Source organism: Billgrantia desiderata (genome assembly GCF_900108215.1).
GTDB classification, from domain to species: domain Bacteria; phylum Pseudomonadota; class Gammaproteobacteria; order Pseudomonadales; family Halomonadaceae; genus Halomonas; species Halomonas desiderata.
Map to the genome: position 1 here is coordinate 1 of NZ_FNVC01000005.1, position 106991 is coordinate 106991.

A 106991-nucleotide genomic window follows, 5' to 3' on the forward strand; every position below is an offset into this window, starting at 1 on the left:
AAGCGCACCAAGTCGCGCAACCTCCTGGAACGCCTCCAGGCGTACGAGGACGACGTGTTGCGCTTCCTCGACGACCCTGCCGCTCCCTTCACCAACAACCAGGGGGAACGCGATCTGCGAATGACCAAGGTCCAGCAGAAAATCTCGGGCTGTTTCCGCTCCTGGGAGGGTGCTGAGATCTTCTGCCGCATGCGTAGCTTTCTCTCGACCGCCGTCAAGCAAGGGGTAGCGGCGCATACCGCACTGGAGCAACTGTTTGCGGGGGAGGTGCCAGCCTTCATGCAGCAAGAAGCCCCGACTCAGCCAACCGGTGCTGAATAGTTACCCAAGCGTTAGAATTTCCGATAACCGACTGAGAGGTCGTCCATGCTCGCACCTGCGCTTTCTATCGCCCGTACACCGCTAGTGGCCGTTTACGGCACGCTGAAGCGTGGGCAGCGCAACCATTTCTGGCTGGAGGGCGCCGATTTCCTCGGTAGCGACCGACTGACCAGCGCGACACTCTACGATCTCGGCCCTTTCCCCGGCGCCAAGCCCGAACCATCGCGCGGAGTCGAAGTGGAGGTGTTTCGGGTCGATGCCGCGCTGCTCACCGAACTGGACAGGCTAGAGGACTTCCGCCCGCGCCAGCCCCATGCCGGGCTCTATCATCGCGCCATCCACGCCACCACCTTCGGCCCTGCCTGGCTCTATCTCTACAACCCCGAGATTGCCGGCTGTAAAGCGATCCGGCAGGGTGGGTGGCCATAACTTAACGTAAGTTAACCTCGCCTAGCTCTCCCGCTGCATCTTCTCGCGCCTTGCCACTTCTGCATCCGTGGGCGGGTCCATGGCGAAGTCGCCGGTCTGCACCGCGCCTTCGCGCTCATAATGGGCTATCACGATGCCGTTGGGCGAAACCCGCTGGGCGGCTAGCTTGAATGCCGCTGGCGCTGTGCCATCGTCGAACAACTTCTTGCCCCTCCCCAGCACCACGGGGCAGATGAACAACTTGAGTTCATCGACCAGGTCGTGCGCAAGCAGGGTGTGAACCAGTTCGGTGCTGCCCTGGGTGATTAGCGCCGGGCCGTCCTCCTGCTTCAGCCTGGCAACATCGGTGGCTGCATCGCGCAGCGCTACCGAGTCTTTCCAGGTCAGCTCAAGCCCCTTTCGGCTCGCCACGTATTTCTTGATCGAGTTGAAGGTCTTGGCAATGGAGTCGTCCGGCCCTTCCTCGGCATAGGGCCAGTGGGCGGCAAAGATCTCGTACGTCCTGCGTCCGAGCAGCAGATCGAAGGGCTGGCTGAACAGCTTGTCGATTTCCTCGCCGAATACCTCGTCTACCAGCGGTGCGACCCAGCCGCCGTAGCGAAAACCGCCGGTCGGGTCTTCCTGCGGCCCGCCAGGGGCCTGCATGACGCCGTCCAGTGACACCATGGCGCCAACGATCACTTTCCGCATGAACTCATCCTCCTGGTGGGTTGTTGTAACCAGTCATCGAACGAGGTGCGGCGGAATCGACAGGCTGGCGATGCGCGGCGGCGAGGCAGGGTATCGGGTGCAGAGCTCAGCTTGTTACGGGCTTGCGAGCCACCGCCAGCGCAGGGGGATGTGCCAGGGTTTGGTAGACAACGCAGTACCGCTCCGTCAGACGCAGGAGAGTGTCGAGCTGCTCTTCCGTGGCATCGGTGTCCAGGGTGATTTGCAGCCGAATGGCCTGGAAGCCGACGGGCACTTCCTTTGACACGCCGAGGGTTCCGCGAAAGTCGAGATCGCCCTCCGCCTGGAGCGAGGCATCCCGTAATTCGATGCCGAGCGAGGTGGCGACGGCGTTCAGCGTCACCCCGGCGCAGGCCACCAACGCTTCCAGTAGCATGTCGCCGGAGCACGCACTCTGGCCGCTCCCGCCCGTGGCGGGATGCAGCCCGGCCTCGACGAGCGCCTTGCCGGTCTCGATCCTGCAACTGACACCTTCGCCGAGACGCCCTTGCGCGCGCAGAGTGATCAGGGCGTCATCCGGAGCCTCGCGATAACGCTCTTTCAGAGGTGTCTGGACGGACCGCAATTCTTCAGCCTTCATGACACCCTCCTCATGCTTGTCATGGCCTTATGCTTGTTCTGGCTGCACGGCAGCCGTAGATGTCAGCTCAAACACCTCATTCAAAATAGGCTAAGGTACTCAAGCTGGCCAAAAGCGGATCCTTGGCACATTCGCTCTGACGACATCCATTCGCCATCGACAATCGGAGTTCGCTCATGTCTCGCGCCATCGAAATCCCCGCTGCCGACGGCAGCATCGATGCTCATGTGTTCACCCCGAATAGCGCCGAAGGGCCACTGCCGGCCGTGGTGCTATTCACCGATATCGGCGGCCTGCGCTCCTGCTATCACGAAAAGGCTCAGCAGGTGGCGGACAACGGCTATGCCGTGCTGATGCCCAACGTTTACTACCGCAGTGTGCGCGGCACCGTCGTGCCGGAGGGCAAATCCTTCCGCGACCCAGACGTGCGCCCGACGCTGTTCGGGTATGCCGGCCAGCTCACACCCGAAGCACAGTCCCGCGACTTCGCCGCGCTGCTGAAATGCATCGATGACGAGCCCGAGTTCGCGGACGGCAAGATTGGCGTGGTGGGCTACTGCATGACCGGCGCCTTCGCGCTGCGCATGGCAGCTGAACACCCCGACCGTGTTGCCGCTGCAGCCGGCTTCCACTCGGCCAACCTGGCCACGGCCGGCGACCCGAACAGCCTCGTGCACGTGGTCGGCAGCATCGAAGGGCGCGTCTATCTCGGCCACGCCGACAAGGACGAACTGCTACCCCCCGACCAGATTGCCCGCCTGGACGAAGCCCTGGCCAAGGCCGGCGTGCACTTCACCACCGAACTCTACAGAGGCGCAGCCCACGGCTTCACCGCCAAGGACGCCCCGAGCTACGACGCGGCCGCCGATGCGCTGCATCACAAGCGGTTGGCGATGTTGTTGGAAGAGGCGCTATAGCATACAAATTCGTTGACGCCGGCGAGTCTGCATTCCAAGATTCAATCGATATCTTGAGGCAGCAGCATGACTAACGATCGCTCCCTTCGCGGACGGCTACAAATACCCCTGGTGGTGTTACCACTGCTGGTATTGCTGCTCGTATCTCTCTCTTCCCTTACCCACCAGCAGGCTACCGCTGCCCGAGTTGATCATGGGTTTATCGGAACCTTGGATCATCTGGTGGTTGCCAGTCATAACGAATCCATCAGGGCGCTGCGCGGCCACCTCAGGAACGATACCGCAGCGGATGGTGAACCGGACCTCCCCGACTGGTGGCATGACAATCCGAAGGTTTTGTGGACCAGTGTTGGTCGTCATACCTGCACCATCAACGCGGGCACGGGACATTCCCCTGCAGCCGCCCGTTTTCTGACCCCCCTTCTTCGCGCTCCCCCTCTGGCGTAATCCTCCGCTTATTCATGGCTGTGTATCTGGCAGTCAGTTCGGATAGTGAAGTTTTCTTCGAGGATTACCCATGAAATCGTTGCTTTTACGGGCCGTCGTCTACGGCCTGGTGATTGTGCTCGGGCTGCTGAGTGCATTGCCGAATCTTCTTTCCCCCTCTCTATCCGGTAAATTGCCGGACTGGTACCAGCAGAATACGGTTTCCCTGGGGCTGGACCTCCAGGGTGGTTCACACCTGCTTCTGGAAGCGGATATCCAGGGCTTGTTTGCCAGTGAGTACGAAGCGGTTGCTGGCGAGTTGACAGCATCCCTGCGTGAGGCGGGCATTCGTTATGGGCGCCTTCAGGTTACCCATAAGGGTATCGAGCTACCGGTGACCCAGTCCGAACGAGTGTCCGAAGCTGCAGGCCTTGCTCGTGCACTGGCTAAGGACACGCCGGATGGCACGCGTCGGTTCGACGTAGATACCAATGGCGGGCGCCTGGTGCTGACGCTGACCGAGTCCTGGCGGGAGAGTGTTTCCCGGGACGCGGTGGAGCGAAGTCTGGAAGTGGTCAGGCGGCGGCTGGACGAAACCGGACTGGTGGAGCCCAGTATCACTCGCCAGGGCAGCGACGGCATTCTGGTACAAATGCCGGGAGTCGCCGACCCGAGCGAGATTCGTGAATTGCTCGGTACCACGGCGAAAATGACGTTTCAATGGGCAGCCTTGGAGGCAGCAGAGGAAGATGTAGCAACGATTACCCTGCCGGGTGCCCATGATAACGAGCACTATACACTGGAAAAACGGGCTGCCATGGCAGGCGAGCACATCCGCGATGCGCGCATGGCTTTCAATCCGACTACGAACGAGCCGGTGGTCAATTTCGAGTTGGACGACAAGGGTGCCCGGCTGTTTGGGGATATTACCCGGGACAACATTGGGCGACCCCTGGCCATCGTGCTGGATGGTGAAGTGATTGCAGCGCCGGTAATCCGAAGCGCCATTGGCGCTAGCGGTGAGATCAGTGGTGGGTTTACCACAAAAGAAGCCAATGATCTGGCCTTGCTGCTGCGGGCTGGCGCCTTGCCCGCCCCCTTGCATGTGGTAGAGGAACGTACGGTTGGCCCCGACCTGGGCAGTGACGCCATCGCCATGGGACTGACCACCGGTTTGCTGGGTGCAGCCATGGTAATTGCCTTCATGATAGGGCTTTACGGACGCTGGGGGCTGATTGCTTGTGTGGGGCTGACGGTGAACATTGGGCTGGTCTTTGGCATATTGAGCCTGCTGGGGGCGACCCTGACTCTGCCGGGGATTGCCGGAATTATCCTCACCATTGGCATGGCGGTGGATGCCAACATTCTGATCAACGAGCGTATCCGTGAGGAGTCCCGCCAGGGCAAGCTAGCTTGGATGGCCTTGCGGGAAGGATTTGGCAAGGCCTACAGGACGATTCTGGATTCCAACTTTACTACCCTGATCGCGGTCAGCTTGCTGTTCCTGTTTGGCAGCGGGCCGGTCAGAGGCTTTGCCGTCACCATCGGCATCGGTCTGGTAACCTCCTTGTTCACGGCGATAGCGGTCACCCGCCTCATCATGGAGTGGCATATCCGCGGCCGTGAGCGGCAACCGTTGGTCATTTCAGGCATTCCCTTGCTTGACCGCCTGAGTGAGCGAGGCGTGAACTTCATGCGCGGTCGCGTGATAGGTCTCGTGGTATCGGCGGTGCTCTCCCTGGCGGCGATTGCTCTGTTTGTGCAGCCGGGGCTGAAATACGGCGTTGATTTTACCGGCGGTACGGTGGTGGAAGTACAGGCCCAAGGGGTAACCGTGGATCAGTTGCGAACCACGCTGCAGGCGCAAGACCTTGAGGACGCAGCCATTCAAGAAGCTGGCACTGATGGGCGTTTCCTCATCCGCCTGCCAGCAGAACAGGGCGCATCGGAAGCGACGGGGGAGCAGGTGGCAGTGCTCAAAACCGCGATTGCATCGGTCGAGCCAAATGCCGAGTTCGCGAAGGTGGATATGGTGGGGCCGAAAGTCAGCGGTGGCTTCAGCGAAGCCACGATTCTGGCGATCTTGTTGGCTGGCACTGGCATGTTGGCGTACCTCTGGTTCCGCTTCGAGGCACATTTCGCCTGGGCAGCCACACTGACCATTGCGCTGGATCTTACCAAAACCATCGGATTCTTCGTTCTCGCTGGCGTGGAGTTCAACCTGACGGCGGTTGCGGCGCTGCTCGCGCTGATGGGATATTCGGTTAATGACAAGGTGGTGGTGTTCGACCGTATCCGCGAGAACATGAGGAAAACACCGGGTCGGCCGATGCTGGATCTGCTTAACGAGAGCATTTCAACGACGCTCACCCGCACCGTGTTCACCTCAGTAACGACCTTCCTCGCCCTGCTGCCCATGGGCATTGCGGGCGGAGCAGCCGTTGCGAGCTTCGCATTGCCCATGTTGTTTGGCATCGTGATAGGCACCAGTTCATCGGTCTTTATTGCCTCGCCGATTCTGTATTATCTGGGCCAGCGGCGCACCAGGAAGGGGCTCGCCCAGTTGCGGCCGACAGCCGAAGAAATTCGCAAGGAACTGGAACTCACACCCTAAAAGGATAATGGAGCCAGCGCAGACCTGTTTGGGAATCCGCGCGTCTGGGACGAGAACTATGGATTTAGGGTATTCACAAGGTCTGGCGTCAATTGGAACCGACCGGCAATAGACCGCCGGTCGACGCCATACTCCCTCACCCCACCAATTCCACCCGGCCCCAATCCCCGCCCACCGAATCGAGCAACTTCTTCAACGCCGGGCTCTTGTAGGTGAAGTGCGGGTCGTCCCAGCGTTGGCGTACGCTTCGGTGCACGCAGGGCTCCAGCGTGCGTTGTTGTGAGCGGCGCATCACACGGTAGAAGCCTTTGTATTCGTTGTGCTGAATGCCGGTATGGCGCGGGTTGAGGGCGCTGTGGAAGTGCGGTTCGAGGGCGAGCCCGCAGCTTTCGGCTTCACTGGCCATCCACTGCCCGGCGAAGTCGCCGAGTTCGCGCTTCTCATAGCCGCCGCCGATATCGGTGTGCACGCCGGCGAACCACACCTGCTTCAGGTCGATGCCTGGCTTGGGCGTCCACAGGGTGGGCTCGAAGTCCTGGCGGTTTTCGTCGATGGAAACGGCGTGGCGGGCGTGGCGAATGATGCTGCTGGGGGCGGTGTCGTGGAACAGGTAGCGAGAGGTACCCAAGGTGCCGAGGAACGGGGCGGGTATGCCCAGCGAGCCAACGGTGTCCCACACGCCGATGAATTCGATCTCGGTCTTGTCCGCTACGGCATGCTTGCGGCGAAAGTCCGTGGCCTTGCGCTCGGCGGGGGCGGAGCTCTTGGGGCGCTGACGATAGAGCTCGTAGGCCTCGTTCACTCTCTCGGCGCACTCGCGCCGGAGCAGGCCGCAGTTGCGGATGAGCCCCGCCAGGGAGCGAACGGTGTAGGCGCCGCGGCTGAAGCCGAACAGGAAGAGCTGATCGCCGGGCTCGTAGTTGTGCACGACGAAGCGATAGCAATCCATGATGTTCTTGTCGATGCCGGCGCCGGTGGCGCCACCGCGTATTCGATCGCCTTCGGTGCCCACGCCCTGGTCGTAATAGACGATCTGCTTGGTGCCGGCCTGACAATCAGGAGCGACGCCGCGTGCCAGACGCAGTACGTGTGTGGGGTTATCGCTTTCGGGACATTGCCAGGTACCATCGGCGCAGACGACGATGCGCTTCATCTCGCTCCCTCCCTGCGTGTCTCTTACAAACGTAAACGCCATGTTGCAGTCTCGCTACGCGAATTGACCGAAAGCCGACATGCGTCTTAGAAATTGACGTCATGGCTTACGCAGGTGTGGCAGAGAGCTTACAACGAAAGGTGGAGTTCAATGCTTGGGAGCGGCAGTTTCACTCGTCATACGACTCATTCGTGCGCGGTGCATCGGGTGCCTGTTCGTCCAGCGATTGTCGATACTTGACGCAGCCTTTGATGAACTCCGGCCACTCGGGTATCACGGGAACCGGGTCGGTCTTGTCGGGCAGTAAGGCCCACAGGGACGGATGGTGCCAGCACAGGTCGTGTCCGCTGCAGTTGCGGTGCTCGCGGATACCTTGACGGAGCCGTTTGGCTTCGTCGATCAGCTCCTCGCGGGTCATTCGTTCGAGATCTTCATCCATGGGTGCCTCCATAGCGTTGCCCTAGCCGTCCGGCTCCTGACGTGGCGGCTTGGTGGCATTGGTAGGGTGCACGCTGCAGTATGGGTTAGGGGCCTGGGGTGTGCCATTTTGCGGGCGCACTCGTTGGCAGCCCACCGCCGTTGCAGAGCGGCGGGCTGCCGGGTGGTGCCGTGGTTATGCGGCCGGCTGTGGAATCCGTGCGATCACCTTGATTTCGAAGTCGAAGCCCGCCAGCCAGTTGACGCCGATGGCGGTCCAGTTGGGGTAGGGCGGTTCGCCGATTGCCTTGGTGCGAACCCTGTCGATCGCTTCCCACTGGGCGGCGGGATCGGTGTGGAAGGTGGTGACGTCGACGATATCGTCGAAGGTGCAACCGGCGGCATCGAGAACGGCCGAGAGGTTGTCGAAGGCGAGCTGAACCTGGTTTTCGAAATCCGGCTCGGGGGAGCCATCCTCGCGGCTGCCGACCTGGCCCGAGACGAACAGGAAGTCGCCCGAACGGATTGCCGCCGAGTAGCGGTTGATCTCGTAGAGTGCCTGCCTACCGGCAGGGAAGACTGCATCGCGTTTGGCCATCGTTCTACTCCGGTTCTGATCCGGTGATTGGTGTTGCCAAGCCGGGTTTTCCTTTACCCGGCCGGCATTGATATACGGCCCGTATGTGAATTATGCTGGCCGCATACGCAGCGTATGTCAATACGCATACGCTGCGTATGTGAAATTTTGAGATTGCGTGAGGAGAGGGCGTGGCGACGAAACGTGCGCAGAAGATGGAGGAAACCCGGGCCAAGCTCATTCGAGCCGCCCGTGAGGCCTTCGCGACCAAGGGCTATGCAGCGGCCTCGATGGATGAGCTGACCGCCGAAGCCGGGCTGACCCGGGGGGCGCTCTATCACAACTTCGGCGGCAAGCAGGGGCTGATGCAGGCGGTGGTCGATCAGATCGACCAGGAAATGGTAGAGCGCATGCTTGCCGCTCAGGCCCGCGCGGCAAGCCGCTGGGAGGGGTTGCTCGAAGAGGGCGTGGCCTATATCGAGATGGCGCTGGAGCCGGAAGTCCAGCGCATCATGCTGCTGGATGGTCCGGCGGTGCTTGGCGATCCCTCGCAGTGGCCCAATCAGAACGCCTGCCTGCTACGTACCACGCAGACCATTCAGGCGCTGATCGATGAAGGCACAGTCAAGCCGGTGGATGCGGAAGCCGCCGCGCGCCTGATCAATGGCGCGGCACTCAATGCCGCCCTGTGGATCGCCGCCGCCGATGAGCCGCGCGCCGTGCTGCCGAAAGCCGTGGAGGCGTTCCGCCAGCTCGCGACGGGCTTGCTGCAAGCCGAGGGGTGAGTCCGCTGGGCGAGCCGGGCAGGCCATTGCCTGGCTGGAACAATTCGCCTACTCGTGCTGCAAGACGTTGACGAGCTTGCCGAAGGGGTCGCGAACGTAGAACCGCCGCACGCCCCAGGGCTCGCTGACGGGACCGTACTCGATGGGCACGCTCGCTTTCTCGAAGCGGGCCAGCGCTGCTTCGATATCGTCGACTTCGATGGAGAGATCGGGCACGGGCGTGCCGGAGCCACCTTCGGTACCGAAGCTCACCTGCACCGTCATCTTGGCGTCCGCGCCGTAGGTGCGGAACCAGCCGTGGTCCATCAGCAGGTCGAGGCCCAGAATGTCGCCGTAAAATGCTGCTGCCTTGCCGAGCTCCTCTGTCGCCGTGTTGGCCATGATGCGTTTCACTTTCATGATCGCCTCGGGTGCTTTGTTGTGTGTGGTAAGTGCTGCGCATGCCGGTTGCGAAAGGCTTAAACATAGTCGCTTCGCCATCGTGCTGCCTGTTCTATCCTTTCCTTCGGCCCCCACTGTTGGGCACCTTTCCACCCCCGAGGAGCTTTCGTGATGAGGAGCTTTCCATGAGCGGCACTCTCTATCGCCTTGCGGCCTTTACCGATGACCCGAGCGGCGGCAACCCCGCCGGGGTGTGGCTGGGCGATGCACTGCCCGAACCGGCGGAGATGCAGCGTATCGCCGCCGAGGTGGGCTATTCCGAAACTGCTTTCATTGCCCCGGCCGAGGGGGAGCGGCGCACGGTGCGCTACTACAGCCCCGAAGCGGAGGTGAGCTTTTGCGGCCATGCCACGGTGGCCGGCGGTGTGCAGATGGGCCGGCTGAGCGGGGCGGGTAGCTACATGCTGGATACGGCGGTGGGTGAGGTGATGGTCACGGTCAACCAGGTGGAAGGGGAGTGGCAGGCCTCGCTGGTGTCGGTGACGCCGGAGTTTCGCCCCGCCGAGCCCGAGCTGGTCGAGGAGGTGCGCGAGCTGCTTGACTGGCAGGCCGAGGAGCTCGATCTCGAGATATCCCCCGCGCGGGCCTACGCCGGGGCCTGGCACCTGGTGCTGGCGTGCAAGGAGCGGGCACGCCTCGAACGGCTCGAGTATGACTTCGAAGGGCTCAAGGCGCTGATGCTGCGCGAGGGCCTGACCACGCTGCAACTGGTGTGGCGCGAGAGTGCAGAGCGGTTCCACGCCCGCGACCCGTTCCCGGTGGGCGGCGTAGTGGAAGACCCCGCCACCGGCGCGGCGGCCGCGGCACTGGGCGGTTACCTGCGCGATGCCGGCCTGCTCCAGGCGCCCGCTCAGCTGATCATCGTTCAGGGCGAGACCATGGGCCGCCCCAGCCGCCTGCAGGTGGACATCCCCCTGTCAGGCGGCATCGTGGTGACCGGGCAGGCGGTGAGTCTGGAAGCCTGAGCCGAGCCCGATCGTCGACAGTCGCTCACGGCCTGAGCACCCAGTAGTCGTTCTGGATGTCGTGGGGCAGCTGGTGAACCTCAATGCTGCCGAAGCCGGCCTTGCCGAAATATTCCCGCGCCTTCTCCCGGCCCCACATGGTACCCAGCCCCTCGCCGCCCTGGGCGAGGGAGACACTCATGCAGTGCATGATCGACAGGGTATAGAGCAGCGTCCCCATCGGGTGGTCGCGGTCGCCGTGGTGATGGCTCGAGGCGTGAATGTCCTGGGCCAGGTAGACACCATCCTGACGCAGGGTGCGACGAACTCCCTTGAGCAGATTCAGCGGGTGGGCCTGGTCGTGAATGGCATCGAAGGTCGTGACCAGATCGTAGCGCTGGGCCGGCGCGGTAAGGTCGAAGTCGCTGAGATCGCGCTCCTCGAAGCGCAGGTTGCCGAGCCCCCGCCGTGCGGCACGCTCTGTTGCCCAACCGATGGCCTCCCGGGAGAGGTCGTAACCGACGAAGCGGCTGGCGGGGAAGCGTTCGGCGAGTTTCATCAGCGCCAGGCCGCGACCGCAGCCGAGATCGAGCACGTCGATGCCCTGCTCCAGCCTTGCCGGGAGTTCCGGCGCCAGCGGCAAAATGGCGTCGAACAGCACGGGCAGTACGGTCTGTCCGCTGTCCTCGGCCATGACTTCGTGGAAGCGGGCGTAGCGGGTGTAGGGCACGCCGCCGCCGTGACGAAAGCATTCCAGCACGTCATCCTCCACCTGGCCCATCAAGGGCAGGTACTGGGCGAATACGGCGAGATTGGCTTCGCCCCTGTCGGTCAGCAGGGCGGCGTGCTCGAGCGGCAGGCGATAGGTCATGGCCTGCGGGTCGTGCTCGACCAGAGCGGCGACCGTGGCGCCGCCCAGCCACTCGCGTACGTAGCGCTCATTGAGCTCGGTCTTGGCGGCAAGCTCGCTGCTGGTCACCGGCTCGCCGTCGGCCAATTGGGCGAGCAGGCCGCTGCGATGGGCCAGCGAGATCAGCTGCAGCATGGCGGCTTCGTTGAGCGCGGTGACGAAGCGGCTCTCGAAGCCGGCGACGCGGGAGGCGTCGATAGCGGCGGGCGCGTCGGTTTGGGATTGTGCTTGGGCTGTCATGGGGGTCTCCAGGTTGTTGTTGGACTTCGTTAGGGCTTCGTTGGGTATTGCGGAGAACCCATTGTGGCGCTCACGGTTGGGTTACACTGAAGTCCCTACGGACAAAAACCGGCGGTTTCCGCCATGTCGATGCACAAACCCACCATCGCGCTGCTGGCGATTCCCGAAGTGGCGGCTTCCACCCTGTATGGGATTTACGATGTCTTCGCCTCGGCGGGACGCGACTGGCCCGCTCTGATCGAGGGCAAGGCCGGCGAGTCGCTGTTCATGCCCAGGGTGGTGGCGCGCAGCGGTACGCGTGAAATGACCGTCGCCAACGGCGTGCGCGTCGTTCCCGATGCCGGTCTGGATTGGGTGCCCGATGTGGTGTGCATCCCCGAGATCGCGCTGCCGCCCGAAGCGGTGATCGAGGGGCGTTACAGCGAGGAAGTCGCATGGCTCAAGCGCTGCCATGCCGAAGGGGCCATTCTGGCGACCGCCTGCTCGGGCGCCCTGCTGCTGGCTGAGTCGGGGCTGCTGCGGGGCGAGGATGCCACCACCCACTGGGCCTACTGCGACGTGCTGGGGCGCTATCCGGACGTGCGAGTGCATCCGCATCGCGCCCTGGTGATCGGCGGCATCGGCAGCCGCTTGGTCATGGCCGGGGGCGGCACCTCCTGGAGCGATCTGGCGCTCTATCTCGTCGCCCGCTTGGCGAGTGTCGATGAGGCGATGCACCTCGCCAAGCTGTTCCTGATCGATTGGCATGCCGCCGGCCAGCTTCCCTTTGCCATGCTCGCCCGCACCCGCCAAGCCGAGGATGCCGTTATCGCCCGCTGTCAGACGTGGGTTGCGGAACACTACGATGAGCCCTCGCCAGTGGCCTCGCTGATCGAGGTTTCCGGGCTGAGTGAGCGCAGCTTCCACCGCCGTTTCAGGAAGGCCACCGGCCTGACGCCGATGGAATACGTGCACACCCTTCGCCTGGAAGAGGCCAAGCAGATGCTGGAGACCGAGACCACGCCCGTGGATGCCATTGCCGAGGCGGTGGGCTACGAGGATGGCGCCTTCTTCGGGCGGTTGTTTCGGCGCAAGGTGGGGCTGACGCCGGCTCAGTACCGGCGCCGCTTTGGCGGGCTGCGCAAGGCGCTGTCAGGGTGATGGGGAACGGTGAATCGCTCAACTGGGCCGCTCAGCTGGGCTGATGACTTCCCACATCGGCGGCAAAGCTGATCGCCAGCCGGTTCCAGGCGTTGATGGTACAGACCGCCAGGGTGAGGTCGGCCATGCCCTTCTCGGAGAAGTGCTCGCGGGTGGCCTCGTACAGGGCCTCGTCGATGCCGTTTCCGGCGATCAGGGTATTGGCCTCGGCCCAGGCCAGGGCGGCGCGCTCGCGCGGGGTATAAAAGGGCGTCTCGCGCCAGGCGTTCAGGGCATACAGCCGCTGCTCGGTTTCACCGGCCTTGCGTGCGTCCTTGGTATGCATGTCGATGCAATAGGCGCAGCCGTTGATCTGCGAGACGCGGGTATAGACCAGCGCCAGCAGGCCATCGCCAAGCTCACCCGCTTCCGCCGCCTGGTGAACGTGTTGCTGCAGATCCAGCATGGCCTTGAGGCCGGCGGGGCTGGCGGAGAAGTAGTTCATGCGCATGGGTGGGGCTCCGAAAGAACTTGGAAGCCCCACCCTAGCGCGGCGGTTATCGCCTCGATTGTAGATTTTCGACCTCAGTGCAGCTTCATGCGCGGGCGGATGAAGCGGTTGAGTCCGTCCGAGAGCAGAATCAGCGCCGTCTTGGCCGTGCCGTGGATGGCGCGCTGGTGCATGCGGTAGAGCGAGGCGTAGAAGAACTTGGCCAGGCGCCCCTCGATGAACAGGCTGCGCGCCGAGGCGCCGCGCATCAGGCTGCCGATGGCCTCGAAGTGGGCCAGCGAGATGAGCGAGCCGCGGTCGCGATAGCGGAACGGCTTGAGGGTGCCGTTCTCGAGCCGGGCGAGCAGATTCTTGTAGAGCCGCTGGGCCTGCTGGTGGGCGGCCTGCGCTCGAGGCGGTACCACGCTGCCGTCCGGCTGGGGGCAGCTGGCGCAGTCGCCGAGCACGAAGATGTTGGGGTCGTCGACGCTCTGCAGGGTCGGCTCCACCTGGATGCGCTGATTACGATCCAGGCTCAGCCCCAGTTCGCGCAGCACGTTGGGTGCCTTGATGCCGGCGGCCCAGACGTTGAGGTCCGTTTCGATGCGCTCCTCGTCGGCGGTGACGATGGCGCTCTCCTCCACGCAGACCACCCGGGTGCTGGTGTGCACCTTCACTCCGAGGCGTTCCAGCTCGGTACGCACGGCGCTGCGAATGCGCTCGGGCAGGGCTGGCAGCACGTCCGGCGCCGCTTCGATCAGGTGAACCTCCAGGTGGCGGCTGTCCATCTCGGTGAAGCCGTAGCTGTGCAGCATGCGCGAGGCGTCGTAGAGCTCCGCCGCCAGCTCCACGCCGGTGGCGCCGGCGCCGACGATGCCCACCGTGAGGTGCGGATGCTCTCGCCGCTCGGGGTCGCTGTAGCGCAGGAAGGTATTGAGCATGTCGCGCCGGAAGGCCTCGGCCTGGGCCGGACTGTCGAGGAAATGACAGTGATCGGCGACGCCGGGGGTGCCGAAATCGTTGCTCACGCTGCCGAGTGCCAACACCAGCAGGTCGTATTCGAGGCTGCGGGCCGGCAACACTTCCTCGCCGTGTTCATCGAGCACCGGGGCCAGGCGCAGCTGGCGGGCCTCGCGGTCGAGCCCTTCGAGGGTGCCGCGCTGGAAGCGGTAGCCGTTCAGCTGGGCATGGCTCTGATAGGAGATCTCATCGATGCTGGAATCTAGCGCACCGGTGGCGACCTCATGCAGCAGCGGCTTCCATATGTGGGTGGGGTTGCGGTCGATCAGCGTGATCTCCGCCTTGCCGCGTCGTCCCAGACGGCGGCCGAGGCGGGTGACCAGCTCCAGCCCGCCGGCGCCGCCGCCGACCACCAGGATTCGTCTTCCTTCCATGTAAGGCTCCGTTAATATGAATGTGTAATTGAGAAATGGGTGCTTCTACTGTACCGCCGGAATTTGAGAATCGTTGTACTTTTTTCTATGCACTGAAGGGCTCCCAACATGAGCGCCGCCTTCCAGCTGTACCCGCCAGGTGGCACCGGCCTCGTGCTGCGGTACTTCACGCCCAGTGCCGCGCTGCGTGCCTACGTGCAGTGCTATTGGCAGGCGCAAAGGCAGGCGCAAGGGGGCAGCGAGCCGGCCGGCATCGAGCTGATGCACCCGGATGGCGCCGCGGGTCTGCTGTTCAACTTCGGTGACGCGCTGGAGCGCGACGGTGAGCGGCTGCACGGCGCCTGCTGGGTCGATGGACCCAAGCGGCGCACGGCGCGACTGACGGTGGGGAGCCAGCTCGAGCTGCTGGGCGTACGCTTCCTGCCGGGCATGGCATTGCCGTTCCTGGGCGAATCCCTGGCGGTCTTGGCCGGTGGGGGGCTGACGCCGGGCGAGGCCCTGCGCCGGCTCGAACTCGAGGCGCTGCACGAGCGGCTGCTCGAGACGCCCGATCCGGCGGGGCGCATTGCGCTGCTGGAGGACTATCTACTCCAGCGGCTGCGGCGGTACGCCGCGCCACAGGTGCCGGCCCTGACGGCATCCCTCGACTGGCTCGAGCGCCACCAAGGCCAGACCAGTGTCGCCACGCTGGTGGCTGAGCTGCCCTTCGGCCAGCGCCACCTGGAGCGGCTGTTTCAGCGCCATGTGGGGCTCTCACCCAAGCGCTATGCCCGGCTGCTGCGCGTCGCCCGCAGCCGCGAGCTGATCAAGCAGGGCGGGGCGAGGGCCTCGCTGACCGATACCGCCTTTGCCGCCGGCTACTTCGACCAGGCCCATTTCATCCACGACTTCAAGGCCGTGACCGGCCTGACGCCGGGAGGCTATCGCGACCATGTGCGGCGGCGTTATGGGTAATGCTTCGGTCAGCCTGATGTTTTGGCAGGCATATGCAGGGCCACGCCAGCCATGACCAGCGCGATGCCGGCGAGATCCTGTCGGGTCGGGATCTGAGCGAGCATGATCGCCGCAATAACGGTGGCTGTTGCTGGCAGGATGGCGAGATAGAGGGCAAAAGTCGCTCGCGGCAAACGAGACATGGCGAGTTGGTCGGAGACGTAGGGGATGACGGAGGAGCATATACCCACGGCGATACCCGCCAACACCAGCTCAATTACGCCGAAGGCTTTGGCTGCTTCGACAAGTCCGATTGGCACGAGAATGAAGAAAGCAATCGCCATGGCTGCTCCCAGACGTTCGACGCCGCCACTGGCGCCTTCCCTGGCCGCCTTGTGTCCAAGCACTAAATAGACAACGAAGAGAGCCCCATTCAGGGTGGCCCAGAACAGGCCCAAAGGATCGGAGGACCATCTCAAGTCGACCAGTAGCAAGACGCCCAATACTGCCAGGCTTAGTGCCAGAAGGTTGCGGCATGTGCGCAGGCCATAGAGGGAGACGGCGATGGTGCCGACGAACTCCATGGCTGCCACCAAGCTCATCGGCAGACGGTCGAGAGCGAGATAAAACGAAGTGTTCATTATCGCCAGGCAGGCGCCGAGCCCCAGTAGCAGCCACCTCGTCCGGGGATCGGCCTTTCGGATTGTTCGCCACGGCCGGGTGATGGGAGCGAAGAACAGGGCGGCCGTCGCGATCCGGAACCAGGCCACGCCGAGTACGCCGACGGCAGGGAAGAGCAGTACGGCGAAGGCGGGGCCAAGATAATGGAATACGGCGCTCACCCCGAACCAGACATGGGGTGGGACAACCTCGGCAACCCGATTGAGAGTGGCATTCGGCGGAGGCATGACAGCTCCTTTTTTCTTATTATGTGAAGAAAGGAAGCGGTAATGGCATGTGTTAAATAAGGACGTTTTCACCTGATAAATGGAAATTGGAAGGTAAAATCCATGAAACGCCTTCGATATGAAAATGGTGTGCCGGATGCAACGGATCGGCAGTTGCTGGAAGCGCTCGTTATCGATGCGCGCACCAGTATTGCAGAGCTGGCACGCCTCGTTGGTCTGTCGCCGCCCAGTGTTTCTGAGCGGATCAAACGCTTGGAGGAGGCGGGGGTGATCGAGGGCTATACCGCCAGGATCAGTCCGTGTGCATTGGGCTTGTCACTCGCAGCATGGTTGCGTATTCGACCGCTACCGGGACAGTTGCAACGGGTCGTTGATTTGCTGCAGGAACTGCCGGAGATCACGGAGTGCGACCGTATTACGGGCGACGATTGCTTCATTGCCCGTGCTCATCTCGAATCGGTCGAGCATTTGGAACGGTTGATCGATGAGATCATTCCCTATGCAACGACTAACACGGCACTCATCCAATCCTCCCCGGTTCCACGTCGCCTACCTCCATTGAATGGCGCTGAGGCGAGGGACGCTTTCTATAAGCGGCGCGCTCGCTGTCAGTGACGGTGTGTCGTGACTATAAGCCGGGCGTGTTCCGTAGGTACCGTCGACGAGTTCATCGCCGCGCCCGTAGGCCGAATAGGTGTGGAAGATATCGCCGCTGGTGTCGCGGTAGTTCGACAGGTGGGCAGTGTTGTACTTGTTGACGTATTTGATCCTCACCGCGAGCATGGTTCTGCCATTCACTACGTCCAGCGTCGATACGCAGCCAGGGGATGAGCTCATGACGAATGAGGTTGGCCAGCCTTCCGGGCCGCGCCCTGGGTTCCGCTCTTCCGGGAGCGGTACCCATGAGGCGCCTGGAGCGGCGCTCTCCTATGTCGAAAAGGGTCGCGGCCTGCCACTGTTGATCCTGGGTTCGGCCGTCTACTATCCGCGCACCTTCCCGGCGAGCTTGCACGGATCGTGTCGTCTGATCTTCGTGGATCTTCGCCATTTCGCCGGCAAGCTCGACACGGGGCGGGTGGCCATTACCCTGGAGACGTACTGCGAGGATATCGAGGCCATGCGCAGCCGGCTGGGTCTCGAGCGGTTCGTGCTGGTGGGGCACTCCCATCACGGCAACGTCGCCCTTGCGTATGCCAAGCGATATCCCCACAGGGTGTCCCATCTGGTGCTCATCGGCACACCACCCTGTGACGTTCGGGGCACACTGGAAGCCGGGCATCGCTATTGGCAAACCCATGCCTCGAGCGAGCGCAAGGCGGCACTGACGCGCGGCCAGGCCCTGCTCGACGAGAAGGCGCTGGCCGCTCTGCCACCGGGAGAAGCGTTCGTCGCGCGCTATGTGGCCGAAGGCCCACGCTTCTGGTACGACCTGCATTACGACGCCGCCCCTCTCTGGCATGGGGTGCCGATCGACACCGAGGCTTTCACGGCCTTTCGCGACTTCTTCGTCGACTACGAGTTCAACTGGCGTCTGGAGGATCTCTCCGCGCCGGTACTGGTAGTGATGGGGCGCCATGATTATGTCGTGCCGCCTACGCTCTGGGAATCCCGCTTGCCTGGCCTGCCACCCGTTACCTATCGGCTGTTCGAGCGCAGTGGCCACACGCCCCAACTGGAAGAGCCGGAAGCGTTCGCCAGGTCGTTGTTGGAGTGGCTTGGGCTGGGTAAGCCATAAAGCGGTGACATCCATCTGCTTGACGCCTCGATCATCGAGGTATAGGTTTCCACTATGACCAAAGCGAAATCCGAAGCGGCCACCGGTCGCCGGATCCCCGACTACAGCGATCCTTCGTACTGGCGCGGCACGATCAAGATGTCGCTGTCGAAGTTCTTCGTGCTCAGCGTGCTGCACCGCAAGCCGATGCACGGCTACGAGGTGGTGCAGGCGGTGGAGAAGAGCACCAATGGCTGCTGCAGTCCCTCGGAGGGCACGGTCTATCCGGTACTCAACGAGTTCGAGGCGGGGGGCTACCTCTCGTCCACGAACGAGGTGGTGCAGGGGCGCTCGCGCAAGGTGTATGCGCTGACGGAGAAGGGGCGGGATGCCTTTCAGGTGGCGGTGGATGCCTGGCTGGAGGCCACGGACTGCATCGTCGAGAGCCGTCGCATGGCCGCGGGGGCAGTGAAAGGGGAGGAGCGGGAAGGATGAGCGTGAAGCGTTTTTTCAGGCCCCTATACCTCGATGATCGAGGTAGTCGATGAGCTCGCGCACCGGTGTGGTCGTCGCCCTGGGCGTCTCCCAGACGCTGGCCTGGGGCTCGACCTACTATCTGCCGGCCATCCTGGCCGTGCCCATGGCGCGAGACCTCGGCCTTGCCACGGGTACGGTATTTGCGGCCTTCTCCTCGGCATTGGTGGTGTCGGCCGTGCTGGGGCCGGCGGTGGGAAGGCGCATCGACAGATTTGGCGGACGCGACGTGCTGGCGGCCTCGAGCCTGGTGTTTGCCCTGGGCCTGGTGCTGCTGGGGTTGGCGGATGGGCCCGTGCTGCTATGGGCAGGTTGGCTGGTGATCGGCGTCGGCATGGGCATGGGACTGTACGAATCGGCTTTCTCGACTCTGGCCGGGCTCTACGGTAGCGAGGCGCGCGGCGCCATTACCGGTATCACGCTGTTGGCGGGCTTTGCCAGCACGGTGTGCTGGCCGATCACCGGCTGGCTCAACGCCGAATTCGGCTGGCAGAACGCCTGCTTCACCTGGGCGGCGGTACATCTGCTGCTGGGTCTGCCGCTCAACCGGTTGCTGATTCCATTCGGTATCCAGCCGCCCGCGCTTCACGCCGAGACGGCAGTCGCCGAGGCGAATTCAACCTGGCTGCCCATGGCGCTGCTGGCCTTCGTCTTCGCCGTGACCTGGTTCGTCAGTACCGCCATGGCGGCGCACCTGCCGTGGCTGCTGCAGATCGCCGGCCTCTCGCCCGCCGCCGCCATTGCCGCCGCAGCGCTGGTCGGGCCGGCCCAGGTGGCGGCACGAATGCTCGAGTTCTCGCTGCTGCAGCGCTTTCATCCCTTGCTCTCGGCCAAGTTGGCCGTTATCGCGCATCCCATTGGCGCGCTCGGCGTGATGACGCTGGGGGCACCGCTGGCCACGCTGTTCGTGCTGCTGCACGGTGCCGGCAACGGCATTCTCACCATCGCCAAGGGCACGCTGCCGCTGGCCATTTTCGGCCCCCATGGCTATGGCCTGCGCCAGGGCGTGCTGATGGTGCCGGCACGCTTCGGCCAGGCCCTGGCGCCGCTGGCCTTCGCCCTGTTGATCGAGCGCTTCGGCACCCAGGCGCTGCTGTTCTCCTCGGCCCTGGGGCTTGCCGCCCTGGTGGCGCTGCTCGTCCTGCAAACCCACGCCCTGAAGGAGGCGACATGAGGCTTCGCACGCTCAACGACCCCGACTATCTACCGGCCCTCGACGAGCGCTTCGCTCTGCGGCAGCCCGGCCAGGGCTTGCCCGATCCGCTGGGCCATCCGCCACGCATCCTGCTGCTCTACGGCTCGCTGCGCGAACGCTCCTATTCGCGCCTGGCGGTGGAAGAGGCTGCGCGGCTGCTGCGCTATTTCGGCGCCGAGACGCGGATCTTCGACCCTTCCGATCTGCCGTTGCCGGACCAGGTGCCGGGCGACGATCACCCGGCGGTGCGGGAGCTGCGCGAGCTGGCGCTGTGGTCCGAAGGGCAGGTGTGGTGCAGCCCCGAGCGCCACGGCCAGATCACCGGCGTGATGAAAACCCAGATCGACCATCTGCCACTGAGCATGGGCGCGGTGCGGCCCACCCAGGGGCGCACCCTGGCGGTGATGCAGGTCAGCGGCGGCTCGCAGTCGTTCAATGCGGTGAACACGCTGCGCCTGCTGGGGCGCTGGATGCGCATGTTCACCATTCCCAACCAGTCCAGCGTGCCCAAGGCGTATCAGGAGTTCGATGAGGCCGGGCGCATGCGACCCTCGCCGCTCTACGACCGCATCGCCGACGTGATGGAGGAGCTGGTGCGCTTCACCGTGTTGTTACGGCCCCACGCCGAAACGCTGGTGGACCGCTACTCGGAGCGCCGTGAGGCGGCCGGTGCCAAGGCCGACCCGGTGACCGACAAGGCGGCGGTCAGTCAGGCCTCATAGCGGTGACATGCATAACGGGGCGCCAGGCGCCCCGGTGTTCGGTCGTCTGAGAGCAGTCGTCACGCCGGCTGCGTCAGGCGCGACGTGGCGAACTCACGATGCAATTGCTCGACCAGCCGGGCGATGCGCTCCAGGGCACTTTGGGTCGAGGCGGCCAGCGCCTCGCCGCCTTCCTCCTGATGCTCGATGGCGATGCTGTGAAAGCCGCCGATGCCGATGAACTGCAGGGCGGTGCGCGCGCCCGGCTCGAGATGGTTGAATGCCGCCATGCTGCGCCCTGGGTCGAAGTCGTAACCGCCGCGAGAGGAGAGCAGCACCGCATGCCGTTTTCGGTCGGCCAGCAGCGGCACGTAAGATTCCAGGGGCATGAAGGGGTGGGCACCGTACTGCATGTCGAAATCGACCGTACGACCCAGACGGACGATGTTGTCGATCCAGGCCTTGAACGCGGCCGGTGGGCCGAAGTTGTACATCGGTACGCCGAGCACCAGGATGTCGGCCCGTACGACCTCGTCCACCAGCGTATCGCTCTCGGCAAGGACCGCCCGCATCGGATCGGTCTGCTGCTTTGGGGATGTGAAAGCGGCTTCGATCCATTCGACGCTGGTTAGTTGCGGCGGGTTGGCGCCGATATCCCGATAGACGATCTCGGCATCCGGCTCCAGAGTGCGCCAGCGGGAAACGAAGTGGTGGGTCAGCCGGCGGGTGTGCGAGCCGTGGTCGTGGCTGCCGGCACGGCCGGGGCGTGGGCTGGCATCGAGGTGAAGTAAACGCGTCATGGGTTTTCTCCGTCACTGGGTGTAGGATCTATTGAATGAATTGTTCTCAGCCTTGCTTGTGGTTCGTTTCATATAAGCCTGAAGCTACGTAGGGCGACAAACGACGATTCTTTTTCGATTTTGGAAAATAAAACTCATCCATGATGCCGCGACGACTGCCTTCTCTCTCCGCCCTGCGTGCCTTCGAGGCGGCGGCGCGCCACCTCAGCGCCAAGCGTGCTGCCGAGGAACTCTCGGTCACGCCGACGGCGATCAGCCATCAGATCCGCCAGCTCGAGGAGAGCCTGGGCGTGGCCCTGTTCGTGCGGCGGCCGCGGCAGCTGGTGCTGACGACTCAGGGCCAGGCGCTGCTCACCGTGCTGAGCGACTCCTTCGATGCCATCGCCGAGACGGTGACCAAGCTGCGCCGTCCGCCGACGCGGCAGGCGGTAACGCTCTCGACCACTCCGGCCGTGGCAGCACGCTGGCTGCTGCCCTGGGTCTGCCTGCTGCGCGATGCCCACCCGCAGATCGACCTGAGCATTCAGGTCTCACATAAAGCGGTCGCCCTGGATGGCGTCGTCGCCGACATGGCGATTCGCTACGGCGAGGGCCCCTGGCCCGGGCTGGTCGCGGAGAAGCTGTTCGACAATGTCTTCGTGCCCGTCTGCAGCCCCGTGCTGAAGCTGCGTGAACCGGCCGAACTGGTGCGCCATACGCTGCTGCACTTCTCTTCGCCCGCACCGTTGGACTGGGTGGCCTGGCAGCGCCAGGTCCAGGTACCGGGGCTCGACGTCAGCGCCGGACTGATGTTCTCCGACGAGACCCATGGCATCGCCGCTGCCCTGGACGGCCAGGGCATAGCTCTGATGAGCCGGTATCTGATCGAGGAGGAGCTGCGTCAGGGGCGCCTGGTTCAACCATTCGGCCCCGAGGTGAAGGCCGCTCCCTTTCAGCTCGTCTACCCGCCCGAGCGGCTCGAGGAGCCGGCCATCGCCGCCGTGCGCGAGTGGATCGTCGGGCTGCTGGATCCCCAAGCCAGAGAGAGCGGCTGCCGTGCGATAGTCGAGCGCCAGTCATGACGTCAGTCGTGTCAGCTTGTCGGGATTGCGCACGATGAAGATATCCGTGGCCTGGCCTGAGCGGTCGTAGCCGAAGGTCACCGTCGCGACGACGCTTCCCTCTCGGTACATCATGAAGCCGGGACCGCCGTTGATGTCGGCCACGCGCCACAGATAGCCGGCCCAGTATTGGCTCAGACGGCTGGCCAGGAAGTCGAGTACGGCCGACTTGCCGTGCAGCGGCTCGAGCAGGGTGGGCACCTTGCCGCCGCCGTCGGCACTGAGGCGGACCTCAGCCGAGAGCAGGTTGGCAAGTCGTGCCGTGGCGCCCTCGGTGATGGCGAGCCTGAACGCTTCCAGCAGCGCCTGCTGGCGTTCCTGGGGTGGCGCATGGCGCTGTTCGGCTGCCTGCAGATTGGCTCGCGCTCGGGAAACCAACTTGCGGCAGGCCGGCTCCTTGAGTTCGAGCATGGCGGCGATCTCGGCGTAGGACGTGTCGAAGATCTCATGCAGCAGGTAGGCGGCCCGCTCCTTGGGCGAGAGGCGTTCCAGCAGCAGCAGGAAGGCGGTGGAGAGCGAGTCGGCCAGCTGCATGCTGTGTTCCGCATCGGATACGGCAGCGGTCGGGATGGGCTCGGGCAGCCAGGCACCGACGTAGTCGACCCTGGCCCGGTGGGCATTGCCCAGCAGATCGAGGCAGCGTCGCGTGCAGGCGGTGGTCAGCCAGGCGTGGGGCGTATCGATGGCCTCACGATCCGCTGCCTGCCATTTGAGAAAGGTGTCCTGCACCGCATCCTCGGCGTCGGCGCGCGAGCCGAGGATGCGATAGGCCAGCCCCAGCAGCATGGGGCGGGCCTCTTCGAAGCGCAGAAAATCGGCAGAAGGCATCAGGCTGTCTCGGCTATCGGCGCTGAGCTGTCCTTGGCCCAGGCCACCGTGGCGGCGTGGATCACGGGCGGATGGGCAAGCAGGGGCGTTACCGCGGCGAGATAGGCATCGTAGGCCGGCCCCTGCATGAAAGCCTGTGGATCCGCGCCGACGGCATAGCGCTGGAAGACGCGAATGGTGTCGGGATCGCTGTCATCGTAACAGTAGTAATAAACGTCGTGGACCTGGCGCGCCTGGATGCTGGGCGCCAGGTGGGTCTCCCAGGCGCGGCGTACCTCGTCGCGCTTGCCGGGCAGTGCCCTGTGGGTGATGAACAGAGTGCTCTGGCTCATGTGTGGCTCCTGAATCGCTTAGGTAGAGAGGCGAAGGCCGAGTGGCCGTCACTGTCATGACGATTCAGGTGGGCGTAATGTGACATGCGCCTGCTCGCCTCTTGTTCGACTCAAGAGCTGAGCCAAACAGTCACTGCTCTTCTCGCTCCGGATGGAGCGGCATCAGCCGGCCACGTTCACGATAGAGCCCGATGTCGCGCAGCATACGGGCGTCGCACTCTTTCAATGCGACATGCTGGCGATGGTTGGCAGAGCGGTAGCGGCCTTGCTTGAACCACGTCGCGATATTGCCCAGATTCATGATGTTCCCTCCCAAGGCGGTATGTCCCTGCAACTTGCCGATTCTCATCATGGGAATCACTCCGTTCATTGCCTTCAAAAGGCGGCATCGGGGCTGTTGGCGGGGAAGCGTTCGCTGATTTCCTCCACGGTGAAGCGCGGCGTGATGTGCTGTGGGCAGTTGAAATCGAACGCCTCGATGGCGATCACCACGCCTCTCTCTACCCGGGCGCGGTAGGTGGGCACCTCCAGCCGAGCCAGCAGGGCAGCGTCGTCCTCTTCGTGGACGATGCGTGCCCGACCCCAGATCTTTAGCCGCCGCCGGTTGGCGTAGTCGATCAGGAACAGCATCGTCCTGTCGTCATGGGCAATGTTGCCCGCGCTGATGTACTGCCGATTGCCGGAGAAATCGGCGAAGCCGAGGGTGTGGTCGTCAAGGCACTGCAGGAAGCCGGGCGAACCGCCACGGTGCTGCACATAGGGCCAGCCATTCTCGCCGACGCTGGCCATGAAGAAGTGGTCCTGGGCGGCAATGAACTCGCGAACCGGCGCGCCGAGAACGTCACGTTCGACCTCGGCCGGGTCGACGGGCTTGGTGGTTTCCCGGCTGCCGTAGCGAGCCTGGGCGGCGCGAACCGAAGGGGTATAGGTGAGCGTCTTGAAGGCACGTGTCATGGTGAAGTTCCTCGAAAGGTGCCGCCCAGGGAGAGCGGCACCGCAACGGTTAGGCAACCGAATTCAGGGTGACCCGGTCGAAGTCGATCTCCACGCGGCTGGCCTTGCCGAGGATATTGGTCAGCAGGTTCAAGCCCACATGGGTGATGATCTCGACGATCTCGCCGTCGCCATAGCCGGCATCGCGCACGGCCTGCAGCTCTGCCGTGGTGACCTCGCCCGTGTGCTCGACCAGGGCGCGGGCGAAGGCGACTGCGGCAGCGGCTTTGGCGTCCTGGCTGGTGCCGCGGCGATTGGCGGCCATCTCGTCGCTGGTCAGCCCGGCGCCCTGGCCAAGCGTCGAGTGTGCGGAAAGGCAATATTCGCAGCCGTTCTGCTGCGCCAGCGCCAGGGCGATACGCTCCCGGGTTCGCAGGTCGAGACGGCCCGACTTGGCGATGCCGTGCAGGCCGAGAAAGGCCTCCAGCGCCTTCGGTGAATTGGCAAACACCCTCAGGAAGTTCGGCACCACGCCCAGTTGTGACTGAATCGAATCGAACAGTGCCTTCTGCTCGGCATCGGCGGTTTCCAGACTGACGACATTGATACGGCTCATGGCAAAGCTCCTCTTGGTTTGAACGCCCGCTTTATGAGCGGCGTCGCAGCGTGAGCTGCGGACACGGCAAGCTTGCCTAATTTCGAAATATTGAAGAATCGTCATAGAATGCAATTTGTCATTTCTTTTTTCGGAACAATAAATGGATCGCTTTCACCTGATGACGGTATTCCTCGCCGTGGCGGAGGAGGAGAGCTTTGCCGGGGCGGCCCGCCGTCTGGGGCTCTCGCCGCCCGCCGTGACGCGTGCCATTGCCGAGCTGGAGGAGCGGCTGGGCGTGCGGCTACTGACGCGCACGACCCGGGTGGTGAGGGTGACCGAAGCGGGGGCGAGCTATCTCGACGACTGCCGCCGCATCCTGCAAGACGTCAAGGAGGCCGACGAATCGGCGGCGGGGCTTGCCGCCATGCCGCGCGGGCAGCTCAACGTGACCGCGCCGGTGCTGTTCGGCAGGCTCTTCGTGCTGCCGACCCTGCTCGATTACCTGGAGGAGTATCCCGAGGTCAACGCCAATGCGGTGTTTCTGGATCGGGTGGTCAACCTGGTCGACGAGGGTTTCGACGTGGCGGTGCGGATCGGTGAGCTGCCCGACTCGTCGCTACGCGCCGTGCGCGTCGGTCAGGTGCGGCGTGTAGTCTGCGGTGCTCCCAGTTACTTCGAGCGTCAAGGTTGGCCGCAGCATCCGGATGAGCTCGGCCAGCATCGCATCGTCATGGCCAGCGGCATCTCCTTGCAGTCGGAGTGGACGTTTTTCCCCAAGGCTGGAGAGAAGGGAGTGTCGTACCGGGTCAAGCCGCGCCTGGTGATCAACGTCAACGACGGTGCCGCGCAGGCAGCGTCCGCCGGCTGGGGCGTGACGCGTTTGCTGTCGTATCAGATCGCGCCGCAGCTCGAACGTGGAGAACTGGTCACGGTACTCGAGGAGTTCGAGGCGCCGCCGCTGCCTGTGCATATCGTGCATCGGGAGGGGCGCCGCCCGGCGGCCAAGGTGCGGGCCTTCATCGATCTGCTGGCCGGGCGGCTGAGAGAGGAAGCCGTGCTGCGCTAGGCGGCGGCCTGCTCCTCCTTGTCGTAGTTGATCATCCAGGCGACGCCGAATTTGTCCACCAGCATGCCGAAGCGATGTGCCCAGAAGGTCTCATCGAGAGGCATCTGCACAGTGCCGTTGTCGGCCAGCGCATTGAAGAGCTTTTCGGCCTGCTCAACGGAGTCGACTCCTACCGCAATGCTGACGCCCTTGATGCCTTCATAGGATGCAGGGCTGCAGGGGGAGTTGTCGGATGCCATCAGCAGTTGATCGCCGATGCGCAGTCGTGCGTGCATGACAAGATTGCTGGCTTCCTCAGGTATCTCCATGCCTTCGCTGGCGGGCATTTCGGCGTAGGTGGCCAGAGCCTCGAGCTTGGCGTCGAAGCAGCGCTGGTAGAACTCGAAGGCTTCGCGGCAATTGCCGTCGAAGATCAGGTAAGTGGAAAGCTGCATGGTGAATCTCCAGGGGTTGTTGTTGGTACCGCTTCCCTACATCGATTCAACATAGTCGCTTTCGACATGCCCCTTTATTTTTTAACGGCCAGTTGGCATGGCCAGACGCTGGAGGCGGGCGGCCTGCTGGGCAAGGGCGTCGCAAAGCGCCGGTGGATCGAGGATCTCGAAGTCGTAGGGCTGATGGGCGAGCTGGCGAGCGAACCAGCTCAGGCTGTCGGTGCGGGCATGCAGCAGCACGGCGCTGCCGTCGGGAGTGAATACGCCGATATGGCGCCCCAGCTCTTCGACGGCATGGGCGAGATCGGTGTGCAGGCGCACGCTGACGGCGGTGGCGCGGGGCAGGTTGGCGATGCTGCGGGCCAGATGTGCGGCCGGGTCGAAGTCGGCCGGCCTGTCGAAACTGGCCTCGAGCGGGGTGGCCTCAATGATGCGGTCGAGGCGAAAGCTGCGCAGGTCGCGGCGCAAGTGGCACCAGCCACTGACGTACCAGCGTCCGCCGCGGTAGACCAAGCCATAGGGGTTGAGCACGCGCTGGGTGTGCTGCTCCCGGTCGTCGCGGTAGTCGAGCCGCACGCGCTGGCGGGCCTGGGTGGCGGTGGCGAACAAGAGCAGCAGGCGCTCGTCGCCCGGTGCCCTGGCCGAGGGCAACTCCAGCCGGGCGCTCTCGCTCAGCGCCTGTGCTTGCTGTTTAAGCCTGGCGGGCATGACCCGTTCCAGCTTGGCCCGCGCGGTGTCCAGCGCCGGGGCCGTTTCGGCAATGCCCAGCCCTTGAGCGGCGAGCAGCCCCAGCGAGACGGCCAGCGCCTCTTCGCTGGTCAGCATCAGCGGTGGCAGCTTGAAGCCAGGCATCAGGCGGTAGCCGCCGTGCCGTCCCCGCTCGGTGGTGACGGGAATACCGAGCTCTTCCAGCGCCTGGATGTACCGCCTAAGCGTACGGCGGTCGACGCCCAGCCGTTCGGCCAGCTCCCGGCCGCTCATGTGACGGTGGGCCTGCAGCAACTCGAGCAGTGTCAGCACGCGAACGGTGGGATTGGCCACGCTGAATTTCCTTGTCGTAAATAGGGCGTGATGTGTCCTATTTAGCCATTACCTTGCTGACAAGGCCAGGCGCAGAGGGCGCTGGCTTTTCTCACTCACTTTTTTCACTCAGCTTTTCTCTCTCAACAAGGAGCAAGACAATGGAACCCGTTCTCTTCTATGGCGTACCGCAAGGCTGTTCGTTCGGCTCTATCGTGGCGCTCGAGTGGCTGGGCAAGCCCTATCGCCTGTGCCGCATGGAAATGATGGAGCAGCCGTGGGATGCACGCTTTGCCAAGGTCAATCCGCGCTTCAAAACCCCGGCGCTGCTCACCGAAGACGATGAAATGCTGAGCGAAAGCCTGGCCATTCTGCTGCACGCGGCATCGCGCAACCCCGAGCACCCGCTTGGCGTTCGCCACGGCAGCGCGGAAGCCGATCGGCTGCACCAGATGCTGTCCTATCTGGTCTCGGATTTCTTCGCCGCCTTCAATCCGCTGTGGGTGCTATATGACGGTGCCGCTGGCATCGGTCCGCTGGCCGACAAAGGCGTCGACGCCAGTCATCAGGAACTGCTGCTGACGGTCGCCCGCACCGACATCGCCGAGCAGTGCGCCTACCTTGATGGCTTGCTCGCCGACCGGCAATGGCTGCTGGGCGAGCGCAGCGTCGCCGATGCCTACCTTACCGGCGTCGGCCGCTGGGTGGCGTACCACAACCGCAACTACGGTCTGTTTGAGCTGGAAGGTGCGTACCAGAATTTGGCGGGCTACCTGCGCCGGCTGGACGACGATCCGGCGGTGCAGTTCGCCCGCGCCATCGAGCGCGGCGAGCAGCCGACGGGAAAGGGGCACTTCCAGGGCCATGTGAGCCTGCGTGAATTGGAGTCGCGACTGGCTGCCTAGGCAAGCACAAGCTGAGAAAGCCAAGCGCCGCCGGGCACGCTAAGATCAGGCGAAGCCCCGGCGGCGCTCGACTCGATGGAGAACGACATGTACCTATCGGCGCAGGATATCGAAGCTCTTGAGGGCATACGGAAGGTGCACTTCCTCAATGCTCAGGCCGTGCGCATCAACAAGTCGCTGGGGGATGCCGTGGGCATGACTCGGCTCGGGATACACCACATCAGCGTGCCGCCTGGGCATTTCTCGACCGAATACCATTTGCACCATTACGAGGAGGAAGCCATCTACGTTCTCTCGGGGCGTGGGGTGGCCACCATCGGCGAGCGCAAGCAGCCGATCGGCCCCGGCGACTTCATCGGCTGTCCAACCAACGGCGTGGCCCATGAGATGTACAACGACGGCGACGAACCGCTGGTATGCCTGGTGATAGGCCAGCGGCTGGCGCAGGACGTCTCCGACTACCCGCGTCTGGGCAAGCGGCTGTATCGCAACAGCGGCGAATGGAACCTGGTCGATCACGATACCATCGAGCATGTGCCTCGGTAGCTCGTGACCAGCTGTATTCCAAGCGCCCCCGGTAAGTAAGGACTTACCGGGGCGGGTTCGGCTCGTCTGGGCCAAGATTGATCTTCACGCGATTCGTGCTATGTTCGTCAGGTCTGGCAACCGCAACGAGACTGCTTTGACATGACCTTGCCGATACGCACTTCGTTCTCCACGCCGATGGCCGTCCTGGCCATGGCGTCGGTGCGTGCGGCATCTCCACCCCCCGTTTCACCTGTCGCTCCGCCATTCGGCGTTTCGCCGCCAGCGGGGCTCGGCATGGCCGGCGTTTCTCCGCCGCCCATGCGCGCTCTGGGCTGACTCCCAGCCCACCAAGCTGCCTCAGCTTTTGTCGTTCGGCATCGCCTGCTCGATGCCGGCTGAGGCCTGTGCGTTTCTAGACAGGTGATTTCATCATGACGAATCCTTCCGTTGCCTGGGCCGCCCATGCGTCCACGGCGCTTTTCGTGCTGCTGTGGGGCAGTGGCGCCATCTTCACCAAATGGGGGCTGGAACATGCTCCGGCCTTTGCCTTTCTGCTGCTGCGCTTTTCTCTGGCGCTGCTGTGTCTCGCGCTCATTGGGATATACCGACGACGCTGGCTGCCTCAGCCGGGGTCGCGTATCTACGTCGTTGCCACGGGACTGCTGATGGTCGGGGCCTACTCGATCTGCTACTTCCTCGCCATGGCGCAGGGCATCACACCCGGTGTGCTGGCCACCGTGCTGGGCATACAGCCGATTCTCACCCTGATGCTGCTGGAGCGTCGCTTCGCCCCGGCACGAATGGCGGGGCTCTGCGTGGCGCTGTTGGGACTGGTGCTGGTGGTCTATCAGAGTGTGGTGCTGGTGCGCTTTTCCCTGGCGGGCGTGGGCTTCGCTCTGGGGGCGCTGGGCTGCATGACGGTGGGTGCCATCATGCAGAAGCGCATCCGACAAGCGCCCGCCGAGGTGTTGCCGCTACAGTACCTGGCTAGCCTGGTGCTGTGCCTGCCCTTTGCTGCGGTCCAGCCGGTGGCGTTTGCGCCTGCCTGGGAATTCCTGATACCACTGCTGTGGCTGGCACTGGTCATCTCGGTGGTAGCGCAGTTGCTGCTCTATCGATTGATCCAGGCCGGCAATCTGGTCAACGTCACCAGCCTGTTCTATCTGGTGCCGGCGGTCACGGCCCTGATGGATTACCTGTTCCTGGGCAATGCGCTGCCCATGCTCAGCCTGGCGGGCATGGCGCTTATCCTGCTGGGACTGGCACTGGTGTTCCGTCAGCCGGTAGCGACGTCGCAGCGATAGGGTAGGCCAGGCCGCGGGCGTTCATGGAGTGTCATGGCGCTCGCGGCTGTCGGCAGGCGCCTGGTCGCGTTCGTGCATGCCGTAGTCGCGCATCACCGTAGCCACGCGCAGGCGATAGTCGTCGAAGACCACATTGCGGCCTTGAGCCTGGGCCGCACGGTGGCGCTCGAGCTGGCGCCACTGGGCGACGGCCTGCTCATCGCGCCAGAAGGAGAGCGAGAGGATCTTGCCCGGCTGGGTGAGGCTCTCGAAGCGTTCGATGGAGATGAAGCCGTCGATCTCGTCGAGCAGCGGCCTCAGGCTGGCGGCGATATCGAGGTAGTGGTCGCGGCGGCCGGACTTGGGGATGACTTCGAAGATAACGGCGATCATGGCTGTTCCGTGTTGTCGTTGTCATGTGTGCCCGATACTACTCGTGCAGGCTTCAGGTTGCGATCTCGTCGTAGCCGCGATTCAGGAACTGCACGAAGCAGAAGCCGTGGCCGAAAGGGTCGGCCATCAGCGCCAGCTTGCCCCAGCGATCGGTGACGATGGGTTGCTCCTGGGTGGCGCCGGCGGCGATGGCGCGCTCCACTGCGGCGTCGATGTCATTCACTACCACGTCCAGATGCACCGGTGTCCAGTGGCGCGTGTAGTGGCGCTGCGCGCCGGGTACGGGCTCTCCTGCAGCATAGGCCGCTGAGCCGCTGGCCTTGACCAGCAGGTAGATCGGCGCCGGGCCGCCGATCATCTCCACGCCGTCATCGCCGAAGCGGCGGCCGACCTCGAGGCCGAAGGCGTGGACGTAGAAGTCGATGCCGCGTTCCAGATCGTCCACGTCCAGATTGATGAGAAAATCCATGCTGCCTCCTGCCAAATGAGTCAGGCCAACCCGACCATGTGCGAAAAGATAGGCCCTGACCGGTAAGTAAGTGCTTGCCGGAGGTGGTGTCGTCTGGGAAGGGTAGCAGGCCGATGCGGTTAAAAAGGTCAATTTTTTTCAATACTCAACGCGGCTGTTCTTGCAGGCTTCAGAACCAATAAGGAGCCGCCATTATGTCCATGAAAACCGTCATCATCCTTTCTGACAGCTTGTCTGCTGGCCTTGCATCCAACTTTGCTGCCGTCCTTGGCATGAGCCTTGGGAAGCAGGTGCCCGACTTGGTGGGAAGCGATACAACCTCCGCCGATGGCATCCTGCTCAAAGGCATTACCACAGTGCCCCTACCTATTCTCTGCGCTCCTGAGAGTGATCTGCCCGGTCTCTTTGATGCTGCAGAGGAATTACCGATTCGTTTTGCCTATATGCGCGCTGCATTCGAGGCGAATGACTATGCGGACTACATGTTGCGCATCACTTCAACTTCATTCGGTGAGCAAGTGCCCCAGGGAATCCTGTTGGCCGGGCCGAGGAAGGCGGTGGCTCGTATATGCGGTCAATTACCCTTGCTGCGTTAAGGAAACATTGCACAAATGCCTACGCGAGCGAATCGCTGCGTTGCGCGGTGCCGAAGCGTCGGACCGTCGGAATCCTCACATATACCCCATATGCTCCGGTTGACTCGACGCCTTCGGCTTCTCGCCCCTTCGGGGCCAGCCTACGGCTGTTTGTCGCTTCGCTCGGCACTGTGCTCCGTGCGCCTTGCGCTTCATCTCGCTCGCCGATTTGTTCAGCGTCTCCTTAAGCGCCCTATTGGTTGAAGGGGCTAGCGCACAAGTGGGGCTGCTCAGGTAGCGGTACCGTAGGGCGGCATCGCTACCACTCCGCTTCTTGCCGTCAAAAGATGAGCGGCCCGGTGATGCTATGCTGCGTTTGTCAGCGCATGAGCAGTTCACTTTGAAAGCAAGAGACGGAGTGTGCCAGGCGGGGGTCGGGCTCATCCTGAACTCTCGGAGAACGCCGAAGCCACAGCGGGGGCCCGCCATGATCGACACAACCAGCGACTCACTTACCGCCTTCGATTCCGATGAGGCGAAATGGGCGGCAGTATCGAATCGTGATGCGAATGCCGACGACGCCTTCGTCTACGCGGTACGCACCACGGGCATCTATTGCCGCCCGACCTGCCCATCGCGCCGGCCACGCCGCGAGAACGCGGAGTTCCATGCCGACGCGGCGGCGGCCGAGCGGGCCGGCTATCGGCCGTGCCGGCGCTGCCATCCTCAAGAGGGCTCGCCGGCGCAGCGCAACGCCGAGCGCATTGCCCGCAGCTGCCGGCTCATCGAAGCTGCCGATGACCTGCCTTCTCTCGATGAGCTGGCTCAAGCCGCGGGGCTGAGCCGCTTCCATTTCCACCGGGTGTTCAAGTCGGTCACCGGGCTCACGCCCAAGGCCTACGCCGTCGCCTGTCGTGCGGATCGGGTGCGCCAGACCATGACGCAGCGTGAGACGGTCACCGAGGCGATGTACGAGGCTGGGTTCAACTCCAGCGGGCGCTTCTATGCCGGCGCCGACCGCATGCTCGGCATGACACCGAAGCGTTACCGGGCGGGCGGCCAAGGCGCCGAGATCCGCTTCGCACTGGCCGAGTGCAGCCTGGGAGCGCTGCTGGTAGCGGCAAGCGACAAGGGCATTTGCGCTATCTCCTTGGGAGACGACCCTGTAGCTCTGCTGCGCGAGCTGGAAGACCGCTTTCCTACGGCCAGCCTGACCCCCGGCGATACTGCCTTCGATGAATGGGTGGCCACGGTGGCCGGCTTCGTCGAGGCGCCCAAGGGGTCGCTGGCTCTGCCGCTGGACGTTCGCGGCACTGCCTTTCAGCGGCGTGTCTGGCATGCGCTGACCGAGATTCCCATCGGGACTACGCTAAGCTATGCCGAGCTGGCGACTCGTATCGGTTCGCCCAGGGCGGTGCGCGCCGTGGCACGGGCCTGTGCGACCAACACCTTGGCGTTGGCGGTGCCCTGCCACCGGGTGGTACGTAGCGACGGCGCGCTTTCCGGATACCGCTGGGGGGTGGAGAGAAAGCGCACGCTGCTCGAGCGTGAGGCGGCACTGGCGGGTGCCGCAAGACGGGAGAAGGAATATGAGTGAAAAAGTGGCGGCAGCCCTGTCGGTGCGCCAGGCAACCGCAGCGGATGCCTCTCCCATGGGGGCGATACTCAACCCCATCATTACCGCGGGCGGAACCACGGCCATCGAGCGGCACTTGAGCGATGCCGAGATCGCTGAGTGGTTCATTACCGGTGAGCACTGCCTGGCTTGTAGCGTGGCCGAGGATGACACGGGCCGGATGCTGGGGTTCCAGGCCTTGGTGCACCAGGCGGAGCTGCCCGAGCACTGGGCCGATATTGCCACCTTCGCCTGTTCGCCGCCGAGGCCTTCGGGGGTGGGGGTCGCGCTGTTCGGGGCGACGCTTCAGCAGGCGGCAGATGCCGGCATTCGCTGCATCAACGCCACGATACGGGCAGACAACGTCAACGGATTGGCCTACTACACGCGGCTCGGCTTCGAGACCTACGATGTCTCGCCAGGCGTGCCGCTGAAGAACGGCACGCCGGTGGATCGTCTGCACAAGCGCTTCCTGCTTCAGCCCTGACTCAGCGCGCAGTTTCGTCCATGGGCGGCTCTTCCAGTGTCTCGGTGATGCCCGCCTGGGGCGTGCGTTCCAGATAGGTGGAGAGCACCACGTAGCTGCGTGTGGCCTTGATGCCCGGCATGGCGTAGAGCCGCGCGAGCAGGCCCTCCAGTGCCCGGCTGCTGGCGCAGCGCACTTTGAGCAGGGTGCAGGTATCGCCGGCCACCGAGTGGATCTCTTCCAGCTCGGGCAGTTCGGATAGTGCCCTGAAGGTGCGGCTCTTGCTGCCCCCGGTGGTATCGACATGCACAAAGGCCAGGAAAGGCTTGCCGGTGGCGGGGCCGTCCAACACCGCCACCGTACCGCGAATGCGCCCCGTAGCGCGCAGCCGCTTCACCCGTTCGTGCACGGCCGGCGCCGACAGCCCGACGCGGCTGCCAAGTTCGGCGTAGCTGAGCCCGGCGTCTACCGCCAGCTCGCCTAATATTGTTCGGTCGAAGGTATCCAGAGGGCGGGCTTCTGGCCCCTTGTCCCGAACGATGTCTGTTTTTTCAGAATTCGGCATTTTCGTGATTGCTCCGAACGTGATTCTTTTCTTCAATGATAATCTCGAATCGCATTTGGAGCGAACCGTGATCTATCGTCGCGTTCTCCTGCTGACCGCTGCCATTGCCGTGATCGGTGCCAACTCGCTGGCGCTGAGCCCTATCGCCGCCACGGTGGCGGCGTCGTTTCCGGGCCGTAGCGCCGCCGATGTGGTGACGGCCGCGGCGCTCTATGGCCTGGCCACGGCGTGCAGTGCGCTGCTGCTGGCTTCGCTGAGCGATCGCATCGGCGCCGAGCGTGCCTTGACGCGGGCGCTGCTGGTGCTGTCGGCTTCCCTGGGTGCCGCTGCGCTTTCTCCGGCGCTGTGGACGCTGATCGTCGCCCAGGCGCTGGCCGGCCTGGCGGCGGGCGTGGCGCTGCCGGCGATCTATACCCTGACCGCGCAGGTGGCCGAGAAGGGGCGCGAGAGCCAGACGCTGAGCTTCGTGCTCACGGGATGGACGCTGAGTCTGGTGGTCGGGGTCGGCCTGGCGGCGCTGTTGGCCGATCTGCTGCACTGGCGTGCCGTCTTCTCCCTCCTGGCGCTGGCCGCCGTGGGGTTGACGCTGGGGATCTCGCGTTGTCACGACTGGGGCATGAGAACAATCGGTGAGGCGCCGAGCTCCACCCTCAAGGCGTTGCGCATTCCCGGCATTCATTCGCTACTGCTGAACGTCGCGGCCTACATGACGGCGTTCTACGGCTTGTACACCTACCTCGGCCCGCACCTGGGTGAGGTGCTGCAGCTTCCCACGTCCTTCGCCGGGCTCGCCATTGCCGTCTATGGCTTGGGCTTCGGCGCCGCCGCACCGTTGGGGCGGTTGGTCGACCGCTACGGTGCGAACGCCGCCGCCGGTACCACCTTTGCCGGCCTGATGCTGGTCTACCTTGGGTTGATGGCGGCCGCCGCTCTTCCGCTGGTGATGCTGGCGCTCTGTCTAGCCTGGGGCGTGGCCAATCATCTCGGCTTGAACCTGCTCATGCGTCAGCTTGCCGAGATCGACCCGGTGCAGCGGGGGGCCATCATGGGGCTGTATAGCGCCATCACCTATCTGTGCGTATTCGTCGGCGCGCTGCTCTATCGGCCGATCTTCACCCACTTCGGCTTTGCCGCCTGCGCCTGGGCCTCGGCGATGCTGGTGCTGCCGGCCCTGGGCTGGGCGCTGGGCCAGTGGCGCAGAAAGCAGGCTGAACTACGCTGCCATTCGGAGCATGATAAGTCGGCAAAGGAGGTATAACGGCATGATCGCCTACACCATGGTCGGAACCCGGGACCTGGAGAAAGCGCTGACATTCTACGATCCACTATTCGCTGAAATGGGCTGGGACGTCTGCTGGAAAGATGAGGCCTGCGTCTCCTACGGCAAAGAGAGCGACCTCGACTTCCCCAGGTTTTTCGTCGGCTATCCCTTCGATGGCCAGGCAGCCGGTGTGGGAAACGGCACCATGACGGCTTTCCAATTCGCCGCCCCGGAGCAGGTCGACAGGCTGTATGAAATTGCCATCCGCAACGGAGGCAGTGACGAAGGCGCTCCGGGCTACCGGCCTCAATACGGCGAAGGCTTCTATGCGGCCTATGTTCGCGACCGCGATGGTAATAAATTGGCCTTCGTCGTCTATCCCAGAGAGGCCGATGAAGGGAAATAAACCACCATCCTGAGGTGCCGGTGCTCGTCCACCAGCAGCGTGGTGTGTTCATACGTCTGCGTAACCGAGTCGGCGTCGATGAGCGTGCCGATGCCGTAGCGATAGGCTTCGTGGTTGGGTTGCTCCCACCAGCGGCGAAAATCCGGCGCCAGTTTGGCGAGCGCTTCGATCAGCTCCTGCATGGCCGGGTCCTCTGGGGCGGCGGCCAGGTCGCAGCGGAACTGGGCCAGCAGACGGGCGGCGTCCTGGCGCCAGTCGGGGAGGCGCCTGCGCAGCGCCGGGTCGGCGAACAGCAGGCGCATCATGTTGCGCTCGCCGGGCTCCCTGTCGCTGAAGCCGAGCAGGGCATCGGCCGCGGCGTTCCAGGCGATGACGTCCCAACGCAGGTTCATCACGTAGGCGGGCCTGGGCATGTCGTCCATCAGCCTCTGTACCAGGGGCGGAATTTCCTGCCACTGGTAGGCTTCCACCGGCGGCGGGCGGCGGTGGGCAAGCAGGAACAGGTGGCAGCATTCGGCGTCGTCGAGCTTGAGCGCCTTGGAGACTTTCAGCACGAAGCTCTCCGAGACGTTGATATCGCGCCCCTGCTCGAACCAGGTGTACCAGGTCAGTCCTACCCCGGCGAGGGTGGCCAACTCCTCGCGTCGCAGCCCGGGCGTGCGCCTTCGCCCGGTGGAAGGCAGACCGACATCGGCCGGCGTCAGCTTGCTGCGATGATGGATCAGGAACTCGGTGAGTTCGCTGCGGGTTCTGTCGAGGCTGCGTCCGGCCATGGCAGTGCTCCAGGCAGTTACCTGTAGTAATAGGATAACTGGCTATATTGTAACCCTATCAGTATGGGCCAAGACTACCATGCCAACCCTATGGAAAGGAGGCATGGCATGGTTTCCCTCGATGAAGTGTCCGGCTCGCGCATTTCCCGGCAGCGGGCGGGCATCAAGGAGTGGGCGGGCCTGGCGGTGTTGGCGCTGCCCACCGTGCTGCTCGGTCTCGACGTCACCATTCTCTATCTGGCCTTGCCCGCCCTGGCGGCGGATCTGCAGCCGAGCAGCACCCAGGCGCTGTGGATCATGGATGCCTACGGCTTCATGATCGCGGGCTTTTTGATCACCATGGGTACCTTGGGCGACCGTATTGGCCGTCGCCGGCTGCTGATGATCGGCGCCGTGGCCTTCGGCATCACATCGGTGATCGCCGCCTACTCCACTAGTGCTGCCATGCTGATCGCCGCCCGAGCGGTGCTGGGGGTGGCCGGCGCGACGCTGATGCCGTCGACCCTGGCACTGATCAGCAACATGTTTGGCGACGCGCGCCAGCGCGCCCTGGCCATCGGCGTATGGGCCACCATGTTCGCCCTGGGCATGGCGCTGGGGCCGGTAGTCGGTGGGGTGTTGCTGGAGCGCTTCTGGTGGGGAGCGGCCTTTCTGGTGGCGGTGCCGGTGGTGATCGTGCTGCTGGTCGCGGCCCCGCTGTTGCTGCCGGAGTACCGTGCTAAACGCAGTGGTCGGCTGGATCTCGCCAGCGTGGCGCTTTCGCTGGCGGCTGTGCTGCCGGCGGTCTATGGGGTCAAGGAGCTCGCCAAGTTGGGGCTCGAACCGGTTCCCGTGCTTGCCCTGGCGCTGGGTGGCTTGATGGCGCTGGTCTTCGTGCGTCGCCAGCAGCGCCTGGACGACCCGCTGCTCGACATGCGGCTGTTCGGCAGCCGCACCTTCAGCGCCGCGCTGATCGTGCTGCTGGTGGGGCTGGTCGGCGTTTCCGGCGTGATGCTGCTGGTGACCCAGTACCTGCAGCTGGTGGCGGGGCTCACGCCGCTGGCGGCGGGGCTGTGGATGGGGCCGCCGGCGCTGATGATGGTGCTGGCGGGCATCATGGCGCCGCTGATTGCCCGACGCATTCGTCCCGGCTACGTGGTGGGCGCCGCCCTGGCGCTCTCGACTCTGGGCTATTGGCTGCTGGCCGCCGTCGAAGTGAACGCCAACGGGGTGGGCATGGCGATTGCCGGGTTCTCGCTGGTCTATCTCGGCCTTGGCACCATCGCCGCTCTGGGCACCGACCTGGTGGTGGGCGCGGCGCCGGCGGAGAAGGCCGGCTCGGCCTCGGCCATGTCGGAGATGGTGCAGGAGCTTGGCGTTGCGTTGGGCGTTGCGCTGTTGGGTAGCCTGGCCACCTTCGTCTACCGTGCCCAGGTCAGCGCGACGATGGCCGATGGCGAAATCGCCGAGGCGGCAGAGGTCGTCGAGGAGAGCCTATGGGCCACCGTTTCGGCCGGCGAGAGCCTGCCCGCCGGGGTACTGCTGGAAGCCCAGCAGGCCTTTACCGCAGGGCTGAACGTGACCGCAACGGTGGGTGGTATCGCCATCCTGGCGCTGGCGGTGGTTTCCATCGTCAGCCTGCGCCATGTCGGGGCGATAGGTGGAGAGGCCCGGGAGGCCTCAGGAGAGAAGGGCGAGCCCTGCTCACCGGTCAGCTAGTCAGTGCGTTCCAGCTCGCCATGGCGCAGTCGGCAATGCTCAGCAGGGTTTCGCGCGAGGCGCCGTCGCGGGCTTGGATCGACATGCCGTGCTGCAGGGTGACGAAGTAGCTGGCCAGGGCGCGACAGTCCGTCGAGGCGGGTAGCTCGCCTTCCTCGACGGCACGCTTCAGGCGGCGCTCCAACAAGCAGCCGTTCGCCTGGCGGTGGGCCTTCAAGGCATCGCAGACCTGTGCGTTGGCACCCTGCATCTGCGGGGCGGCAAGCACGATCATGCAGCCGCGAGACGTATCGCCGCGGGTGAATGCCTCGGCCGTGGTGCGCAGCACGTGGGCGATGGCGGCGCGCGCCGTCGGCGCCGTCTCCACTTGCTCCCAGATACCGCTGCCTTCCGTGCGTACATAGAGCTTTACCGCTTCATGGAACAGTGCCTCCTTGCTGCCGAAGGTGGCGTAGAGGCTGGGTGCGTTGATGCCCATGGACCGGGTCAGGTCGGCGAGCGAGGCGTTGTCGTAGCCCTGAGTCCAGAACACCACCATGGCCCGGCGCAGGGCTTCTTCTCTGTCGAAGCCGCGGGGTCTGCCGCGCTGAGGCATGTCTTGCTCCTTTTTTGTATCGATAACTACAAAATATCTTGACAGCGGCTTGGCTGTCTAGCCATCTTGTTTGTGTATCGATCACTACATAATTTGTGAACGGAGGCGAGACATGCAGCAAATGAATGGCAAAGTCGCTTTGATCACCGGTGGCAGCCGCGGCATCGGTGCCGCCATTGCCTGGCGTCTGGCGGCGGAAGGGGCAAGCGTGGCGGTGACCTACGTCAGTGGCGAGGCTCAGGCGCAGTCGGTGGTGGACGAGATCGTGTCGACGGGTGGTCGAGCCATGGCGATTCGTGCCGACAATCGTGACGACGCGGCGCTCGAGGCCGCCGTCGAACGCACGGTGGCCGAGCTGGGCGGGCTCGATATCCTGGTCAACAACGCGGGCATCTTCCTGTCCGGGACGATCGACGAAACCACCTTGGAGGAGCTGGACCGCACCATCGCGATCAACTTGCGCGCGCCGGTGGTGGCGTCAAGGGCAGCAGTGGGGCATATGCCGGAAGGTGGGCGCATCATCACCATCGGCAGCAACCTTGCCGTTCGGGTGCCCTGGCCAGGCATCAGCCTGTATGCCATGAGCAAGGCGGGCCTGGTGGGGCTGACCAAGGGGCTGGCACGAGACCTCGGGCCGCGCGGCATCAACGTCAACATCGTGCATCCAGGCTCTACCGATACCGACATGAATCCCGCCGACGGCGAGCTCTCCGACCCCCAGCGTAGCTTGATGGCCATCCCCCGTTACAACGAGGCCGACGACGTAGCCGGCCTGGTGGCCTGGTTGGCTGGCCCGGAGGGGCGTTCGATCACCGGGGCGGAGTTCACGATCGACGGCGGTGCCAATATCTAGCGGAGTGGGCCAAGGCGTCGACAGCTTGTCACTGCAGTACCAGCTCGCCCCGGCGATTCTGCGCGCGTCCGGCTTCGTTGGCGTTGCTGGTGAGCGAGGCGCTCGGCGACAGCCTTGTCCGTCGCCGAGCGGCTGCCCGCTCACCCTTATTGGGCCAGGCGCGCCAGCACCGCCTCGCAGAGGGCCTCTACCGGTTGCCGGGAGTCGAGCCGCATGACCGGGCAGGCGAGTTGGCGTAGCCAACGTTCGTGAAGGTCGACTCCGCGTAGCGGTGCCTTGCCGGTATCGTAGCGCCTGGCCCACTCCATGAACTCCCGGTGAGTGTCATGCATATCGCCGCCGGGCCGGATGCGATCCCCATAGCGCGCTCGCTCACGGTCGAGCAGCCGCTGCATGCGCAGCGCATGGGGGAGAGAGAGGAAAATCGCCAGGGTAAAGTGGTGCAGCAAGGGGGCGCCCCAGTTGCAGAAGGAACCGGCCAGCACCCAGGAATCGTGGTCTGCTATCTCGCGTTCGATCAGGGCGACTCTCTCGGCGGGCGGGCGCGGAGTGGTAAAGGGGGGATCTGTTGGTTGCCAATAGTAGGTGTCGGTATCCAGAAAGGGGATATCCAGGCGCCTGGCCAGCGCCGCCCCCAGGGTCGTCGTGCCCGACCCCGAGGCCCCAAAGAGATGCAGTCGTGCCGCCATGCGTTATCCGTCCCTGGCGCTGAGAGTCGATCCGCTGCCTCACATGGCGGTGGGCACCGGTGTGGGCGGCGCATTATAGCCATCTCGCCCCATAGGACAAGGGATGTTGATCACCAGCTCCTCCACCAGTGCGCAGATATCCTGCTCGGCCTGGGCCAGCGAGGCCTGCAGGCGTTCGCCGCCGAACTCGTCGCACTCCGCCGCGATACCGTGCACGTTGTCGATGCCCAGGTAGCCGAACACGGTGCGAATGTGCGGCTCGACGTGGTTGGCGTGGGCCATGCGCTCGCCCGGTTCGTAGCCGTAGTCGCCGCGGGAGCTTAGCACCACCAGGCGCTTGCGCATCTCGGTCAGCATCGGCCAGTAGGGTAACCCCTGGCGCGAGCGGTCGAAGCCGAAGGTACGCCCGACCCGGACGATGTTGTCGATATAGGCCTTGAAGCCGGCCGGGACGCCGAAGTTGTACATCGGCACGCCGGCAACGATCAGGTCCGCCTCCAGCAGTTCGTCGACCAGGGCATCGCTCTCGGCCAGGGCGTCGTGCATCCAGGGCTCACGCGCCTCCGGCTTGGTGAAGGCGGCGTGGATCCACTCGCCGGTCACGGGGCGCGGCGGATACTGGCCCACGTCGCGATAGAGGAGGCGATCGCCGGGGCGGGCTTTCTTCCATTGCGCGACGAAGTGCGCACTGAGGCGGCGGGAGTGGGAGCCATGCGGGTCGATACCGGAACGGCCGGGGCGGGCGCTGGCGTCGAGATGAAGTAGCGTGATCATGGGTGTCTCCTGACAAGAAAAATTCAACTCGGGTGATGCGTGAAAGACAGGATCGGTTCATGATGCAAGGCTGACAAACGACCATTTCTTGCGCGATGGAATAGCTGAGCTTGTCCATAGGTTGGGCTTGTCCATAGACTGGGCCTTGGCAATAAGGAGATGCCGGTGAACCGACGCACGCTGCCGCTATCCCAACTGCGCGCCTTCGAAGCGGCGGCGCGCCATCGCAGCTTCAAACGGGCCGCCGAGGAGCTGGCCGTCACGCCGGCGGCGGTCAGCCATCAGGTACGTGAGCTGGAAGCGCTGCTGGGCGTAGCGCTGTTCGAGCGACGCGTACGCCAGGTGGCGCCGACCCCGGCCGCCATGCAACTTCTTCCCGTGCTGCAGCGTGGCTTCGACGCCTTCGGCGAAGCGCTGGAGGCGCTGCGGGAGCAGGGCGATGGCGGTAGCGTAACGCTCTCCTGCACGCCGGCCTTTGCCAGCCAGTGGCTGTTGCCGCGCCTGGCTGACTTCCATGCGCGGTGCCCCGATACCGATCTGCGCATTCATGCCAGCGAGGCGCCGCTGGATCTGTCACGCAGCGCGTCGCTGGCGATTCGCTATGGCATGGGGCCTTACCCGGAGCTTGAGGTCGAGGTGCTGGCCGAGGATGCCTTTGCCCTGGTGGCCAGCCCACGGCTGGCACTGGCCGGGTATGAGGATCTGAAAACGGTACGCCACATCGTCTTCGACTGGCACTGCTCCAGCTTGGGCCTGCCCTCTTGGCAGCACTGGTGCCAGGTGGCGGGCCTGGACCCGGTCGACCTCGGCGCGAGCCTGACTTTCTCCGACGAGAGCCATGCCATCCAGGCCGCCATTGCCGGCCAGGGAGTGGCGTTGCTGAGCCTCACGCTGGTGAAGGCGGAACTCGAGAGAGGCGTACTACAGGTGCCCTTTGGGCCGAGGTTACCGGGCCTGCGCTATCAACTGGTCCGGCATCGGCGTTTTGCCGGGCATGCGGCGCTGGAGCAGGTTGCGGCGTGGCTGCGCGAGGAATTTGCCCGAGACTTCGGCGGGGGGAGCGCCGCCATACTGGACAGACCTGCCCACCACTGATGATGTCTTGTCGAGCGTAGAAGACCGGCGCATGCTGCCTGTTGATAGGATCTGACGAGGAGGAAACCATGGTGCCGTTGGCCGATCTGCTGCTTTTCGCCCTGGCCGCTCTGGTCGTGGTGCTGACGCCGGGCCCGAACATGATCTACCTGATCTCGCGCTCGATCTGCCAGGGGCGGACCGCGGGCGTGATCTCGCTATTCGGCGTGCTGGCCGGCTTCCTGGTGCACATGCTGGCGGCGGCCGTCGGCCTGACCGCGCTGTTTCTCGCCATCCCGCTGGCCTACGAGATACTCAAGTGGGCCGGCGCGCTGTACCTGCTCTTCCTGGCCTGGCAGGCCGTGAGGCCCGGCGCGCGCTCGCCCTTCGAGGCGCGTGCGCTTCCTGCGGACCGGCCTCGCAAGCTGTTCCTGATGGGCTTTTTGACCAACCTGCTCAACCCCAAGATCGCCGTCTTCTACCTGGCGATCTTCCCGCAGTTCGTCTCACCCGAGCATGGCTCGGTGTTCCTGCAGAGTCTGGTGCTCGGCTTTACCCAGATCGGTGTGAGCTTCACGGTCAACCTGGCGATCGCCCTCTCGGCGGCGGGTATCGCCACCTGGTTTCAGCAGCGCCCCACCTGGCTGGCCGTGCAGCGTTACGTTATGGGCGGCGTGCTGGCCGGCATGGCGGCCAAGCTCGCCGCGGAGCCGCGGCACGGCGTCTAGCGCATGCGCCTGAGGAGATGGCTTGCGTCGAGCGGCTGACCGCTGGATGGCCGGAACCGCTGCCGTCGAAAGGTGCCCGGGCTTTTGCCCATGATCCGTCGAAACCGACGATGGAAGGTCGAAAGATCCGTGAAGCCGGCATCGAAGGCAATCGTCGAGATGGGTTCGTCGGTGTTGAGGAGCCGATGTGCGGCCCGCTTCATGCGCAGGTGCAGTACGTACTGGTACGGCGTCATGCCGACGACGTTGCGAAAGGTGCGTAGAAAGTGGTAGCGGCTCATATGAGCACGGTCGGCGAGCGCGTCCAGAGAGAGGTCGTCCTCCTGGGCTTCGTGAATGCTCCTTTCGATATGGCGTACGGCCTCGGTAACTCGGCGCACATAGCGTGGACTTGCGTTCCCCCACTCGGGGCGCTCGCCATGGGTCAGCTGCATGACGGTTTCCGCCCAGAGCGGTACAAGCTCGAGCAGTGCCGGTTTCTCCAGCGTGGCCGCGGACGCCAAGGCGGCAGTGACGGGGGCCAGCGCCGGGCTCGGTGAAAGCATTGGGCGAGCGAAGGTCGTGCTGCGCATGCCCGGCACCTCGGCCACTAGGGTTTCCCAGTACTCCGGCGTGAGGCGAAGGGAGATGCAGCGGTCTCCGGCACCGTGCTCGTGGCTACAGCAAAAGCACTGCCCCACATTGCCGAGCAGAAGGCCGCCGGGTGGTAGCAGCGCTTTGCCGGTCCCGGTTCGATAGAGGAAGGTGCCGCTCATGACTCCGGCGATGATGACGCTGCCATGCCGCTCCTCGAAAGGGCGATCCTGCGGTCCCGCGGTGCAGATGAGCTCCTGCATTTCCCAACCCGGTCCAGTCGCGATCAGATGGGACGTCGTTGTCATGACCGATATCCTCGAACACGTGCGGCATAGCAAGTAGAGCAATTTTACCCAAGTGCGTTCTCCTCGGCTGCTTCAACCTCATGAGGATTGAGGCATGAGGCATCCCACTCACTCGGAAAAGCGGAGAACGTATCATGGCCGACCTGAATACCACGTCTCGACTGCCTGTCGTACGCCACTGGCACGGTTGGACTTCCTGCGAGCGGGCCGACGATTATGAGGCGTTACTGCGAAACACTATCATCCCGGGCATTCTCGATCGCCAGATCGCCGGCCTGCGCCGCTTCGAACTGCTGCGCCGCGATGGCGACGATGAGGTGGAGTTCATCACCGTGATGTGGTTCGACAGCCTGGAAGAGGTGCGTACATTTGCCGGCGACGACTACGAGGCAGCCGTCGTACCGGCGTCGGCTCGTGCCTTGCTGAGCCGCTTTGACGTACGCTCGGCGCATTTCGACGTTCGCTTCGTCCATTCGTGAGCCTGTGACGGGCGGGTGGCGTCCTGCCAGATCGCCTTTCGCCCGTCCTGTTTCCGTTGCCGGTCTGGCCTCGGCGCGCTGTGCTCTGCTCGGTCATGCGCTACGTTAGGGCCTGCCCTAGGACTTGCCTGCCCGGCGCACGCCTGCGGCCAGGTCACGCACCAGGCCATGAACGGCCTCGATGGCACCATGTCGAGTCTCAGCGCTTTCGATGGCCTCTACCAGCGCCGAGCCGACCACCACGGCATCGCTGAATCGGCCAATCGCTTGCGCCTGTGCGGCAGTGCGAATGCCGAAACCGACCGCAATTGGCAGGTGGCTGTGCTCGCGCAGCCGACCCACCATGCCTTCGACATCGTGAAAATCCGGAGCACGGACGCCCGTGATGCCATTCACCGAGACGCAATAGAGGAAGCCCGAGGCATTTTCCAGCACCCGGGGCAGCCGCTTGGCGTCGGTGGTTGGGGTGGCGAGGCGGATGAAGGCAATACCGTGCTCCCTGGCGGGCAGGCACAGCTCGTCGTCATGCTCGGGCGGTAGGTCGACCACGATCAAGCCATCGACACCGGCACGGGCCGCATCGGCCAGAAATCTCGCCACGCCGTAGCGGTGTATGGGGTTGTAATAGCCCATCAGCACCAGTGGCGTTTGTGAATCCTGTTGGCGGAAGGCGTGCACCAACTCGAGCGTCCGGGTCATGGTTTGTCCGCTCCCGAGGGCGCGTAGCGCTGCCTTCTGAATCGCAGGGCCGTCGGCCATGGGATCGCTGAACGGCATGCCGATCTCGATCACGTCGGCGCCTGCCGCGGGCAGCCCCTGGAGGATTTCCAGCGAGGTCTCGAAGTCAGGGTCGCCGGCAGTGACGTAGGTTACCAGGGCCGGCCTTTTTTCCGCCTTGAGCGCGGCAAAGCATTCATCGAGGCGAGTGGCGGTGTTCATGGGGTTCTCCTTGGCGGCGTTCATTGGAAGTTCTCTCCCAGGTGTTGGGCGACGCTCATCATGTCCTTGTCGCCGCGTCCGCTCAGGTTGACCACCATGAGGTGGTCGCGGGGTAGCGTCGGCGCGCGCTTGGCGACCTCGGCCAGGGCGTGGGCCGACTCGAGCGCGGGAATGATCCCTTCCTGACGGCAACAGCACTGGAACGCCGCCAGCGCCTCGTCGTCGGTGATCGAGACGTACTCGACGCGCCCATGCTCATGCAGCCAGGCATGTTCGGGACCGATACCGGGGTAATCGAGCCCGGCCGATATCGAGTGGGCATCGACGATCTGGCCATCCCCGTCCTGCAGCAGGTAGGTGCGGTTGCCGTGCAGTACGCCGGGCGCACCGCCGATGAGGCTCGCCGCGTGCATGCCGGTGTCGATGCCCCTGCCACCGGCCTCGACGCCGATCATCTGGACCGTTTCATCGCCGAGAAAGGGATGGAACAGCCCCATCGCATTCGAGCCGCCGCCGATGCAGGCGACGAGGGAGTCGGGTAGACGTCCTTCCTTCTCGAGAATCTGCGTGCGGGTCTCGCGTCCGATCACCGCCTGGAAGTCACGCACCATGGCGGGGTAGGGGTGCGGTCCGGCCACGGTGCCGATGATGTAGAAGGTGTCCTCGACGTTGGTCACCCAGTCGCGCAGCGCCTCGTTCATCGCATCCTTGAGCGTGCCGGTACCCGTCGTCACCGGAATGACCTCGGCGCCGAGCAGTTTCATGCGAAACACGTTGGGCTGCTGGCGTTCGATGTCGGCCGAGCCCATGTAGACGACACAGGGCATGCCGAAGCGTGCCGCAACGGTGGCAGTGGCGACGCCATGCATGCCGGCGCCCGTTTCGGCGATGATGCGGGTCTTGCCCATCCGCTTGGCGAGCAGGATCTGACCGATGCAATTGTTGATCTTGTGAGCTCCAGTGTGGTTGAGCTCCTCGCGCTTGAGATAGATCCTGGCGCCGCCAAAGTGCTCGGTAAGGCGCTCGGCAAAGTAGAGTGGACTGGGCCGGCCAACGTAATCGCGCTGGAAGTAGGCGAGCTGGCGCTGGAATTCGCTGTCTTGCCGGGCCGCATCGTATTCGCTCTGAAGCTCGCTAATCAGGGGCATCAACGTCTCGGGGACGAAGCGTCCGCCGAAGCGGCCAAACATGCCATGGGCATCGGGCTGCATCGAAAGGTCGGTCATGGCGTACCTCGAAGGGTCAGGGAGCTTTCGATGAAGCTAGCGCAGACAGGCGGGGCAAAAAATCGATAAGATGGCGGCTATATGTGAGCCAGGATCACAGATCGATGAACTCCATGCCTTCTCTCAGCGCACTGCGCGCTTTCGAGGCCACCGCGCGGTTGGGTAGTGTCACGGCCGCGGCGAATGAACTCAGCGTGACTCACGGCGCGGTCAGCCGTCAGCTGCGGAGCCTGGAAGAGCATCTCGGCGTGGCGCTGTTCACCAAGGCGGGCCGCGGCCTGCAGCTCACGAGTCACGGGGAGCGGCTGCAGCACGGCGTTGGCGAGGCGTTCCTGCGCCTGCGAGACAGCTGCGCGCAGTTGAAGCGTGACGTCGAGGCGTCGCCGTTCATCCTGGCCTGTCCGGGTAGCCTGCTGGCACGCTGGCTCATTCCACGGCTCGACCACCTTCATCGTGCGCTGCCGGAACTCAAGCTGCATGTCGTCGCCAGCGAGAGCGAAGCGACCCCGGGAAGGGACGAGGTCAGCGCAACGCTGACGTTCGCGGAACCGCCATGGCCGGCCGACCTGGAGGTGATCGAGTTGGCCGCGGAACACATCGGCGCGGTGGTGAGCCCGCAGCTGGCCACCCGGTTCGATCCCGAGCGGCCGGCGACACTGTTTGATACCAAACTGCTGCATACCGCCTCGCGCCCTCAGGCCTGGCCGCACTGGGCGCGTGCGCATGGGCTCGATTCGGCGCGTCTCGACCGGGCGCTGGCCGAAGGGCAGGGCTTCGATCATCTCTATTATCTGATCGAGGCGGCAGTGGCTGGATTGGGGGTGGCGATAGCGCCCCGGCTGTTGGTCGAGGACGAGCTGCGTCAGGGGCGGCTGATCGCACCGTGGGGCTTCGTCGAGACGCCCGCCCGGCTATGTCTGTGGCTTTCACCCACGGACAATCGACGCTGCAGTGCTCGGCTCATCGAATGGCTCGAGCGTGAGCTGAACGACATGCTCTCTTCTCGGTAACCGGAGACTGCCCGGGAACATCGCGTATCTCCCCGCACTCGATTACGTTGTAGGAAAGCGATTTTCCGGAGCGCCCATGCCGCTCGATGCCTTTCATCCCGCCGTCAGCGACTGGTTCGCCCGTGACCTCGGTCCCCCCACCGAGGTCCAGGCGCGCGCCTGGCCGGCCATCGGCGCGGGCGGCCATGTGCTGATCGCCGCCCCCACCGGCTCGGGCAAGACCCTGGCGGCCTTTCTCGCCGCCATCGATGGCCTGGTGCGCCGCGGGCTCGACAGCGAACTGCCCGACGAGACGGTAGTGCTCTATGTCTCGCCGCTGCGCGCGCTCTCCAACGACATTCAGCGCAACCTGCAGGCGCCGATTCGCGGCATCGCCGAGGGGCTTGAGGCAGACGGCCGGGAGGCGCCGGAGATACGCGCCTGGGTGCGCACCGGCGACACCACCTCGTCGGAGCGCGAGCGCATGCGCAAGCGTCCGCCGCATATCGTGGTCACCACGCCGGAGTCGCTCTATGTGCTGCTGACGTCCGACTCGGGGCGGCGGATGCTCTCCAGCGTACGCACGGTGATCGTCGACGAGATTCATGCGGTGGCCGGCACCAAGCGCGGCTCGCACCTGGCGCTGTCGCTGGAGCGGCTGGCCGGGCTCACCGCGCGCCCGCCGCAGCGCATCGGGCTCTCGGCCACCCAGAAACCGGTGGAGGCGGTGGCGGCGTTCCTTACCGGCGGCAGTGAGTGCACCATCGTCGACACCGGCCACGTGCGCCGGCGCGACCTGGCCATCGAGGTGGCCGGCTCGCCGCTCACCGCGGTGATGGCCAACGAGGTGTGGGAAGAGGTCTACGACCGCTTGGCAGAACTGGTGAGAGAACACCGCACTACGCTGATCTTCGCCAACACCCGACGGGTATGCGAGCGCGTGGCGCGCCACCTGGCCGACCGCCTGGGGGATGAGTGGGTGACCTCGCATCACGGCAGCCTGGCCCGCGAGCACCGCCTGGATGCCGAGCAGCGCCTCAAGCAGGGCGGGCTGCGCGCGCTGGTGGCCACCGCTTCGCTGGAGCTCGGCATCGACATCGGCGAGGTGGATCTGGTCTGCCAGCTCGGCTCGCCGCGCTCGATGTCGGCCTTCCTGCAGCGGGTGGGCCGCTCCGGTCATGGCGTGGGGCGTACCCCCAAGGGGCGGCTGTTCCCACTGACCCGCGACGACCTGGTGGAGTGCAGCGCGCTGATGGGGGCGGTGCAGGCCGGCGAGCTCGACCGGCTGCACATCCCCGAGGGGCCGCTCGACGTGCTGGCCCAGCAGATCGTCGCCGAGGTTGCCGGCGCGGGCGAAACCGAGGAGAGCGCGCTGTTCACACGCCTCCGCGCCGCCTGGCCTTATCGCGCGCTGAGCGAGGAGCGCTTCGATGCGGTGGTGCAGATGCTCGCCGACGGCTACACCACCCGGCGCGGGCGGCGCGGCGCCTATCTGCATCGCGACCGGGTCAACGGCCGCCTGCGCCCGCGGCGCAACGCGCGGCTCGTCGCCCTGACCAACGGCGGGGCGATTCCCGACCACTTCGACTACGACGTGATCCTGCAGCCCGAGGAGCTCCGCGTCGGCACCGTCAACGAGGACTTCGCCTTCGAGAGCATGCCGGGCGATATCTTCCAGCTCGGCAACCAGGCCTATCGCATCCTCAAGCTCGCCACCGGCAAGCTCTTCGTCGAGGACGCCCGCGGCGCGCCGCCAAGCATCCCGTTCTGGTTCGGCGAGGCGCCGGCGCGTACGGAAGAACTCTCGCAGGCGGTGTCGCGGCTGCGCGAGGGAATCGACCGGCAGCTGGCCGAAGGCGACGAGGCCGAGGCCCAAGCGTGGCTGGAAGCCGAATACGGCCTGGCGCCGGCCGCCGCCGAGCAGCTGGTGCGCTACCTGGCCGTGGCGCGGGCGGCGCTGGGTGTGATTCCCAGCCAGCGCCACCTGGTGCTGGAACGCTTCTTCGACGAGGCCGGCGACATGCACCTGGTGCTGCACTCGCCCTTCGGCTCCAAGCTAAACCGCGCCTGGGGCCTGGCGCTGCGCAAGCGCTTCTGCCGCAAGTTCAACTTCGAGCTGCAGGCGGCGGCACTGGAGGACAGCATCGTGCTGTCGCTGGGGCCGACCCACAGCTTCCCGCTCGAGGAGGTATGGGGCTATCTCAACGCCAGGACGGTACGCGAGGTGCTGATCCAGGCGCTGCTCGATGCGCCGATGTTCGGCCTGCGCTGGCGCTGGAACGCCTCGGTGGGGCTCGCCGTGCCGCGCACCCGCAACGGCCGACGGCGTCCGCCGCAGCTGCAGCGCCAGGACTCCGAGGACCTGCTCTCGGTGGTCTTTCCCGACCAGCTCGCCTGCGCCGAGAACCTGGCCGGGGCGCGGGAGCTGCCCGATCACCCGCTGGTCGACCAGACCCTGCACGACTGCCTGACCGAGGCCATGGACATCGACGGCCTCGAGCGCTTGCTGGCGCGCCTCGAAACCGGCGAGATCGCCGTCAGCGGGCGCGACCTTGCAGTGCCCTCGCCGCTGTCGGAAGAGGTGGTCAACGCGCGGCCCTACGCCTTCCTCGACGATGGTGCCCAGGAGGAGCGGCGCACCCTCAGCGTGCGCACCGGCGCCGCGCTTGACGTGGCCGAGGCCGCTGCCTCGGCGCGCTACGCCCCGGAGGTGGTCGCCCGGGTGCGCGAAGAGGCCTGGCCCGCGCCGCGCGATGCCGACGAGCTGCACGACGCGCTGGTGATGAGTGGCTTCATCGCCATGCACGAAGCCGAAGAGGGGTGGCGGCCCTGGTTCGACACGCTCGCCCGGGACAGGCGTGCCGCGGTCGTTACGCCACCCGACGGCGAGCCGCTGTGGACGGCAGCGGAGCGCCTGGGCGAGCTGCTGGCGCTCCACCCCGGGGCAGGTATCGAACCGTCCATCGAGGCGGCGGGCGAGGCGCCGGAAACCCCCGACGAGGCACTGACCGAGCTGCTGCGTTCGCTGCTGGAGACGCTGGGGCCGGTCACCGCGGCAAGCCTGGGCGCGCCGCTGGGTATATCGCTGGATCGCACCATGGCGGCGCTGGCACGCCTGGAGGTCGAGGGCTTTGTGCTGCAAGGAAACTTCCTGGGCGGCAGCGAAGTGGCCTGGTGCGAGCGGCGCCTGCTGGCGCGCCTGCACCGCTATGCCATCGACCGCCGTCGCGCCGAGATCGAGCCGGTGAGCGTCCAGCACTACCTGCGTTTCCTGCTCGACTGGCACGGCCTGACCGACCGGCCGCAGGGGCCAGAGGCGCTGGCCGCGGCGGTGGAGCGGCTGGAGGGCTTTCCCGTGGCGGCGGGTGCCTGGGAGAGCGACGTGCTGCCGGCGCGGGTGGCCGATTTCTCGCCGCACATGCTCGACCAGCTGCTCGCCAGCGGACGCTTCATCTGGCTGCGCCTGCTGCCACCCAGAATAGCCGAGGGCGACGAACGCCAGCGTCCCGGTCCGCTGCGCAACACGCCGATCGCCCTCATCGATCGCCAGGCATTGCACGACTGGCGTCAGGCGGCTCCGGCGCCCGATGTCGGCGAGCTGCCGCTCTCCGGCGGGGCACGCCGGGTGCTGGAGGCGCTGCAGGGCGGCGGGGCGATGTTCTTCGCCGACCTGCTCGGCCCCGCGCACATGCTGCGCACCCAGGTGGAGGAGGCGCTGGGCGAGCTGGCCTCCTGGGGCCTGGTCACCTCAGACAGCTTCACCGGCCTGCGGGCGCTGATCGCCCCGGCCAGCAAGCGTCCGCCCATCGCCGCAGGCGGGCGTCGGCGCCGGCGGCATGCGCCGGGAGTGGACGCCGCCGGGCGCTGGTCGTGGCTGCCCGCGCCGGAGCGCGATGCGGTACCGGAAAAGCGCCGCATCGCGACGGACATGGAGAGCCTGGAGCACATCGCCTGGGTGCTGCTGGAGCGCTACGGCGTGGTCTTTCGCCGTGTGATCGAGCGCGAGCCGGCACTGCCGCCCTGGCGCGAGCTGCTGTATGTCTACCGCCGGCTGGAGGCGCGCGGCGAGATTCGCGGCGGTCGCTTCGTGCAGCAGTTTGCCGGCGAGCAGTTTGCCCTGGCCGAGGCGGTGGGGGCGCTCAAGGCCATGCGCCGCAGGGAGCCGGACGGCACCCGCGTGGCGGTGGCCGCCGCCGACCCGCTCAACCTGGTGGGCATTCTCGCGCCCGGCCAGCGGCTGCCGGCAGTGTCGGGCAATCGCCTGCTCTATCGCGACGGGGTGCCGGAGGCGGTGCTGCAGAACGGCGAGGTTCACTTCCTCGAGAAGCTGCCCGCCGAGGAGAAGTGGCAGGTGCAGCAATTGCTGCGGCGCGGGCCGGGGCATGAAAAACCCCCGACACCAGAGGTGCCGGGGGCTGCGATATCGATGCGCTGACGCTCAGTCGTGCCGCGAGCGCTGCCGGTGAGGAACGCGTTCGTCCTCCTCGATACGCACTTCCTTGCGGTTGGGGTGCCTCTGCTTCTCGCTCATGGTGTAGGCCAGAGCCGAAAGCGCCACTGCGGCCACGCTCACGGTCAGCATTTCGATGATACCCATGCGCATGTCCTCCTGCGGGTGAATGGGGCGACCCTCGGGACCTCACTGTCCCTACGAGAGGCGTGCCTGAATTGAGGGTGGCAGCTTTCTCGTCGGCCGACAAATGCTTTGACCCGTAGGCGTGGACTAAGTTTTGACGCTCCGCGAGAAAAGGCGGACACGACGCCTCGCATGGGGCTGGCGCCAGCCGTCGGCCCGGAGCGCGGCCTCACCGACCGGCCGCATCAAGCGGCTGCTGTCCTTGATGGCGAGATGCCTACCGAGCTCATTGTGTTGCCCTGCGGATCCGCGTCGCTATTGCTTTTTTGTCGGGTTTATTGAAATATATTTCCAAGTATATACTTCTGGCTAATAACTTGAACGGTTTTAGGTAGTTCTACGGATGCGTTATCCGTATTCCTGGCTAGGGAATGACCGCAGGATAAATTACGCAGCTCTCCGGATTTATTTTTACTTCCCCCGTTTTATTCTCCCCTGGTCAGTTCTCTGACCAGCTCGCGATTCAATCATTAAAACAAACGAGGGCATTGCTCGATAGCGCGCTAATCCATCGAGCACGCCGGGAGTCAATATAGCCATGAGCGTCAACAGGCGTAATTTCCTCAAGTATGGCGGTGCCGCCGCGGTGGGTACCGTGATGGCACCGAGCATCGTCAAGGCCCAGGAAACCTTCAACTGGCGCATGACCACCAGTTGGCCATCCGGTTTTCCGTTCTTCCAGTCTGGCCCCGGTTCCGCCACGGACTTCGCCAGACGAGTCGAAGAGATGTCCGGCGGGCGCATCAAGATTCGTGTCTACGGCGCGGGCGAACTCATTCCCGCCTTCGACGGTTTCGATGCGGTATCGCGCGGGCAGCAGGTGCAGCTCAACCATGCCTGCTCCTACTACTGGGCCGGGGAGTCGTTCGCCGCGCAGTACTTCACCACCGTGCCGTTCGGCATGACCTTCCAGGGCTTCAATGCCTGGTTGGCCCACGGCGGCGGCTACGAGCTGTGGAAGGAAACCTACGAGCCCTACAACCTGATCCCGCTGGCGGTGGGCTGTACCGGTGCGCAGCCGGTGGGCTGGTTCCGCGAGCCGGTGACCAGCGTGGCGGACTTCCGCGGCCTGAACATCCGTATGCCGGGGCTGGCCGGCGACGTCTACAACGCCATCGGTGCCAACGCCCGCCTGCTGCCCGGCGGCGAGATCTTCTCGGCGCTGGAGCGCGGCGCCATCGACGCGGCGGAGTGGGTCGGTCCCTATCTCGACCGTGCCCTGGGCCTGCACAACGCGGCCAAGCACTACTACTCCTCGGGCTGGCACGAGCCCTCCACCACCACCGAGGTGATCGTCAACAAGGACGCCTACAACTCCTTGCCCAGCGACCTGCAGGCCGTGCTTCACAACGCCGCTGCCGCCTGCAACATCACTTCCCATACCTGGATCGAGGCCCAGAACGGCGACGCCCTGGACGATCTGCTCAACAACCATGGCGTGGCGTTCGAGACCCTCCCTGATGACGTCATCCGGGCGCTGTTCGAGGCCACCCGCGACATCCTGGCGACCGAGGCCGACAAGGACCCGCTGGTCAAGCGCATCAACGACAGCTTCTGGGCGTTCAAGAAGAAGCACGACGGCTGGCATGCCAACAGCGAGGGCGTCTTCGCCAACACCATCAGCCGCTACGGTCAGGGCATGATCTGACGTCGGCCGGGCGCTCGGCCGAAAGGCAGTCCGTAACGCCGAGCGCCCACCTGCCAGACCCATTCGGGTCGCGCTTACCCCACCTTTGACGTCCGCTGGGCGCCCGCCCAGAGGGGGAGTTGAGATGCTGCGTTTGTGTACCTGGCTCGAGCGCGTGCTCGAGCGAATAACCGGGTTTGCCGGTTTCATCGGCTGTACGTCCATGCTCATCATGATCGCGCTGATCTTCGGCAACATGCTGAGCCGTTACGCCTTCGGCCTGGGCGCGGTGTGGGCCCAGGAGCTGGAGTGGTACCTGCTGTCGGTCATGGCGATGATGGGCATCGCCTATGCCATGAAGTTCGACGATCACGTGCGCGTGGACATCCTGTCGAGCCGCTTCAGCCCGGTCGGCATGATGTGGCTGAACCTCATCGCCGCGCTGCTGGTGGCGCTGCCCTGTGCGCTGCTGATCATCCATTACAGCCTGCCGTTCGCCGAAACCTCGTTCATTCGCGGCGAGCGTTCCCCCAACTCTTCCGGTCTTCCCTGGCGCTGGATTCCCAAGGCCATGGTGGTGGTCGGCTTCGTCTTCGTCGCGGCCGAGTCGCTGCGCCAGGCGCTCGAGAACGGTCGACGCCTCGTTCAACACTACGCTGGGAGAGTCTGAGCCATGCCCTTGGAATATTACGCGCTGGCCATGATCGTGGCTTTCTTCGTGCTGGTGATGACCGGCATCCCGGTGGGCTTCGTGGTGGCGTTCGTCGGCTTCGTGTTCGGCTTCATCGGCTTCGACGGCTGGCTGTTCGAGCTGCTGCCCTCGCGCATCTACGGCGTGGTGGCTAACTACACCCTGCTGGCCATCCCGCTGTTCGTGTTCATGGGCGTGATGCTGGAACGCTCGAAGATCGCCGAGCGCATGCTCGACGTGATCGGTCACCTGTGCGGCGGCCTGCCGGGCGGCATGGCCCTGGCGGTGATCATCGTCGGCGTACTGCTGGGCGCAGCGACGGGCATCGTCGGTGCGGCCATCGTCACCCTGACGCTGATGGCGTTGCCCACCCTGGTACGCCGCGGCTACAAGAAGACGGTGGCCTGCGGCACCATCTGTGCGGCCGGTACCCTGGGGCAGATCATCCCGCCCAGCCTGGTGCTGCTGGTGCTGGCCGACATCATGAACCTTTCCGTCGGCAGCCTGTTCGCCGCGGCGCTGGTGCCCGGTCTGCTGCTGGCCGGCATGTACCTGGCCTACCTGCTGTTGCTGGCCTTCTTCTTCTCTGCCGACGTGCCGGCCATCGACGAGCAGGAGCGCGCCGCCGTCAGCAAGCGGGAGCTGGGCAAGGACTTCGTCAAGGTCGTGGTGCCGCCCTTGTTGCTGATCTTCGCGGTGCTCGGCTCGATCATCGGCGGGGTGGCCGCGCCCACGGAGGCGGCGTCGGTGGGTGCCGTGGGGGCCTTGCTGCTGACGGTCGTCTCCGGGCGCCTGACCCTTCCGGTGCTCTCCGAGACCGTGAAGACCTCGCTGCGCATCAGCTGCATGATCTTCTTCGTGCTGATCGCCTCGCAGGTCTTCGCCCTGGCGTTCCGCGGGCTGGACGGAGAGTTTCTGATCGAGGCGATGTTCGAATGGGTGCCGGGCGGCATGTACGGCACGCTGATCTTCATGCTGCTGCTGATCTTCTTCCTGGGCTTCTTCCTCGAGTGGATCCAGATCTCCTACATTGCCGTGCCGCTGTTCCTGCCGTTCCTGGCAAGCCAGGGCGACATGTCGATGGTGTGGGTCGCGATCCTGATCGCCATGAACCTGCAGACTTCGTTCCTGACACCGCCCTTCGGCTGGTCGCTGCTGTTCATGAAGGGCGTGGCACCGCCGGGGATCACCACGGGCGACATCTACAAGGGGGCCGTGCCTTTCGTGCTGATCCAGATCCTGGCACTGGCGCTGATCATCGTCTTCCCCGATGTGGTGCTGTGGTTGCCCCGGGTGGTAGGATGGTGAGTCGGGGTTTTTACTTTAAAACTCCCTGATAAAGGCTCTGTCGACTGCATCGGCCAACTGCAATAAGTGGCAGTGATTAGCCAAAAGTCGACAGGGCCAAAAAGAATAATAATTAAGTAAAGGTAACGCGCCAGTGTTCACGTTCAGAACCAAGTTGACGCTGCTGACCTTGCTGCCTCTTTTGATACTCAGTGCAGGTGTGACGTTTCTTGCCATTCATCAGAGCGCGCGATTGAGCGGGGCGCAGTCGGAAATACTCAAGGACGGATTGCTGGAAGCCAAGCGGGCTGAACTCAAGAACTACATGGAACTCGCCTACACGGCGATTCGAGACATCTACGAGGACCCCGAGCTGCCGGTAGAAGTGGCGCAAGGGCTGGTAGCGGATGCCTTTCACCGTATGGAGTATGGCTCCGACGGTTACTTCTTCGTCTATGACTACGATGGGCTGAACATCGTCCACCCGCGGCTTGCGCATCTGGTCGGGCAGGACCTGTGGAACTTTCGTGACGAGGACGGCAAATTCCTGATCCAGCGGCTCATCGAGCAAGCCCGGGAAGGCGGCGGTTTCACCGAATATCGCTGGGACAAGCCCTCGGGCGGCGAATCGGTACTCAAGCTGAGCTATTCCATCGCCCTGGAGGAGTGGGGCTGGATGGTGGGAACGGGGCTCTACCTGGATGACATCGAACAGGTGGTCGGCCAGATGGAGCATCACATGGTGGAGAACGCTCGCAGGACCATCCTGCTGATGGCCTTCTTCACCGTTTCCTGCCTGCTCGTCATCGCCGTGATCGGCCTGGCGGTCAACCTCAGCGAAGCGCGGGTGGCGAACCGCCGACTGGTCACGATGGCACAGAAGACCTTCAGCTTCCTGGAGAAGGAGCGGCGGCGGATTTCCCGCGAGCTGCACGATGGCATCAATCAACTGCTGGTATCGGCACGCTTCAAGCTCGAGCGCATCGACGATGCGCTGGGGCGCGGCGATCATGTCGATGCCTCATCCGCCCTGGCGGCGACCGACCGCATTCTGGAAACGGGCATTCAGGACCTGCGGCGGCTGGCCTACGACCTGCGTCCCAGCGTGCTCGACGACCTGGGCCTGGTGGCGGCTATGGAGAGCCTGTGTTCGGATCTGGTGGAACGCAAACCCATCCGCATTCACTTCGAGTCCAACCTCGACAGCGGCGAATGCCAGCCGGTGCTGGCCACGGCGCTGTATCGCATCACTCAGGAAAGCCTGCACAACGTCGAGAAGCACGCCGGTAACGTTCGCCAGGTCAGGGTGAGGCTGCGGCGCCGCCGCGGCTGGGTCTATCTCGAGATTGCCGATGACGGCGAGGGCTTCCGCTGGCGCGCCGAGCAGAGCCATGAGCAGGGCGGGTCCGGTATGGGACTACGCAACATCCAGGATCGGGTGGATCTGCTGGGTGGGCGCCTGACGATCGAGGCGGCCCCCGGCAAGGGCGTGCGCATTCTCATCAAGGTGCCGTTTCAGCGCGCCACCGGAACGAGTCGGGAGAGAGTCGATGGCAGGGTCTATACGCGTACTTTTGGCGGACGACCATCCGCTGGTGCTGGAGGGGCTGCGCTACCGGCTGGAGGCGCAGCCGGGCATTGAGCTCGTCGGCGAGGCGAGTTCGGGCGAGGAGCTGCTGTCGCTGGCTCAGGCGCTGGCGCCGGACGTGGTGGTGACGGACATCACCATGCCCGGCTTGTCCGGCCTCGAGGCGTGCAAGGTCTTGCATGACACCTGTCCCGAGATTCGCGTGCTGGTGCTCACCATGCACGACAACGAGGAGTACATTCGCCGCGCGGTGGCCTGTGGCGCGGCCGGCTACGTACTCAAGGACGCCTCGGCCGAGCAGATGGTGTTCGCCCTGCGCGAGGTGGCAGGCGGGCGCAGCCATTTCGGCTCCGGCGTCTCCCGGGTACTGCTGGAGGAGAAGCAGGAGCGCCTGACCCCGCGCGAGACGGCCATCCTCAAGCTGATGTTCGAGGGCATGAGCAGCCGCGACATCGGTGAGGCGCTGAGCATCAGCACCCGCACGGTGGAGTCGCACCGCAGCAACATCTACCGCAAGCTCAACACCAACTCGCTGGCGGGCTTGTTTCGCTACGCGATGCGCCATGGCCTGGTCGAGTTGGAGTAAATGGCGTCAGTCGTCTGCCGCCTGGGCGCGTAGCCAGGCGATCTCCTCGGCCCAGATCTCGGGCTCGATGGTTTCCAGCACCATAGGGATATCGTCGATGCGCGGGTCGCGCATGATGGTGGTGAAGGCATCGAGGCCGATGTTGCCCTGGCCCAGGCTGTGGTGGCGGTCGACGCGGCTGGCGTATTCGCTCTTGGCGTCGTTGAGGTGCATGCCGCGCAGGTATTCGAAGCCGACCACCTTGCCGAACTCGTCGAGGGTGGCAGTGCACGCCTCGGGCGTGCGCAGGTCGTAGCCGGCGGCAAAGGCGTGGCAGGTGTCGATGCATACGCCGACCCGCGACTTGTCGTCGACCTGCTCGATGATCTCGGCCAGATGCTCGAAGCGCCAGCCCAGGTTGGTGCCCTGGCCGGCGGTGTTCTCGATCACCGCGACGACGCCGCGGGTCTCGGCCAGGGCATGGTTGATCGAGTCGGCGATACGGGTCAGGCACTCGCTCTCGCTGATCTTCTTCAAGTGGCTGCCGGGGTGGAAATTGAGCAGGGTGAGGCCGAGCTGCTCGCAGCGCTGCATCTCGTCCAGAAAGGCGGCACGCGACTTCTCCAGTCCTGCCTTGTCCGGGTGGCCGAGGTTGATCAGGTAGCTGTCGTGGGGGAGGATCTGGCCGGGGCCGAAGCCGTGCTCCTGGCAGGCGCTGCGAAAGGCCTCGATGGTAGCGTCGTCGAGAGGCTTGGCACGCCACTGGCGCTGGTTCTTGGTGAACAGGGCGAAGGCGTCGGCACCGATCTCGACGGCGCGCAGCACGGCCTGGTCGGGTCCGCCGGCGGCACTGACGTGGGCGCCAAGGTATTTCATCTGTCCTCTCCGTGGGTTGGCTGACGCCACTACGATAGCACGCACGCCGGGTCTCCACCTCGCCTGCCGCCCTCGACCCTCCCGCTTCTAAAGCGCCCAGGCCCTGCTAGGCTCAAGTCAGAGCCCGCTGGAGACGCCGTATGCTGCCGTTGTTACTGCTTGCCTTGAGCGATGTACCCGGACCGGACCCTGTGGCCGAGGCGCTGGCGCGCATCGACTCGCTCTCCGGCTATCGCCTGACCCTGCGCAGCCAGGGCAGCGGTGGCGAGGAGATCATCCATTACAGCTACCGGCGTCCCGGCGACGTGCGCATGGACATGGAGTCGCCCTATCGCGGCGCGGTGCTGATCTATCGCCACGATACGGGCAAGGTCCAGCTGTGGCCCTTCGGTTCGCCGGGACGGCGCCCGGCACTCTCGCTGCGGCCCACCAACCGCATGGTGCGCAGCTCGCAAGGTCATCGCGTGGACCAGTCGGATGTCGGCACGCTGCTGCGCAACGTCCAGCGTCTGCAGCAGCATGGCAGTACGCGTCGCCTGGAGCCGGCGACCCACGAAGGCCGACCGGTGCAGCATGTGGTGGTGGAGGCCGAGCCCGGTCGGGCCGTGCACGAGGTGGCGCGCTACGATCTGTGGCTCGATGACGAGACGCTGTCTCCGCTGCGGGTGGCGAGCTACGACCGGCAGGGGCAGCGCATGGAGAGCGTGCTGCTGGAAGACGTGCAGCTCGACCCCGACTTTCCGGCCGACCACTTCGATCCCTAGGCCATGGCGAGATTCGAGTTCGTTACCGACTGGCACTTCGAGGCGCCGATCGAAGCGGTCTTCGATGCCCTCACCGACTCGCTGCGCTGGCCCGAGTGGTGGCCCGGGCTGGTGGACGTTGAGCAACGTGAGGCCGGCGACGAGGGCGGCATCGGTCGGGTGCAGCACTTCGTCTGGAAGAGCCACCTGGGCTACTACCTGCGCTTCGATATCCGTATTGCCCGAGTTTGCGAGCCCTGCCTGATCGAAGGCGTGGCCGATGGCGACGTGACCGGCATCGGCCGCTGGCGGCTGTGCGAGGAGAACGGGGGCACCCGAGTGCACTATCTTTGGCAGGTGCGTACAGTGCGACCCTGGATGGGCCTGTTGGCCGGTGTGGCACGTCCGCTGGTGGTCTGGAACCACCATGCCATGATGCGGGCCGGCGCCGTGGGCTTGTCGCGCCACCTGAAGCGGCTGCCGACACCTGTCGGACAAGCCATTGAGTGAAGCAGTGCTGTCAACCGTTCAATCAACGTTGGTCAACTTGCGGGCCAAAAGGTATTCTTTCCACAGCTGCTTCGTAATCGCCGTAGAGATGCCATGAAGGGCTCGCACAACCGTATCGATGATGGGAGCTCCCCTGAAGAGACGCATGGCAGCGACTCTTGCGGTGATCTTTGCCATCGTACCCGCCGTGAACTCGATGAGGCGCGCGAAAAGATCGCGCATCTCAAACGCACCCTGCTGCGCATTCAACAGGTAGCCCGGTTGGGCTACTGGCGAGCCAGCCTGAAGGCCAACGAACTCTACTGGTCCGAGGTGACCTACGACATCTTCGGCGTCGATCCCGATACATTTACCCCCAGCATTCGTGCCTTCAAGGCCATGGTGCATCCCCAGGACGTTGAGAGCGTCGAATCCAGCATGCGTCGGGCCGAGCAGACCGGTAACCATGACGTGGTGCATCGCATCATTCGCCCCGACGGCGAGGTTCGCTGGGTCCACGAGCTGGCCGATTACGTGCCCGAGGGCGATGACCAAGTCCTGATCGGCACGGTGCGTGACATCACCGAGCAGAAGAAGCTCGAGCTGCGCCTGCGCCAGCTTTCACGTACCGATGAACTCACCGGCCTGTTCAACCGCCGCTACTTCATGCAGCGCCTGCTGCAGGAGCTGGCCCGTTATCGTCGCTACGGCAGACCGACCTCGGTGGTGCTGTTCGACTTCGATCACTTCAAGCGCATCAACGATACCCATGGCCATCCGGCCGGCGATCAAGTACTGGTGAAGGTGAGCAGGCTGCTGCGGGAGCGACTGCGCACGAATGACATTCCGGCGCGGCTCGGCGGCGAGGAGTTCGCTCTGCTGCTGCCGGAAACCGGCCTCGAGGAAGCCGTCGGGGTGGCGGAGAAGGTGCGTCAGCTGGTGCTCGAGCAGGCGTTCACTTCGGAGGAAGGGCATCGCTTCGAAGCCTCGATCACTTGTGGCGTGTCTGCTTTCCACGGTACCGAGGAAACGGTCGAGGCGATCCTGCATCGCGCCGATCAGAATCTCTACCAGGGCAAGCGTACGGGGCGCAATCGGATCGTCGCGGATGAATGGGATAGCTGACAGGGGGCTGTCGTCCACCTCTGCCGGCATCGGGCAAACCGACTGGCTGGCCGATGCGCTGGGCTTGGCGCTGGCAGAAGGCTCGCCCCAGCCGCTGGCCACGCGTCTCTATCATCAGCTGCGGGAGTGGATCCAGGCGGGACGCCTGGTTTGCGGCCAGCGGCTGCCCTCATCGCGTCAGTTGGCTCGCGAGCTGGGGCTGGGGCGCAACACGGTGCTGGCCGCCTTCGATCAGCTGCTGGCCGAGGGCTTCCTGGTGACGCGGCATGGATCGGGCACCTTCGTTGCCGACCTGGCGTTTCCATGTACCACTCAACCCACCACCCAGCCGGCACTAGCGGTTGGGCTCACCACGTCGCACACGATACCGGCTCGAGCGGATGCGCCGTCGCTCTCTTCGCGCGGCACGTCGCTGCTGGCGTTCTGCCATGCCAGCCAGGAGCGCCCCATCCTGGCCCCCGGCGTGCCGGCGCTGGATCGTTTCCCCCATGGCCCGTGGCAGCGGCTGGTACGCCGCCACCAGCAGCGCATGCCGCGGGAGTGGCTGGCCTATCAGGCCCAGGGCGGCGTGCCGACGCTGCGCGAGGCGCTGGCCGACTACCTGCAGCTCTCGCGCTCGGTGCGCTGTCGCCCCGAGCAGATTCTCATCGTGCAGGGGGCGCAGCAGGGCTTCGAGCTGATCGCCAGACTGCTCAGCGACCCCGGCGACAAGGTATGGATCGAGGAGCCGGGCTACCCTGGCGCTCAGGCCTGCTTCGCGGCTGCCGGACTCGATTTGCAGGCGGTGCCGGTGGATGACGAAGGCCTCAGCGTAGCGGCTGCGGCGAACGCCGAGAGTCCGAGACTGATCTATGTGACGCCCTCGCATCAATACCCCAGCGGCGTGACCATGAGTCTGTCCCGTCGCTTGGCGCTGCTGGAAGCCGCGGAGCGGCACGGCGCCTGGATCGTCGAGGACGACTACGACAGCGAGTTTCGCTACGGGCAGCGTCCCATCGCCGCCCTGCAGGGGCTCGTCGACGATAGCCGTGTCATCTACGTGGGCACCTTCAGCAAGGTGATGTATCCCGGGCTGCGGCTGGGCTACGTGGTACTGCCCGAGCCATTGGTCGAGCCGTTCCGCCGGGCCAACGCGCGGCTTCACCGCGAGGGGCAGTACCCGGTACAGGCGGCCTTGGCGGAGTTCATCGTCGGCGGGCAGTTCTCACGTCACATCCGGCGCATGCGTGACTGCTACCGTCGGCGTCAGGCGCTGCTGCGCAAGGCCCTGGCGCCCGCCGTGGCACGCGGTCTGCGTCTATCCGACGGGCAGGCGGGGATGCATCTGGTGGCCTGGCTCGACGAGGCGGAGCAAGAGCGTGAGTTGCTCCGGCGGGGTGCGGCGCAGGGCCTCTCGCTGTCGCCGCTGTCGAGTTATTACCTCGAGACACCCGCTCGCCCCGGCCTGGTGCTGGGCTATGCCGGCACCGTGGAGGCCGAGCTCGAACGGGCCGGGCGCTGGCTGGCTCGCGAATGGCTGAGCCTAGGCTGACAGCGCCGATAGCGACGACCTCTGACGACCCTCGTCATCGAAATTGTCCGATGCGAGCCAGCGCACCAGGCGGGCTTCGATGGCGGGCCATTCGCCGTCGAGCAGCGAGAACCAGGCGGTATCGCGACTGCGTCCACCTTCCACCCGGTGCTGACGAAAGATACCCTCGAAGCGAAAGCCCAGGCGCTCGGCAGCACGCCGCGAGGCGGCGTTGAGCGCATTGCACTTCCATTCGTAGCGCCGGTAGCCCAGGGCGAAGGCATTGCGCATCATCAGCAGCATGGCTTCGGTGGCCGCCGGCGTGCGGCGAAGCGGCGGCGTGAAATGGATATGGCCGACCTCGATGCTGCCGTGCTCCGGCACGATGTTGAGATAGCTGGCCAACCCCAGGGCCCGCCCGAATTTCTCTTCGACGATGGCGAAGAAGAGCGGATCCTCGCTGCGCGCACGCTCGGCCAGCCAGGCATGACACTGCTCGGCATCGCTGAACGGCATGCCGCCGGAATAGGCCCAGCGTGCTTGCGGTGTGTCGTGGGGCCCCTCACCGGGCAATAGAAAGGCGGCAAACAGCGAATCGCCATGGTGCTCTGCCGACAGCGGTTCGAGGCGAACCCGCTCGCCCAACAGGGAAGCGCGCTGTGGCCTGCTTGCCGGCTGCCAGCCGGGCAGGGCGACACCGATGGGGCGGCCGTCTACGGGTTGCGTGCTCATGCCTGCGGCTCCTCGTCTGCCAGTGTCTGCATCTCGTGCCAAAGCTGGCGCGCCTGCGGGTCGGCGCTCTGCGCCAGGGCCGCTTCGACCCCTGCCTGATCGGCCCGGGAGCGCTGCCGGCCGAGTTTGGCCTTGCCTTCGAGCGCTTCGATGCGCAGGCGAAAGCCGACCACGCCGGCCTGCATCTTTTCCAGGTAGTCGTGCTCGCGGCCCAACGAATCGAGCAGGGCGGGTTCGAAGTGGGCCAGGCTGCGCTCGAGCAGCTCCCGCGTGGCCGCGGCGTCCAGCAGTTCCAGGCGCCCCGTGGCGTGCACGGCCAGGTAGTTCCAGGTGGGCACGGCAGGCCGGCTGGCGTACCAGCTCGGCGAGACATAGGCGTGTGGCCCGCTGAAGATCGCCAGCGCCCGGTTGCCGTCCAGCGCTCGCCAGTGAGGATTGGCCCGGGCGAAGTGGCCGTAGAGCGAACCGAGCTCGCCTTCGCTTCGTTCCAGCGTCAGGGGCAGGTGGGTAGCCTGCAGATCGGCGCCGACCAGCACGGCGAAGCCGTAGCGCTCGACCAGCGCCCAGGCCTGCTCGCGTGTCAGCCGCATCGATGGGGGAACGTACATGGCACCTCCGTTCAGCCCTGGTCTGCCTGGGTGTCGAACAGCAGACCGTAGTGATAGAAGGTCGTATCGCGCTGCCAGCCGAGCGATTCGTAGAGCGCCTGGGCGGTACGGTTGTCGATCTCGGTGGCGAGCTTGAGATGGCCGACGCCATGGGCTCGGGCGAGCTCCCTGGCGGCCTGCATCAGGGCGCGCCCGACGCCGCTGCGACGAGCCTCGGGAGCGACGAACAGATCGTTGAGCAGCCACAGCGGGGCCAGGCGCACGGTGGAAAGCAGGGGGTAGAGCTGTACGAAACCCTGCAGTTCTCCCTGGCTGCCGGTATCAACCAGGATGTAGGAGTCGCCGCGCTCCAGGCGCGCCTGCAGGAACTGACGGGCGCCTTCGAGATCGGACGCCTGGCGGTAGAACTGCCGGTAGCCGTCGAGTAGCTGACTGAGTGGCTCCAGATCGTTAAGGGTGGCTTGGCGAATGGTCATGGGTGGCTCCTCTGCGTTGCGATGGGCGAGAGCCAGTGTGGTATGAATCTGGTTCCTTGCTAAGGGCCAGTTCGACGTCATTCAGGGGAACCACTTTGCGTTGGCAGGGAGGTTGTAAAAAACACCGGCCATCGGCCATGAGCGGGCTAGAATGGAGCGATGACTCTCTCGACCGAACGCCGTCACACGGGCGGCATGACCCCAGCCGCCGAGACGACGCTGCGCCTGCCCTATCGGCCCCCCTACGACTGGCAGGCGATACTCGACTTTCTGGCCCGGCGTGCCATTGCCGGCCTGGAGCGTATCGATGGCGAGACCTATCACCGCCTTTTCCTCGAACAGGGAGCGGTGGGCTCCGTGAGTGTCACTCACGCTCCGGCCGATACGTCGCTGCATGTCACGCTGCGTCTGCCCGAGTCTATCGATCCGTCCTCCGTCGTCGCGCGGCTGCAGCGGCTCTTCGACCTGCAGGCGGACCCCGAGGCGATACGCCAGGGGCTCGGCCGCGATCCCACCCTGGCGCCATTGGTCGCGCGCCGTCCGGGACTGCGGGTGCCGGGCGGCTGGGACCCTTTCGAAGTCGCCGCACGCGCGATACTCGGCCAGCAGGTCAGCGTCGATGCCGCCACACGGCTTGTCGGGCGCCTGGTCGAACGCCTGGGCGAGCGGCTGACAGCGCCGTTCGCTCCCGGGCTCGACCGGCTGTTCCCCGTACCCGAGCGCTTCACCTTCGCCGAGATCAAGGCCCTCGGCATGCCCAGCGCACGCGCCAACGCCCTGGCGGGACTGGCTTCGGCCTACCGCGAGCAGCCGCAGCTGTTCGAGCGGCGTGGCGACCTTGACGACAACGTGGCGCAGCTGTGCGCGCTGCCCGGCATCGGTGCCTGGACGGCGCACTACATCGCCATGCGCGGGCTGCGGGAGAGCGATGCTTTCTTGCCTTCGGACGTGGCCGTACAGCGGGCACTGGCGGAGCAGGGCAAACGCCCCTCGCCGCGTGAGCTGCTCGCCCGCGCCGAGGCCTGGCGGCCCTGGCGTGCCTATGCCGTGATGCACCTGTGGCATGCCGATGCGGCAACGACACAGGCAAAAGCGAGACAGGGCCAATAGAGAGACAGGAGAGAGACGATGCAACTCTGGCTTGATCTGATGCCGTCGCCAGTGGGCGAACTGAGTCTGGTCGGCGACGAGCAGGGGGCTCTGCGAGCGCTGGAGTTCGACAGCAACGACGAGCGCCTGCATCGCCTGCTGGCGCGTCACTATCGCGATTACCATCTCTCCAAGGGTAGAGCGCCCCTGCTCGTTCGTGAGGCCCTGGAAGCCTACTTCGCCGGCGACCCGTCCCATCTCGATGCGCTGCCGGTGGCCACCGGCGGTACCGAGTTCCAGCGTCTGGTGTGGCAGGCACTGCGCGGCATTCCATTCGGCACCACCATCAGCTACGGCGAGCTGGCCGCCAGGATAGGACGGCCCGGGGCCAGCCGCGCCGTGGGTCTGGCCAATGGCGCCAACCCGATCTCCATCGTGGTGCCCTGCCATCGGGTGATCGGCGCCAACGGTACCCTGACCGGCTATGGCGGCGGGTTGCCGCGCAAGCGCTGGCTGGTGGAGCATGAGCGGGGGCTGGTGCAGGGCGAGTTGTTCCAAGGGGAGCTGGCGCTTCCCTAGCCCAGCCGGGCCGGCTTTAGGACTCTTCCGACAGCCCTTCCAACAGCTTGCCGAGCAGTTCGCTCAATGTTTCCTGCTCTTCGCGGCTCAGGGCGGCGAGCATCTTGGCTTCATTCTGCACGTGCTCGGGGATCATGCGCTCCATCAGCGCCAGGCCTTTGTCGGTCAGCGAGACCAGCGTGCCGCGGCGATCCTCGGGGTTCGGCGAGCGCACGATCAGGCCCGCCTTCTCCAGCCGGTCCAGCCGGCTGGTCATGCCACCCGAAGAGATCATCAGCGTCTCGAACAGCTGCGTCGGTCCCAGGCGATAGGGGGGGCCCGCGCGGCGCAGCGTCGCCAGCACGTCGAACTCCCCGGCCTGCAGGCCATGTGACTTGAAAAAGACCTGCAACCGCTCCTGGGTGAGCAGCTGTGTGGTCTTCAGATACCCCACCACCTCCATCGGCAGCAGGTCGAGTTCGGGCATTTCGCGCTGCCATTGCGCAACGGCGTGCTTGACACGGTTCATGTGCGTATTTATCTTTCTATCAAGATACTTTTTGGCAAGATTCTTGTTGCCGCGCTATAGGAGTCGATAATGACCAATTCCACGCTATCGAGCAACCGTACCGGCTGGTATGCCCTGGGTTGCCTGCTGCTGGTCGGCAGCCTGCTGGCGCTTTCGCTGGCCGTGGCCAAGCTTGCCGACGACGCCGGCGCACCGCGCCTTGGTTTCCTGATGGTGGCGGTCACCGGCGCTGGCGTACTGCTGCTGGCACTGGCGGCGGTACAACGTCAGCCGATGAAACTCGACCGGCGCATCATCGAGTACGCGCTGGTGTCGGGTGCGCTGTTTGCCTTGCCCAATGCGTTGGGTTTCCTGGCGGTACGCCACGTGGGGGCGGGTTTCGTTTCGCTCAGCTTCGCCTTTCCGATCCTCGTGACCTGGGTGCTGGCGCTAGGCTTGGGCATGGAGCGCATGAACCTGCTGCGACTGAGCGGTGTGCTGCTGGGGCTCTCGGGCGGGGTGCTGCTGGCGTGGGCCAAGGCCGGCGGCATGTCGGGTGCCCAGGGCTGGGTCATGCTGGTCCTGGCGATTCCCTTGATCATCGCGCTGGGCAATATCTATCGCACCCTGCGCTGGCCCGGCGAGGCGGGGCCGGTCTATCTCGCCGCCCTGATGCTGCTGGGTGGCGCCCTGGCGCTTGCGCCCTTCGTGCTGGCCTTCGAGGCGCGTCAAGTCGCTCAGCTGCTCGGCTCTGCCGACGTGCTCCGGCTGCTGTTCGCCGAGGTCGCCGTCTTCACCGTGCTCTACGTCTTCTACTTCGTACTGCAGAAGATCGCAGGCCCCGTCTATCTCAGCCAGATCGGCATGGTGGCGGCGCTGGTCGGCACCCTGATCGCCGTCTTGCTGCTGGGTGAGTCGGTGCCGCCCTTCCTTGGCCTGGCGGGGGTGCTGGTGGCCCTCGGTGCCGCGCTGTTCCACCGTGGCGCTTCGCACCACACGTCACCGCCGACGCTGGCGGTGGCGAAACCTTGAACCGGGAGAACATCATGTCCGTCATGGAAGCCCTGCACTGGCGCTATGCCGCCAAGCGCATGAATGGAAGAAAGGTGGCGCGAGACGCGCTGGATAACATCCTCGATGCGGCGCACCTGGCGCCATCCTCCTACGGCCTTCAGCCCTACAGCGTGCTGGTGATCGAAGCGCCGGCACTGCGCGAGCGCATCCGGCGTACAGCCTGCGACCAGCCCCAGATCAGCGAATGCTCTCATCTGCTGATCTTTGCCGCCTGGTCCGAGGTGGATGGACGGCATGTGGATGAGCTGATCGAACTGACAGCCGCCTCCCGCGGCCTCGACCCGAAAGAGCTGGAAGGGTATCGGCAGGCACTGCATGACGCCGTCGCCGGCTTCGCCACGCCGGAGGCTCGGCAGCAGTGGGCGGCTCGGCAGGCCTATATTGCCCTGGGCACGGCCCTGACCGTTGCCGCAGCGCAGCGAGTCGATGCCTCGCCGATGGAAGGGTTCGATCCTGCCGCGCTGGACGCCCTGCTGGGGCTCGAAGAGCAGGGCCTGCGCAGTGTGGTGCTGCTGGCGCTGGGGTATCGCGATACCGAACAGGATCGTCTGGCAGGGCAAGCCAAGGTGCGCTGGCCCAGGGAGCGATTCGTGGTGGAGTTGAGCGGAGCCTAGACGCTACCTTCCTTTTCGACCACCAGCACTCGGGCTTCGCCGACTGGGCTTGCGACATGCTCGGTACCTACCGAGGCATAGAAGATATCGCCCACTTCCAGCAGTTGGCTATGCTCGACACCTTCGCAGCGATAGCGCATTTCCACCTGGCCATCGAGAACCACGAAGACTTCCTCTCCGTCGTTGATGTGCCAGCGGTAGGGCTGGTCGGTCCAGTGCAGGCGGGTGGTGATGCCATTCATGTTGGCGATGTCCTGAGCGCCCCAGGCGCGCTCGGCAGTGAAGTCCCGACTGCGGGTGATTTTCATGAGTTGGCTTCCTTGGAGTCGGTTTGAACTTTTCAGCCATATCGGAGCAGAGTTTAACGGGGTTAGCACTTCTTTCTGCTATATTTTCTCGATTGGTGATGTCGCGGTGTTTCTAAACATCCAATTAATAATAAACAAGACATTATACTTATAGCGAGTCTTTATGATGCTCGATCTCCTACTGCTCCGTAGCTTCGTGTCGGTCGTCGAAGAGAGGAGCTTCACGGCTGCCGCCAACCGGCTGCACCTGACTCAGCCCGCCATCAGCGGACACCTGCGACGCCTGGAGTCGCAACTGGGCAAGGCGTTGCTCGAGCGAACCACCCGCAGCGTTCAACTGACACCGGATGGAGAACGCCTGCTGGGCTATGCACGAGCGATCCTGGCGCTGAATCGTGATGCCATGGAAGAGATTTCCCGCTCTGGCGATCAGCGCAGCATACGCTTGGGGGTGTCGGAGGACTTCGCCAATGAACGATTGCTCACGCTATTGAAGCGCTTCATGCAGTGCCACGCCATGGTGGATATCGAAGTCCGCGTCGGCATTCCGGGAGAGTTGCTCGGGGCGATGCGTCAGGGGTATGTCGATATGGTGCTTGGGGCGCAGTGTGGCGAACCTGTCACGGGAATCAGACTGTGGCGGGAGCCCTTGGTATGGGCCTGGAGTGAGCGGGAGGAAAAGGAGCTTCCTTCGCCCCTGCCTCTGGCGCTTTTCCCTGAGCCCTGCCCTTATCGTGAAATCGCCTTGGCTCAACTGGCCATGGTGGGCATCGCCCAGCGCACTGCCATGCTGTGCATGAGCGGGGCGGGTCTGCATGTCGCTGCCGCTACCGGGTTTGCCGTCGCACCCATGCCGGCTAGCCAATTGAAGCCGGGACTGATTGCCTTGTCCTCGGAGCATGGGCTGCCGGAATTGCCTGCTGCGGAAATCATGCTGATTACCGAAGCGAGCCACTCTGACCAGGATCTGCTGAAGGCATTGGCGGATGCCCTGTTGGCTGGTATGCGACCGGTTCGAGCGGTCGAGACTGCCTGATCCGTGATGTTGATCAGCATGCCCTGTCGATTCGTGGCGTGCTGGTTCGATCCCTTATCAGGCAGCCATGCGGCTGCGCTTACTGGAGGAAGTCCCATGCAATACATGCTGATGTGCTGTATCGACGAGGCGCTGTGGAACGGCCTGCCCGATGCCGAGCGTGACTCGGTCATGACCGATTACCACGCCCTGATCCAGGAGATGGTCACCAGCGGACACTACCGCGGAGGGGCTCGGCTGCAGTCGGTGGAGTCGGCCACCACGCTGCGCGAGCAGAACGGCAAGACGGTGATGCTGGACGGTCCCTTTGCCGAGAGCCGCGAGCAACTGGGGGGCTTTCACGTGGTGGAGTGCCGTGACCTGGATGAGGCCTTGGCGCTGGCCCGGCGCATTCCGCCGCTGCGGGTCGGCGGCTCGGTGGAGGTGAGGCCGGTGGATCCCGCCTATCGATTGTGAGGACTGCGTGTCTCTGGATGAGCTGTATCGCCGTGAGTATGGCCACGTGCTGGCCAGCCTGATTCGCCGCTTCGGTCACTTCGAGCTGGCCGAGGATGCCGTGCAGGCGGCCTTCGAGGCGGCGATGGTGCAGTGGCCGGCCGAGGGCTGGCCACCGAATCCGACCTCGTGGCTGATTGCCACCGCGCGCCACAAGGTGGTCGATCAGTTGCGCCACCAGCAGATGCGCGAGCGCAAGGGCGACGAGCTGCGTCAGCACCTGGAGCTGCTGCTCGACAACGACCTCGAAGCCGAACCTCTCGACAGTCTGCGCCTGATCTTCGCCTGCTGTCATCCGGCTCTGGCACGGCCCGCCCAGGTGGCGCTGACGCTGCACACCCTGGGCGGGCTGCGTACCGAGGAGATCGCCCGGGCCTTCATGGTACCGGTGCCGACTCTGGCCCAGCGCCTGGTGCGGGCCAAGGCCAAGATTCGCGATGCCGGCATTCCCTTCGAGGTGCCCGACGACACCGCCCTGGACGAGCGCCTGGAGCCGGTACTGGCAGTGATCTACCTGATCTTCAACGAAGGCTATGCGGCCAGCTTCGGCGACGACTGGGTACGCGGCGACCTGTGCCGTGAGGCGATTCGGCTGGGACGCATGCTGGTACGGCTGCTGCCGGCGGAGCGGGAGGCGCGGGGGCTGCTTGCGCTGATGCTGCTGCATCATGCCCGGCGCGATGCACGCACCGACGCGGCCGGCGACATCGTGCTGCTGGATGAGCAGGATCGCTCGCGCTGGCACGCCGACGAGATCAAGGAGGGCAGTGCCCATGTGGGTATCGCGCTACGTGGCGGCCTGCCCGGTGGCTATGCGGTGCAGGCCGCCATCGCCGCGCTGCACGCCGAGGCGGCGACTCCCGCAGACACCGACTGGCGGCGTATCGCCGCGCTCTACAGCCTGCTTTACGCCATTCAGCCGACGCCGGTGGTAGCGCTCAATCGCGCCGTGGCGGTGGCCATGGCCGATGGACTGCAAGCGGGCCTGGAGCAGCTCGACAAGATTCATCTGCCCGGCTATCACCTGCTACCCGCTACGCGCGCCGACCTGTTGCGCCGGCTGGGGCGCCATGGCGAGGCGGCCGAGCAGTACCGCCAGGCCCTGGCACTGGTGACCCAGGGCGCCGAACGGCGCTTCCTCGAGCGTCGCCTGCGGGAAGTCACGGCAGCGCACAGTGCTGTCGATTTTGCCGCTGCTGAATCGAAGACCCCATGAGCTTGGCCATCCGGGCTCGCTCGATGACTCACTCCATGACTTACTCAACAACTTATTCAACAACTTATACAACCACAGGGAGACAAGACCATGAGCTACGTCGATGGATTCGTATTGCCGGTGCCTGAAGGCAATCTCGATGCCTATCTGGAGATGGCCCGGAAGGCCGGGGAGGTCTGGCGCGAGCACGGCGCGCTGGAGTACGTGGAGTGCGTCGCCGATGACGTCAAGCCGGGGGTGCATACCTCCTTCCCCCAGAGCGTAAAGCTCGAACCGGGGGAAACGGTGATCTTCTCCTGGATTCTCTATGCCTCGCGGGAGGAGCGCGACCGCATCAATGCCAAGGTGATGGAAGACCCGCGCATGGCGGACATGATGGAGCCGGCCAATCACCCCTTCGATGGCAAGCGCATGATCTGGGGCGGTTTTCGTGAGGTGCTGAGACTGCCTTGACGAAGTGTCAGACCAGCCAGGCCACGGCGAGCCCCGCCGTGGCCGAGGCCAGCAGCGGGCCGACCAGGCAGCGCGTCAGGCGGGCATTGCCTGCGCTGAAGGTCAGCACGACCTTGAACAAATTGTTCACCGCAGCGGCCAGCACGATGCCCATCACGGCGGTGGCGGGCGTGATGGTGTTCGTGGCCATTCGGCCCAGCGACAGGGCGATGGCGTGCACGTCGGCGATGCCGGCGGTGGCGGCCAGCAGATAGATGCCGGCATCGCCGAGCCAGGCGCGCAGCCACTCGCCCAATACCATGACCGTTGCCAGCAGGGCACCGATCAGCAGCGCGACACGTAGCTCCAGCGGGTTCTGGCTCATTGGGCGCTCGGCCTTGAGATCGTGGCGGTGGCGGCGCCATAGCCACAGCGCTGGCAGGAAGAGCGCCAACCCCATGGCCGCGAGTGGTGCCAGCAACTGCGGCAGCATGGCCGGGCCGACGAGGGCGGCATAGAGCAGCAGGCGGGGCAGCATGGTACCGCAGGCCAGCAGAATGCCGGCGGCGAGCATCGGCGCGAACTGCGGCTCGCGGCGCGCCTGCCGGGCATACTGCAGGGTCAGGGCGGTGGAGGAACTCAGCCCGGCGAACAGACCGGTGAACAGGATGCCCTTCGCGGTGCCGCCGAGGCGCACGGCGAAGTAGCCGATGAACGAGATCGAGGCGACCAGCACCACCAGCCACCAGATCTCGTAGGGGTTGAGCACGCCGCCGGGGCCCATGTCCTCATTGGGCAACAGCGGCAGCACCACCACGCTGATCAACAGTAGCTTCAAGGCGGCATCGAGCTCGTTGGCGTGAAGCTTGTGCAGCAGCTCATGGATCTCGCGCTTGTTGTCGAGGATCAGCGCCGTGACCACCGCGCAGGCAGTGGCAAGGGCGACATCCACGGCCACCGCCAGGGCGCCGAAGCAGAAGGTCAGCAGCAGCCCGATCAGGCCGGTAATGCTGTAGTCGCCGCTCTTCTCCATGCTGGCCCGATAGCCGGCCAGTGCAATGCCGGCGATCGCCAGGAAGATCAATGGAAAGGCCCAGTATGTGAGCACCTCCGAGAGCAGCGCGGCCACGCCGCCAAACAGGCCGATCAGCGCATGGGTGCGTACCCCGGCCACGCGTTCGCCGGGCTCCCGTTCGCGGGCGGACCAGCCTCGTTCGATACCGATCAGGGCTCCCAGCAGCAGCGCCACGGCAAGCTCCATGAGTATCAGGTTGTCGGCGAAAAAGTCGCGAGCAATACCGTCCATCGGTTTTTTCTTTTCTGGAAAATTCACCTTCAGCGTGGAACGTCGTATCGCACTGAGCAAACTCCTCGGCCATTGGCTGCCATCACTCAAGAGCTGTGTCATCAGCTCGTTACGTAGGGCCATTCATACTCCCACGCTGGTTCGGCAAGCCATAACAGGGCAGAATTCTGCCCTCGAACCACCATTTCCTTGCTGTGAGCGTGCCCCATGCCCCCCGTCAACGAAACGCCCCATCAGGTTCCCTTCCGCGAGGCCGTGATGGTCTGGCTGCGCGTGGCCATGCTCAGCTTCGGCGGCCCGGCGGGGCAGATCGCGGTGATGCACCGCATTCTCGTCGAAGAGAAGAAGTGGATAGGTGAGAAGCGCTTTTTGCATGCGCTCAACTACTGCATGATGCTGCCAGGGCCGGAGGCCCAGCAGCTGGCCATCTACATCGGTTGGTTGATGCACCGCACCAAGGGTGGCCTGTTGGCGGGCAGCCTGTTCGTGCTGCCCGGCTTCATCGCCATCCTGGCGCTGAGCTATCTCTACGCCGCGCTGGGCAACGTGGGCCTGGTGGAGGGGCTCTTCTTCGGTCTCAAGGCGGCCGTACTGGCGGTGGTGCTCCACGCCGTGGTGCGCATCGGCAAGCGGGCACTGCGTAACCGGGTGATGATCGGTCTGGCGGCGGCGGCCTTCGTGGCGATCTTCTTTCTCGAACTCGCCTTCCCGCTGATCATCCTGGGAGCCGCCCTGATCGGCTTCTGGGGCGGCAAGCGCGGCATGACGGCTTTCCAGGCGGGCGGCGGCCACGGCGATGGCGGCGGGCCGGGGCTCAGCGACCGCGACTCGCTGCTCGGCGAGGGGCTGCCGGCCCATGCGCGCCCCAACCGCAGCTGGTCGCTGCGCGTCTCGGCGATCTTCCTGCTGCTGTGGCTGACGCCGGTGGCGCTGCTGCTGGTCACACTGGGCGGCGACAACGTGTTCAGCCAGATCGCCACCTTCTTCAGCAAGATGGCGGTGGTCACCTTCGGCGGCGCCTATGCGGTACTGGGCTACGTGACCCAGGAGGCGGTGCAGAACTACGGCTGGCTGGCCCCCGGCGAGATGCTCGACGGCCTGGGCATGGCCGAGACCACGCCGGGGCCGCTGATCCAGGTGGTGCAGTTCGTCGGCTTCATGGGTGCCTATCGCGAGGCGACCGGGCTCGATCCCATGCTTGCGGCTACCCTGGCGGCGGTGCTCACCACCTGGGTGACCTTCGTGCCCTGCTTCCTGTGGATCTTCCTCGGTGCCCCCTACGTGGAGCGGCTGCGTGACAACCGCGCCCTCAGTGCCGCGCTGTCGGCCATCACCGCCGCGGTGGTGGGGGTGATCCTCAATCTGGCGATCTGGTTCGGTCTCCACGTGGTCTTTGCCGAAGTCGCCGAACGGCACCTGCTCGGGGTGCGCCTGCTGATTCCGCAGCTCGGCACGCTGGATCCTCTGGCCCTGCTGCTGGCTGCCGGCGCCATGGCCGCCATCTTCCACTTCAAGATCGGCATGCTGAAGGTGCTGGGCGGCTGTGCGCTGTTAGGTGTGCTGTTCTCTTTGGTTTTCTAGGCTTTGTACGAAAAATGTCTGCGCTCGGCCATGCGGTGTTAAAAATCGGCTCAAAATACTCATTTACACCCCGTAAACTCCGTTTTTTCGCCAATTTTTGCCTTGCCTGACCTTCGCTCGTCGACTTTTCGTACATAGCCTAGACGCTGGCGGGGCAGGAGGAGTAACGGCATGGCGGGCCGGCGCCATGGGTGCCATGCTGAACCCATGACCTGCAGCCTTGCCGGAGAAATCTATGTCGTTGCCAAAACTCGGGAGTTACCTGCTGTCGTTGCTGTGCGGTGTCGCGCTGCTGGCGGCATCGATGAGTACCGCCAGCGCACGGGAGCTCGCTGCCGAGATTGACGAGATGGTCGAAGTAGAGATCGCCACGGTGGGGGTGGCCGGCTTCGGTGGCCCGCCCGTGGTGCTGCTTCGGGAACCGGGGGCGCGCGAGGTGATTCCCATCTTCATTGGCATCAACGAGGCCGGCGCCATCCTTCGCGGCCTCGCCGGAGAGCGTTCGCCGCGGCCCATGACCCACGACCTGCTGAGCGACGTGCTGGGTGAGATGGAAGCCACCCTGGAGCGCGTCTACGTCGATGCCATCGTCGATCACACCTTTCTCGGCATGCTCGAGCTGAGCCTGCCGGGGCGTGACGAGCGGGTGCGTATCGACAGCCGTCCCAGCGATGCCATCGCTCTGGCCATCCATGCGGGGGCGAGCATTCATGTGGCACCTCAGGTGCTCGAGGCGGCACGGGACATCGAGTACGAAGGTCTGGACGATCAGGTGGTGGTGGCGCTCGGCATCACCGTAGCGCCGGTCACCGCCGATCTGCGCGAAGCGCTGGGGCTGCCCGATCAGGCCGGTGTGCTGGTCAGCGACGTACGCGGCCCTGCAGCCGACGCCGGCCTGGAGCCGGGCGCGCTGCTGCTGGAAGTGAACGGTGAGGTGCCCGAGACGCCGCTGCGCTATCTCGAGCTGGTGCGCGACACCGCCGTGGACGAAGACGCCCGGCTGCGCTACTGGCAGCAGGGCGAGGAACACGAGATCGAGGTCACTACTGACGTACCGCCGCGCGAGCCCATGCCGCGGCCTAGGCAGGACGTGCCCGGTATTCGTACCTGAGACCTTTAAAGAAATCTTTTAGGTGAATCATATTGTTCTAATTATAATTAATTAAGTTTTCCTAAAGTTATATATGCTGAGGCCGTTAAGTGTATTGAGGCCGCAGTTTTCTTCATTGGATTGTTCCGCTCAGGTGAAGCATGAGTTAAAGCTTTTTGCCCTTTTGTGATGACGTCGCCAAACCAGTTGTGACGCTTGTTGCTAGAGCGATGCCCTGATGGAAATGGCTCATTGAGGAAATTGTCGGCTGTGTGTACTACATAGACACGGAGGCGGCAATGACGATTACCATCAGAGCAAGACTCATCATGTTCAGTATCATGTTTCTTGCCTTCCTGCTGCTGGTGAGCGGGTTTGGACTAAGTGGCATGAACACCAGCAACCGAGCCATCCAGGCCGTATACGAAGATAGACTCATTCCCACCATTCAGCTAACTCGAATCGACGAGCTCATGCGTGAGAATCTCATTGCCATGAGTCAAATGGTGTTGAACGATCCTCGTTTGGAGCGAGACGGAGAAGAGGCCCGTTCATTCAGCGGCATACAAGCCGATATCGAGAACAATGCCGAAGAGATAGATGTCACTTGGCAAGCGTTCACCGCGCATCGACTGACGGATGAAGAACGTCAGCTCGCTGAAATGTTCGAAACTCGTCAGGGAGAATTTGTTGCTACAGGGCTCGAGCCGGCACTGGAGCATTATGCGGCTGGCGATTTTGCGGCTGGTAATCGTGTATACCAGCAGCTTACGCTCCCTCTCTTCCAGGCGGCCAACGATGTGGCTCATGAATTGATCGACTTGCAGGCGACAGTTGCTCAGGATGAATTTTCCAGCGCCCTGGATTATTACGTGCTTGAACGAAATCTCATCATTGGCGCCTTTCTTCTCGCTTTGCTGATTTCGGTTAGCATGAGCTGGTGGTTGATTCGCGCCATTGGTCAGCCGCTCCGGCGCATGATGGAGCATTTCTCGCTCATGGCTAAGGGGGATCTCAGCCAGCCTATCGTGACCGGAGCGAAGGACGAGGTGGGGCTTGCCTTGAGAGCACTGGCTGACATGCAGGAACAGCAGCGCGAGCTGATCGTCTCGATCCAACAGTCGGCAGGAAACATTGCCACGGGCTCAGGGCAGATAGCCTCGGGAAATACCGATCTTTCTCAGCGAACCGAGGAGCAGGCTTCCAGTCTGCAGGAAACGGCCGCCAGCATGGAGCAGGTCGCCGCTACGGTGAAGCAGAATACCGAGCATGCGGCACAGGCGAACCAGCTGACACGTGAGGTGAGCCAGAGTGCAGAAACCGGAGGTGAAAAGGCCGATTTGGTGGCGGGAAAGATGCGCGAGCTCAACGAGAGTTCGGAGAAGATCAGTGGCATCATCGAAGTCATTGATGGCATTGCTTTCCAAACCAATATCCTCGCCCTCAACGCCTCGGTAGAAGCGGCTCGTGCCGGTGAGCAGGGCCGTGGCTTTGCCGTCGTTGCGCAGGAAGTTCGCAATCTGGCTCAGCGCTGTGCCGATGCGGCGCAGGAAATTCAGTCTCGGGTGGATCAGAATGCTGGGATCGTCAAGGAAGGAAGCCTGCTGGTCGATGAGGCAGGTACGGCGATGGATGAGATCGTTGCAGGTGTAAAGCGAGTGTCTGAATTGATGGATGCAGTGGCACGTGGTTCTCAGGAGCAGAATGCTGCTGTCGAGCAGGTCAGCGTTGCGGTGAACCAGATGGACCAGGTGACCCAGGACAATGCAGCTCTGGTTGAGCAGACGGCCAATGCCTCGGCGTCATTGGAGCAGCAGGCAAGAGAGCTGAGCGAAGCGGTGGCGTCCTTTAAAATCCATCGGCAGGAGCCGAGTCAGGCTGCTATCTCAGGCCGGATTGTGTCCAAGAGTGTTGCTACCTTGACTGCCCCATCCGCCGAGAGGCATGCTCCCCGGCCGAGTCAGGCCAAGCGTGAGCCGGAAGCGGAATGGGATAGCTTCTGACACGCTTGTCGCCTGCTCTCAAGAGGGGAGCCCGCTTGCGCCGTTCAATGCTCTGTCACCGCCAGAGTCTGCCAAGCGAACAGCCGTGACCGGTCTTTACTGAGCGACGGGCAGAGCAAGTGACTGGCCAGGGCGGGCATCAGCCCGCCCTGGCTGCTGTCGGAGCGCCTCAGAAGGTTTCCCACTCCTCCTCGGCCTGACGTGCCTGTCGCGGCTTGGGGTCCGCGGCAGGGCGAGGCAGTGCGGCACGCGGCTTGGCCGCTGTGGCAGGCCGCTGTGCCGTAGCCTGAGCATGCCCATCCTCGCCGAGCACGAAGGTGCCGATCAGTTCGCTGAGGTGCTGAGTGTGGCGGCGCATCTCGTTGGCGGTGGTGCTGGTGTGCTGCACCATGGCGGCATTCTGCTGGGTCATGGTATCCATCTCGGCCACGGCAGTGTTGATCTGGCCGATACCCGCGTTCTGCTCCCGGGCTCCGGCGCTGATCTCGGCGATGACGTCATTGACCCTTGCCACGCTGGTCACGATCTCGCGCATGGTCTCGCCGGCGCGCTGAACGATAGCGCTGCCGTCGCGGGCGTGGGTCACGGAAGCGTCGATCAAGGCGCGTATTTCCCGGGCCGCTTCGCCCGACCGGCTGGCCAGCGAACGGACTTCCTGGGCCACCACGGCAAAGCCGCGACCGTGCTCGCCGGCCCGTGCCGCCTCGACCGAGGCGTTGAGCGCCAGGATATTGGTCTGGAAGGCGATTCCGTCGATCAGGCCGATGATCTCGGCAATGCGCTTTGAGGAGGTGTCGATGTCGCTCATGGTGCGCTCGACCTGCTGCATCGCAGCCTCTCCTTCGCGGGCGACCTGGGAGGTGGCGATGACCAGCTGATTGGCCTGTTCGGCCGATTCGGCGCTGTGGTTCACCGTGGCGGTGATCTCCTCCATGGAGGCGGAGGTCTCCTGCAGGTTGGCGGCGGCCTGCTCGGTACGGGTGGCCAGCTCGTCGCTGCCCTGGGCAATCTCCTCGGCGGCCTGGTGCACGCTGGTGGTGCTACGCCGCACGTCGCGCAGGGTCTCCTGCATGCGTGCAACGAAGGCGTTGAACTGGGCGGCCAGCTCGCCGATCTCGTCGCGGCTCTCGATTTTCAGACGACGCGTCAGATCGCCCTGGCCCTTGGCGATGTCGCGCATGGCCTCGGCGGTGCGGCGGATGGGCTGCACGGTGCGACGTACGAGCCACACCGAGACCGCTGCTACGGCGATGAAGATCGCAAGCCCGGTGAGGGCGGAAATCAGGATAGAGCGGCGCAACTCCGTAGCTGCAAGCACTTCGGCTTCGGCCATGGAAGCGTCGATGTCGGTGATGTAGACACCGGCGCCCAGCATCCAGTCGAACTCGGGCACGTTAGTGGCGTAAGAGTACTTCGGCTCGATGTCGTTGGTGCCGGGGTACTCCCAAGGGTAGGCATAGAAGCCGCCACCCTGCCGCGCGACGTCGATCAGATCGCGAATGATATAGGCGCCGTCCGGTGCCTGAACGCCGAGCATGTTGGTGCCTTCGCGGTGGGGCATGGGGGCGGTGGCGACATTGAGCCCGTCGTACTGGTAGGCGAAGACGTAGTTGTTACCTTCGAACTGGATGGCGCGCACGATTGCTGCGGCACGCTCGCGCTTCTCGCCATCGCTCAGGCTGGCATCCTGCAGGATGGGCCGTATGGCCGTGCGGGCGCTCTCGACGACGTCGCGAACGCCGGCTTGGCGAGTCTCGATCAGTAGCTGCCGCTGGCGGTCGAGGGTGTCCTGGCTGCTCTGGATGCGGCTATAGGCATCCAGGGCCACCAGACCGACGGTCGTCAAGAACAGAGGGAGAAGTACCAACAACAGGATACGGGCCTGCAGGCCCAGCGCAGAGGAGGCTTTTATGGCCGATTCTTTCATGTTTATTGATCTCGGGACTAAGTAAGGCTTGTACGGGAGGCAAGCGCTTACTTACATCGGCCGAAAGCCATGAAACTTGACGGTAAAATGCCCTTAACCTTGGTCGCGTAGCCGGGTCAACCCCTCCTGGGCGGTAGAGGCCACCAACCGGCCGCTGCGGTCATAGATGCTGCCGCGGGCAAACCCTCGGGCACCGCCGGCCCAGGGGCTGTCCATGTCGTAGAGCAGCCAGTCGTTGACCTGCACGTCGTGGTGGAACCACAGCGCGTGGTCGAGGCTGGCGATCTGCAGTTTGGGGTCGCGGAAGGTGATACCGTGCGGCACCAGCGCCGTGGTCAGCAGGTTGAAGTCGGAGCTGTAGGCCAGCAGATAGCGGTGCAGGGCCGGGTCGTCGGGCAGCTCGCCGGTGAGCCGGAACCACAGCCGCTTGCGTGAGGGCTGTCCCGGCTCGGCCTCGTCGCCCAGGTGCAGGAACTCGATGGGGTGGCCGGGAAAGCGCTCCAGCCGGGCGCTGGGAGCCAGGGCCTCGGGCGTTGCCAGTTGGGACATCGCCATCTGGTGGGCGATGCTCTCTTCGCGGCCGTGGAAGGAGGCGCTGCAGAAGAAGATCGGGCGCCCCTTCTGAATGGCGGTGACACGCCGGGTGGTGAAGCTGGCGCCATCGCGTACGCTGTCGACCTGATAGACTACCGGGCGGTGAGGGTCGCCGGGACGCAGGAAGTAGCCATGCAGCGAATGCGCCTGGCGCGAGGCATCCACCGTGCGGGTGGCCGCCGAAAGCGCCTGGCCGAGTACTTGGCCGCCGAACAGCTGTGGCAGGCCCAGGTCCTGGCTGTGGCCGCGGAACAGGTTCTCCTCGATTTCTTCCAGGCCGAGCAGGGCGACGAGCTGGTTCAGGGCGTCGGACATGTGGCTTCCTCAGGGCGTATCATACGGTTGTTTCAGGCATCAGCATAACGGAGTCCGCGCCGATGCGCAGTGACGAATTCTACATGCATCGGGCGCTGGACCAGGCCCGTGAAGGGTTGGCGGCCGGCGAGGTGCCGGTGGGGGCGGTCGTGGTGAGTCCGGCCGGAGAGATCGTGGGAGCGGGATTCAATGCGCCCATTTCTGGCCACGATCCCAGCGCTCATGCCGAGATTCGCGCCCTGCGCGATGCCGCCCGGCGGCTGGGCAATTACCGCCTGGAGGGCTGCACGCTCTACGTCACCCTGGAGCCCTGCCTGATGTGCACCGGGGCGATCATCCATGCGCGCATCGCCCGCTTGGTCTATGGGGCGGCAGAGCCGCGCACCGGCATGGTGGAGTCCAAGGCCAACCTGTTTGCCCAGCCCTGGCACAACCATCGGGTCATGGTGGAGGGCGGCGTGCTGGCCGCGCGTGCCGCCAAGCTGCTCAAGGCCTTCTTCGAGGCCCGTCGGGAGCGTGACGAAGCGGCATCAGGCCCGCTCGGCGATCACTAGTGGCGGAGCCGCCTTGACCCGGTTGCGGCCCTCGGCCTTGGCGCGATAGAGGGCATCGTCGGCGGCCTGCATGATGACGGCAACGTCCAGCGGGCCGTCGACCAGCGTGACCACGCCGATGCTGGCAGTCAGGCGCTGACCGTCATGATGCAGCAGCTCGGCATCCAGTAGTTGGCGGCGCAGCGTATCGGCGATTTCCAGCGCTCGCACGGCATCGACCCGTGGCAGGCAGGCGACGAACTCCTCGCCGCCGTAGCGGGCGAACAGGCCGCCAGTCGACTCGATCAGCTCGCGCCCGATCTGGCCCAGGTGAACCAGGTAGCGGTCTCCCACCAGATGGCCCTGGTGATCGTTGATGCGCTTGAAATGATCCACATCGCAGATCAACACGCTCAGCGGACGCTGCACGGCGTTGGCCTCGAGCGCCTCCATGAACAGGCGTCGGTTGGGCAGCCGCGTCAGTTCGTCATGCCGGGCCAGCCATTCGACCTCTTCCTGAAGCTGGCTGCGCATGCGGATTTCGCGGCGCAGCACCCGGTTGGTGTCGCGTACCCGCCGATGCTGGCGTGCCAGGCGGGTATAGCCGTGCAGCACCAGGTAGAGCAGGTAGGCCAGGGTAAGTCCGGTGATCAGCGTGACCACCGGGTGACGCGGCAGGCGCTGCAGCAGTCGGGCGTGGCTGGGTTGGACGCTGAGCAGCAGCGGAGTGCCTGCCACGTCGAGCTGTGCCTGGTGCTGCCACGGCGCGAGTCGTGTGTCAGGCGCCCGGCTGGCCAAGACCTGCCCCCCCTGGCTGAGGACCAGGCCGAAGTGCTGGCTGTCGACCTCGCTGAACAGTGTCTCGGCCAGCATCGGCAGGCCGATGACCATCGCCACGGCGCCGAGGGTGCGCCGTTCGTCGAGAGGGATCGGCAGGTAATGAATGATGCCGGGCACCCCCTGCAACAGCATGATCACGTCGGTGCGGCCGATGCGCTGTTCGAACAGTGCGCGACTGACGGCCTCGCGCCCGGCAGGCTGAGCATCGAAGAGGCGTGCGCCCAGCACTTGAAGGTTGATCTCGCTGGGTGGATAGACGCGGGTGAGGCGGCTTTCGGGGTCGACGAAGGCGATGTTGAGCAGGTAGCGAAAATCGCGATGATACAGCGTTGCCTGGCGCGACCATTCTTCCTGGCTGGGGGGCGCATCGAAAAGCGTCCAGACGTTGGCGAAGCGTTCCACCGCCGTCAGGTGATCCTGCACTTCCCGCGTGAAGCGCTGCCCGAGCTGCCTGGCTTCCGCCGCGACGGTGCCGTGCAGCTCCCGCTCGGTCACGTTTTTCTGGTGGTACCACAGCAGCAGCACGGCCAGCACGAGCGTCAGTGAGGGTACCAACGCCCGCCTGAGTGGCGCGGCATGGAGTCGCCAGCCCGGCAGTGCGGCCACGCTCAGGCCGGTCAGCAGCAGCGCCAGGGACAGCGTGCTCCAGAGGCCGGCCGCAGTTCGCAGCAACGGCGCACCCGATCCGGCAGCGTCGAGCAGCCCCTGCGCGCTCAGCAGCACGGCCATGATCAGCAGCAGCGGGCCGCCAAGCGTGGATTGAGAGTGGGTGGCGATGAGTACGGCCACGAGAATCAGGCTCAAGGTCGTCAGCAGTGCCGGACGCCATGCTTCCAGGGTCATGCCCTTGGCCAGGCCGTGGCTCATGGCGTCCCAGCTCTCCAGCGTCACCCAGTATTCCGGCAGGGCATAGCTGGCCAGGGCCAGCAGCAGCGGCAGCATCACGACACTTACCACCCCCTTGGCCAGCGACCGCCCACCCAGCAGCATCATCAACTGGGCCAGGATGAGCAGTCCGGCAAGGCCCAGCGTGACGCGCTCGTGCAAGGGGGGCTGGTCGCCGCCCACGCCGACGAGCCCCAGGGTGAGGGGAACGAAAGCCAGGCTGGTCAAGAGGGCGGCGTGGCGGGACATGAGCACCCTCTACTGGTGGAGGGGAGAGATGATATCGAACAACGGGAACTCCTCCTCCTCGCCATTTGACGCTTCGTTTAACTGCAGATACTGCTGCTGGCTACGGTCGACGTACGACAGAATCTCGTAGTAGCGCCGGATGTTGCGCACGTAGATTACCGGCTCGCCGCCCCGCGCATAGCCATGGCGGGTCCTGCTGTGCCATTCGCGCTTCTGCAGCAGCGGCAGCGCCTCGCGTACGTCTTCCCAGAGATTCGGGTCGCCACCCAGTTCTTCGGCGATACGGCGGGCATCGTACAGATGGCCGAGCCCGACGTTGTAGGCGGCCATGGCCATGTAGAGGCGGTCGTCGCCTTGTATCGACTCGGGCAGCCGATCCTTTAATTGACGCAGATAGCGTGCCCCGCCGTCGACGCTCTGCGCCGGGTCGAGGCGGTCGCTCACGCCCATCTCGCCGGCGGTGGGCAGGGTTAGCATCATAAGCCCCCGGACACCGGTAGGCGAGGTGGCCTCAGGGTCCCAGTGCGACTCCTGATAGCCCAGCGCCGCCAGCAGCTTCCAGTCGAAGCCGGTGTTGCGCGCCGCTTCGCGAAACAGGTCGGCATAGGTGGGCAGGCGCTCGTTGAGGTGTGCGATGAAGACCCGCGCGCCGACGTACTCGAGATAGTCGTCATGGCCGAAGTGGCGGGCCACCAGCTCGTCGAGCACGCCTGCCTGTTGCAAGCCGTAGAGGAAGCGGTTGGCCGCCTGTTGCAGCCCCAGGCCGCCGTTGGCGGGAAAGGCCCAGGCCATGGAGAGGGGGTTGCCCAACGGGAAGCCACGCTCGACGCCGGGGAAGAAGATCCGGTTGATGCGGAACTGATGCTCGAAGACCACGGCGGCGTCCAGGTAGCCGCTTTCCACCTGGCTCAGCAGCTCGGCGACTTCCACCTCCGAGGATTCGCGCCATCCCAGCTCCGGATGTTCCCCCTGCAGCTCGCGCAGCACGCGATCGGTGCCCGAGCCGCGGATGGTACCGATGGTCAGGCCGGAGAGGGCTTCCGGGTCGTTGACCGGGGGCAGGCCGCGCCGATAGACCAGCAACGGTTGCAGGTCGAGGATTGGACGACTATAGATAAGGTCGGGCTGGGTCAGATCCAGCGGCAGGGCCGCCGCCGCCAGATCGCCCTCCTGACGCACCGCGTCCAGCGCGCTCTGGATGTGGTGCCGGGCGTCCAGCGTCAGGCTGACGCCGAGATACTCGGCGAAACGGCGCATCAGCTCGTACTCGAACCCGGTCGGGCCGTGACGCCCCTCATAATAGGTGGTTGGCGTATTGCGCGTATGGATGCTGATGAAGTCGCGCTCGCGCACCTCTTCCAGCAGGCCGCTGACAGGCTTGAAATGGCGGTAGGGGGTCAGGCACAGGATGACTCCCAGCAGCAGCACGGCGGCCAGGCGCAGACGGCTCAGCAATGTAGGATTCGCGAACTCGGGCATTCAGCTGACGATCGGCGATGAGAGCTTCACGATAACGGCCCGAGACACGGCTGTCATCCGCTGCATTTCGTCTGCCCGTCGCTTTCCAGTATCATAGCGCCTTTCTTCGCCGCCGCGCGGCCCTTCCTCCGCTTGCTTCAGAGGCTTCAAGACATGCTCGAACTTCGAGGCGCGCCTGCCCTTTCCGCTTTCCGTCACGACAAGCTGCTGGCTGCCCTGCGCGCACGGGTTCCCGAGGTCGAGTCACTGCACGCTTCCTACGTGCACTTCGTGGATCACGACGGTGAGCTATCCGACGATGAACGGAGTCTGCTCGGCCAGTTGCTCGACTATGGCGCCAAAGATGGCGCCCAGGGCGAGGCCGACGGCCAGCTGTTCCTGGTGGTGCCGCGTATCGGTACCCAGTCGCCGTGGTCGTCCAAGGCCACCGATATCGCCCGCAACTGCGGCCTGGCGCGGGTGCGCCGCCTCGAGCGGGGCGTCGCCTATCGCGTGGCGCTCAAGGCGCCGATGTCGGAAGCGGCCTTCATGGCGATTCGCGAGACCCTGCACGATCGCATGACCGAGAGCGTGCTGGTCGATGCCTCCGATGCCGCTCAGCTGTTCGCCCATCACGAGCCGGCCCCGCTGGGGCGGGTGGACATTCTCGAGGGCGGCCGTGCGGCGCTGGAGCAGGCCAACGTCGCGCTGGGCCTGGCCCTGGCCGAGGACGAGATCGACTATCTCGTCGAGGCGTTCCGCGAGCTTGCGCGCAACCCCACCGACGTCGAACTGATGATGTTCGCCCAGGCCAACTCCGAGCACTGCCGACACAAGATCTTCAACGCCGACTGGGTGATCGACGGCGAGGCGCAGAGCCATTCGCTGTTCAAGATGATCAAGAACACCTACCAGGCCTCGCCCGGCGACATTCTCTCCGCCTACAGCGACAACGCCGCGGTGATCAAGGGCAGCGAGGCGGGGCGCTTCTTCGCCGCACCGCTGACCGGCAAGGCCGCCGAGCGGGCCGTCTACGCTGCGCATCGCGAGCCGATCCATATCCTGATGAAGGTGGAAACCCACAACCATCCCACCGCCATCGCGCCCTATCCGGGCGCGGCCACCGGTGCCGGCGGCGAGATCCGCGACGAGGGGGCCACGGGCATCGGCTCCAAGCCCAAGGCGGGTCTGACCGGCTTCACCGTCTCCAACCTGCGTATTCCCGAGTTCGTCCAGCCCTGGGAAGCCTTCGACTACGGCAAGCCCGAGCGCATGCAGTCGGCGCTGGCCATCATGCTCGAAGGACCCATCGGCGGGGCCTCGTTCAACAACGAGTTCGGCCGCCCCAACCTGACCGGCTACTTCCGTACCTACGAACAGGACATCCTGGGTGCCGGTGGCATCGAGCGGCGCGGCTATCACAAGCCGATCATGATCGCCGGCGGCTACGGCAACATTCGCGAGGGCCACGTCCAGAAAGGCGAGATTCCGGTCGGCGGCAAGCTGATCGTGCTGGGCGGCCCGGCCATGCTGATCGGTCTGGGCGGCGGTGCCGCCTCGTCGATGGCCTCCGGCGCCTCCAGCGCCGACCTCGACTTCGCCTCGGTGCAACGCGACAACGCCGAGATCGAACGCCGTGCCCAGGAAGTGATCGATCGCTGCTGGGCGCTGGGCGAGGCCAATCCCATTCGCTTCATTCACGACGTCGGCGCCGGTGGGCTCTCCAACGCCCTGCCGGAGCTGGTCAAGGACGGCGGCCGTGGCGGCCTGTTCGATCTGCGTGCGGTGCCCAACGCCGAGCCGGGCATGAGCCCGCTGGAGATCTGGTGCAACGAGGCCCAGGAGCGCTACGTGCTGGCGGTGGCACCCGAGGATCTCGACACCTTCGATGCGCTGTGCAGGCGCGAACGCTGCCCCTACGCCGTGGTCGGCGAGGCCACCGAGGCCCACCACCTCGAGGTGCGCGACGGCCACTTCGAGGCCCAGTCCATGGCCAGCAAGCCGGTCGATCTGCCGATGAGCGTGCTGTTCGGCAAGCCGCCCAAGATGCAGCGCGAGTTCCGGCGCGAGTCGCTGGAGCTGCCCGGCGTGATGCTCGACAACCTCGATCTGCGCGAGGCCATGGATCGCGTGCTGCGGCTGCCCACGGTAGCCTCCAAGAGCTTCTTGATCACCATCGGAGATCGCTCCATCACCGGCATGGTGGCCCGCGACCAGATGGTCGGCCCGTGGCAGGTGCCGGTGGCCGACGTCGCCGTGACCACGGCGAGCTTCGACACCCACGCCGGCGAGGCGATGGCCATGGGCGAGCGTCCACCGGTGGCGCTGATCGACCCCGCGGCCAGCGCCCGTCTGGCGGTGGCGGAGACCATCACCAACCTGGCGGCTGCGCCGATCGCCAAGCTGTCCGACATCAAGCTCTCCGCCAACTGGATGAGCGCCGCCGACCATGTCGGCGAGAACCAGGCGCTGTTCGATGCCGTGCATGCGGTGGGCATGGAGCTGTGCCCGCAGCTCGGCATCGCCATTCCGGTGGGCAAGGACTCCATGTCCATGCGCACCGCCTGGCAGGCCGAGAACGACAAGGGCGAAAGTGAAGAGAAGAGCGTCACCGCGCCGCTGTCGCTGGTGGTCACCGGCTTCGCCCCGGTCACCGATGCGCTGAAGACCCTGACCCCGCAGATCAACCTGGAGCAGGACGAGTCCGATCTGATCCTGATCGATCTGGGGGGTGGCAAGAACCGTCTGGGCGGCTCGGCGCTGGCGCAGGTCTACGGTCAGCTCGGCAACGAGTGCCCCGATCTCGACGATCCCGAGGATCTCAAGGCATTCTTCGCCGTGATCCAGGGGCTCAACGCCGACGGCAAGCTGCTGGCCTATCACGACCGCAGCGACGGCGGTCTGCTGGTCACGCTGCTGGAGATGGCCTTTGCCGCCCATGCCGGCCTCGAGATCAAGCTCGACTGGCTGATCGACGAGCCGACCCAGGCGGTGGATGCGCTGTTCGCCGAGGAGCTCGGTGCGGTGATCCAGGTCAACCGTCAGTACACCGAGGAGGTGCTGGCCCAGTTCGCCGCTGCGGGTATCGAGACCTGTGGCGTCATCGCCCGGCCGCGCTACGACGACCAGGTGCGCGTGACCCTGTTCGAGGAGCCGCTGCTCGAGACCACCCGGCTGCTGGCCCAACGCACCTGGGCCGAGACCAGCTATCGCATGCAGGCGCTGCGCGACAACCCCGACTGCGCCAAGAGCGAGTTCGACGGCCTGCTCGACGGTCGCGACCCGGGCCTCTCCGCGAGCCCCACCTTCGACGTCAACGAGGACATCGCGGCGCCGTTCGTCAACACTACACGCCCGGCGGTGGCCATCCTGCGCGAGCAGGGGGTCAATGGACACCTGGAGATGGCCTGGGCTTTCCACCACGCCGGCTTCGAGGCGGTGGACGTGCACATGAGCGACATTCTCGCCGGGCGTGTCGATCTTGCCTCGTTCAAGGGACTCGTGGCCTGCGGCGGCTTCTCCTATGGCGACGTATTGGGCGCCGGCGGTGGCTGGGCCAAATCGGTGCTGTTCAACCCGCGGGCGCGGGAGCAGTTCGCGGCGTTCTTCGAGCGCGACGACAGCTTCGGCCTCGGCGTGTGCAACGGCTGCCAGATGTTCTCCCAGCTGAAGGAGTTGATTCCCGGCGCCGACAGCTGGCCGCGCTTCGTACGTAATGAGTCCGAGCAGTTCGAGGCCCGGGTGGCGCTGGTGCAGGTGGAGCAGAGCCCGTCGATCCTGCTTGCCGGTATGGAAGGCTCGCGGCTGCCGATCGCCGTGGCGCACGGTGAAGGGCGCGCCGAGTTCCGCGATACCGCTCACCTGCGCAGCATGCAGGGCAGCGCTCAGGTCGCCCTGCGCTACGTCGACAACTACGGCCAGGTCACCACCCACTATCCGTCCAACCCCAACGGCTCGCCTTCCGGCATTACCGGGCTGACCACGCCGAATGGCCGGGTGACCATCATGATGCCGCACCCCGAGCGGGTGGTGCGGGCGGTCACCAACTCCTGGCGGCCCGCGGAGTGGACCCACGACGGCGCCTGGATGCGGCTGTTCCGCAATGCCCGGGCTTGGCTGGGCTGATCAGGCCCGTCATTCGCAAATGAAAGAGGCGGCCACTGGCCGCCTCTTCGCTTCATGCTGTTCTGGCTGATCCCTGCCTTGGTCTCGCTGACTCCGAGGGGCGGGATTGATGCCCTCAGGCGCGCTGTTCCATCTGCCTCGGTTCGCTGCGTGAAGCGACGAAACCCTCCAGCACCACATGCTCTGCCTGCTTCTGCTTGATGATTGCCGTCTGCGCCGGGTACAGCGCCGTCACGGTGCTGGCTTCGCGCAGATGCCTGTGGAAATGCAGAGAGTGCTCGGCATCGATGACCGCCTGGGCCAGGGTCTCGTGTGCCTGTAGCGGTGTATCGATGAACAAGGGCGGCGACATGACCTGTGCGGCCTGTTTGATGGCGTCGTCCGGCAGGCCCAGTTGGCGCGAAAGCCGGCGCAACTCCTCAACGCGCATTTCGCACTGGATGCCGAGTGAGGCCATCAGGCGGCTGACGGAGGTGTCGAAGGGTAGAAAGCTGAAAGCAAGCCTACGGTATCGGTTCACCTCGGCGCGTTCGTGGGTTTCGGCGAGTGTCAACAGCTCATCCAGCGCCAGGGCCCGCCTGGCGATCGTTATTGGTCTTTCTGGCATGGCAGTGTCCTCTTGTCGGAGGCTGAGCATCGGCTGCATCCCTGCTGATCCGCAGCGCTGGAATGATGCTCGAAGTGTGCCCCCAGTTTGCATGACCTTCATCAATCTTCGCGACGTTTAGGTCTGAAGAACCAGTGATTCCATCCACCGGTGTGACGCGAACCACCCGCTTCCCATCGCCCTCGGGTGGTCTCGTCCGACACGGCACTGAGTTTTCACTATAGTCGAACTGCGGAAGAATCCATGAAGAAAAATGCAACGAAGGTTTGACAACTGTAGTCGTCGCGCCAGACTGCCGGGATCAACGGCAAGAGGCTGCGAGACATGACCAGGGAAGTCTTTCATGAACGGGTGACGCTGGCATTTCAGGATCATGTCGCCGAGGTGACGTTGGCGCGACCCCGTGAGCACAACGGCCTCGATTGGGCGATGATCGACGCTCTGTTGGCGACGCAGCGGCGCCTGGCCGAGCTCGAGGGGCTGCGCGCCGTGGTACTGCAGGGAGAGGGCGAGAGCTTCTGCGCCGGGCTCGACATGGCGGCGATCATGTCTCGTCCCGAGCGGCTGCCCTCGCTGCTGGCGCCCGATGAGCAGGGCATCAATCCGGTACAGCGCCTGGCGCTGGGCTGGCGCGATGCCGGCGTGCCGGTGATTGCCGCGCTGCACGGGCACGTCTACGGCGGCGGGCTGCAGATCGCCTTGGGTGCCGACGTTCGCGTGGTGCATCCCGAGGCTCGGCTGGCACTGCTGGAGATCGTCTGGGGCATCATTCCCGACATGGGCATCAGCGTGACCGGTGAGAGCATTCGCAGCGACGTGCTGCGCGAGCTGGCCTGGACCGGGCGCAAGGTGGCAGGACACGAAGCGGTGTCGCTCGGTTTGGCCACGCGTTTGGCCGACGACCCCCGGCGTACCGCGCGAGACATCGCCACCGCGGTGGCAGCGCGCTCGCCCAAGGCAGTGGCTGCAGCGCGTGAACTCTTCACCCGCGCCCCCGCCATGTCAGAGCGCGAGCGCCTGGCGCTGGAAGCCAGCCTGCAGCGCGGCCTGCTCGGCGGCGAGGAGCAACTGGAAGCGGTGGCGGCCAGGATGGCCGGCCGCGAGCCGCGCTTCACCTGACCTCGAGCACGTGAGAACCGTCGCCCCACCCGACACTGCGGCCCCTTCGCTGCGCCCCTACCAGCAGGAGGCGGTGCGCCGCGTGGTAGTGCACTTCCGCGCCAGCGACGAGCCGGCGGTGGTGGTGCTGCCTACCGGCAGCGGCAAGTCGCTGGTCATCGCCGAGCTGGCGCGACTCGCCCGCGGGCGGGTGCTGGTGTTGGCCCACGTGCGCGAGCTTGTGGAGCAAAACCACGCCAAATACCTGGCCTACGGTCTCGAGGCGGATATCTTCAGTGCCGGTCTGGGGCGCAAGGAGAGCGCCCGCCAAGTGGTGTTCGGTTCGGTACAGTCGGTGGTGCGCCACCTTTCGCGCTTCGACGCATCTGCTCCGGAGCAGGGTCGTTTCACCTTGCTGGTGATCGATGAGTGCCACCGCGTCGCGCCGGACAAGGACGCCAGCTATCGCCGCGTGATCGAAGCGCTCAGGCAGGCCAATCCGCAGCTCAAGGTGCTGGGCCTGACCGCCACGCCCTATCGCCTGGGCCAGGGTTTCATCTATCACCGCCACCATCACGGCATGGTGCGCGGTGACGACGACTGCTTTTTTCGCGACTGCGTGTTCGAGCAGCCGCTGCGGCTGATGGTCAAGCAGGGCTATCTGGCCGAACCCAGGCGCGTGGACGCCGCCGTGGAGCGCTACGATTTTTCCGCGTTGGTGCCGGGGGCGGGCGGATTGTTCCGGGAGGAGGAGCTCAACCGGGTGGCGGCGGGCAACCGCGCCACGCCGGGTATCGTCGCGGAGATCGTCGAGCGCGCCGCTAGCCGCCAGGGTGTGATGCTGTTCGCCGCCACCGTGGCCCACGCCGAGGAGGTGCTAGGCTACCTGCCGGCCGCCGAGGCGGCGCTGATCACCGGCGAGACGCCGTCGCGCGAGCGTGAGCGCATCATCGCCGCCTTCAAGGCGCGCGAGCTCAAGTATCTGGTCAACGTGGCGGTACTCACCACCGGCTTCGACGCACCTCATGTCGACCTGATCGCCATTCTGCGGCCCACCGAGTCGGTGAGCCTCTATCAGCAGATCGTCGGTCGCGGCCTGCGCCTTGCCTCGGGCAAGCGCGACTGCCTGATCCTCGACTACGCCGGTAACCCCTGGGATCTCTACGCGCCGGAAGTGGGCAGCCCGCGCCCGGCCTCGGACACCGAGCCGGTGCAGGTCGAGTGCCCCGCCTGCGGTCACGCCAACCTGTTCTGGGGCCGCAAGGAGGGCGAGATCGTCATCGAGCACTTCGGCCGCCGCTGTCAGGGGCTTGTCGAACGCGCCCGAAGCCGCGCTCAAAGCGAAAAAACAGCAACGACAGCGGGTGGCGCTGATAGAAGGCATGGCGCGGCTTCGGGCGCCTGTAAACCGGAGCAGTGTTCGTTTCGTTACCGCTTCAAGGTGTGCGGCGAGTGCGGCGCCGAGAACGACATCGCCGCGCGGCGCTGTCACGGCTGTCAGACCCTGCTGGTCGATGCCGACGACAAGCTCAAGGAGGCGCTGCGCCTCAGGGACGCCCGGGTGCTGCGGGTAGCCGGCATGCAGCTCGAAGCTACCGTCAACGGCCGCGGGCTGCCGCGGCTCAAGGTCACCTACCACGACGAGGATGGGACGAGTCTGAGTGAGTGGTTCGCCCTGGAAACTCCGGCACAGCGTGCCGCCTTCGCGGCAGTGTTCCTGCGCGATCATCTGCGCGCGCCGGGGGTGCGCTGGCAGCCGACCAGCGCCGAGGAGGTCATCGCCGGGCGCCGTCGCCTGCGCCATCCCGACTTCGTGGTGGGGCGCAAGGTGGGGCGCCACTGGCAGGTGCGCGAAAAGCTGTTCGACTATACCGGGCGCTATCGCAAGGCCGAGGCGGTGGAGTGAGGCCGACACTCACGCCGCGAACGGCATGATCAGGTCGAGCTTTCCGCCGGCCGGGCATCGTCCTCCAGCTCAGGGGCGCTGAGGGGCTCATCGGCGACGCTTTCCGCTGCACTGCCGTCGCTGACCTCGAGCGATGGGGTGGAGCGGGGCCGTCGGTTGGTGGCGGGCTCGCCGAACGCGCTCTTGAGCAGTTCGTGCTCGGGATCCATGTCGATGCTGCCCTGGAAGGTGCTGCCGTCCTCGAGCATCAGGCATGGCGCGACGATCATTCCCCGAACGCTGGCACCCTTGTGAATGGTGGCGCGATGCGACGCCACGAGGTTGCCCTCGATTTCGCCAGAAACGTGCAGGGTGTGGGCGTAAACGTCACCGTTGACGCAGCTGCCGCTCCCCAGAGTGACGGTGTTCTGCTTGCAGATGATGGTTCCCTGTACGTATCCCGCCACGGTCAGATCTTCATCGGCATCGATGTCGCCCTGCACGCGGGTGTGGCTGCCGATGATCGACACGCTGGGCCGTGTCGCCGAGGTCTCCTGCCGAGGCGGCAGGGAATGGCCGCTGGCGGAGGCGACGACGTCCGTTGCCACGGCTTCCGGTTGACGAGCCTTTGTCTTGTGGAACACACAAACCTCCTGGAGATGAGAGTCTCGATACCCGGCGTCTTGAATCACGTTGCCCCCTGGGCTCGGTATTTCCCCTATACTCGACCGATTCTCGTGCGTCGTCGTACCGAACCCTTACCACTGGGCATGTGGGAGATCGAACATGGGTCGAACGAGCCTACCTCGCTTTCGGTGACGGCAAAGCGTAGAGCTGGGCGGGATCCAAGGGGTATTTTTCGGCACCGCCCCCGGGAGCGAGGATCTATAAGAACACTCCAAGACATGGAGAAGGGCATGGGCATTCAGACATGGTTCATCTTTCTCGGCGTGGCCGCCATGACGCTGATCGTCTGGGATGGCAGGCGACGCAAGGGCCAGCGCCGTGCAACGGAGGTCGGCTTGTCGACGGGGCTCGCAGCGCCCCTGCCGGCTGCTCAGGCAAGCCTGCAGGCGGTAGCGTCGATGAGCGAACCGGCAGGTGGGACGGCCAATGCCGAGGTGCAGAAAACGGTCGTGCCGCATGTCGAGGAGGGCAGCCGCATCGGTATGGCAACCCGCGTGCTGGGCAATCTCACCGCGCGCGAACCGGTCGTGATCAAGGGCAGCATAGAGGGCGCCGTCATCGCCCAGGATCATCATGTCATGGTGACGATGAGCGGCAGGGTATCCTCTCACCTGGAGGGCCGCGAGGTAAGTGTCGATGGGCAAGTGGCGGGCGTGGTCAAGGCCGGGGACAAGCTCACCCTGCTGTCGCGGGCTCGCGTCGAGGGGAGCTTGGCGGCCAGGCGCCTCGAGTGCCTCGCCGGTGCCCGCGTCCGGGGGGAGGTTGCGGCTCTGGGGCTGTCCGCTGGGGCACCGTTGGTGGCCTGTGCCCAGGCCGAGCCGGGCTTACCCTGACCCTGCACTCTTGCTAGACTGAGTGATCGACCTTCAGACCAGCCCAGCCGAGAGGCCAGCCCCCGCGTGAGCGAGACGCCCCCCACGGCTGTTGCCGAGCAGCCGGCCGCGAGCGACGCCGAGACCCAGTCGGCGGTGCTGGCGCGGCTGTTCGACGAGCCGATCACCGAGCTTCCCGAGGATCTCTACATCCCGCCGGAGGCGTTGCGCATCTTCCTCGAGGCGTTCGAGGGGCCGCTCGACCTGTTGCTCTACCTGATACGCCGTCAGAATCTGGACATCCTGGCCATCGACGTGGCGGCCATCACGCGCCAGTACATCGAGTACGTGGAGCTGATGAAGGCGATGGAGATCGAGCTGGCCGGGGAGTATCTGCTGATGGCGGCGATGCTGGCCGAGATAAAGTCGCGCACCCTGCTGCCGCGCCCGCCGAGAGAGGGGGGCGACGAGGCGGAGGAGGACCCCCGCGCCGAGCTGATCCGCCGCCTGCAGGAGTACGAGCAGCTCAAGAGCGCCGCCGAGGCGTTGGCCGAGCTGCCGCGAGTGGGGCGCGACTGGTTCCCGGCGCGGGCGGCGCTGCCGCCGCTGCAGGCCAGGGTGATTCATCCCGATGTGGAACTCGACGAGCTGCTCGGTGCGCTGGCCGGCATCCTGCGTCGTGCCGAGCTCAACCAGGCTCATCAGGTGGGGCGCGAAGTGCTCTCGACCCGGGAGCGCATGTTGGCCATCATGGATCGCCTGAGCCACGAACACTACACCCCCTTCGAGGCGCTGTTCACGCTCGAGGAGGGGCGCGCGGGGGTGATCGTCACCTTCATGGCCATCCTCGAGCTGGCCAAGGAGGCGATGATCGAGATCGTGCAGAATGCGCCGCTGTCACCGATCCACGTGCGCGCCCGGGCGCCGCGGGAGTACAGCGAGGAAGCGGCCTTCGACGACGAGGGGGCCGACGTCGAAAGTCCCTTTGCCGAAGTGGCCGAAGAGCCCGAAGAGCCCGGCGCCGAAGTGGAGGAGAGCATGCCCCGGGGAGATGACCGCCCATGACCGCCATGGAGCTGCCCGACAGTCTCGATGAAATTCTCGAGGCGGCGCTGCTGGCAGCGGCCGAGCCGCTGTCATTGGAGCGGCTCGAGAGCCTGTTCGACGACCATGAGCGACCCCAGCGGCGCAGCCTGCGCGAGGCACTGGAGCGGGTCGGGCTGCGTCACGAGCGGGGTGCGCTCGAGCTGATCGAGACCGCCTCTGGCTACCAGTTGCGCATTCGCCCGCGGCTTTCGCCCTGGGTGTCGCGGCTGTGGGACGAGCGCCCGCAGCGATACTCCCGGGCGCTGCTGGAGACGCTGGCGCTGATCGCCTATCGTCAGCCGGTGACCCGCGGCGACATCGAAGAGGTGCGCGGTGTGGCGGTGAGCAGCTCGATCATGCGCACCCTCGCCGAACGCGGCTGGATTCGCGTGGTCGGACAGCGTGACGTACCCGGTCGACCGGCGGTCTACGCCACCACGCGCCAGTTCCTCGACGACTTCGGCCTCAAGACCCTGGACGAGCTGCCGCCCATGCACGAACTCAAGGGCATGGCCGAGCCGCTGTTCGAGGACGAGGCGCCGCCGCCGCCCAGCCCCCTGCTGGAGCAGGCCGGCGAGACGGCGAGCGACGAAGAGGATGAGAACGCTACGCTCGACGACATCGAGGACGATGCCTTCGACGACGAGGCGTTCGACGAAGAACCCATGGACGAGCGTATCGCCGTAGAGGCTACGCTTGCCCCAACGACGGCCGGGACGGCCGACGAAGCACACGCCGGGAAGGCGTCCGACAGGCCGGGACTGAGCTTCGCCGATCTCGAAGCGCGCCTGGCCGAACGTGCCCGCACCAGCGTCGACGATGACGGCGGAGCGGGGGCGGAATCCACCGTAGACGAGAAGTCAGAATGACGAGCAACACGGAAAAACTGCAGAAGGTTTTGGCCCGTGCCGGGCTGGGCTCGCGCCGCGAGATGGAAGCGGCCATCGAGGCAGGGCGGATAAAGGTCAACGGCAAGGTCGCCACCCTGGGCGACCGCATCGAGATGCGCGACCGCGTCAGCTTCGACGACCGCCCGGTGACCCTGCGCGGGGCCGAGGAGACGCCGCGTCGCGTGATCATGTACAACAAGCCGGAAGGTGAGCTGTGCACACGCAAGGATCCTGAAGGCCGCCGCACGGTGTTCGAGCGTCTGCCGCGCCTGAAGGGCGAGCGCTGGATCGCCATCGGCCGCCTCGACATCAACACCAGCGGCCTGCTGCTGTTCACCACCGACGGCGAGCTGGCCAATCGGCTGATGCACCCCAGCACCCAGGTCGAGCGCGAGTACGCCGTGCGGGTCATGGGTGAAGTGCGCAAGGAGCATATCGTCGCCATGGTCGAGGGCGTGATGCTCGAGGACGGACCGGCGCGTTTCACCGACGTGCAGGAGTTCGGCGGCGAGGGCATCAACACCTGGTTCCACGTGGTGATCATGGAGGGGCGCAACCGAGAGGTGCGGCGGCTGTGGGAATCCCAAGGGCTGACGGTGAGCCGGCTCAAGCGGGTGCGCTACGGCAACATCTTCCTCGACAAGCGGGCCAAGGCGGGGGAGTGGGTTGAGCTGTCCCAGGACGAGATCGACGATCTGGCGCTCTCCGCCGGCATGGAGCCGCGCAAGGTGCCCGAGCTCACCCCGGACGAGAAGAACCGCTGGAGCCGCGACAAGAACAAGCGGCGCCCGGTGCAGGCGATGCGCAAGCCCAGGAATTCCAAGGGCCGTTGAACGGCGAACACAGGACGAAAGTCAAAAAAGTCCTTGCCAGTGCAGGGTGCGATCAGTAATATCTGCACCCGTTCGGAAGGGTCGTTAGCTCAGTTGGTAGAGCAGTTGGCTTTTAACCAATTGGTCGTAGGTTCGAATCCTACACGACCCACCATTCCGGACCTGGAAGCTTGTTTGCAAGTGCTGGGTCGTTAGCTCAGTTGGTAGAGCAGTTGGCTTTTAACCAATTGGTCGTAGGTTCGAATCCTACACGACCCACCAGATTCCACGCCCCCGACTCTTCGAGTCGGGGGCGTTTTTGTCATGCCTCGATCCTCGCTGGTGTGATGTAGGCGAAGAGGTGGTGTAGACGAAGAGGTGGTGTAGAATAGAGTGATGGGCTGCGATGGCGAGAGACGCCGACGACAGCCTCAGGCGCATCGCCCGTACGGAGCGTACGGTTCACGGTGCACCCGGTACACGCAGGGGGAGCCCCTGCCAGTCACGGTGGTAGACACGATGACGATCATGACTTCCCGAATCGAGGTGCGTGAACACCTCGCCCGCGCCTACTGTCCGACCCGCATTCCGGCCGAGGACGAGGCCCGCATCGACGAGATCAAGCGTCTGCTCGAGCTGCATAACGCAGTACTCGTCGCTCACTACTATACCGACGATGCGATTCAGCAGCTGGCCGAGGAGACCGGTGGCTGCGTGGCCGACTCGCTGGAGATGGCCCGCTTCGGTGCGCGTCACGACGCCGACACCCTGGTGGTGGCCGGCGTGCGTTTCATGGGCGAGACGGCCAAGATCCTGTCGCCAGAGAAGCGTGTGCTGATGCCCACCCTGGAAGCGACCTGCTCGCTCGACATCGGCTGCCCGGCCGACGAGTTCAGCGCCTTCTGCGACCAGCATCCCGACCGCACCGTGGTGGTCTATGCCAACACCTCGGCGGCGGTCAAGGCGCGCGCCGACTGGGTGGTGACCTCCTCCATCGCGGTGGACGTCATCGAGCACCTGCAAGCGCGCGGCGAGAAGATCCTGTGGGCACCGGACAAGCACCTGGGCGGCTACATCCAGCAGAAGACCGGCGCCGACATGCTGCTGTGGGACGGTGCCTGCATCGTCCACGAGGAGTTCAAGGCCAAGGGCATCGAGGACCTCAAGGCCCTCTATCCCGACGCCGCCGTGCTGGTACATCCCGAGTCGCCGGCTTCGGTGGTGGCGCTGGCCGACGTGGCCGGTTCGACCTCGCAGCTGATCAAGGCGGCCAAGGAGCTGCCGAACGACAAGCTGATCGTGGCCACCGACCGCGGCATCTTCTTCAAGATGCAGCAGATGGTGCCCGAGAAGACCCTGTTCGAGGCGCCCACCGCCGGTAACGGCGCGACCTGCAAGAGCTGCGCCCACTGCCCGTGGATGGCGATGAACGCGCTCGACAACCTGGCCGGCGCCCTGCGCGACGGCAGCGGCGAGATCTTCGTCGACGCCGAGCTGCGCCGGGCAGCGCTCAAGCCGCTGGAGCGCATGCTCAACTTCCAGAAGTAAAAGGGCGCAGCCCGCTTCTTGCCTTACGACCTCGAGGCCCGCGCACCAGCGCGGGCCTTGTCATTATCTAAACTTTTCCATGGTCTCGCGGTACCCCACAAAGGCCTCGCGCCGCTGCTCGATGCGCGCCAGGGCGTTGCCGTCGCCGCTCTGCTCGGCGACCTGGCGCGCCACGTCGAGCTGGCGAATGGCGCGCTGGATGTCGCCGGTGAGCTGCATGTGCTCGGCCCGGGCCAGATGCCCCCAGGCCTCACGGCCGCTACGCCCGGCGGCTTCGGCGAGCAGGGCGAAGACCTGCGGATCCTCGGGGCGCCGCTCGGAGAGGTCGCGCAGGATGCGATAGGCTTCGTTGGGCTCGCGCTGCAGCAGCGCCTCGCCCAGGGTGCGGGTGGCCGGCATGTGACCCGGCATCAGCCGCAGGATGCGTCGGCTGCGCTCGATGGCGTCGTCGTAGCGGCCGGCCTGGAAGGCGACGTCGGCGGCGCTGGCCGGGATGATGGCCAGGTCGGGCAATTCCTGGGCGATGGCATCGAGCTGGCTGAGGGCCGTATCGGTCTGGCCGTTGTGCGCGGCGATCAGCGCATCCAGATAGCGCCGCACAGCTGGCGGGGCGTCGCTCTGGGCCAGACGAGTCGCCGCCTGCTGCGGGTCGCGCTGATTCACCGTCAGCAGTGCCCTGGCGCGCACCAGGTGATAGCTTGGGTCGCCCTCGCGGGGGCGGATGGCTTCGAGCTGCGAGGCGCGGGATTCGGCGTCGCTGATACGCGATTCGGTCAGCGGGTGGGTGAGCAGGAACTCCGGTGGATTGCCACCCTGGAGGCTTACCTGGCGCTGCATGGCGCGGAACATGCGAACCATGGCCTCGGGATCGAAGCCGGCCTGGGCCATGGTCTGCAGGCCGAGTCGGTCGGCCTCCTGCTCGAAGCGCCGCGAGTAGGCCAACTGATCCTGAATGAAGGCGGCCTGGGAGCCCATGGCGGCGGCGATACCGGCATCGCCGCCACCGCTGGCGGCGATCAGCATGCCGGCCAGCATCGCCGCCATGGCCGGCAGTTGGGTCTGCTCGGCGCGCGCCTGACCGCGGGCATAATGGCGCTGCGACAGGTGGCCCAACTCGTGGGCCAGCACCGAGGCGACCGCATCCTCCTCATCGGCGAAGGCGAACAGGCCGGCATTGACGCCGATGACTCCGCCCGGCACGGCAAAGGCATTGAGCGTACGGCTGTCCACCAGGACCACCACCGAGCGGGTATCGGAGAGGCCGCTGTGGGGCAGCAGCCGGCCCAGCAGCGTTTCCACGTACTCCTGGGCGATGGGGTCCTGCCAGATCGGGGCCCGGGCATGGAACTGGCGCAGCCAGGCGCGTCCCAGACGAAACTCCTCGCCGGTCATGGCCTGGCTGGTGCCGGTCAGGCTGGGTAGACCATAGTCGTCCGTGGCGGTGGCCGGGGCGGCCAGGGTCAGGGCCAGCGTCAGGGCGGCAGCGCCAGCGGTCAGGCAGGTTCGGGTCTTGCGCAGCATGTGCCAGTCTCGTTCGAAGCGTCGGTCGGTTTCTCTCCGACATTGATTCGGCCTGCAAAGTGCCTTTAAATCTCAAGGGTTTTACGCTTTCCTGCAAGGCAGCGTGAACCATCGGCATTTTCCCGGGAGACGACATGGCTGTGCAACCAGATGATGTACTCGATGCCTGCGGTCTACCTTGTCCGCTACCCTTGCTCAAGGCGAAGCAGGCGCTGGCCCGGCTGAAGGCCGGCCAGGTGCTCGAGATCATGGCGACCGATGCCGGCTCCTGGCGCGATTTCGAGACCTTTGCCGACAACAGCATTCATGAACTGTTGCAGCGTGAAGAGCGCGGCGAGGTCTACCACTACTGGCTGCGCAAGGGCGAGGAGCTCGCTTCATGACCTTGCGTGAGGTATTCAAGGGCTGGATCGAACACTACTTCTCGGACGAGGAGGCGGTGATCCTGCTGGTCCTGCTGGTGCTCGGCTTCGCCGTGGTGATCCTGTTCGGCCGCATGCTGGCGCCCTTCCTCACGGCGCTGGTGATCGCCTTCCTGCTGCAGGGTGGGGTCAATGCCCTGACCCGGCGAGGCGTGCCCCATCTGCTGGCCGTGACGCTGATCTTCCTGGCCTTCATCGGCGTGCTGCTGGCCCTGGCGTTCATCCTGATGCCGTTGATATGGAATCAGCTCGTGGGGCTGGTGCAGGAGACGCCACGCATCGTGGCCAGCGGGCAGCGCTGGCTCGATGACGTGCAGGAGCGCTATCCCACCCTGGTCACGCCGGACCAGGTGCAGGAGTGGATCGCGGTGGCGGGGCGTGAACTGACCCAGTTCGGTCAGCGTGCCCTGACGCTTTCGCTGGCCTCGCTGGGCAACGTGCTGGCGCTGATCATCTACCTGGTACTGGTGCCGATCCTGGTGTTTTTCCTGCTCAAGGATCGCGAGCAACTGGTCGATTTCACCCTCTCGCTGCTGCCGCAGCAGCGTAACCTGATGACGCGCATCTGGCAGGAGATGGACACCCAGATCGCCAACTACGTACGCGGCAAGTTCGTCGAGATCATCATCGTCGGCACGGTGTCGTTCTTCACCTTCGCCTTCTTCGGCCTGCCCTATTCGGCGCTGCTGGCCGTGCTGGTCGGGTTTTCGGTGCTGGTACCCTATATCGGTGCCGCCGTGGCCACCCTGCCGGTGGCCGCCGTGGCGGGGTTCCATTTCGGCATGAGCGAGCAGTTCCTCTACGTGCTGATCGCCTACGGCGTGATCCAGGCGCTGGACGGCAACGTGCTGGTGCCGATCCTGTTCTCCGAGGCGGTCAACCTGCATCCGGTGTCGATCATCGTGGCCGTGCTGTTCTTCGGTGGCATCTGGGGCTTCTGGGGCATCTTCTTCGCCATTCCGCTGGCGACGCTGCTCAAGGCGCTGGTCTATGCCTGGCCAAGGGGCATTCGCCAATACCACGACTCACAGCAATCGGTGGAGCTGGAGCAATCCACCGAGGAGTAATGGGCAGCCACTGTCCGCCCGGCCACCGGCCGGGCGGAGCAAAACGCCCCGTGCGCTGTCTCACTTGCTGGCGTGGAGCTCCCGGGCGGCTTCCAGCACCTCCTGAGCGTGCCCCTTGACCTTGACGCTGCGCCACTCACGGGCGAGCTTGCCCTCGGCGTCGATCAGGAAGGTGCTGCGTTCGATGCCGAGATACTCCTTGCCGTAGAGCTTTTTCAGCTTGATGACGTCGAACAGCTTGCAGACTTCCTCGTCCTTGTCGGAAATCAGCTCGAAGTTGAAGGCCTGCTTGGTCTTGAAGTTCTCCTGGGCGCGAATGCCGTCGCGGGAGATACCGAGGATGACCGTGTCCACGGCGTCGAAGTCGGCCTTGCGGTCGCGGAAATCGCCACCCTCGGTGGTGCAGCCGGGCGTGCTGGCCTTGGGGTAGAAGAAGATCACGACCTGACGCCCCTTGAACTGGCCGAGGGAGAGGGTGGTGTCGCCGGTGGCGGGGGCGGTGAAGTCGGGGACGGGCTGTCCGATGGCAAGCGTCATGACGCCTCCTGTGGTCGTTGGAAAGCGTTTCATTACACGCAGCTAGGCGTTCGCTGTCAAAGAGCCCGTCGGCGTGCTGTACAGGCCTGTGCGGCCTGAGTACCATTTACCTTTTGCTCGTGGCCATGTCGAAACATGACCCTCGGGTGCGGCAGAGCGCTATTGCGTGCTATTGCGTAGAGGAACGAGAGGATGATCACTGGCAGTATCGTCGCCCTGGCGACGCCGATGAAGGCCAATGGCGATATCGACTGGGAGGCGTTGCGCCGCTTGGTGAACTTCCACCTGGAGAACGGTACCGACGGCATCGTGGCAGCCGGCACCACCGGTGAGCCCACCACCATGTCGTTCGCCGAGCACTTCGACGTGATTCGCGCCGTGGTGGAAGAGGTCGACGGTCGCATTCCGGTAATCGCCGGCACCGGGGCCAACGCCACTTCCGAGGCCGTCGAGCTGGCTCGCTATGCCAGCGAAGTGGGTGCCGATTACTGCCTCTCGGTGTGCCCCTACTACAACAAGCCGACCCAGGAAGGCCTCTACCGCCACTTCAAGGCCGTGGCGGAGGGTAGCCGCCTGCCGGTGATTCTCTACAACGTGCCCGGTCGCACCTGCTCCGATCTCTACAACGAGACCGTGATGCGCCTGGCCGAGGTCGACAACATCATTGGCCTCAAGGATGCCACCGGTAACCTGGAGCGCGCCGAAGACCTCATTTCACGGCTCAAGGGCAGCGGTTTCATGCTCTACTCCGGCGATGACAGCACCGCCTGCGAATTCATGCTCATGGGCGGCAACGGCGACATCTCGGTCACTGCCAACGTGGCGCCCAAGGCCATGCATGAGCTGTGCGTGGCAGCGGTCGCGGGCGATGCCGACCGTGCGCATCAGATCAACACCCGACTGATGCCGCTGCATACCAACCTGGGCATCGAGTCCAATCCGATACCGGTCAAATGGGCACTGCACCGCATGGGCCTGATCGACCAGGGCATTCGTCTGCCTCTCACCTGGTTGTCCGGCAAGTACCATGCGACGGTGGACGAGGCCCTGCAACTGGCCGGCGTGATCGACGATTGAGGCGAGTGGGAAGCCCCGCCGCCCTGAGAACCTGACTGCAAGGTGACTGCATGAATTCTGCGCTGAAATGGATGCCGCTGGTGGCCGTGGCCGCCCTGGCCACTGCCGGCTGCGCCCGCGAAGGCTTCTACGACGACCGCAACATCGACTACGTGAGCGCCCAGCGCAGTGCGCCTCTGGTATTGCCCGAGGGGCGCAACGAACAGCGCTATCGCGATGCCATGCCGGTGCCGCAAGCACAGGGCAGTCTGCGCCCCAGCGATGAGCGTTTCCGTGCCCCCAGCCCCACGCGCCTGACCTCTGGCGGTGCGGTGGAGCGCGACTTCGTCGAGCGGCGTGAAATCGGCAACGACCAGTGGCTGGTGGTAGCGTCCGACCCGGGCATGGTGTGGCCCCAGCTACAGGACTTCACCCGCGCTCGCGGTCTGCAGGTGCAGTCCAGCGACGATGCGCGCGGCGTGCTGGAAACCGCCCAGGGACGACTGAGCGTGCGGCAAGGGCTGCGCGCCGGCGACAGCGAAGTGCGCTGCGACCTGAACGGCCGCCCGGTGGCCGCCTGTCTGGATGCGCTGGAGCAGCACTTCAGTGCCCGTAGCGCCACCGCCAGCGCCGCTTCACTTGCCGGGCAGCAGATCGCCAGCGAGGACCGCCTGAGACTGGAGCAGCTATCCAGCGGCGAATGGGTGGTGCGCATTCCGCTCGACGTCGACCGCGTGTGGGCCGAGCTGAACCACCAGCTGCAGGCCGACTTTGCCGTCGAGGGGCGACGCGAGCTGCTCGAGCAGAACCCGCAGCAGCACGACTTCCTGGTCAACTACATGACCGTCTCGGAGCGTGGACGCGGCTTCCTGCAGATCGCCTTGAGCCCCGACGTGCGCCAGATGCCCCAGGAGATTCGTCTGGTGCTCGAGGCCGAGGGCCCCGAGCGCACCACGCTGCGGGCCGTCAACGAGAGCGAGCGGCGCTTCAGCGAAGAGGACGCCCGCGAGCTGCTCGAGCGGGTGTCGGGCCTGCTGCGCTGATGCCGCAAGGCGACGCCAGCGTGCCGCTTCCCACACCCGGCAAGCTCAGTTTTGCCTCGCTCGGTAGCGGCAGCAAGGGCAATGCGACCCTGGTCAGCGACGGCGAGACCTCGGTGCTGGTGGACTGCGGCTTCGGCCTGCGCGAGACCGAGCGCCGCCTGGCGCGCCTTGGCATGCATCCGCGCCAGCTCGATGCGCTGCTGGTCACCCATGAGCACGGTGATCACCTGCGCGGTGTGGGGCCGCTGGCACGCCGCCATGGGGTGCCGGTCTACCTCACGCCGGGTACCTGGCTCTCCGGACGCCTCGGCGAGGTGCCCCAGCGTCACTGGATCACGCCACAGTCGCGCTTTGCCGTGAAGAGCCTGGTGATCGACCCGATCACGGTACCCCACGACGCCCGCGAGCCGGTGCAGTTTCGCTTCGAATCCCGTGGCTGCCACCTGGGCGTGCTGACCGATCTGGGGCATCCCACCGAGCACGTCATCGAGGCATTCCGCGGCTGCGACGCCCTCATTCTCGAGTGCAACCACGATCGCCATATGCTCGAGGTCGGCCCCTATCCGCCGCAGCTCAAGCGGCGCGTGGGCGGTAACTGGGGGCATCTGGCCAACGTTCAGGCCGCGGCGCTGTTGCGACACCTGGGGCTCGATCGCCTGCAGCGCATCGTCTGCTCGCACCTTTCCGAACACAACAACCGCCCCGAGCTGGCCCTCGAGGCACTCACGCCGCTGCTCGACGGCGATGCATCACGCCTGACGATTGCCGCCCAGGACAGCGGGTTGCAGTGGCAGGCGATCCGCTGAATTGCCACGCTAAGGTCATTGCCTTCACCTTCTGGAGACCCCCATGGAAAAGCGTCAAGAACTCTATGCCGGCAAGGCCAAATCGGTGTACGCCACCGACGATCCCGATCTGCTCGTCCTGCATTTCCGTGACGACACCAGCGCCTTCGATGGCGAGCGCATGGAGTCGCTGGCACGCAAGGGCATGGTCAACAACCGCTTCAACGCTTTCATCATGGAGAAGCTGGCTGCGGCGGGCATTCCCACCCATTTCGAGAAGCGTCTCTCCGACACCGAGAGCCTGGTCAAGAAGCTCGAGATGATCCCGGTGGAGTGCGTGGTGCGCAACATCGCCGCCGGCGGTCTGGTCAAGCGCCTCGGCGTGGAGGAGGGGCGCGAGCTCACGCCGCCCACCTTCGAGCTGTTCCTCAAGAACGACGCGCTGCACGACCCGATGATCAACGAGTCGCTGGCCGAGACCTTCGGCTGGGCCACGCCCGCACAGCTCGCCGAGATGAAGTCGCTGACCTTCAAGGTCAATACGGTGCTCAAGCAGCTGTTCGCCGACGGCGGCCTGCTGCTGGTGGACTACAAGCTCGAGTTCGGCCTGTTCAAGGGCCAGATTGTGCTGGGCGACGAGTTCTCGCCGGACGGCTGTCGCCTGTGGGATGCCGAAACCCGCAACAAGATGGACAAGGACCGCTTCCGCCAAGGCCTCGGCGGCGTGATCGAGGCCTACGAAGAGGTGGGCCGTCGCATCGGCGTCGAGTTCGACTGATCGTTACAAATGCGCCTGTTGCTTCCGGAGGGCCCTGCGGGGCCCTTCGTCGTTGGCGACCTCAAGCCGGCACGATTTCCACCACTTCCATCATTGGCATACCGTCATCGTCGAGGCTGCGAAAGCGCACGTCGACGTCGCGCAACCGCACGCCGTAGAGCCGTTCCTCGGCGCCCTTGCGGTAGGCGGGGCGAGGGTCCTGGGCCAGTACCTGGCGAATGAGCTCACGCAGCGAGGCGGCATCCTCGCGCGTGGCCAGCGTCGCTTCGGCTGCAGCGCTGAAACGCACCGCCAGCTGCGGCGGCGGGTCGGGGGCGTAGCCGGCGCGGGCATCGGGCAGCGCCTCCGCCCAGGGCAGGTAGGGCTTGATGTCGAGCACTGGCGTGCCGCTGATCAGATCGCAGCCCGTCAGGGCCAGACGCACTCCCGCTCGATTGTCGATCCCAGCTATGTCGATCCCACCTATGTCGACCCCACATAGTTTCACCAGCGACTGTCCCAGGCGGTTGGGGCGATGGGTGCTGCGACTGGCGAACACGCCGACCTTGGCATTGCCGCCGAGCCGCGGCGGGCGCACCAGGGGTGTCCAGCGCGTTGGGCTGTGATGAAAGACGAAGGTCAGCCACAGATGGCTGAAGGCCTCCAGGCCGCGTACGGCAAGCGGGTCGTCATAGGGCGGGACGAGAATCAGGCTGGCGCGCGCTGCCGCGGCCAGGCCGGGTTGACGCGGTACGCCGAACTTGTCGGGAAAATCGCTTTCGATGTAGCCGATGGGCTGCATCGAGTAGCTTTCCATGGAGTGGAGTGGGCGGGTCATGGCGCAGATTATGCCTGCCATTGGCCCCAGCGGCGAGCTTGTGTACTCTGCATGCCGTAACAGTCACGCGAGACACGAGTAGAGATGGAAACGACGACCCCGAACGATTCGCCGTCCGCGGCGACCCGCTCGCCGCGGATCCTCTATCGCCAGGCCAAGGCCCGCGATGGCGCCGATCAGGCCGAGGTATTCCATCACGCCGTGATGCAGGGCGCGGCCACGCACTACAGCGTGGTGGAGCGCGAAGCGTGGGCAGCGACGATGCCACGAGAGGGCAGCGTATGGGGCGCCCGCCAGGCGCTTTACACCACCCTGGTGGCGACCTGCGACGGGCGCTGCGTGGGGTTCCTGGAACTCGACGTGCCCGGCGGCCATATCCATACCCTGTATGTCTGGCCTTCACTGGCGCGGCGTGGCATCGGCTCGACGCTGCTGCTGTATGCCGAGAGGATGCTGTTGGAGCACGGCCATGGCCGTGCCACCATCGATGCCAGCCGCATGCTGGCCGAAAGCCTGCTGCGGCGCGGCTGGCGGGACCTCGGCATCGAGTGGGTGACGAGGGAAGGCGTGAGGCTCGAGCGGCAGCGGCTGGAGAAGCCCCTCGC

113 protein-coding genes and 2 tRNA genes (1 of these 115 running past the window's edge) are annotated in these 106991 nt (G+C 65.0%); 69 read left to right on the forward strand and 46 right to left on the reverse strand.

Annotated elements, in window-relative coordinates:
• Both C4S71_RS06440 and C4S71_RS06445 read left to right on the forward strand, forming a co-directional pair.
• Nucleotides 1-321 (forward strand): IS66 family transposase (locus tag C4S71_RS06440; RefSeq protein WP_146064585.1); only part of this gene is annotated, 321 nt, incomplete at its 5' end.
• A gap of 45 nt (nt 322-366) precedes the next feature.
• Nucleotides 367-750, forward strand: coding sequence for a gamma-glutamylcyclotransferase family protein (locus tag C4S71_RS06445; RefSeq protein WP_086511055.1), 384 nt, complete (start codon nt 367-369; stop codon nt 748-750).
• 21 nt (nt 751-771) lie between these two features.
• On the opposite strand, the gene C4S71_RS06450 is transcribed toward C4S71_RS06445, so the two are convergent.
• Together C4S71_RS06450 and C4S71_RS06455 are read right to left on the reverse strand one after the other, a co-directional pair.
• Nucleotides 772-1440, reverse strand: a complete 669-nt coding sequence (locus C4S71_RS06450; protein WP_103968601.1) for a dihydrofolate reductase family protein — start codon at nt 1438-1440, stop codon at nt 772-774.
• A 106-nt stretch (nt 1441-1546) separates the two neighbouring features.
• Nucleotides 1547-2059, reverse strand: coding sequence for an OsmC family protein (locus tag C4S71_RS06455; RefSeq protein WP_103968602.1), 513 nt, complete (start codon nt 2057-2059; stop codon nt 1547-1549).
• Nucleotides 2060-2235: 176 nt separating this feature from the next.
• Here C4S71_RS06455 and C4S71_RS06460 point away from each other — a divergent pair, with 176 nt between their 5' ends.
• From C4S71_RS06460 to secD, 3 genes are all read left to right on the forward strand, one after another.
• Complete coding sequence (locus tag C4S71_RS06460) at nt 2236-2976, forward strand: dienelactone hydrolase family protein (protein ID WP_103968603.1); 741 nt, start codon at nt 2236-2238, stop codon at nt 2974-2976.
• Between the two features lie 66 nt (nt 2977-3042).
• Nucleotides 3043-3423 (forward strand): hypothetical protein, encoded by a 381-nt coding sequence (locus C4S71_RS22700; RefSeq protein WP_140162520.1) that lies wholly within the window; start codon nt 3043-3045, stop codon nt 3421-3423.
• A gap of 70 nt (nt 3424-3493) precedes the next feature.
• A complete protein-coding gene (secD, locus tag C4S71_RS06470; RefSeq protein WP_103968605.1) occupies nt 3494-6016 on the forward strand; it encodes a protein translocase subunit SecD in 2523 nt (840 codons plus the stop codon).
• A gap of 136 nt (nt 6017-6152) precedes the next feature.
• Here the strand turns inward: secD and C4S71_RS06475 are convergent, their stop codons facing one another.
• The 3 genes from C4S71_RS06475 to C4S71_RS06485 all read right to left on the reverse strand — a co-directional run bounded on the left by C4S71_RS06475 (nt 6153) and on the right by C4S71_RS06485 (nt 8184).
• The gene (locus C4S71_RS06475; RefSeq protein WP_234238639.1) at nt 6153-7169 is read right to left on the reverse strand and encodes a DUF2235 domain-containing protein; all 1017 of its coding nucleotides are present in this window, start codon (nt 7167-7169) and stop codon (nt 6153-6155) included.
• 169 nt (nt 7170-7338) lie between these two features.
• Nucleotides 7339-7608, reverse strand: a complete 270-nt coding sequence (locus C4S71_RS06480; RefSeq protein WP_103968606.1) for a hypothetical protein — start codon at nt 7606-7608, stop codon at nt 7339-7341.
• Nucleotides 7609-7782: 174 nt separating this feature from the next.
• Complete coding sequence (locus C4S71_RS06485; RefSeq protein ID WP_103968607.1) at nt 7783-8184, reverse strand: RidA family protein; 402 nt, start codon at nt 8182-8184, stop codon at nt 7783-7785.
• Nucleotides 8185-8354: 170 nt separating this feature from the next.
• Here C4S71_RS06485 and C4S71_RS06490 point away from each other — a divergent pair, with 170 nt between their 5' ends.
• Nucleotides 8355-8948: a TetR/AcrR family transcriptional regulator gene (locus tag C4S71_RS06490; protein WP_235014222.1), complete on the forward strand. Its 594-nt coding sequence runs from the start codon at nt 8355-8357 to the stop codon at nt 8946-8948.
• A gap of 48 nt (nt 8949-8996) precedes the next feature.
• On the opposite strand, the gene C4S71_RS06495 is transcribed toward C4S71_RS06490, so the two are convergent.
• Entirely contained in the window at nt 8997-9347 is a 351-nt protein-coding gene (locus C4S71_RS06495; RefSeq protein WP_103968609.1) for a VOC family protein, read from the reverse strand.
• A gap of 167 nt (nt 9348-9514) precedes the next feature.
• Here C4S71_RS06495 and C4S71_RS06500 point away from each other — a divergent pair, with 167 nt between their 5' ends.
• Nucleotides 9515-10354, forward strand: a complete 840-nt coding sequence (locus tag C4S71_RS06500) for a PhzF family phenazine biosynthesis protein (protein WP_103968610.1) — start codon at nt 9515-9517, stop codon at nt 10352-10354.
• Between the two features lie 25 nt (nt 10355-10379).
• Here C4S71_RS06500 and C4S71_RS06505 read toward each other — a convergent pair whose 3' ends face one another.
• Nucleotides 10380-11483 (reverse strand): class I SAM-dependent methyltransferase, encoded by a 1104-nt coding sequence (locus C4S71_RS06505; protein WP_103968611.1) that lies wholly within the window; start codon nt 11481-11483, stop codon nt 10380-10382.
• A 123-nt stretch (nt 11484-11606) separates the two neighbouring features.
• On the opposite strand from C4S71_RS06505, the gene C4S71_RS06510 reads away from it, so the two are divergent.
• Complete coding sequence (locus tag C4S71_RS06510) at nt 11607-12623, forward strand: GlxA family transcriptional regulator (RefSeq protein WP_086511514.1); 1017 nt, start codon at nt 11607-11609, stop codon at nt 12621-12623.
• Nucleotides 12624-12654: 31 nt separating this feature from the next.
• On the opposite strand, the gene C4S71_RS06515 is transcribed toward C4S71_RS06510, so the two are convergent.
• Together C4S71_RS06515 and C4S71_RS06520 are read right to left on the reverse strand one after the other, a co-directional pair.
• Complete coding sequence (locus C4S71_RS06515; protein ID WP_103968612.1) at nt 12655-13113, reverse strand: carboxymuconolactone decarboxylase family protein; 459 nt, start codon at nt 13111-13113, stop codon at nt 12655-12657.
• Between the two features lie 74 nt (nt 13114-13187).
• On the reverse strand, nt 13188-14486 hold the full coding sequence (locus tag C4S71_RS06520) for an NAD(P)/FAD-dependent oxidoreductase (RefSeq protein WP_103968613.1): 1299 nt from the start codon (nt 14484-14486) through the stop codon (nt 13188-13190).
• Between the two features lie 108 nt (nt 14487-14594).
• On the opposite strand from C4S71_RS06520, the gene C4S71_RS06525 reads away from it, so the two are divergent.
• A complete protein-coding gene (locus C4S71_RS06525) occupies nt 14595-15440 on the forward strand; it encodes a helix-turn-helix transcriptional regulator (RefSeq protein ID WP_103968614.1) in 846 nt (281 codons plus the stop codon).
• Between the two features lie 8 nt (nt 15441-15448).
• Here the strand turns inward: C4S71_RS06525 and C4S71_RS06530 are convergent, their stop codons facing one another.
• Nucleotides 15449-16327, reverse strand: a complete 879-nt coding sequence (locus C4S71_RS06530; RefSeq protein ID WP_103968615.1) for an EamA family transporter — start codon at nt 16325-16327, stop codon at nt 15449-15451.
• A 102-nt stretch (nt 16328-16429) separates the two neighbouring features.
• Here C4S71_RS06530 and C4S71_RS06535 point away from each other — a divergent pair, with 102 nt between their 5' ends.
• From C4S71_RS06535 to arsH, 5 genes are all read left to right on the forward strand, one after another.
• Nucleotides 16430-16942 carry an Lrp/AsnC family transcriptional regulator gene (locus C4S71_RS06535; RefSeq protein ID WP_103968616.1) on the forward strand — a complete coding sequence of 171 codons (513 nt, stop codon included), beginning with the start codon at nt 16430-16432 and terminating at the stop codon, nt 16940-16942.
• Nucleotides 16943-17162: 220 nt separating this feature from the next.
• Entirely contained in the window at nt 17163-18062 is a 900-nt protein-coding gene (locus C4S71_RS06545) for an alpha/beta fold hydrolase (RefSeq protein WP_103968617.1), read from the forward strand.
• Nucleotides 18063-18116: 54 nt separating this feature from the next.
• Nucleotides 18117-18536 carry a PadR family transcriptional regulator gene (locus C4S71_RS06550; RefSeq protein WP_103968618.1) on the forward strand — a complete coding sequence of 140 codons (420 nt, stop codon included), beginning with the start codon at nt 18117-18119 and terminating at the stop codon, nt 18534-18536.
• A gap of 49 nt (nt 18537-18585) precedes the next feature.
• Complete coding sequence (locus C4S71_RS06555; protein WP_103968619.1) at nt 18586-19749, forward strand: MFS transporter; 1164 nt, start codon at nt 18586-18588, stop codon at nt 19747-19749.
• Complete coding sequence (gene arsH, locus C4S71_RS06560; protein WP_103968620.1) at nt 19746-20492, forward strand: arsenical resistance protein ArsH; 747 nt, start codon at nt 19746-19748, stop codon at nt 20490-20492. Before C4S71_RS06555 ends, arsH begins: the two co-directional genes overlap by 4 nt.
• A 59-nt stretch (nt 20493-20551) precedes the next feature.
• Here the strand turns inward: arsH and C4S71_RS06565 are convergent, their stop codons facing one another.
• A complete protein-coding gene (locus C4S71_RS06565; RefSeq protein ID WP_103968621.1) occupies nt 20552-21271 on the reverse strand; it encodes an FMN-dependent NADH-azoreductase in 720 nt (239 codons plus the stop codon).
• A 140-nt stretch (nt 21272-21411) separates the two neighbouring features.
• Between C4S71_RS06565 and gcvA the strand changes: the two genes are divergently transcribed.
• Nucleotides 21412-22332: a transcriptional regulator GcvA gene (gene gcvA, locus C4S71_RS06570; protein ID WP_103968622.1), complete on the forward strand. Its 921-nt coding sequence runs from the start codon at nt 21412-21414 to the stop codon at nt 22330-22332.
• Here gcvA and sigJ read toward each other — a convergent pair.
• The 5 genes from sigJ to C4S71_RS06595 form a co-directional block, all read right to left on the reverse strand.
• Nucleotides 22327-23199 carry an RNA polymerase sigma factor SigJ gene (gene sigJ, locus C4S71_RS06575; RefSeq protein WP_103968623.1) on the reverse strand — a complete coding sequence of 291 codons (873 nt, stop codon included), beginning with the start codon at nt 23197-23199 and terminating at the stop codon, nt 22327-22329. The genes gcvA and sigJ overlap by 6 nt on opposite strands.
• Nucleotides 23199-23531, reverse strand: a complete 333-nt coding sequence (locus C4S71_RS06580; protein WP_103968624.1) for a putative quinol monooxygenase — start codon at nt 23529-23531, stop codon at nt 23199-23201. The genes sigJ and C4S71_RS06580 overlap by 1 nt, the downstream gene beginning before the upstream one ends.
• 130 nt (nt 23532-23661) lie before the next feature.
• Complete coding sequence (locus tag C4S71_RS06585; RefSeq protein ID WP_103968625.1) at nt 23662-23883, reverse strand: hypothetical protein; 222 nt, start codon at nt 23881-23883, stop codon at nt 23662-23664.
• A gap of 23 nt (nt 23884-23906) precedes the next feature.
• Complete coding sequence (locus tag C4S71_RS06590; protein ID WP_103968626.1) at nt 23907-24485, reverse strand: pyridoxamine 5'-phosphate oxidase family protein; 579 nt, start codon at nt 24483-24485, stop codon at nt 23907-23909.
• A 49-nt stretch (nt 24486-24534) separates the two neighbouring features.
• Nucleotides 24535-25080: a carboxymuconolactone decarboxylase family protein gene (locus C4S71_RS06595; protein WP_086511493.1), complete on the reverse strand. Its 546-nt coding sequence runs from the start codon at nt 25078-25080 to the stop codon at nt 24535-24537.
• Between the two features lie 142 nt (nt 25081-25222).
• On the opposite strand from C4S71_RS06595, the gene C4S71_RS06600 reads away from it, so the two are divergent.
• Nucleotides 25223-26128, forward strand: a complete 906-nt coding sequence (locus C4S71_RS06600) for a LysR family transcriptional regulator (protein ID WP_103968627.1) — start codon at nt 25223-25225, stop codon at nt 26126-26128.
• Here the strand turns inward: C4S71_RS06600 and C4S71_RS06605 are convergent.
• Complete coding sequence (locus C4S71_RS06605; RefSeq protein WP_103968628.1) at nt 26125-26562, reverse strand: VOC family protein; 438 nt, start codon at nt 26560-26562, stop codon at nt 26125-26127. The genes C4S71_RS06600 and C4S71_RS06605 overlap by 4 nt on opposite strands.
• An 81-nt stretch (nt 26563-26643) precedes the next feature.
• The gene (locus C4S71_RS06610; RefSeq protein WP_103968629.1) at nt 26644-27603 is read right to left on the reverse strand and encodes a helix-turn-helix transcriptional regulator; all 960 of its coding nucleotides are present in this window, start codon (nt 27601-27603) and stop codon (nt 26644-26646) included.
• 140 nt (nt 27604-27743) lie between these two features.
• Between C4S71_RS06610 and C4S71_RS06615 the strand changes: the two genes are divergently transcribed.
• On the forward strand, nt 27744-28487 hold the full coding sequence (locus tag C4S71_RS06615) for a glutathione S-transferase family protein (RefSeq protein ID WP_103968630.1): 744 nt from the start codon (nt 27744-27746) through the stop codon (nt 28485-28487).
• 87 nt (nt 28488-28574) lie between these two features.
• Nucleotides 28575-29033 (forward strand): cupin domain-containing protein, encoded by a 459-nt coding sequence (locus tag C4S71_RS06620; RefSeq protein ID WP_200825249.1) that lies wholly within the window; start codon nt 28575-28577, stop codon nt 29031-29033.
• A gap of 107 nt (nt 29034-29140) precedes the next feature.
• Here the strand turns inward: C4S71_RS06620 and C4S71_RS22465 are convergent, their stop codons facing one another.
• On the reverse strand, nt 29141-29311 hold the full coding sequence (locus C4S71_RS22465) for a hypothetical protein (protein WP_160113363.1): 171 nt from the start codon (nt 29309-29311) through the stop codon (nt 29141-29143).
• 135 nt (nt 29312-29446) lie between these two features.
• On the opposite strand from C4S71_RS22465, the gene C4S71_RS06625 reads away from it, so the two are divergent.
• Complete coding sequence (locus C4S71_RS06625) at nt 29447-30319, forward strand: DMT family transporter (protein ID WP_103968632.1); 873 nt, start codon at nt 29447-29449, stop codon at nt 30317-30319.
• 21 nt (nt 30320-30340) lie between these two features.
• Here the strand turns inward: C4S71_RS06625 and C4S71_RS06630 are convergent, their stop codons facing one another.
• Together C4S71_RS06630 and C4S71_RS06635 are read right to left on the reverse strand one after the other, a co-directional pair.
• Nucleotides 30341-30691 (reverse strand): antibiotic biosynthesis monooxygenase family protein, encoded by a 351-nt coding sequence (locus C4S71_RS06630; RefSeq protein ID WP_103968633.1) that lies wholly within the window; start codon nt 30689-30691, stop codon nt 30341-30343.
• Nucleotides 30692-30743: 52 nt separating this feature from the next.
• Nucleotides 30744-31160 carry a VOC family protein gene (locus C4S71_RS06635; protein ID WP_103968634.1) on the reverse strand — a complete coding sequence of 139 codons (417 nt, stop codon included), beginning with the start codon at nt 31158-31160 and terminating at the stop codon, nt 30744-30746.
• 194 nt (nt 31161-31354) lie between these two features.
• Between C4S71_RS06635 and C4S71_RS06640 the strand changes: the two genes are divergently transcribed.
• The 3 genes from C4S71_RS06640 to C4S71_RS06650 all read left to right on the forward strand — a co-directional run bounded on the left by C4S71_RS06640 (nt 31355) and on the right by C4S71_RS06650 (nt 33837).
• Nucleotides 31355-31756, forward strand: coding sequence for a DUF2000 domain-containing protein (locus tag C4S71_RS06640; RefSeq protein WP_103968635.1), 402 nt, complete (start codon nt 31355-31357; stop codon nt 31754-31756).
• 466 nt (nt 31757-32222) lie between these two features.
• Complete coding sequence (gene ada / locus C4S71_RS06645; RefSeq protein ID WP_103968636.1) at nt 32223-33332, forward strand: bifunctional DNA-binding transcriptional regulator/O6-methylguanine-DNA methyltransferase Ada; 1110 nt, start codon at nt 32223-32225, stop codon at nt 33330-33332.
• Complete coding sequence (locus C4S71_RS06650) at nt 33325-33837, forward strand: GNAT family N-acetyltransferase (protein WP_200825250.1); 513 nt, start codon at nt 33325-33327, stop codon at nt 33835-33837. Before ada ends, C4S71_RS06650 begins: the two co-directional genes overlap by 8 nt.
• Nucleotide 33838: 1 nt before the next feature.
• On the opposite strand, the gene C4S71_RS06655 is transcribed toward C4S71_RS06650, so the two are convergent.
• Nucleotides 33839-34381, reverse strand: a complete 543-nt coding sequence (locus C4S71_RS06655; protein WP_103968637.1) for an Lrp/AsnC family transcriptional regulator — start codon at nt 34379-34381, stop codon at nt 33839-33841.
• 67 nt (nt 34382-34448) lie between these two features.
• On the opposite strand from C4S71_RS06655, the gene C4S71_RS06660 reads away from it, so the two are divergent.
• Both C4S71_RS06660 and C4S71_RS06665 read left to right on the forward strand, forming a co-directional pair.
• Nucleotides 34449-35639, forward strand: a complete 1191-nt coding sequence (locus C4S71_RS06660) for an MFS transporter (RefSeq protein WP_235014224.1) — start codon at nt 34449-34451, stop codon at nt 35637-35639.
• Nucleotides 35640-35643: 4 nt separating this feature from the next.
• Complete coding sequence (locus C4S71_RS06665) at nt 35644-36048, forward strand: VOC family protein (protein ID WP_086511475.1); 405 nt, start codon at nt 35644-35646, stop codon at nt 36046-36048.
• On the opposite strand, the gene C4S71_RS06670 is transcribed toward C4S71_RS06665, so the two are convergent.
• Nucleotides 36018-36821: a helix-turn-helix transcriptional regulator gene (locus tag C4S71_RS06670; protein WP_103968639.1), complete on the reverse strand. Its 804-nt coding sequence runs from the start codon at nt 36819-36821 to the stop codon at nt 36018-36020. The two genes, C4S71_RS06665 and C4S71_RS06670, sit on opposite strands and share 31 nt — an antisense overlap.
• A 108-nt stretch (nt 36822-36929) precedes the next feature.
• Here C4S71_RS06670 and C4S71_RS06675 point away from each other — a divergent pair, with 108 nt between their 5' ends.
• Entirely contained in the window at nt 36930-38519 is a 1590-nt protein-coding gene (locus tag C4S71_RS06675) for an MFS transporter (RefSeq protein WP_103968640.1), read from the forward strand.
• Here C4S71_RS06675 and C4S71_RS06680 read toward each other — a convergent pair.
• A complete protein-coding gene (locus tag C4S71_RS06680) occupies nt 38512-39114 on the reverse strand; it encodes a TetR/AcrR family transcriptional regulator (RefSeq protein WP_103968641.1) in 603 nt (200 codons plus the stop codon). The genes C4S71_RS06675 and C4S71_RS06680 overlap by 8 nt on opposite strands.
• 112 nt (nt 39115-39226) lie before the next feature.
• Here C4S71_RS06680 and C4S71_RS06685 point away from each other — a divergent pair, with 112 nt between their 5' ends.
• Nucleotides 39227-39967: an SDR family NAD(P)-dependent oxidoreductase gene (locus C4S71_RS06685; protein ID WP_103968642.1), complete on the forward strand. Its 741-nt coding sequence runs from the start codon at nt 39227-39229 to the stop codon at nt 39965-39967.
• Between the two features lie 146 nt (nt 39968-40113).
• Here C4S71_RS06685 and C4S71_RS06690 read toward each other — a convergent pair whose 3' ends face one another.
• Nucleotides 40114-40656, reverse strand: coding sequence for a P-loop NTPase family protein (locus C4S71_RS06690; RefSeq protein ID WP_103968643.1), 543 nt, complete (start codon nt 40654-40656; stop codon nt 40114-40116).
• Between the two features lie 39 nt (nt 40657-40695).
• Nucleotides 40696-41430: an FMN-dependent NADH-azoreductase gene (locus tag C4S71_RS06695; protein WP_235014232.1), complete on the reverse strand. Its 735-nt coding sequence runs from the start codon at nt 41428-41430 to the stop codon at nt 40696-40698.
• Nucleotides 41431-41595: 165 nt separating this feature from the next.
• On the opposite strand from C4S71_RS06695, the gene C4S71_RS06700 reads away from it, so the two are divergent.
• Both C4S71_RS06700 and C4S71_RS06705 read left to right on the forward strand, forming a co-directional pair.
• Entirely contained in the window at nt 41596-42525 is a 930-nt protein-coding gene (locus C4S71_RS06700) for a LysR substrate-binding domain-containing protein (RefSeq protein ID WP_200825251.1), read from the forward strand.
• Between the two features lie 68 nt (nt 42526-42593).
• Entirely contained in the window at nt 42594-43232 is a 639-nt protein-coding gene (locus C4S71_RS06705) for a LysE family translocator (protein WP_103968645.1), read from the forward strand.
• On the opposite strand, the gene C4S71_RS06710 is transcribed toward C4S71_RS06705, so the two are convergent.
• A complete protein-coding gene (locus C4S71_RS06710; protein ID WP_103968646.1) occupies nt 43229-44113 on the reverse strand; it encodes a helix-turn-helix domain-containing protein in 885 nt (294 codons plus the stop codon). The genes C4S71_RS06705 and C4S71_RS06710 overlap by 4 nt on opposite strands.
• A 134-nt stretch (nt 44114-44247) precedes the next feature.
• Between C4S71_RS06710 and C4S71_RS06715 the strand changes: the two genes are divergently transcribed.
• Nucleotides 44248-44592, forward strand: coding sequence for an antibiotic biosynthesis monooxygenase (locus tag C4S71_RS06715; protein ID WP_103968647.1), 345 nt, complete (start codon nt 44248-44250; stop codon nt 44590-44592).
• 117 nt (nt 44593-44709) lie between these two features.
• On the opposite strand, the gene trpA is transcribed toward C4S71_RS06715, so the two are convergent.
• Both trpA and trpB read right to left on the reverse strand, forming a co-directional pair.
• The gene (trpA, locus tag C4S71_RS06720) at nt 44710-45531 is read right to left on the reverse strand and encodes a tryptophan synthase subunit alpha (protein ID WP_103968648.1); all 822 of its coding nucleotides are present in this window, start codon (nt 45529-45531) and stop codon (nt 44710-44712) included.
• Between the two features lie 20 nt (nt 45532-45551).
• Nucleotides 45552-46757, reverse strand: a complete 1206-nt coding sequence (gene trpB / locus C4S71_RS06725; protein ID WP_103968649.1) for a tryptophan synthase subunit beta — start codon at nt 46755-46757, stop codon at nt 45552-45554.
• 113 nt (nt 46758-46870) lie between these two features.
• Between trpB and C4S71_RS06730 the strand changes: the two genes are divergently transcribed.
• A complete protein-coding gene (locus C4S71_RS06730) occupies nt 46871-47767 on the forward strand; it encodes a LysR family transcriptional regulator (protein WP_103968733.1) in 897 nt (298 codons plus the stop codon).
• Nucleotides 47768-47843: 76 nt separating this feature from the next.
• A complete protein-coding gene (locus tag C4S71_RS06735) occupies nt 47844-52181 on the forward strand; it encodes a DEAD/DEAH box helicase (RefSeq protein ID WP_103968650.1) in 4338 nt (1445 codons plus the stop codon).
• Nucleotides 52182-52184: 3 nt separating this feature from the next.
• On the opposite strand, the gene C4S71_RS22470 is transcribed toward C4S71_RS06735, so the two are convergent.
• The gene (locus C4S71_RS22470; RefSeq protein ID WP_160113364.1) at nt 52185-52343 is read right to left on the reverse strand and encodes a hypothetical protein; all 159 of its coding nucleotides are present in this window, start codon (nt 52341-52343) and stop codon (nt 52185-52187) included.
• 577 nt (nt 52344-52920) lie between these two features.
• Here C4S71_RS22470 and C4S71_RS06740 point away from each other — a divergent pair.
• The 5 genes from C4S71_RS06740 to C4S71_RS06760 all read left to right on the forward strand — a co-directional run bounded on the left by C4S71_RS06740 (nt 52921) and on the right by C4S71_RS06760 (nt 58161).
• Complete coding sequence (locus C4S71_RS06740) at nt 52921-54030, forward strand: TRAP transporter substrate-binding protein (RefSeq protein WP_103968651.1); 1110 nt, start codon at nt 52921-52923, stop codon at nt 54028-54030.
• A 124-nt stretch (nt 54031-54154) separates the two neighbouring features.
• On the forward strand, nt 54155-54679 hold the full coding sequence (locus C4S71_RS06745) for a TRAP transporter small permease subunit (protein WP_103968652.1): 525 nt from the start codon (nt 54155-54157) through the stop codon (nt 54677-54679).
• 3 nt (nt 54680-54682) lie between these two features.
• Nucleotides 54683-56008 (forward strand): TRAP transporter large permease, encoded by a 1326-nt coding sequence (locus C4S71_RS06750; RefSeq protein ID WP_103968653.1) that lies wholly within the window; start codon nt 54683-54685, stop codon nt 56006-56008.
• A 133-nt stretch (nt 56009-56141) separates the two neighbouring features.
• Nucleotides 56142-57629: a cache domain-containing protein gene (locus C4S71_RS06755; protein ID WP_146064586.1), complete on the forward strand. Its 1488-nt coding sequence runs from the start codon at nt 56142-56144 to the stop codon at nt 57627-57629.
• Nucleotides 57538-58161 (forward strand): response regulator, encoded by a 624-nt coding sequence (locus C4S71_RS06760; RefSeq protein WP_176342935.1) that lies wholly within the window; start codon nt 57538-57540, stop codon nt 58159-58161. The genes C4S71_RS06755 and C4S71_RS06760 overlap by 92 nt, the downstream gene beginning before the upstream one ends.
• Nucleotides 58162-58167: 6 nt before the next feature.
• On the opposite strand, the gene nfo is transcribed toward C4S71_RS06760, so the two are convergent.
• On the reverse strand, nt 58168-59016 hold the full coding sequence (gene nfo, locus C4S71_RS06765) for a deoxyribonuclease IV (protein ID WP_103968655.1): 849 nt from the start codon (nt 59014-59016) through the stop codon (nt 58168-58170).
• Nucleotides 59017-59156: 140 nt separating this feature from the next.
• Here nfo and C4S71_RS06770 point away from each other — a divergent pair, with 140 nt between their 5' ends.
• From C4S71_RS06770 to pdxR, 4 genes are all read left to right on the forward strand, one after another.
• A complete protein-coding gene (locus C4S71_RS06770) occupies nt 59157-59780 on the forward strand; it encodes a LolA family protein (protein WP_103968656.1) in 624 nt (207 codons plus the stop codon).
• A 3-nt stretch (nt 59781-59783) separates the two neighbouring features.
• A complete protein-coding gene (locus C4S71_RS06775; RefSeq protein WP_086511460.1) occupies nt 59784-60269 on the forward strand; it encodes an SRPBCC family protein in 486 nt (161 codons plus the stop codon).
• Nucleotides 60270-60362: 93 nt separating this feature from the next.
• Nucleotides 60363-61373 (forward strand): GGDEF domain-containing protein, encoded by a 1011-nt coding sequence (locus tag C4S71_RS06780; protein ID WP_086511459.1) that lies wholly within the window; start codon nt 60363-60365, stop codon nt 61371-61373.
• A complete protein-coding gene (pdxR, locus tag C4S71_RS06785; RefSeq protein ID WP_103968657.1) occupies nt 61357-62904 on the forward strand; it encodes a MocR-like pyridoxine biosynthesis transcription factor PdxR in 1548 nt (515 codons plus the stop codon). Before C4S71_RS06780 ends, pdxR begins: the two co-directional genes overlap by 17 nt.
• Here the strand turns inward: pdxR and C4S71_RS06790 are convergent.
• The 3 genes from C4S71_RS06790 to C4S71_RS06800 are packed head-to-tail and all read right to left on the reverse strand — an operon-like array spanning nt 62896 to nt 64699.
• Nucleotides 62896-63615, reverse strand: coding sequence for a GNAT family N-acetyltransferase (locus C4S71_RS06790; protein WP_103968658.1), 720 nt, complete (start codon nt 63613-63615; stop codon nt 62896-62898). The two genes, pdxR and C4S71_RS06790, sit on opposite strands and share 9 nt — an antisense overlap.
• The gene (locus C4S71_RS06795; protein WP_086511456.1) at nt 63612-64223 is read right to left on the reverse strand and encodes an FMN-binding negative transcriptional regulator; all 612 of its coding nucleotides are present in this window, start codon (nt 64221-64223) and stop codon (nt 63612-63614) included. Before C4S71_RS06795 ends, C4S71_RS06790 begins: the two co-directional genes overlap by 4 nt.
• An 11-nt stretch (nt 64224-64234) precedes the next feature.
• Nucleotides 64235-64699, reverse strand: a complete 465-nt coding sequence (locus tag C4S71_RS06800; protein ID WP_103968659.1) for a GNAT family N-acetyltransferase — start codon at nt 64697-64699, stop codon at nt 64235-64237.
• 159 nt (nt 64700-64858) lie between these two features.
• Here C4S71_RS06800 and C4S71_RS06805 point away from each other — a divergent pair, with 159 nt between their 5' ends.
• Both C4S71_RS06805 and ogt read left to right on the forward strand, forming a co-directional pair.
• Nucleotides 64859-65809 carry a DNA-3-methyladenine glycosylase family protein gene (locus C4S71_RS06805; RefSeq protein WP_103968660.1) on the forward strand — a complete coding sequence of 317 codons (951 nt, stop codon included), beginning with the start codon at nt 64859-64861 and terminating at the stop codon, nt 65807-65809.
• 18 nt (nt 65810-65827) lie between these two features.
• A complete protein-coding gene (ogt, locus tag C4S71_RS06810; protein ID WP_086511453.1) occupies nt 65828-66367 on the forward strand; it encodes a methylated-DNA--[protein]-cysteine S-methyltransferase in 540 nt (179 codons plus the stop codon).
• A 16-nt stretch (nt 66368-66383) separates the two neighbouring features.
• Here ogt and C4S71_RS06815 read toward each other — a convergent pair whose 3' ends face one another.
• Nucleotides 66384-66875 carry a MarR family winged helix-turn-helix transcriptional regulator gene (locus tag C4S71_RS06815; RefSeq protein WP_103968661.1) on the reverse strand — a complete coding sequence of 164 codons (492 nt, stop codon included), beginning with the start codon at nt 66873-66875 and terminating at the stop codon, nt 66384-66386.
• 69 nt (nt 66876-66944) lie between these two features.
• On the opposite strand from C4S71_RS06815, the gene C4S71_RS06820 reads away from it, so the two are divergent.
• Nucleotides 66945-67886, forward strand: a complete 942-nt coding sequence (locus C4S71_RS06820; protein WP_103968662.1) for a DMT family transporter — start codon at nt 66945-66947, stop codon at nt 67884-67886.
• 14 nt (nt 67887-67900) lie between these two features.
• Nucleotides 67901-68542 carry an NAD(P)H-dependent oxidoreductase gene (locus tag C4S71_RS06825; RefSeq protein ID WP_103968663.1) on the forward strand — a complete coding sequence of 214 codons (642 nt, stop codon included), beginning with the start codon at nt 67901-67903 and terminating at the stop codon, nt 68540-68542.
• Here C4S71_RS06825 and C4S71_RS06830 read toward each other — a convergent pair.
• On the reverse strand, nt 68539-68850 hold the full coding sequence (locus C4S71_RS06830; RefSeq protein WP_086511449.1) for a cupin domain-containing protein: 312 nt from the start codon (nt 68848-68850) through the stop codon (nt 68539-68541). The genes C4S71_RS06825 and C4S71_RS06830 overlap by 4 nt on opposite strands.
• Before the next feature lie 163 nt (nt 68851-69013).
• Here C4S71_RS06830 and C4S71_RS06835 point away from each other — a divergent pair, with 163 nt between their 5' ends.
• From C4S71_RS06835 to C4S71_RS06850, 4 genes are all read left to right on the forward strand, one after another.
• Entirely contained in the window at nt 69014-69886 is an 873-nt protein-coding gene (locus tag C4S71_RS06835) for a LysR family transcriptional regulator (RefSeq protein ID WP_200825252.1), read from the forward strand.
• A 96-nt stretch (nt 69887-69982) separates the two neighbouring features.
• Nucleotides 69983-70342 (forward strand): YciI family protein, encoded by a 360-nt coding sequence (locus C4S71_RS06840; RefSeq protein WP_160113365.1) that lies wholly within the window; start codon nt 69983-69985, stop codon nt 70340-70342.
• Between the two features lie 7 nt (nt 70343-70349).
• Nucleotides 70350-71597: an RNA polymerase sigma factor gene (locus C4S71_RS06845; protein ID WP_200825253.1), complete on the forward strand. Its 1248-nt coding sequence runs from the start codon at nt 70350-70352 to the stop codon at nt 71595-71597.
• A 90-nt stretch (nt 71598-71687) separates the two neighbouring features.
• Nucleotides 71688-72050, forward strand: a complete 363-nt coding sequence (locus tag C4S71_RS06850) for a DUF1428 domain-containing protein (RefSeq protein ID WP_086511446.1) — start codon at nt 71688-71690, stop codon at nt 72048-72050.
• Between the two features lie 7 nt (nt 72051-72057).
• On the opposite strand, the gene C4S71_RS06855 is transcribed toward C4S71_RS06850, so the two are convergent.
• Nucleotides 72058-73335 carry an MgtC/SapB family protein gene (locus C4S71_RS06855; protein WP_103968665.1) on the reverse strand — a complete coding sequence of 426 codons (1278 nt, stop codon included), beginning with the start codon at nt 73333-73335 and terminating at the stop codon, nt 72058-72060.
• A 207-nt stretch (nt 73336-73542) separates the two neighbouring features.
• On the opposite strand from C4S71_RS06855, the gene chrA reads away from it, so the two are divergent.
• From chrA to C4S71_RS06870, 3 genes are all read left to right on the forward strand, one after another.
• On the forward strand, nt 73543-74916 hold the full coding sequence (gene chrA / locus C4S71_RS06860; RefSeq protein WP_103968666.1) for a chromate efflux transporter: 1374 nt from the start codon (nt 73543-73545) through the stop codon (nt 74914-74916).
• Between the two features lie 235 nt (nt 74917-75151).
• The gene (locus C4S71_RS06865; RefSeq protein ID WP_234246610.1) at nt 75152-76027 is read left to right on the forward strand and encodes a bifunctional nuclease domain-containing protein; all 876 of its coding nucleotides are present in this window, start codon (nt 75152-75154) and stop codon (nt 76025-76027) included.
• 278 nt (nt 76028-76305) lie between these two features.
• Nucleotides 76306-78009, forward strand: a complete 1704-nt coding sequence (locus C4S71_RS06870) for a methyl-accepting chemotaxis protein (RefSeq protein ID WP_103968667.1) — start codon at nt 76306-76308, stop codon at nt 78007-78009.
• A gap of 169 nt (nt 78010-78178) precedes the next feature.
• On the opposite strand, the gene C4S71_RS06875 is transcribed toward C4S71_RS06870, so the two are convergent.
• Both C4S71_RS06875 and C4S71_RS06880 read right to left on the reverse strand, forming a co-directional pair.
• A complete protein-coding gene (locus C4S71_RS06875; protein WP_103968668.1) occupies nt 78179-79936 on the reverse strand; it encodes a methyl-accepting chemotaxis protein in 1758 nt (585 codons plus the stop codon).
• A 93-nt stretch (nt 79937-80029) separates the two neighbouring features.
• Nucleotides 80030-80845: an acyl-CoA thioesterase gene (locus C4S71_RS06880; protein ID WP_103968669.1), complete on the reverse strand. Its 816-nt coding sequence runs from the start codon at nt 80843-80845 to the stop codon at nt 80030-80032.
• A 62-nt stretch (nt 80846-80907) separates the two neighbouring features.
• Between C4S71_RS06880 and tadA the strand changes: the two genes are divergently transcribed.
• Nucleotides 80908-81399: a tRNA adenosine(34) deaminase TadA gene (gene tadA / locus C4S71_RS06885; RefSeq protein ID WP_086511439.1), complete on the forward strand. Its 492-nt coding sequence runs from the start codon at nt 80908-80910 to the stop codon at nt 81397-81399.
• Here tadA and C4S71_RS06890 read toward each other — a convergent pair.
• The gene (locus C4S71_RS06890; RefSeq protein WP_103968670.1) at nt 81376-83352 is read right to left on the reverse strand and encodes a GGDEF domain-containing protein; all 1977 of its coding nucleotides are present in this window, start codon (nt 83350-83352) and stop codon (nt 81376-81378) included. The genes tadA and C4S71_RS06890 overlap by 24 nt on opposite strands.
• A 9-nt stretch (nt 83353-83361) precedes the next feature.
• Entirely contained in the window at nt 83362-84831 is a 1470-nt protein-coding gene (mltF, locus tag C4S71_RS06895; RefSeq protein ID WP_103968671.1) for a membrane-bound lytic murein transglycosylase MltF, read from the reverse strand.
• A gap of 153 nt (nt 84832-84984) precedes the next feature.
• Here mltF and purL point away from each other — a divergent pair, with 153 nt between their 5' ends.
• A complete protein-coding gene (gene purL, locus C4S71_RS06900; RefSeq protein ID WP_103968672.1) occupies nt 84985-88935 on the forward strand; it encodes a phosphoribosylformylglycinamidine synthase in 3951 nt (1316 codons plus the stop codon).
• 115 nt (nt 88936-89050) lie between these two features.
• Here the strand turns inward: purL and C4S71_RS06905 are convergent, their stop codons facing one another.
• Nucleotides 89051-89644, reverse strand: coding sequence for a hypothetical protein (locus C4S71_RS06905; RefSeq protein ID WP_146064587.1), 594 nt, complete (start codon nt 89642-89644; stop codon nt 89051-89053).
• 222 nt (nt 89645-89866) lie between these two features.
• Between C4S71_RS06905 and C4S71_RS06910 the strand changes: the two genes are divergently transcribed.
• Nucleotides 89867-90661 carry a crotonase/enoyl-CoA hydratase family protein gene (locus C4S71_RS06910; protein WP_103968674.1) on the forward strand — a complete coding sequence of 265 codons (795 nt, stop codon included), beginning with the start codon at nt 89867-89869 and terminating at the stop codon, nt 90659-90661.
• A gap of 10 nt (nt 90662-90671) precedes the next feature.
• Nucleotides 90672-92546 carry a DEAD/DEAH box helicase gene (locus C4S71_RS06915; protein ID WP_255408510.1) on the forward strand — a complete coding sequence of 625 codons (1875 nt, stop codon included), beginning with the start codon at nt 90672-90674 and terminating at the stop codon, nt 92544-92546.
• Between the two features lie 29 nt (nt 92547-92575).
• Here C4S71_RS06915 and C4S71_RS06920 read toward each other — a convergent pair whose 3' ends face one another.
• The gene (locus C4S71_RS06920) at nt 92576-93169 is read right to left on the reverse strand and encodes a bactofilin family protein (protein WP_235014234.1); all 594 of its coding nucleotides are present in this window, start codon (nt 93167-93169) and stop codon (nt 92576-92578) included.
• Nucleotides 93170-93442: 273 nt separating this feature from the next.
• On the opposite strand from C4S71_RS06920, the gene C4S71_RS22475 reads away from it, so the two are divergent.
• From C4S71_RS22475 to nadA, 7 genes are all read left to right on the forward strand, one after another.
• Nucleotides 93443-94045 carry a bactofilin family protein gene (locus C4S71_RS22475; RefSeq protein ID WP_160113366.1) on the forward strand — a complete coding sequence of 201 codons (603 nt, stop codon included), beginning with the start codon at nt 93443-93445 and terminating at the stop codon, nt 94043-94045.
• A gap of 66 nt (nt 94046-94111) precedes the next feature.
• Nucleotides 94112-95089: a segregation and condensation protein A gene (locus C4S71_RS06930; RefSeq protein ID WP_103968677.1), complete on the forward strand. Its 978-nt coding sequence runs from the start codon at nt 94112-94114 to the stop codon at nt 95087-95089.
• Nucleotides 95086-95979 (forward strand): SMC-Scp complex subunit ScpB, encoded by an 894-nt coding sequence (gene scpB, locus C4S71_RS06935; RefSeq protein WP_103968678.1) that lies wholly within the window; start codon nt 95086-95088, stop codon nt 95977-95979. Before C4S71_RS06930 ends, scpB begins: the two co-directional genes overlap by 4 nt.
• Nucleotides 95976-96833, forward strand: coding sequence for a 23S rRNA pseudouridine(2605) synthase RluB (gene rluB, locus C4S71_RS06940; RefSeq protein ID WP_103968679.1), 858 nt, complete (start codon nt 95976-95978; stop codon nt 96831-96833). The genes scpB and rluB overlap by 4 nt, the downstream gene beginning before the upstream one ends.
• A 78-nt stretch (nt 96834-96911) precedes the next feature.
• A tRNA-Lys gene (locus C4S71_RS06945) sits at nt 96912-96987 on the forward strand.
• A 31-nt stretch (nt 96988-97018) separates the two neighbouring features.
• Nucleotides 97019-97094: transfer RNA gene (locus tag C4S71_RS06950), tRNA-Lys, on the forward strand.
• Between the two features lie 237 nt (nt 97095-97331).
• Nucleotides 97332-98360: a quinolinate synthase NadA gene (nadA, locus tag C4S71_RS06955; protein ID WP_103968680.1), complete on the forward strand. Its 1029-nt coding sequence runs from the start codon at nt 97332-97334 to the stop codon at nt 98358-98360.
• Between the two features lie 63 nt (nt 98361-98423).
• Here the strand turns inward: nadA and C4S71_RS06960 are convergent, their stop codons facing one another.
• Nucleotides 98424-99881: a M48 family metalloprotease gene (locus C4S71_RS06960; RefSeq protein ID WP_103968681.1), complete on the reverse strand. Its 1458-nt coding sequence runs from the start codon at nt 99879-99881 to the stop codon at nt 98424-98426.
• 134 nt (nt 99882-100015) lie between these two features.
• Here C4S71_RS06960 and C4S71_RS06965 point away from each other — a divergent pair, with 134 nt between their 5' ends.
• Nucleotides 100016-100264 carry a sulfurtransferase TusA family protein gene (locus tag C4S71_RS06965; protein WP_086511425.1) on the forward strand — a complete coding sequence of 83 codons (249 nt, stop codon included), beginning with the start codon at nt 100016-100018 and terminating at the stop codon, nt 100262-100264.
• The gene (locus C4S71_RS06970) at nt 100261-101370 is read left to right on the forward strand and encodes an AI-2E family transporter (protein WP_086511424.1); all 1110 of its coding nucleotides are present in this window, start codon (nt 100261-100263) and stop codon (nt 101368-101370) included. The genes C4S71_RS06965 and C4S71_RS06970 overlap by 4 nt, the downstream gene beginning before the upstream one ends.
• Nucleotides 101371-101430: 60 nt before the next feature.
• Here C4S71_RS06970 and C4S71_RS06975 read toward each other — a convergent pair whose 3' ends face one another.
• Nucleotides 101431-101907 (reverse strand): peroxiredoxin, encoded by a 477-nt coding sequence (locus tag C4S71_RS06975; RefSeq protein ID WP_103968682.1) that lies wholly within the window; start codon nt 101905-101907, stop codon nt 101431-101433.
• Between the two features lie 192 nt (nt 101908-102099).
• Here C4S71_RS06975 and dapA point away from each other — a divergent pair, with 192 nt between their 5' ends.
• From dapA to purC, 4 genes are read left to right on the forward strand one after another with little or no spacing between them, the layout of a single operon-like run.
• On the forward strand, nt 102100-102984 hold the full coding sequence (gene dapA / locus C4S71_RS06980) for a 4-hydroxy-tetrahydrodipicolinate synthase (protein ID WP_010629732.1): 885 nt from the start codon (nt 102100-102102) through the stop codon (nt 102982-102984).
• 50 nt (nt 102985-103034) lie between these two features.
• Complete coding sequence (locus C4S71_RS06985; RefSeq protein WP_234247156.1) at nt 103035-104006, forward strand: lipoprotein, NlpB; 972 nt, start codon at nt 103035-103037, stop codon at nt 104004-104006.
• 20 nt (nt 104007-104026) lie between these two features.
• Nucleotides 104027-104812, forward strand: coding sequence for an MBL fold metallo-hydrolase (locus tag C4S71_RS06990; RefSeq protein WP_234238567.1), 786 nt, complete (start codon nt 104027-104029; stop codon nt 104810-104812).
• Between the two features lie 43 nt (nt 104813-104855).
• The gene (gene purC, locus C4S71_RS06995) at nt 104856-105569 is read left to right on the forward strand and encodes a phosphoribosylaminoimidazolesuccinocarboxamide synthase (protein ID WP_086511421.1); all 714 of its coding nucleotides are present in this window, start codon (nt 104856-104858) and stop codon (nt 105567-105569) included.
• Between the two features lie 61 nt (nt 105570-105630).
• On the opposite strand, the gene tsaA is transcribed toward purC, so the two are convergent.
• The gene (gene tsaA, locus C4S71_RS07000; protein WP_234247155.1) at nt 105631-106386 is read right to left on the reverse strand and encodes a tRNA (N6-threonylcarbamoyladenosine(37)-N6)-methyltransferase TrmO; all 756 of its coding nucleotides are present in this window, start codon (nt 106384-106386) and stop codon (nt 105631-105633) included.
• An 84-nt stretch (nt 106387-106470) separates the two neighbouring features.
• Between tsaA and C4S71_RS07005 the strand changes: the two genes are divergently transcribed.
• Nucleotides 106471-106991 carry the 5' portion of a GNAT family N-acetyltransferase gene (locus C4S71_RS07005; RefSeq protein ID WP_103968684.1) on the forward strand. 16 nt of this gene lie beyond the right edge of the window, so 521 of the gene's 537 nt are visible here — the first part of the coding sequence; the start codon lies at nt 106471-106473; its stop codon lies beyond the right edge, outside the window.

What these genes read in the sequence shown, in the direction of transcription:
- C4S71_RS06535 (WP_103968616.1), top strand. Translation starts at nt 16,430, where the DNA reads ATGAAACGCCTTCGATATGAAAATGGTGTGCCGGATGCAACGGATCGG.
- pdxR (WP_103968657.1), top strand. Translation starts at nt 61,357, where the DNA reads ATGAATGGGATAGCTGACAGGGGGCTGTCGTCCACCTCTGCCGGCATC.
- nadA (WP_103968680.1), top strand. Translation starts at nt 97,332, where the DNA reads ATGACGATCATGACTTCCCGAATCGAGGTGCGTGAACACCTCGCCCGC.
- C4S71_RS06675 (WP_103968640.1), top strand. Translation starts at nt 36,930, where the DNA reads ATGGTTTCCCTCGATGAAGTGTCCGGCTCGCGCATTTCCCGGCAGCGG.
- C4S71_RS06880 (WP_103968669.1), bottom strand. Translation starts at nt 80,845, where the DNA reads ATGTCCGACGCCCTGAACCAGCTCGTCGCCCTGCTCGGCCTGGAAGAA.
- C4S71_RS06695 (WP_235014232.1), bottom strand. Translation starts at nt 41,430, where the DNA reads ATGATCACGCTACTTCATCTCGACGCCAGCGCCCGCCCCGGCCGTTCC.
- C4S71_RS06970 (WP_086511424.1), top strand. Translation starts at nt 100,261, where the DNA reads ATGACCTTGCGTGAGGTATTCAAGGGCTGGATCGAACACTACTTCTCG.
- C4S71_RS06685 (WP_103968642.1), top strand. Translation starts at nt 39,227, where the DNA reads ATGCAGCAAATGAATGGCAAAGTCGCTTTGATCACCGGTGGCAGCCGC.
- C4S71_RS06910 (WP_103968674.1), top strand. Translation starts at nt 89,867, where the DNA reads ATGACCAGGGAAGTCTTTCATGAACGGGTGACGCTGGCATTTCAGGAT.
- C4S71_RS06670 (WP_103968639.1), bottom strand. Translation starts at nt 36,821, where the DNA reads ATGGCCGGACGCAGCCTCGACAGAACCCGCAGCGAACTCACCGAGTTC.
- C4S71_RS06545 (WP_103968617.1), top strand. Translation starts at nt 17,163, where the DNA reads ATGACGAATGAGGTTGGCCAGCCTTCCGGGCCGCGCCCTGGGTTCCGC.
- ogt (WP_086511453.1), top strand. Translation starts at nt 65,828, where the DNA reads ATGCAACTCTGGCTTGATCTGATGCCGTCGCCAGTGGGCGAACTGAGT.
- C4S71_RS06600 (WP_103968627.1), top strand. Translation starts at nt 25,223, where the DNA reads ATGGATCGCTTTCACCTGATGACGGTATTCCTCGCCGTGGCGGAGGAG.
- C4S71_RS06505 (WP_103968611.1), bottom strand. Translation starts at nt 11,483, where the DNA reads ATGACAGCCCAAGCACAATCCCAAACCGACGCGCCCGCCGCTATCGAC.
- purL (WP_103968672.1), top strand. Translation starts at nt 84,985, where the DNA reads ATGCTCGAACTTCGAGGCGCGCCTGCCCTTTCCGCTTTCCGTCACGAC.
- C4S71_RS06475 (WP_234238639.1), bottom strand. Translation starts at nt 7,169, where the DNA reads ATGAAGCGCATCGTCGTCTGCGCCGATGGTACCTGGCAATGTCCCGAA.
- C4S71_RS06960 (WP_103968681.1), bottom strand. Translation starts at nt 99,881, where the DNA reads ATGCTGCGCAAGACCCGAACCTGCCTGACCGCTGGCGCTGCCGCCCTG.
- C4S71_RS06905 (WP_146064587.1), bottom strand. Translation starts at nt 89,644, where the DNA reads ATGAAGGTCATGCAAACTGGGGGCACACTTCGAGCATCATTCCAGCGC.
- C4S71_RS06650 (WP_200825250.1), top strand. Translation starts at nt 33,325, where the DNA reads ATGAGTGAAAAAGTGGCGGCAGCCCTGTCGGTGCGCCAGGCAACCGCA.
- C4S71_RS06780 (WP_086511459.1), top strand. Translation starts at nt 60,363, where the DNA reads ATGAAGGGCTCGCACAACCGTATCGATGATGGGAGCTCCCCTGAAGAG.
- C4S71_RS06665 (WP_086511475.1), top strand. Translation starts at nt 35,644, where the DNA reads ATGATCGCCTACACCATGGTCGGAACCCGGGACCTGGAGAAAGCGCTG.
- C4S71_RS06735 (WP_103968650.1), top strand. Translation starts at nt 47,844, where the DNA reads ATGCCGCTCGATGCCTTTCATCCCGCCGTCAGCGACTGGTTCGCCCGT.
- C4S71_RS06680 (WP_103968641.1), bottom strand. Translation starts at nt 39,114, where the DNA reads ATGCCTCAGCGCGGCAGACCCCGCGGCTTCGACAGAGAAGAAGCCCTG.
- sigJ (WP_103968623.1), bottom strand. Translation starts at nt 23,199, where the DNA reads ATGCCTTCTGCCGATTTTCTGCGCTTCGAAGAGGCCCGCCCCATGCTG.
- C4S71_RS06515 (WP_103968612.1), bottom strand. Translation starts at nt 13,113, where the DNA reads ATGCGCATGAACTACTTCTCCGCCAGCCCCGCCGGCCTCAAGGCCATG.
- C4S71_RS06840 (WP_160113365.1), top strand. Translation starts at nt 69,983, where the DNA reads ATGCAATACATGCTGATGTGCTGTATCGACGAGGCGCTGTGGAACGGC.
- C4S71_RS06790 (WP_103968658.1), bottom strand. Translation starts at nt 63,615, where the DNA reads ATGAGCACGCAACCCGTAGACGGCCGCCCCATCGGTGTCGCCCTGCCC.
- C4S71_RS22465 (WP_160113363.1), bottom strand. Translation starts at nt 29,311, where the DNA reads ATGCCGAGCCCCGCTGGCGGCGAAACGCCGAATGGCGGAGCGACAGGT.
- C4S71_RS06890 (WP_103968670.1), bottom strand. Translation starts at nt 83,352, where the DNA reads ATGTCCCGCCACGCCGCCCTCTTGACCAGCCTGGCTTTCGTTCCCCTC.
- C4S71_RS06745 (WP_103968652.1), top strand. Translation starts at nt 54,155, where the DNA reads ATGCTGCGTTTGTGTACCTGGCTCGAGCGCGTGCTCGAGCGAATAACC.
- C4S71_RS06455 (WP_103968602.1), bottom strand. Translation starts at nt 2,059, where the DNA reads ATGAAGGCTGAAGAATTGCGGTCCGTCCAGACACCTCTGAAAGAGCGT.
- C4S71_RS06830 (WP_086511449.1), bottom strand. Translation starts at nt 68,850, where the DNA reads ATGAAAATCACCCGCAGTCGGGACTTCACTGCCGAGCGCGCCTGGGGC.
- trpA (WP_103968648.1), bottom strand. Translation starts at nt 45,531, where the DNA reads ATGAACACCGCCACTCGCCTCGATGAATGCTTTGCCGCGCTCAAGGCG.
- trpB (WP_103968649.1), bottom strand. Translation starts at nt 46,757, where the DNA reads ATGACCGACCTTTCGATGCAGCCCGATGCCCATGGCATGTTTGGCCGC.
- C4S71_RS06555 (WP_103968619.1), top strand. Translation starts at nt 18,586, where the DNA reads ATGAGCTCGCGCACCGGTGTGGTCGTCGCCCTGGGCGTCTCCCAGACG.
- tadA (WP_086511439.1), top strand. Translation starts at nt 80,908, where the DNA reads ATGCGCAGTGACGAATTCTACATGCATCGGGCGCTGGACCAGGCCCGT.
- scpB (WP_103968678.1), top strand. Translation starts at nt 95,086, where the DNA reads ATGACCGCCATGGAGCTGCCCGACAGTCTCGATGAAATTCTCGAGGCG.
- C4S71_RS06875 (WP_103968668.1), bottom strand. Translation starts at nt 79,936, where the DNA reads ATGAAAGAATCGGCCATAAAAGCCTCCTCTGCGCTGGGCCTGCAGGCC.
- chrA (WP_103968666.1), top strand. Translation starts at nt 73,543, where the DNA reads ATGCCCCCCGTCAACGAAACGCCCCATCAGGTTCCCTTCCGCGAGGCC.
- C4S71_RS06835 (WP_200825252.1), top strand. Translation starts at nt 69,014, where the DNA reads ATGATGCTCGATCTCCTACTGCTCCGTAGCTTCGTGTCGGTCGTCGAA.
- C4S71_RS06525 (WP_103968614.1), top strand. Translation starts at nt 14,595, where the DNA reads ATGAGCGCCGCCTTCCAGCTGTACCCGCCAGGTGGCACCGGCCTCGTG.
- C4S71_RS06510 (WP_086511514.1), top strand. Translation starts at nt 11,607, where the DNA reads ATGTCGATGCACAAACCCACCATCGCGCTGCTGGCGATTCCCGAAGTG.
- C4S71_RS06450 (WP_103968601.1), bottom strand. Translation starts at nt 1,440, where the DNA reads ATGCGGAAAGTGATCGTTGGCGCCATGGTGTCACTGGACGGCGTCATG.
- C4S71_RS06590 (WP_103968626.1), bottom strand. Translation starts at nt 24,485, where the DNA reads ATGACACGTGCCTTCAAGACGCTCACCTATACCCCTTCGGTTCGCGCC.
- C4S71_RS22470 (WP_160113364.1), bottom strand. Translation starts at nt 52,343, where the DNA reads ATGGGTATCATCGAAATGCTGACCGTGAGCGTGGCCGCAGTGGCGCTT.
- C4S71_RS06620 (WP_200825249.1), top strand. Translation starts at nt 28,575, where the DNA reads ATGTACCTATCGGCGCAGGATATCGAAGCTCTTGAGGGCATACGGAAG.
- ada (WP_103968636.1), top strand. Translation starts at nt 32,223, where the DNA reads ATGATCGACACAACCAGCGACTCACTTACCGCCTTCGATTCCGATGAG.
- C4S71_RS06445 (WP_086511055.1), top strand. Translation starts at nt 367, where the DNA reads ATGCTCGCACCTGCGCTTTCTATCGCCCGTACACCGCTAGTGGCCGTT.
- C4S71_RS06820 (WP_103968662.1), top strand. Translation starts at nt 66,945, where the DNA reads ATGACCAATTCCACGCTATCGAGCAACCGTACCGGCTGGTATGCCCTG.
- C4S71_RS06975 (WP_103968682.1), bottom strand. Translation starts at nt 101,907, where the DNA reads ATGACGCTTGCCATCGGACAGCCCGTCCCCGACTTCACCGCCCCCGCC.
- C4S71_RS06800 (WP_103968659.1), bottom strand. Translation starts at nt 64,699, where the DNA reads ATGACCATTCGCCAAGCCACCCTTAACGATCTGGAGCCACTCAGTCAG.
- C4S71_RS06710 (WP_103968646.1), bottom strand. Translation starts at nt 44,113, where the DNA reads ATGACAACGACGTCCCATCTGATCGCGACTGGACCGGGTTGGGAAATG.
- C4S71_RS06495 (WP_103968609.1), bottom strand. Translation starts at nt 9,347, where the DNA reads ATGAAAGTGAAACGCATCATGGCCAACACGGCGACAGAGGAGCTCGGC.
- C4S71_RS06965 (WP_086511425.1), top strand. Translation starts at nt 100,016, where the DNA reads ATGGCTGTGCAACCAGATGATGTACTCGATGCCTGCGGTCTACCTTGT.
- secD (WP_103968605.1), top strand. Translation starts at nt 3,494, where the DNA reads ATGAAATCGTTGCTTTTACGGGCCGTCGTCTACGGCCTGGTGATTGTG.
- C4S71_RS06655 (WP_103968637.1), bottom strand. Translation starts at nt 34,381, where the DNA reads ATGCCGAATTCTGAAAAAACAGACATCGTTCGGGACAAGGGGCCAGAA.
- C4S71_RS06520 (WP_103968613.1), bottom strand. Translation starts at nt 14,486, where the DNA reads ATGGAAGGAAGACGAATCCTGGTGGTCGGCGGCGGCGCCGGCGGGCTG.
- C4S71_RS06630 (WP_103968633.1), bottom strand. Translation starts at nt 30,691, where the DNA reads ATGATCGCCGTTATCTTCGAAGTCATCCCCAAGTCCGGCCGCCGCGAC.
- C4S71_RS22475 (WP_160113366.1), top strand. Translation starts at nt 93,443, where the DNA reads ATGGGCATTCAGACATGGTTCATCTTTCTCGGCGTGGCCGCCATGACG.
- C4S71_RS06480 (WP_103968606.1), bottom strand. Translation starts at nt 7,608, where the DNA reads ATGGATGAAGATCTCGAACGAATGACCCGCGAGGAGCTGATCGACGAA.
- C4S71_RS06550 (WP_103968618.1), top strand. Translation starts at nt 18,117, where the DNA reads ATGACCAAAGCGAAATCCGAAGCGGCCACCGGTCGCCGGATCCCCGAC.
- gcvA (WP_103968622.1), top strand. Translation starts at nt 21,412, where the DNA reads ATGATGCCGCGACGACTGCCTTCTCTCTCCGCCCTGCGTGCCTTCGAG.
- C4S71_RS06870 (WP_103968667.1), top strand. Translation starts at nt 76,306, where the DNA reads ATGACGATTACCATCAGAGCAAGACTCATCATGTTCAGTATCATGTTT.
- C4S71_RS06595 (WP_086511493.1), bottom strand. Translation starts at nt 25,080, where the DNA reads ATGAGCCGTATCAATGTCGTCAGTCTGGAAACCGCCGATGCCGAGCAG.
- mltF (WP_103968671.1), bottom strand. Translation starts at nt 84,831, where the DNA reads ATGCCCGAGTTCGCGAATCCTACATTGCTGAGCCGTCTGCGCCTGGCC.
- C4S71_RS06985 (WP_234247156.1), top strand. Translation starts at nt 103,035, where the DNA reads ATGAATTCTGCGCTGAAATGGATGCCGCTGGTGGCCGTGGCCGCCCTG.
- C4S71_RS06615 (WP_103968630.1), top strand. Translation starts at nt 27,744, where the DNA reads ATGGAACCCGTTCTCTTCTATGGCGTACCGCAAGGCTGTTCGTTCGGC.
- C4S71_RS22700 (WP_140162520.1), top strand. Translation starts at nt 3,043, where the DNA reads ATGACTAACGATCGCTCCCTTCGCGGACGGCTACAAATACCCCTGGTG.
- C4S71_RS06715 (WP_103968647.1), top strand. Translation starts at nt 44,248, where the DNA reads ATGGCCGACCTGAATACCACGTCTCGACTGCCTGTCGTACGCCACTGG.
- C4S71_RS06530 (WP_103968615.1), bottom strand. Translation starts at nt 16,327, where the DNA reads ATGCCTCCGCCGAATGCCACTCTCAATCGGGTTGCCGAGGTTGTCCCA.
- C4S71_RS06850 (WP_086511446.1), top strand. Translation starts at nt 71,688, where the DNA reads ATGAGCTACGTCGATGGATTCGTATTGCCGGTGCCTGAAGGCAATCTC.
- C4S71_RS06640 (WP_103968635.1), top strand. Translation starts at nt 31,355, where the DNA reads ATGTCCATGAAAACCGTCATCATCCTTTCTGACAGCTTGTCTGCTGGC.
- C4S71_RS06605 (WP_103968628.1), bottom strand. Translation starts at nt 26,562, where the DNA reads ATGCAGCTTTCCACTTACCTGATCTTCGACGGCAATTGCCGCGAAGCC.
- C4S71_RS06760 (WP_176342935.1), top strand. Translation starts at nt 57,538, where the DNA reads ATGGCAGGGTCTATACGCGTACTTTTGGCGGACGACCATCCGCTGGTG.
- C4S71_RS06580 (WP_103968624.1), bottom strand. Translation starts at nt 23,531, where the DNA reads ATGAGCCAGAGCACTCTGTTCATCACCCACAGGGCACTGCCCGGCAAG.
- C4S71_RS06865 (WP_234246610.1), top strand. Translation starts at nt 75,152, where the DNA reads ATGTCGTTGCCAAAACTCGGGAGTTACCTGCTGTCGTTGCTGTGCGGT.
- C4S71_RS06485 (WP_103968607.1), bottom strand. Translation starts at nt 8,184, where the DNA reads ATGGCCAAACGCGATGCAGTCTTCCCTGCCGGTAGGCAGGCACTCTAC.
- rluB (WP_103968679.1), top strand. Translation starts at nt 95,976, where the DNA reads ATGACGAGCAACACGGAAAAACTGCAGAAGGTTTTGGCCCGTGCCGGG.
- C4S71_RS06815 (WP_103968661.1), bottom strand. Translation starts at nt 66,875, where the DNA reads ATGAACCGTGTCAAGCACGCCGTTGCGCAATGGCAGCGCGAAATGCCC.
- C4S71_RS06775 (WP_086511460.1), top strand. Translation starts at nt 59,784, where the DNA reads ATGGCGAGATTCGAGTTCGTTACCGACTGGCACTTCGAGGCGCCGATC.
- dapA (WP_010629732.1), top strand. Translation starts at nt 102,100, where the DNA reads ATGATCACTGGCAGTATCGTCGCCCTGGCGACGCCGATGAAGGCCAAT.
- C4S71_RS06855 (WP_103968665.1), bottom strand. Translation starts at nt 73,335, where the DNA reads ATGGACGGTATTGCTCGCGACTTTTTCGCCGACAACCTGATACTCATG.
- C4S71_RS06460 (WP_103968603.1), top strand. Translation starts at nt 2,236, where the DNA reads ATGTCTCGCGCCATCGAAATCCCCGCTGCCGACGGCAGCATCGATGCT.
- C4S71_RS06770 (WP_103968656.1), top strand. Translation starts at nt 59,157, where the DNA reads ATGCTGCCGTTGTTACTGCTTGCCTTGAGCGATGTACCCGGACCGGAC.
- C4S71_RS06825 (WP_103968663.1), top strand. Translation starts at nt 67,901, where the DNA reads ATGTCCGTCATGGAAGCCCTGCACTGGCGCTATGCCGCCAAGCGCATG.
- C4S71_RS06635 (WP_103968634.1), bottom strand. Translation starts at nt 31,160, where the DNA reads ATGGATTTTCTCATCAATCTGGACGTGGACGATCTGGAACGCGGCATC.
- C4S71_RS06565 (WP_103968621.1), bottom strand. Translation starts at nt 21,271, where the DNA reads ATGACGCGTTTACTTCACCTCGATGCCAGCCCACGCCCCGGCCGTGCC.
- purC (WP_086511421.1), top strand. Translation starts at nt 104,856, where the DNA reads ATGGAAAAGCGTCAAGAACTCTATGCCGGCAAGGCCAAATCGGTGTAC.
- C4S71_RS06690 (WP_103968643.1), bottom strand. Translation starts at nt 40,656, where the DNA reads ATGGCGGCACGACTGCATCTCTTTGGGGCCTCGGGGTCGGGCACGACG.
- C4S71_RS06730 (WP_103968733.1), top strand. Translation starts at nt 46,871, where the DNA reads ATGCCTTCTCTCAGCGCACTGCGCGCTTTCGAGGCCACCGCGCGGTTG.
- C4S71_RS06750 (WP_103968653.1), top strand. Translation starts at nt 54,683, where the DNA reads ATGCCCTTGGAATATTACGCGCTGGCCATGATCGTGGCTTTCTTCGTG.
- C4S71_RS06585 (WP_103968625.1), bottom strand. Translation starts at nt 23,883, where the DNA reads ATGATGAGAATCGGCAAGTTGCAGGGACATACCGCCTTGGGAGGGAAC.
- C4S71_RS06500 (WP_103968610.1), top strand. Translation starts at nt 9,515, where the DNA reads ATGAGCGGCACTCTCTATCGCCTTGCGGCCTTTACCGATGACCCGAGC.
- tsaA (WP_234247155.1), bottom strand. Translation starts at nt 106,386, where the DNA reads ATGACCCGCCCACTCCACTCCATGGAAAGCTACTCGATGCAGCCCATC.
- C4S71_RS06740 (WP_103968651.1), top strand. Translation starts at nt 52,921, where the DNA reads ATGAGCGTCAACAGGCGTAATTTCCTCAAGTATGGCGGTGCCGCCGCG.
- C4S71_RS06805 (WP_103968660.1), top strand. Translation starts at nt 64,859, where the DNA reads ATGACTCTCTCGACCGAACGCCGTCACACGGGCGGCATGACCCCAGCC.
- C4S71_RS06625 (WP_103968632.1), top strand. Translation starts at nt 29,447, where the DNA reads ATGACGAATCCTTCCGTTGCCTGGGCCGCCCATGCGTCCACGGCGCTT.
- arsH (WP_103968620.1), top strand. Translation starts at nt 19,746, where the DNA reads ATGAGGCTTCGCACGCTCAACGACCCCGACTATCTACCGGCCCTCGAC.
- nfo (WP_103968655.1), bottom strand. Translation starts at nt 59,016, where the DNA reads ATGAAATACCTTGGCGCCCACGTCAGTGCCGCCGGCGGACCCGACCAG.
- C4S71_RS06795 (WP_086511456.1), bottom strand. Translation starts at nt 64,223, where the DNA reads ATGTACGTTCCCCCATCGATGCGGCTGACACGCGAGCAGGCCTGGGCG.
- C4S71_RS06705 (WP_103968645.1), top strand. Translation starts at nt 42,594, where the DNA reads ATGGTGCCGTTGGCCGATCTGCTGCTTTTCGCCCTGGCCGCTCTGGTC.